This window comes from Micromonospora sp. CMU55-4 (genome assembly GCF_011602315.1).
GTDB lineage: Bacteria > Actinomycetota > Actinomycetes > Mycobacteriales > Micromonosporaceae > Micromonospora > Micromonospora chalcea.
This window is the reverse complement of record NZ_JAAOLH010000002.1, coordinates 393,264-504,055: the sequence shown is the minus strand read 5'-3', so window position 1 is coordinate 504,055 and position 110,792 is coordinate 393,264. Positions and strand designations below refer to the sequence as shown.

114 protein-coding genes, 2 tRNA genes and 3 pseudogenes (2 of these 119 cut by a window edge) are annotated in these 110,792 nt (G+C 72.0%); 51 read left to right on the top strand and 68 right to left on the bottom strand.

Annotated elements, in window-relative coordinates:
• The 8 genes from HA073_RS05655 to HA073_RS05620 all read right to left on the bottom strand — a co-directional run.
• Positions 1-968 carry the 5' portion of an ABC transporter permease gene (locus tag HA073_RS05655; RefSeq protein WP_369830096.1) on the bottom strand. 220 nt of this gene lie to the left of the window's left edge, so the window shows 968 of its 1,188 coding nt (coding positions 1-968); the start codon lies at positions 966-968; its stop codon lies beyond the left edge, outside the window.
• A gap of 173 nt (positions 969-1,141) precedes the next feature.
• A complete protein-coding gene (locus HA073_RS05650; protein WP_069087179.1) occupies positions 1,142-2,797 on the bottom strand; it encodes an ABC transporter ATP-binding protein in 1,656 nt (551 codons plus the stop codon).
• A gap of 122 nt (positions 2,798-2,919) precedes the next feature.
• On the bottom strand, positions 2,920-3,990 hold the full coding sequence (locus HA073_RS05645) for a BMP family protein (protein WP_043326775.1): 1,071 nt from the start codon (positions 3,988-3,990) through the stop codon (positions 2,920-2,922).
• A 277-nt stretch (positions 3,991-4,267) separates the two neighbouring features.
• Positions 4,268-4,609: a hypothetical protein gene (locus HA073_RS05640; RefSeq protein ID WP_043330653.1), complete on the bottom strand. Its 342-nt coding sequence runs from the start codon at positions 4,607-4,609 to the stop codon at positions 4,268-4,270.
• A gap of 162 nt (positions 4,610-4,771) precedes the next feature.
• The gene (locus tag HA073_RS05635) at positions 4,772-6,583 is read right to left on the bottom strand and encodes a glycoside hydrolase family 13 protein (protein ID WP_166455831.1); all 1,812 of its coding nucleotides are present in this window, start codon (positions 6,581-6,583) and stop codon (positions 4,772-4,774) included.
• A 142-nt stretch (positions 6,584-6,725) separates the two neighbouring features.
• A complete protein-coding gene (locus tag HA073_RS05630; RefSeq protein ID WP_043326779.1) occupies positions 6,726-7,625 on the bottom strand; it encodes a sugar ABC transporter permease in 900 nt (299 codons plus the stop codon).
• Entirely contained in the window at positions 7,622-9,265 is a 1,644-nt protein-coding gene (locus HA073_RS05625; RefSeq protein WP_043326781.1) for an ABC transporter permease subunit, read from the bottom strand. Before HA073_RS05625 ends, HA073_RS05630 begins: the two co-directional genes overlap by 4 nt.
• The gene (locus HA073_RS05620; RefSeq protein WP_043326783.1) at positions 9,265-10,518 is read right to left on the bottom strand and encodes a maltose ABC transporter substrate-binding protein; all 1,254 of its coding nucleotides are present in this window, start codon (positions 10,516-10,518) and stop codon (positions 9,265-9,267) included. The genes HA073_RS05625 and HA073_RS05620 overlap by 1 nt, the downstream gene beginning before the upstream one ends.
• Positions 10,519-10,717: 199 nt before the next feature.
• Between HA073_RS05620 and HA073_RS05615 the strand changes: the two genes are divergently transcribed.
• The 3 genes from HA073_RS05615 to HA073_RS05605 all read left to right on the top strand — a co-directional run bounded on the left by HA073_RS05615 (position 10,718) and on the right by HA073_RS05605 (position 14,234).
• Complete coding sequence (locus tag HA073_RS05615; RefSeq protein ID WP_043326785.1) at positions 10,718-11,797, top strand: LacI family DNA-binding transcriptional regulator; 1,080 nt, start codon at positions 10,718-10,720, stop codon at positions 11,795-11,797.
• Positions 11,798-12,074: 277 nt separating this feature from the next.
• On the top strand, positions 12,075-13,709 hold the full coding sequence (locus HA073_RS05610; protein ID WP_043326786.1) for a glycoside hydrolase family 13 protein: 1,635 nt from the start codon (positions 12,075-12,077) through the stop codon (positions 13,707-13,709).
• Between the two features lie 162 nt (positions 13,710-13,871).
• On the top strand, positions 13,872-14,234 hold the full coding sequence (locus tag HA073_RS05605; protein ID WP_043326789.1) for a VOC family protein: 363 nt from the start codon (positions 13,872-13,874) through the stop codon (positions 14,232-14,234).
• A 6-nt stretch (positions 14,235-14,240) separates the two neighbouring features.
• Here the strand turns inward: HA073_RS05605 and HA073_RS05600 are convergent, their stop codons facing one another.
• The 6 genes from HA073_RS05600 to HA073_RS05575 form a co-directional block, all read right to left on the bottom strand.
• Complete coding sequence (locus tag HA073_RS05600) at positions 14,241-14,684, bottom strand: hypothetical protein (protein WP_043326791.1); 444 nt, start codon at positions 14,682-14,684, stop codon at positions 14,241-14,243.
• A gap of 73 nt (positions 14,685-14,757) precedes the next feature.
• Positions 14,758-15,132 (bottom strand): GntR family transcriptional regulator, encoded by a 375-nt coding sequence (locus HA073_RS05595; RefSeq protein WP_113972064.1) that lies wholly within the window; start codon positions 15,130-15,132, stop codon positions 14,758-14,760.
• Entirely contained in the window at positions 15,129-16,070 is a 942-nt protein-coding gene (locus tag HA073_RS05590; protein ID WP_043326794.1) for a YhjD/YihY/BrkB family envelope integrity protein, read from the bottom strand. The genes HA073_RS05595 and HA073_RS05590 overlap by 4 nt, the downstream gene beginning before the upstream one ends.
• A gap of 56 nt (positions 16,071-16,126) precedes the next feature.
• A complete protein-coding gene (locus tag HA073_RS05585) occupies positions 16,127-16,714 on the bottom strand; it encodes a 2'-5' RNA ligase family protein (RefSeq protein ID WP_043326796.1) in 588 nt (195 codons plus the stop codon).
• A gap of 17 nt (positions 16,715-16,731) precedes the next feature.
• On the bottom strand, positions 16,732-17,757 hold the full coding sequence (trpS, locus tag HA073_RS05580; protein WP_043326798.1) for a tryptophan--tRNA ligase: 1,026 nt from the start codon (positions 17,755-17,757) through the stop codon (positions 16,732-16,734).
• A 33-nt stretch (positions 17,758-17,790) separates the two neighbouring features.
• Positions 17,791-18,807: a hemolysin family protein gene (locus HA073_RS05575; protein WP_205796082.1), complete on the bottom strand. Its 1,017-nt coding sequence runs from the start codon at positions 18,805-18,807 to the stop codon at positions 17,791-17,793.
• Positions 18,808-18,984: 177 nt separating this feature from the next.
• Here HA073_RS05575 and galE point away from each other — a divergent pair, with 177 nt between their 5' ends.
• Together galE and galK are read left to right on the top strand one after the other, a co-directional pair.
• Entirely contained in the window at positions 18,985-19,971 is a 987-nt protein-coding gene (gene galE, locus HA073_RS05570) for a UDP-glucose 4-epimerase GalE (RefSeq protein WP_043326801.1), read from the top strand.
• Entirely contained in the window at positions 19,968-21,122 is a 1,155-nt protein-coding gene (gene galK / locus HA073_RS05565) for a galactokinase (RefSeq protein ID WP_166455830.1), read from the top strand. Before galE ends, galK begins: the two co-directional genes overlap by 4 nt.
• Before the next feature lie 100 nt (positions 21,123-21,222).
• Here galK and HA073_RS05560 read toward each other — a convergent pair whose 3' ends face one another.
• The 9 genes and pseudogenes from HA073_RS05560 to HA073_RS05520 form a co-directional block, all read right to left on the bottom strand.
• Positions 21,223-22,524 (bottom strand): sulfate adenylyltransferase subunit 1, encoded by a 1,302-nt coding sequence (locus tag HA073_RS05560; RefSeq protein ID WP_030501168.1) that lies wholly within the window; start codon positions 22,522-22,524, stop codon positions 21,223-21,225.
• Positions 22,524-23,435 carry a sulfate adenylyltransferase subunit CysD gene (gene cysD, locus HA073_RS05555; protein WP_030501167.1) on the bottom strand — a complete coding sequence of 304 codons (912 nt, stop codon included), beginning with the start codon at positions 23,433-23,435 and terminating at the stop codon, positions 22,524-22,526. The genes HA073_RS05560 and cysD overlap by 1 nt, the downstream gene beginning before the upstream one ends.
• Positions 23,436-23,514: 79 nt before the next feature.
• Positions 23,515-24,348: an inositol monophosphatase family protein gene (locus HA073_RS05550; RefSeq protein WP_069087186.1), complete on the bottom strand. Its 834-nt coding sequence runs from the start codon at positions 24,346-24,348 to the stop codon at positions 23,515-23,517.
• A gap of 39 nt (positions 24,349-24,387) precedes the next feature.
• The gene (gene pth, locus HA073_RS05545) at positions 24,388-24,978 is read right to left on the bottom strand and encodes an aminoacyl-tRNA hydrolase (RefSeq protein ID WP_030501165.1); all 591 of its coding nucleotides are present in this window, start codon (positions 24,976-24,978) and stop codon (positions 24,388-24,390) included.
• A 100-nt stretch (positions 24,979-25,078) separates the two neighbouring features.
• The gene (locus HA073_RS05540) at positions 25,079-25,774 is read right to left on the bottom strand and encodes a 50S ribosomal protein L25/general stress protein Ctc (protein WP_013283957.1); all 696 of its coding nucleotides are present in this window, start codon (positions 25,772-25,774) and stop codon (positions 25,079-25,081) included.
• 284 nt (positions 25,775-26,058) lie between these two features.
• Positions 26,059-27,039: a ribose-phosphate diphosphokinase gene (locus HA073_RS05535; protein ID WP_030501163.1), complete on the bottom strand. Its 981-nt coding sequence runs from the start codon at positions 27,037-27,039 to the stop codon at positions 26,059-26,061.
• A gap of 56 nt (positions 27,040-27,095) precedes the next feature.
• Positions 27,096-28,661 (bottom strand): annotated as a pseudogene (gene glmU / locus HA073_RS05530) (bifunctional UDP-N-acetylglucosamine diphosphorylase/glucosamine-1-phosphate N-acetyltransferase GlmU); the annotation flags it as partial.
• Between the two features lie 33 nt (positions 28,662-28,694).
• Positions 28,695-28,765, bottom strand: a tRNA-Gln gene (locus HA073_RS05525).
• Between the two features lie 47 nt (positions 28,766-28,812).
• Positions 28,813-29,550, bottom strand: coding sequence for a resolvase (locus HA073_RS05520; RefSeq protein ID WP_166455829.1), 738 nt, complete (start codon positions 29,548-29,550; stop codon positions 28,813-28,815).
• A gap of 78 nt (positions 29,551-29,628) precedes the next feature.
• Between HA073_RS05520 and HA073_RS05515 the strand changes: the two genes are divergently transcribed.
• Positions 29,629-30,297 (top strand): TetR/AcrR family transcriptional regulator, encoded by a 669-nt coding sequence (locus HA073_RS05515; protein WP_043326808.1) that lies wholly within the window; start codon positions 29,629-29,631, stop codon positions 30,295-30,297.
• A 24-nt stretch (positions 30,298-30,321) separates the two neighbouring features.
• Here the strand turns inward: HA073_RS05515 and HA073_RS05510 are convergent, their stop codons facing one another.
• The 6 genes from HA073_RS05510 to HA073_RS05485 form a co-directional block, all read right to left on the bottom strand.
• A complete protein-coding gene (locus tag HA073_RS05510) occupies positions 30,322-30,789 on the bottom strand; it encodes a DUF4383 domain-containing protein (RefSeq protein WP_043326810.1) in 468 nt (155 codons plus the stop codon).
• Positions 30,790-30,905: 116 nt separating this feature from the next.
• Positions 30,906-31,361, bottom strand: coding sequence for a DUF4383 domain-containing protein (locus HA073_RS05505; RefSeq protein ID WP_043326811.1), 456 nt, complete (start codon positions 31,359-31,361; stop codon positions 30,906-30,908).
• A gap of 97 nt (positions 31,362-31,458) precedes the next feature.
• Positions 31,459-33,258 carry an ABC-F family ATP-binding cassette domain-containing protein gene (locus HA073_RS05500; protein ID WP_166455828.1) on the bottom strand — a complete coding sequence of 600 codons (1,800 nt, stop codon included), beginning with the start codon at positions 33,256-33,258 and terminating at the stop codon, positions 31,459-31,461.
• 63 nt (positions 33,259-33,321) lie between these two features.
• Complete coding sequence (locus HA073_RS05495; RefSeq protein ID WP_043326815.1) at positions 33,322-34,275, bottom strand: 4-(cytidine 5'-diphospho)-2-C-methyl-D-erythritol kinase; 954 nt, start codon at positions 34,273-34,275, stop codon at positions 33,322-33,324.
• 84 nt (positions 34,276-34,359) lie between these two features.
• Positions 34,360-35,229, bottom strand: a complete 870-nt coding sequence (gene rsmA, locus HA073_RS05490; RefSeq protein WP_166455827.1) for a 16S rRNA (adenine(1518)-N(6)/adenine(1519)-N(6))-dimethyltransferase RsmA — start codon at positions 35,227-35,229, stop codon at positions 34,360-34,362.
• Between the two features lie 79 nt (positions 35,230-35,308).
• On the bottom strand, positions 35,309-36,214 hold the full coding sequence (locus HA073_RS05485) for a TatD family hydrolase (RefSeq protein WP_166455871.1): 906 nt from the start codon (positions 36,212-36,214) through the stop codon (positions 35,309-35,311).
• An 81-nt stretch (positions 36,215-36,295) separates the two neighbouring features.
• Between HA073_RS05485 and HA073_RS05480 the strand changes: the two genes are divergently transcribed.
• Both HA073_RS05480 and HA073_RS05475 read left to right on the top strand, forming a co-directional pair.
• Positions 36,296-37,540 carry a hypothetical protein gene (locus HA073_RS05480; protein ID WP_166455826.1) on the top strand — a complete coding sequence of 415 codons (1,245 nt, stop codon included), beginning with the start codon at positions 36,296-36,298 and terminating at the stop codon, positions 37,538-37,540.
• Between the two features lie 61 nt (positions 37,541-37,601).
• Positions 37,602-38,453, top strand: coding sequence for an alpha/beta fold hydrolase (locus HA073_RS05475; RefSeq protein ID WP_043326820.1), 852 nt, complete (start codon positions 37,602-37,604; stop codon positions 38,451-38,453).
• A gap of 57 nt (positions 38,454-38,510) precedes the next feature.
• Here the strand turns inward: HA073_RS05475 and metG are convergent, their stop codons facing one another.
• Complete coding sequence (gene metG, locus HA073_RS05470; protein WP_166455825.1) at positions 38,511-40,313, bottom strand: methionine--tRNA ligase; 1,803 nt, start codon at positions 40,311-40,313, stop codon at positions 38,511-38,513.
• 127 nt (positions 40,314-40,440) lie between these two features.
• Here metG and HA073_RS05465 point away from each other — a divergent pair, with 127 nt between their 5' ends.
• A complete protein-coding gene (locus HA073_RS05465; protein WP_205796080.1) occupies positions 40,441-41,268 on the top strand; it encodes a hypothetical protein in 828 nt (275 codons plus the stop codon).
• Positions 41,269-41,328: 60 nt separating this feature from the next.
• Here the strand turns inward: HA073_RS05465 and rsmI are convergent, their stop codons facing one another.
• Positions 41,329-42,168 carry a 16S rRNA (cytidine(1402)-2'-O)-methyltransferase gene (gene rsmI, locus HA073_RS05460; RefSeq protein WP_064447607.1) on the bottom strand — a complete coding sequence of 280 codons (840 nt, stop codon included), beginning with the start codon at positions 42,166-42,168 and terminating at the stop codon, positions 41,329-41,331.
• Between the two features lie 92 nt (positions 42,169-42,260).
• On the opposite strand from rsmI, the gene HA073_RS05455 reads away from it, so the two are divergent.
• From HA073_RS05455 to HA073_RS05445, 3 genes are all read left to right on the top strand, one after another.
• Entirely contained in the window at positions 42,261-43,940 is a 1,680-nt protein-coding gene (locus tag HA073_RS05455; protein WP_166455824.1) for a phospholipid carrier-dependent glycosyltransferase, read from the top strand.
• Positions 43,941-44,226: 286 nt separating this feature from the next.
• The gene (locus HA073_RS05450; protein WP_043326826.1) at positions 44,227-45,522 is read left to right on the top strand and encodes a VWA domain-containing protein; all 1,296 of its coding nucleotides are present in this window, start codon (positions 44,227-44,229) and stop codon (positions 45,520-45,522) included.
• Positions 45,523-45,524: 2 nt separating this feature from the next.
• On the top strand, positions 45,525-46,298 hold the full coding sequence (locus HA073_RS05445) for a hypothetical protein (RefSeq protein WP_043326828.1): 774 nt from the start codon (positions 45,525-45,527) through the stop codon (positions 46,296-46,298).
• 51 nt (positions 46,299-46,349) lie between these two features.
• Here HA073_RS05445 and HA073_RS05440 read toward each other — a convergent pair whose 3' ends face one another.
• Positions 46,350-46,619, bottom strand: coding sequence for a hypothetical protein (locus HA073_RS05440; RefSeq protein WP_043326829.1), 270 nt, complete (start codon positions 46,617-46,619; stop codon positions 46,350-46,352).
• A 130-nt stretch (positions 46,620-46,749) separates the two neighbouring features.
• On the opposite strand from HA073_RS05440, the gene HA073_RS05435 reads away from it, so the two are divergent.
• The 4 genes from HA073_RS05435 (at position 46,750) to HA073_RS05420 (ending at position 49,871) form a co-directional block, all read left to right on the top strand.
• The gene (locus tag HA073_RS05435) at positions 46,750-47,406 is read left to right on the top strand and encodes a 4'-phosphopantetheinyl transferase (RefSeq protein WP_043326831.1); all 657 of its coding nucleotides are present in this window, start codon (positions 46,750-46,752) and stop codon (positions 47,404-47,406) included.
• Positions 47,407-47,481: 75 nt separating this feature from the next.
• Positions 47,482-48,714: a hypothetical protein gene (locus HA073_RS05430; protein ID WP_166455823.1), complete on the top strand. Its 1,233-nt coding sequence runs from the start codon at positions 47,482-47,484 to the stop codon at positions 48,712-48,714.
• A 128-nt stretch (positions 48,715-48,842) separates the two neighbouring features.
• Positions 48,843-49,562, top strand: coding sequence for a VOC family protein (locus HA073_RS05425; protein WP_166455822.1), 720 nt, complete (start codon positions 48,843-48,845; stop codon positions 49,560-49,562).
• Between the two features lie 117 nt (positions 49,563-49,679).
• A complete protein-coding gene (locus HA073_RS05420; RefSeq protein WP_043326835.1) occupies positions 49,680-49,871 on the top strand; it encodes a hypothetical protein in 192 nt (63 codons plus the stop codon).
• Positions 49,872-50,107: 236 nt separating this feature from the next.
• Here the strand turns inward: HA073_RS05420 and HA073_RS05415 are convergent, their stop codons facing one another.
• On the bottom strand, positions 50,108-50,485 hold the full coding sequence (locus HA073_RS05415; RefSeq protein ID WP_166455821.1) for a hypothetical protein: 378 nt from the start codon (positions 50,483-50,485) through the stop codon (positions 50,108-50,110).
• Positions 50,486-50,666: 181 nt separating this feature from the next.
• Between HA073_RS05415 and HA073_RS05410 the strand changes: the two genes are divergently transcribed.
• Positions 50,667-51,131: a hypothetical protein gene (locus HA073_RS05410; RefSeq protein WP_166455820.1), complete on the top strand. Its 465-nt coding sequence runs from the start codon at positions 50,667-50,669 to the stop codon at positions 51,129-51,131.
• 6 nt (positions 51,132-51,137) lie between these two features.
• Here HA073_RS05410 and HA073_RS05405 read toward each other — a convergent pair whose 3' ends face one another.
• Both HA073_RS05405 and HA073_RS05400 read right to left on the bottom strand, forming a co-directional pair.
• Positions 51,138-52,007, bottom strand: a complete 870-nt coding sequence (locus HA073_RS05405; protein WP_064447601.1) for an alpha/beta fold hydrolase — start codon at positions 52,005-52,007, stop codon at positions 51,138-51,140.
• Positions 52,008-52,117: 110 nt separating this feature from the next.
• Entirely contained in the window at positions 52,118-54,223 is a 2,106-nt protein-coding gene (locus HA073_RS05400) for a cellulase family glycosylhydrolase (protein ID WP_166455819.1), read from the bottom strand.
• Between the two features lie 289 nt (positions 54,224-54,512).
• Between HA073_RS05400 and HA073_RS05395 the strand changes: the two genes are divergently transcribed.
• Positions 54,513-54,971: a lamin tail domain-containing protein gene (locus HA073_RS05395; protein ID WP_051611237.1), complete on the top strand. Its 459-nt coding sequence runs from the start codon at positions 54,513-54,515 to the stop codon at positions 54,969-54,971.
• A 55-nt stretch (positions 54,972-55,026) separates the two neighbouring features.
• Here the strand turns inward: HA073_RS05395 and HA073_RS05390 are convergent, their stop codons facing one another.
• Positions 55,027-56,034 carry a saccharopine dehydrogenase NADP-binding domain-containing protein gene (locus HA073_RS05390; RefSeq protein WP_166455818.1) on the bottom strand — a complete coding sequence of 336 codons (1,008 nt, stop codon included), beginning with the start codon at positions 56,032-56,034 and terminating at the stop codon, positions 55,027-55,029.
• A 93-nt stretch (positions 56,035-56,127) separates the two neighbouring features.
• On the opposite strand from HA073_RS05390, the gene HA073_RS05385 reads away from it, so the two are divergent.
• From HA073_RS05385 to HA073_RS05350, 8 genes are all read left to right on the top strand, one after another.
• Positions 56,128-57,066 carry a helix-turn-helix domain-containing protein gene (locus tag HA073_RS05385; RefSeq protein ID WP_166455817.1) on the top strand — a complete coding sequence of 313 codons (939 nt, stop codon included), beginning with the start codon at positions 56,128-56,130 and terminating at the stop codon, positions 57,064-57,066.
• Between the two features lie 72 nt (positions 57,067-57,138).
• Positions 57,139-58,572, top strand: coding sequence for a rifampin monooxygenase (rox, locus tag HA073_RS05380; protein ID WP_166455816.1), 1,434 nt, complete (start codon positions 57,139-57,141; stop codon positions 58,570-58,572).
• A 33-nt stretch (positions 58,573-58,605) separates the two neighbouring features.
• Complete coding sequence (locus HA073_RS05375) at positions 58,606-58,989, top strand: hypothetical protein (protein WP_181373821.1); 384 nt, start codon at positions 58,606-58,608, stop codon at positions 58,987-58,989.
• Between the two features lie 52 nt (positions 58,990-59,041).
• Positions 59,042-59,842, top strand: coding sequence for a methyltransferase domain-containing protein (locus HA073_RS05370; RefSeq protein ID WP_166455815.1), 801 nt, complete (start codon positions 59,042-59,044; stop codon positions 59,840-59,842).
• 36 nt (positions 59,843-59,878) lie between these two features.
• Positions 59,879-60,322, top strand: a complete 444-nt coding sequence (locus HA073_RS05365) for a DUF3592 domain-containing protein (protein WP_166455814.1) — start codon at positions 59,879-59,881, stop codon at positions 60,320-60,322.
• Positions 60,323-60,444: 122 nt separating this feature from the next.
• Complete coding sequence (locus HA073_RS05360; RefSeq protein WP_166455813.1) at positions 60,445-61,140, top strand: proteasome protein; 696 nt, start codon at positions 60,445-60,447, stop codon at positions 61,138-61,140.
• A 910-nt stretch (positions 61,141-62,050) separates the two neighbouring features.
• On the top strand, positions 62,051-62,659 hold the full coding sequence (locus HA073_RS05355; RefSeq protein ID WP_166455812.1) for a hypothetical protein: 609 nt from the start codon (positions 62,051-62,053) through the stop codon (positions 62,657-62,659).
• 415 nt (positions 62,660-63,074) lie between these two features.
• Positions 63,075-64,418 carry a restriction endonuclease gene (locus HA073_RS05350; RefSeq protein ID WP_166455811.1) on the top strand — a complete coding sequence of 448 codons (1,344 nt, stop codon included), beginning with the start codon at positions 63,075-63,077 and terminating at the stop codon, positions 64,416-64,418.
• A gap of 189 nt (positions 64,419-64,607) precedes the next feature.
• On the opposite strand, the gene HA073_RS05345 is transcribed toward HA073_RS05350, so the two are convergent.
• Both HA073_RS05345 and HA073_RS05340 read right to left on the bottom strand, forming a co-directional pair.
• Entirely contained in the window at positions 64,608-65,363 is a 756-nt protein-coding gene (locus HA073_RS05345; protein ID WP_166455810.1) for a glycosyltransferase, read from the bottom strand.
• Positions 65,360-65,602, bottom strand: coding sequence for a UTRA domain-containing protein (locus HA073_RS05340; protein WP_309227989.1), 243 nt, complete (start codon positions 65,600-65,602; stop codon positions 65,360-65,362). The genes HA073_RS05345 and HA073_RS05340 overlap by 4 nt, the downstream gene beginning before the upstream one ends.
• On the opposite strand from HA073_RS05340, the gene HA073_RS05335 reads away from it, so the two are divergent.
• The gene (locus HA073_RS05335) at positions 65,525-66,118 is read left to right on the top strand and encodes a tyrosine-type recombinase/integrase (protein ID WP_240925518.1); all 594 of its coding nucleotides are present in this window, start codon (positions 65,525-65,527) and stop codon (positions 66,116-66,118) included. The genes HA073_RS05340 and HA073_RS05335 overlap by 78 nt on opposite strands.
• Positions 66,119-66,180: 62 nt before the next feature.
• On the opposite strand, the gene HA073_RS05330 is transcribed toward HA073_RS05335, so the two are convergent.
• From HA073_RS05330 to HA073_RS05305, 6 genes are all read right to left on the bottom strand, one after another.
• A tRNA-Ala gene (locus HA073_RS05330) sits at positions 66,181-66,257 on the bottom strand.
• Between the two features lie 193 nt (positions 66,258-66,450).
• The gene (locus tag HA073_RS05325; RefSeq protein ID WP_176722722.1) at positions 66,451-67,233 is read right to left on the bottom strand and encodes a hypothetical protein; all 783 of its coding nucleotides are present in this window, start codon (positions 67,231-67,233) and stop codon (positions 66,451-66,453) included.
• A gap of 169 nt (positions 67,234-67,402) precedes the next feature.
• Positions 67,403-68,044 carry a GNAT family N-acetyltransferase gene (locus HA073_RS05320; RefSeq protein WP_166455809.1) on the bottom strand — a complete coding sequence of 214 codons (642 nt, stop codon included), beginning with the start codon at positions 68,042-68,044 and terminating at the stop codon, positions 67,403-67,405.
• A 108-nt stretch (positions 68,045-68,152) separates the two neighbouring features.
• On the bottom strand, positions 68,153-69,466 hold the full coding sequence (gene glp / locus HA073_RS05315; RefSeq protein ID WP_043326858.1) for a gephyrin-like molybdotransferase Glp: 1,314 nt from the start codon (positions 69,464-69,466) through the stop codon (positions 68,153-68,155).
• Positions 69,463-70,452, bottom strand: a complete 990-nt coding sequence (locus HA073_RS05310; protein WP_166455808.1) for a UTP--glucose-1-phosphate uridylyltransferase — start codon at positions 70,450-70,452, stop codon at positions 69,463-69,465. Before HA073_RS05310 ends, glp begins: the two co-directional genes overlap by 4 nt.
• A 9-nt stretch (positions 70,453-70,461) precedes the next feature.
• Positions 70,462-72,651, bottom strand: coding sequence for a diguanylate cyclase (locus tag HA073_RS05305; protein WP_199495934.1), 2,190 nt, complete (start codon positions 72,649-72,651; stop codon positions 70,462-70,464).
• 83 nt (positions 72,652-72,734) lie between these two features.
• Here HA073_RS05305 and HA073_RS05300 point away from each other — a divergent pair, with 83 nt between their 5' ends.
• Both HA073_RS05300 and HA073_RS30510 read left to right on the top strand, forming a co-directional pair.
• A complete protein-coding gene (locus HA073_RS05300) occupies positions 72,735-73,382 on the top strand; it encodes a 5-formyltetrahydrofolate cyclo-ligase (protein ID WP_069087207.1) in 648 nt (215 codons plus the stop codon).
• A pseudogene (locus HA073_RS30510) lies at positions 73,379-73,537 on the top strand (FmdB family zinc ribbon protein); the annotation flags it as partial. The gene HA073_RS05300 and the pseudogene HA073_RS30510, both read left to right, overlap by 4 nt.
• A 62-nt stretch (positions 73,538-73,599) precedes the next feature.
• Here the strand turns inward: HA073_RS30510 and HA073_RS30505 are convergent.
• Positions 73,600-73,866, bottom strand: a complete 267-nt coding sequence (locus HA073_RS30505) for a hypothetical protein (RefSeq protein ID WP_309227992.1) — start codon at positions 73,864-73,866, stop codon at positions 73,600-73,602.
• A gap of 368 nt (positions 73,867-74,234) precedes the next feature.
• On the opposite strand from HA073_RS30505, the gene HA073_RS05290 reads away from it, so the two are divergent.
• Positions 74,235-74,642 carry a flagellar biosynthesis protein FlgA gene (locus HA073_RS05290; protein WP_223201247.1) on the top strand — a complete coding sequence of 136 codons (408 nt, stop codon included), beginning with the start codon at positions 74,235-74,237 and terminating at the stop codon, positions 74,640-74,642.
• A 13-nt stretch (positions 74,643-74,655) separates the two neighbouring features.
• On the opposite strand, the gene HA073_RS05285 is transcribed toward HA073_RS05290, so the two are convergent.
• Positions 74,656-74,832 carry a hypothetical protein gene (locus HA073_RS05285; RefSeq protein ID WP_166455806.1) on the bottom strand — a complete coding sequence of 59 codons (177 nt, stop codon included), beginning with the start codon at positions 74,830-74,832 and terminating at the stop codon, positions 74,656-74,658.
• Positions 74,833-75,297: 465 nt separating this feature from the next.
• Between HA073_RS05285 and HA073_RS31090 the strand changes: the two genes are divergently transcribed.
• Entirely contained in the window at positions 75,298-75,768 is a 471-nt protein-coding gene (locus tag HA073_RS31090) for a hypothetical protein (protein ID WP_082931080.1), read from the top strand.
• A 10-nt stretch (positions 75,769-75,778) separates the two neighbouring features.
• Here the strand turns inward: HA073_RS31090 and HA073_RS05275 are convergent, their stop codons facing one another.
• Positions 75,779-76,261 (bottom strand): DUF2231 domain-containing protein, encoded by a 483-nt coding sequence (locus HA073_RS05275; protein ID WP_043330667.1) that lies wholly within the window; start codon positions 76,259-76,261, stop codon positions 75,779-75,781.
• A 160-nt stretch (positions 76,262-76,421) separates the two neighbouring features.
• Between HA073_RS05275 and HA073_RS05270 the strand changes: the two genes are divergently transcribed.
• Both HA073_RS05270 and HA073_RS05265 read left to right on the top strand, forming a co-directional pair.
• Positions 76,422-76,850 (top strand): Fur family transcriptional regulator, encoded by a 429-nt coding sequence (locus HA073_RS05270; RefSeq protein WP_030501115.1) that lies wholly within the window; start codon positions 76,422-76,424, stop codon positions 76,848-76,850.
• 73 nt (positions 76,851-76,923) lie between these two features.
• Positions 76,924-77,775, top strand: a complete 852-nt coding sequence (locus HA073_RS05265; protein ID WP_166455805.1) for an oxygenase MpaB family protein — start codon at positions 76,924-76,926, stop codon at positions 77,773-77,775.
• A gap of 13 nt (positions 77,776-77,788) precedes the next feature.
• Here HA073_RS05265 and HA073_RS05260 read toward each other — a convergent pair whose 3' ends face one another.
• The 11 genes from HA073_RS05260 to HA073_RS05210 form a co-directional block, all read right to left on the bottom strand.
• Positions 77,789-78,622, bottom strand: coding sequence for a PD-(D/E)XK nuclease family protein (locus HA073_RS05260; protein ID WP_205796294.1), 834 nt, complete (start codon positions 78,620-78,622; stop codon positions 77,789-77,791).
• Between the two features lie 123 nt (positions 78,623-78,745).
• Positions 78,746-79,360, bottom strand: a complete 615-nt coding sequence (locus HA073_RS05255; protein ID WP_064447588.1) for a MarC family protein — start codon at positions 79,358-79,360, stop codon at positions 78,746-78,748.
• A gap of 31 nt (positions 79,361-79,391) precedes the next feature.
• The gene (locus HA073_RS05250) at positions 79,392-80,258 is read right to left on the bottom strand and encodes a PHP domain-containing protein (protein WP_064447587.1); all 867 of its coding nucleotides are present in this window, start codon (positions 80,256-80,258) and stop codon (positions 79,392-79,394) included.
• A gap of 10 nt (positions 80,259-80,268) precedes the next feature.
• Positions 80,269-81,486 carry a hypothetical protein gene (locus tag HA073_RS05245; RefSeq protein WP_309227988.1) on the bottom strand — a complete coding sequence of 406 codons (1,218 nt, stop codon included), beginning with the start codon at positions 81,484-81,486 and terminating at the stop codon, positions 80,269-80,271.
• Positions 81,487-81,542: 56 nt separating this feature from the next.
• A complete protein-coding gene (locus tag HA073_RS05240; RefSeq protein ID WP_043326878.1) occupies positions 81,543-82,235 on the bottom strand; it encodes a SigE family RNA polymerase sigma factor in 693 nt (230 codons plus the stop codon).
• A 93-nt stretch (positions 82,236-82,328) separates the two neighbouring features.
• Complete coding sequence (locus HA073_RS05235) at positions 82,329-83,183, bottom strand: PH domain-containing protein (RefSeq protein WP_043326880.1); 855 nt, start codon at positions 83,181-83,183, stop codon at positions 82,329-82,331.
• A 6-nt stretch (positions 83,184-83,189) separates the two neighbouring features.
• Positions 83,190-83,348 carry a hypothetical protein gene (locus HA073_RS05230; RefSeq protein WP_013283898.1) on the bottom strand — a complete coding sequence of 53 codons (159 nt, stop codon included), beginning with the start codon at positions 83,346-83,348 and terminating at the stop codon, positions 83,190-83,192.
• Positions 83,349-83,465: 117 nt separating this feature from the next.
• Positions 83,466-84,152, bottom strand: a complete 687-nt coding sequence (locus tag HA073_RS05225) for a TFIIB-type zinc ribbon-containing protein (RefSeq protein WP_307189064.1) — start codon at positions 84,150-84,152, stop codon at positions 83,466-83,468.
• 99 nt (positions 84,153-84,251) lie between these two features.
• On the bottom strand, positions 84,252-84,875 hold the full coding sequence (locus HA073_RS05220) for an RNA methyltransferase (protein ID WP_166455802.1): 624 nt from the start codon (positions 84,873-84,875) through the stop codon (positions 84,252-84,254).
• 34 nt (positions 84,876-84,909) lie between these two features.
• Positions 84,910-85,401, bottom strand: coding sequence for a hypothetical protein (locus HA073_RS05215; RefSeq protein WP_043330668.1), 492 nt, complete (start codon positions 85,399-85,401; stop codon positions 84,910-84,912).
• A gap of 95 nt (positions 85,402-85,496) precedes the next feature.
• Positions 85,497-86,030, bottom strand: coding sequence for a MaoC family dehydratase (locus HA073_RS05210; protein ID WP_375336222.1), 534 nt, complete (start codon positions 86,028-86,030; stop codon positions 85,497-85,499).
• 528 nt (positions 86,031-86,558) lie between these two features.
• On the opposite strand from HA073_RS05210, the gene trxA reads away from it, so the two are divergent.
• The 3 genes from trxA (at position 86,559) to HA073_RS05195 (ending at position 88,407) form a co-directional block, all read left to right on the top strand.
• Entirely contained in the window at positions 86,559-86,921 is a 363-nt protein-coding gene (gene trxA, locus HA073_RS05205; protein WP_018789069.1) for a thioredoxin, read from the top strand.
• A gap of 140 nt (positions 86,922-87,061) precedes the next feature.
• Positions 87,062-87,502 (top strand): hypothetical protein, encoded by a 441-nt coding sequence (locus HA073_RS05200; protein ID WP_064447585.1) that lies wholly within the window; start codon positions 87,062-87,064, stop codon positions 87,500-87,502.
• Positions 87,499-88,407 (top strand): HTTM domain-containing protein, encoded by a 909-nt coding sequence (locus HA073_RS05195; RefSeq protein ID WP_043326888.1) that lies wholly within the window; start codon positions 87,499-87,501, stop codon positions 88,405-88,407. The genes HA073_RS05200 and HA073_RS05195 overlap by 4 nt, the downstream gene beginning before the upstream one ends.
• Positions 88,408-88,425: 18 nt before the next feature.
• Here HA073_RS05195 and HA073_RS05190 read toward each other — a convergent pair whose 3' ends face one another.
• The gene (locus HA073_RS05190; RefSeq protein ID WP_166455800.1) at positions 88,426-88,845 is read right to left on the bottom strand and encodes a thiol-disulfide oxidoreductase DCC family protein; all 420 of its coding nucleotides are present in this window, start codon (positions 88,843-88,845) and stop codon (positions 88,426-88,428) included.
• On the opposite strand from HA073_RS05190, the gene HA073_RS05185 reads away from it, so the two are divergent.
• The 6 genes and pseudogenes from HA073_RS05185 (at position 88,844) to HA073_RS05160 (ending at position 94,225) form a co-directional block, all read left to right on the top strand.
• Positions 88,844-90,970 (top strand): intein-containing Rv2578c family radical SAM protein, encoded by a 2,127-nt coding sequence (locus HA073_RS05185; protein WP_309227987.1) that lies wholly within the window; start codon positions 88,844-88,846, stop codon positions 90,968-90,970. The genes HA073_RS05190 and HA073_RS05185 overlap by 2 nt on opposite strands.
• A 77-nt stretch (positions 90,971-91,047) precedes the next feature.
• Positions 91,048-92,145: a helix-turn-helix domain-containing protein gene (locus HA073_RS05180; RefSeq protein ID WP_043330670.1), complete on the top strand. Its 1,098-nt coding sequence runs from the start codon at positions 91,048-91,050 to the stop codon at positions 92,143-92,145.
• Positions 92,142-92,690 (top strand): hypothetical protein, encoded by a 549-nt coding sequence (locus tag HA073_RS05175; RefSeq protein ID WP_064447582.1) that lies wholly within the window; start codon positions 92,142-92,144, stop codon positions 92,688-92,690. Before HA073_RS05180 ends, HA073_RS05175 begins: the two co-directional genes overlap by 4 nt.
• A gap of 77 nt (positions 92,691-92,767) precedes the next feature.
• Positions 92,768-92,890 (top strand): annotated as a pseudogene (locus tag HA073_RS05170) (IS3 family transposase); the annotation flags it as partial.
• Between the two features lie 136 nt (positions 92,891-93,026).
• The gene (locus HA073_RS05165) at positions 93,027-93,449 is read left to right on the top strand and encodes a CoA-binding protein (protein WP_166455799.1); all 423 of its coding nucleotides are present in this window, start codon (positions 93,027-93,029) and stop codon (positions 93,447-93,449) included.
• A gap of 32 nt (positions 93,450-93,481) precedes the next feature.
• Positions 93,482-94,225 carry a hypothetical protein gene (locus HA073_RS05160; protein ID WP_166455798.1) on the top strand — a complete coding sequence of 248 codons (744 nt, stop codon included), beginning with the start codon at positions 93,482-93,484 and terminating at the stop codon, positions 94,223-94,225.
• A 3-nt stretch (positions 94,226-94,228) separates the two neighbouring features.
• On the opposite strand, the gene HA073_RS05155 is transcribed toward HA073_RS05160, so the two are convergent.
• Positions 94,229-95,425: an acyl-CoA dehydrogenase family protein gene (locus HA073_RS05155; RefSeq protein ID WP_013283885.1), complete on the bottom strand. Its 1,197-nt coding sequence runs from the start codon at positions 95,423-95,425 to the stop codon at positions 94,229-94,231.
• Positions 95,426-95,602: 177 nt separating this feature from the next.
• On the opposite strand from HA073_RS05155, the gene HA073_RS05150 reads away from it, so the two are divergent.
• On the top strand, positions 95,603-96,004 hold the full coding sequence (locus tag HA073_RS05150; protein WP_043326898.1) for a DUF4190 domain-containing protein: 402 nt from the start codon (positions 95,603-95,605) through the stop codon (positions 96,002-96,004).
• 3 nt (positions 96,005-96,007) lie between these two features.
• Here the strand turns inward: HA073_RS05150 and HA073_RS05145 are convergent, their stop codons facing one another.
• Complete coding sequence (locus HA073_RS05145) at positions 96,008-96,898, bottom strand: SDR family NAD(P)-dependent oxidoreductase (RefSeq protein ID WP_036342954.1); 891 nt, start codon at positions 96,896-96,898, stop codon at positions 96,008-96,010.
• A gap of 114 nt (positions 96,899-97,012) precedes the next feature.
• Here HA073_RS05145 and HA073_RS05140 point away from each other — a divergent pair, with 114 nt between their 5' ends.
• Complete coding sequence (locus tag HA073_RS05140) at positions 97,013-97,564, top strand: DUF4190 domain-containing protein (protein ID WP_043326901.1); 552 nt, start codon at positions 97,013-97,015, stop codon at positions 97,562-97,564.
• 44 nt (positions 97,565-97,608) lie between these two features.
• On the opposite strand, the gene HA073_RS05135 is transcribed toward HA073_RS05140, so the two are convergent.
• A complete protein-coding gene (locus HA073_RS05135; protein WP_043326903.1) occupies positions 97,609-98,565 on the bottom strand; it encodes a CoA ester lyase in 957 nt (318 codons plus the stop codon).
• 124 nt (positions 98,566-98,689) lie between these two features.
• Between HA073_RS05135 and HA073_RS05130 the strand changes: the two genes are divergently transcribed.
• The 3 genes from HA073_RS05130 (at position 98,690) to HA073_RS30495 (ending at position 100,573) form a co-directional block, all read left to right on the top strand.
• Entirely contained in the window at positions 98,690-99,514 is an 825-nt protein-coding gene (locus HA073_RS05130; protein ID WP_166455797.1) for an SDR family NAD(P)-dependent oxidoreductase, read from the top strand.
• A 42-nt stretch (positions 99,515-99,556) separates the two neighbouring features.
• On the top strand, positions 99,557-99,844 hold the full coding sequence (locus HA073_RS05125; RefSeq protein ID WP_166455796.1) for a hypothetical protein: 288 nt from the start codon (positions 99,557-99,559) through the stop codon (positions 99,842-99,844).
• Positions 99,845-99,928: 84 nt separating this feature from the next.
• Complete coding sequence (locus HA073_RS30495) at positions 99,929-100,573, top strand: hypothetical protein (RefSeq protein WP_166455795.1); 645 nt, start codon at positions 99,929-99,931, stop codon at positions 100,571-100,573.
• 3 nt (positions 100,574-100,576) lie between these two features.
• On the opposite strand, the gene HA073_RS05115 is transcribed toward HA073_RS30495, so the two are convergent.
• Positions 100,577-102,712, bottom strand: coding sequence for an APC family permease (locus HA073_RS05115; RefSeq protein ID WP_223201249.1), 2,136 nt, complete (start codon positions 102,710-102,712; stop codon positions 100,577-100,579).
• A gap of 66 nt (positions 102,713-102,778) precedes the next feature.
• Positions 102,779-103,771 (bottom strand): DMT family transporter, encoded by a 993-nt coding sequence (locus HA073_RS05110; RefSeq protein WP_166455794.1) that lies wholly within the window; start codon positions 103,769-103,771, stop codon positions 102,779-102,781.
• A gap of 106 nt (positions 103,772-103,877) precedes the next feature.
• Between HA073_RS05110 and HA073_RS05105 the strand changes: the two genes are divergently transcribed.
• Positions 103,878-104,573, top strand: a complete 696-nt coding sequence (locus HA073_RS05105) for an HAD family hydrolase (RefSeq protein ID WP_069087214.1) — start codon at positions 103,878-103,880, stop codon at positions 104,571-104,573.
• A 63-nt stretch (positions 104,574-104,636) separates the two neighbouring features.
• Here the strand turns inward: HA073_RS05105 and HA073_RS05100 are convergent, their stop codons facing one another.
• On the bottom strand, positions 104,637-105,170 hold the full coding sequence (locus HA073_RS05100) for a hypothetical protein (RefSeq protein WP_176722724.1): 534 nt from the start codon (positions 105,168-105,170) through the stop codon (positions 104,637-104,639).
• A gap of 112 nt (positions 105,171-105,282) precedes the next feature.
• Complete coding sequence (locus HA073_RS05095) at positions 105,283-106,152, bottom strand: PhzF family phenazine biosynthesis protein (RefSeq protein WP_064447573.1); 870 nt, start codon at positions 106,150-106,152, stop codon at positions 105,283-105,285.
• 33 nt (positions 106,153-106,185) lie between these two features.
• Between HA073_RS05095 and HA073_RS05090 the strand changes: the two genes are divergently transcribed.
• The 3 genes from HA073_RS05090 (at position 106,186) to HA073_RS05080 (ending at position 109,294) form a co-directional block, all read left to right on the top strand.
• The gene (locus HA073_RS05090; RefSeq protein WP_064447753.1) at positions 106,186-107,472 is read left to right on the top strand and encodes a magnesium transporter MgtE N-terminal domain-containing protein; all 1,287 of its coding nucleotides are present in this window, start codon (positions 106,186-106,188) and stop codon (positions 107,470-107,472) included.
• The gene (locus HA073_RS05085; protein WP_064447572.1) at positions 107,465-108,073 is read left to right on the top strand and encodes a DUF1003 domain-containing protein; all 609 of its coding nucleotides are present in this window, start codon (positions 107,465-107,467) and stop codon (positions 108,071-108,073) included. Before HA073_RS05090 ends, HA073_RS05085 begins: the two co-directional genes overlap by 8 nt.
• A gap of 72 nt (positions 108,074-108,145) precedes the next feature.
• The gene (locus tag HA073_RS05080) at positions 108,146-109,294 is read left to right on the top strand and encodes an Mrp/NBP35 family ATP-binding protein (protein ID WP_030501083.1); all 1,149 of its coding nucleotides are present in this window, start codon (positions 108,146-108,148) and stop codon (positions 109,292-109,294) included.
• A 63-nt stretch (positions 109,295-109,357) separates the two neighbouring features.
• Here HA073_RS05080 and HA073_RS05075 read toward each other — a convergent pair whose 3' ends face one another.
• Together HA073_RS05075 and HA073_RS05070 are read right to left on the bottom strand one after the other, a co-directional pair.
• A complete protein-coding gene (locus tag HA073_RS05075; protein ID WP_043330672.1) occupies positions 109,358-109,768 on the bottom strand; it encodes a preprotein translocase subunit TatB in 411 nt (136 codons plus the stop codon).
• 73 nt (positions 109,769-109,841) lie between these two features.
• Positions 109,842-110,792, bottom strand: partial view of a S1C family serine protease gene (locus HA073_RS05070; protein ID WP_176722725.1) — the 3' portion only. The gene runs 354 nt beyond the window's last position; 951 of the gene's 1,305 nt are visible here — the last part of the coding sequence; its start codon lies beyond the right edge, outside the window — the gene reads right to left on this strand; its stop codon occupies positions 109,842-109,844.

Sequence of the window (110,792 nt, the reverse complement as noted above, 5' to 3'; positions counted from 1 at the left end):
ACGCGCCCGAGCAGCGCGACCAGGATGCCGTCGAAGCCGATCTGCGCGATCACCAGCGGGGTCAGCGCGGTAGCGGTGGTGCCGAGCACCATGGTCGAGCCGCCGAGACCGGCCAGCATGCCCGCGAGCACCATCACCAGCACGTACGTCTTGGTCACGCTGATGCCGGCGGTGCGGGCCGCGTCCGGGTTCGCGCCCACCGCCCGCAGCTCGAAGCCGAGCGTGGAGCGGTTGAGCAGCCAGGCGATGAACCAGGTGGCCGCCACCGCGAGCAGGATGCCGGCGTGCACCCGCAGGTCGTCGCCGAGCAGGCGGGGCAGCTGCGCGGTGGAGTCGACCGGCTTGCTGATCGCGTCCGACCGGTTCGGGTTCTGCACCCCGTTCTGGACGATGATCCAGGACAGGAAGTAGACCGCCACGTAGTTGAGCATGATCGTGTTGATCACCTCGTGCGCGCCGGCCCGGGCCTTGAGGATGCCGGGGATGAAGCCCCAGAGCGCGCCGCCGAGCGCGCCCGCGATCAGCGCCACCAGCAGGTGCACGACGGGCGGCAGCGGCAGCGCGAAGCCGGCCACGGCGGCCAGGATGACGGCGATCGTCGCCTGGCCCTGGGCGCCGATGTTGAACAGGCCGCCGCGGAAGGCCAGCGCCACCGACAGGCCGGTGAAGACGAGCGGCGCGGCGTAGGTGAGCGTCTCCGAGATCGGGCTCATGACGGCGGTGAAGCCGACCGCGTCCGGGTCGAAGATCGCGCCCTTGAACAGGTTCGCGTACGCCTCGCTGACCACAGTCCAGCTGGCGTTCAGCGCGTCCGTGGGGCGAGCCGTGATGTAGCTGTAGGTGGCCAGCACCTCCGGGTCGGACACGATGATCAGCACCGCGCCGACCACCATGGCCAGCAGCACCGCGAGCACCGTCACGGTGACCGTGTTGGCGGCCCAGAGGTTGTCCAGGAACATCCGGCCCATGCCGGGACGGGACTCCCCGGCCGGGTCCGGCCTCTTCGCGGTCGCGGTCGCGGGCACCGTCTGCTCGGTGTCACCGGCCGGCTGCGTCGGCGTCGCCCGGGCCTCGCTCAGCGACTCCTGCGCCTCGGTCGCCGGTTCCTTGTCCGGCGAGCCCGAGACGGGGTTCGGGTTGGTCATGCCTCGTCCTCGTTGCCAGGGCCGCCCTCGGTCGCGGTGGCGGCGTCCGGGGTGGCGGCGTCCGGGGTGATGCCGGCCATCAGCAGGCCGATCTCCTCGCGCGGGGTGTCCGGGCCGACGATGCCGATGATCCGGCCGCGGTACATGACCGCGATCCGGTCGGCCAGGCCGATCACCTCGTCCAGTTCGCTGGAGACCACCATCACCGCGGTGCCGATGTCCCGCTCGCGGATGACCCGGCTGTGGATGAACTCGATCGAGCCGACGTCCACGCCCCGGGTGGGCTGGGCGGCGATGAAGAGCTTCAGCGGCCGGGACAGCTCCCGGGCCACGATCACCTTCTGCTGGTTGCCGCCGGAGAGCGTGCCGACCGCGGCGTCGGCCGAGGAGGTACGGACGTCGAACTGCTCGATCCGCTCCCGGGCCGATTTCGCGATGGCCTCGGGCTTCAGCGACAGGCCCTTGCCGAAGGGCGGCCGGTCGTAGATGTCCAGCACCAGGTTCTCCGCCACGGAGAACTCCTTGACCAGGCCGTCCACGCTGCGGTCCTCCGGCACGTAGCCGACGCCGGCGTGGAGCACCTTCTTGGTCGACCAGCCGTGCGTCGGCTCGCCGTCCAGGCTGATCGTGCCGGCGAGCGTCGGGCGCAGGCCCATGATCGCCTCGATCAGCTCGGTCTGGCCGTTGCCCTGCACGCCCGCGACACCGAGCACCTCACCGGCGTGCACGGTCAGGTCGACGCCGTCGACCGCGCGTACCTGCCGGTCGTCGTCCACGACCAGGCCGGAGACCTCCAGGACCGGCTTGCCGGGGGTGGCCGGCTTCTTGTCCACGGTCAGCCGGACGCTGCGGCCCACCATCAGCGCGGCCAGTTCGTCCCGGCTGGCGCTCGGCTCGGCGGTGCCGACCGTCTTCCCGCGCCGGATCACGGTGATCCGGTCGGCGATGGCCTTCACCTCGCCCAGCTTGTGGGTGATGAACACGATCGACTTGCCGGCGGCCTTGAGCGACCGCATGACCGCGAGCAGCTCCTCGGTCTCCTGCGGGGTGAGCACGGCCGTCGGCTCGTCGAGGATCAGCAGGTCGACGTCGCGGGTGAGAGCCTTGACGATCTCCACCCGCTGCTGGATGCCGACCGGCAGGTCCTCGATCACCGCGTCCGGGTCGACCCGCAGGTTGTACCGCTCGGACACCTCGGCGACCTCGCGCCGGGCCCGTCGCCGGTCGAGGATGCCGGCGAAGGGCCCCCTGACCTGCTCGGCGCCGAGCATCACGTTCTCCGCCACGGTGAAGACCGGCACCAGCATGAAGTGCTGGTGCACCATGCCGATCCCGGCGGCGATCGCGTCCGACGGGCCCTTAAGCTTCAGCGGCTTGCCGTCGACCAGGATCTCGCCCTCGTCCGGCTGGTAGAGGCCGTAGAGCACGTTCATCAGGGTCGACTTGCCGGCACCGTTCTCGCCGAGCAGGGCGTGGATCTCTCCAGGCTCCACCGTCAGGTCGATGTGGTCGTTGGCGACCAGATCACCGAACCGTTTGGTGATGCCGCGCAGTTCGAGTCTCAGCGCAACCTCCTGGAGTGCGAGCGATGGTGCAGCGTAGCGACCTGCCGCGCCGCCACCACGCCGGGTGGGGATGTCGGGGGGAGTCAAGCTGATCGGCCGCCCCGGCGCTCGGGGTACCTTCCCCGTTGCGCCGGGACGGCCGGATCGTCAAACCTGGTGGCCGCCGGCCCCCGCTGCCGATGATCGCACCGCGGCGGCCGGCGGGACCGTCACTTGGTCGGCTGGGCCTTCGAGGTGACGGTGATGGTGCCGGCGGCGATGTCCGCCTTGATCTTGTCGACCTCGGCCTTCAGGTCCGCCGGGACCTTGCTGTCGAAGTCGTGGTACGGGGCGATCGAGACGCCGTTGTTGGCGAGCGTGCCCACGAAGCCCGGCGTGGCCTGGAGCTTCTCGCCACTGGCGGCCTTCAGCGCGGCCTCCTTGACGGCGTCCGGGATGTTCTTGACGACGGTGGTCAGGATCGCCGAGCAGTCCGGGGTGCTCTCGCAGCCGTCGATGTCGACCCAGACGACCGAGTACTTGCCGCCCGAGGCCTTGGCCGCGGAGGTGGTGCCGAGACCGGCGCCACCGGCGACCGGCATCACGATGTCGGCGCCCTGCGCGACGAGCGCGTCGGAGACCTTCTTGCCCTCGTCCTGCTTCTCGAACGAGTTGGCGAAGGAGCCCTTCTGGGTGGCCTTGTCCCAGCCCAGCACCTGGACGTTCTTGCTCTTGGCCTTGTTGAAGTACGCCACGCCGTCGGCGAAGCCGTCCATGAAGATGGTGACCGGCGGGATCGGCAGGCCGCCGTAGGTGCCGACCTTGCCGGACTTGCTCATCCCGGCGGCCAGGTAGCCGGCCTGGAACCCGGCCTGCGCGGTGTCGAACTGCATCGGGTAGACGTTCGACACACCCGGGTTGGCGTCGACGATCGCGAACTGCTGGTTCGGGTTCTTCTCAGCCGCCGCCTTGGTGGCGTCCGACATCAGGCCACCGACGGCCAGGATGAAGTCGCACTTCTGGTTGACGAACCCGGTCAGGTTGACCTCGTAGTCCGCCTCGGCCTTCGACTGGACGTACTTGATGTCGATCTTGTCGTTCTCCTTCTTCGCCTCCTGCAGGCCCTTCCAGGCCGAGGCGTTGAAGGACTTGTCGTCGACGCCGCCGACGTCGGTCACCATGCAGGCGCTGAACTTCTTGCCGCCGTCGCCGCCGGCGTTGTTGTCGTCGTCCGGAGCCTCACCACACGCGGCAGCGCCCAGCACGAGTCCACCCGCCGCAATGACGGAGGCAATCCGCATCCCACGCACAGAGCGCAAGACGTCTCCTTCCCCTTGCACACCGCGTTGTGCGCGGTGCGCAGCCCTTGCGCCGGCCTGCGATGTGCGGCCGGCGTCCCACGTTACGGACGGGAGCGTACGCCCGCGCCCACCCACCGGCCGACAATCGTGCACGACTGTTGAGCGTCCGTTACCCCGGTGTAACCCTTGGGTGGGGCAGGTCACTTATCCGGCCGGTGGGCGTGCGCGATGGTGTCGCGAACGTCCGTTTCCCGCAGCTTCCCCGACTGGCGGCGAACTAACGCCAGAACACCGCGACGGCAGCGTTGACCAGCGTCAACCCGACGATCGCGAGGAAGTGGCCGCGGTTGACGGTCTCCCGCTTACGGGAGAAGAAGACCATGACGAAGATGAGCAGCGCGAGCACCAACTTGGTAACAAGTTTCGCCGGGGCCGGCTCGTCCCCGTCCCGCAGCGGGGCGGACAGCCCGATGCCGGTGAGGATCTGGATGATCGCGCCCCAGAGCATGGCCGCGTTGATGCGCAGCTTGCCGGAGACGTACTGGGCGATCGCGCCGCCGAGCAGCAGCGCGAAACCGATCAGATGGACGTAGAGAAGAATCAGTCGAAGAGCTTCCACGCGGCCCATCCTCCCCCATCAACGACGCTTTGTAGTAATGACCCGGCCGACCTGCCGTCATACCGTGACCCCTCCCCCGCGATCTTGCAGTTTCCGCCCCGGCACAACGGGACGAAAGGCGCGGCACACGGGCCGAAACCGCAAGATCGCGAGGGCCCGGGGTCAGCGGAGGCGCCAGACCTGGAACGTGGGGCCGTCCGCGGGGAGGGTCACCTTGTTGTCGGCGTCGGGGTGGAGAGCTGGGGCGTTGCCGTAGACGTTCTCTGCGGCGCCCACGCCGGCCAGGCGGACCGGGGTGCCGGGGGCACGTCTCGCCAGCACCAGCACCGTCGACGTGGGCGCCTCGCGCAGGAAGACGAGCGTGTCCGCGTCCGCGTACACCCAGCGCAGGCCGCCGTGCCGCAGCGCCGGCTCGTCGCGGCGCAGCGTCAGCAACGACCGGTACGCCTCGAACGTGCGCCGGTCCCAGCTCTGGCGCCGGTGCCACGGCATCGGCGTACGCGAGCCCTCCCCGTTGGTGCCGGTCAGGCCCAGCTCGTCCCCGGCGAAGACCACGGGCGTGCCGGGCATGGTGGCGAGCAGTCCGGCCGCCACCTCCTGCCGGGCCGCGTCGCCGACCACGGTGCGGATCCGGGCCGAGTCGTGCGAGCCGAGCAGCTGCCACGAGTGCGTGTACGAGCGCCACGACACCAGCGACCGGTACGTGTTCATGGTGGCGAGCACCGCGCCCGCGTCGCGCCGCCGTACCCCGCCCGGGGTGCCGAGGAAGTTCGGCACCGGGTCGTCGCCGTGGCGCAGCCAGGACCAGACCGGGTCGGTGAAGCCGACGTAGTTCATCGTCCCGTGCCAGCCGTCGCGGTCCAGGTCACCGGTGTGGTCGTGGCCGTGCTCGGCGAGCAGCAGCCCGTCCGGCCGGGTTTCGGCCACCACCTCGCGCAGCAGCCGCGCCACCTCGTGGGTGTACGCGTCAGCGCCCCGCCGCCCGGTCATGTTCGCCACGTCGACCCGCCAGCCGTCCAGCCCGTACGGCGGGCGCAGCCAGCGGCGCAGCAGCGAGTCCTCGGCGGTGGCGAACCGGCGGCGCAGTTCGGCGCTGCCCCAGTTCAGCTTCGGCAGCGACTTCACCCCGTTCCACGACTCGTAGTCCGAGCCGGGCAGGTCGAAGTAGTACAGCTCGCGTTCCGGCGCGTTGACGTCGGAGACGGCGGCGGTGAACCAGTCGTGGGCGTCGCCGGTGTGGTTGCTGGTGATGTCGCCGAGCAGCCGCCAGCCCCGGGCGTGCACCGCGTCGGCGAGCCGGGCCAGCGCCGCGTCGCCGCCGAGCAGCGGGTCGACGGTGTCGAAGCTCGACGCGTCGTACCTGTGGTTAGAGCGCGCCGGGAACACCGGCGTCAGGTAGACGGTGTTGACGCCGAGCCGGTCCAGGTGGTCCAGGTGTTCGGTGACGCCGTCGAGGTCGCCGCCGTAGAACTGGCGGGGCGTCTCCGGGCCGCGGCCGACGACCGGGGTGTCCCAGTCACAGGGGATGGCCCAGTCCGGCACGGTCCGGCCGTCGGCGGCGGCCGAGCGGGCGAACCGGTCCGGGAAGATCTGGTAGATCACCGCGTCCCGGGCCCAGGCCGGCGGCGGGGCGTAGCTGACCAGCTTGAAGTCGCCGTTGTCCGGCACGTCGTGCCCGGCCAGGCCGGCGGCGTTGAGCCAGCGGGCGCCGCGTTCACCGTCGAGCAGGAAGCGGTAGTTGCTGACCGGGTTGCGGACCTCGACGTCGGCCCGCCACCACACGTCGCCGCCGTCGGTGCGGTCGACCCGCGCCTCGGCGAAGCGCGGCTCGCCGTCGCCGGTGGTGCGCACGTGCACCTGCGAGACGCCGGATCCGGCCGGCACCCGGACGAAGACGGGGACGGTCTGCCCGAGCGCGGGCTCCTGCTCCGGGACGTAGGTGGCGGAGCCGTCGTGGTGCGGCTGAAGGGACATGGTGCTGCCTTTCGCGTCGTACCGACAGGGAGAGGGGCGGGCACCCGCCGCGATCGGTTTCACCCGACCGCGGCGGTCCGCCCGAGAACCGCTCCGGTGTACGCCGACACGACGCCCTTGCCGCAGCGTGAGCCGAGGAGGCTCAGCCCTTTACCGCTCCGGAGGTGAGTCCGGAGACGATGTAGCGCTGGAGCAGTTGGAACACCAGCACCGTCGGGATCGCGGTGAGCAGGGTGCCCGCCGCGAACATCCCGAAGTTGTTGTTGCGCTCGCCGGCCACCAGGCCGTACATGCCGACCGCGAGCGTCTTCGCCTCGGGTTCGGTGAGGAACACGTTGGCGATGATGAACTCGTTGATCGATCCGATGAAGGCGAGCAGGCCGGTCACCGCGAGGATCGGCGCCACCAGCGGCAGCATGATCCGGAAGAAGACCTGCACGTGCGACGCGCCGTCCATGGTCGCCGACTCGTCCAGTTCCTTCGGCAGCGTGTCGAAGAAGCCCTTCATCAGCCAGGTGTTCGCGCCGAGCGCGCCACCCATGTAGAGCAGGAACAGGCCCCACGGGGTGTTGAACCCGATCGCCGGGTAGAGGTCGGTGAGCGTGGTGAAGATCAGGAAGATCGCCACGATCGCCAGGAACTGCGGGAACATCTGGATCAGCAGCAGCGCGAGCAGGCCGACCCGGCGCCCGGCGAAGCGCATCCGGGAGAACGCGTACGCCGCGAGCGACGACAGGAAGATCGACGCGAAGCTGGCCACGCCCGCCAGCAGCAGCGAGTTGAGGAACCAGTGGCCGAACGCGGTCCGGTCGAACAGGTTCGTGAAGTTCTCCAGCGACGCGCCGGTCGGCAGCAGCTCGGTGGAGGAGAGCGTGCCGAGCGGGTTGAGCGCCGCCGAGATCACGAACAGGATCGGGAAGAGGCTGAACGCCACCGCCAGCACGCCCACCACGTGCCGCCAGCCGACCTGCGCGAACCAGCGTCCACGCGAGCGGCGGGCCGGCGTGCGGGTGGCCGTGGGCTTCCGCGCGATTGTGGTCACGAGTACACCTCCTCCTGCTTACGGGTCCGCCGGAAGCTGATCGCCGACACCGTCGCCACGATCGCGAAGATGAAGATCGAGACGGTGGCGGCCAGGCCGAACTCGGCGCCCTGCGCGCCGAACGCGAGCCGGTACGTGTAGGTGATCAGCAGGTCGGTGGCGCCGTTCGTCGGGTTGTCCGGCGCGAACGGGCCGCCCTCGGTGGTGAACAGGATCGCGTTGACGTTGTTGAAGTTGTACGCGAACGACGCGATCAGCAGCGGCGAGAGCGCCACCAGCAGCAGCGGCAGGGTGACCGACCGGAACGACTGCCAGGGCGACGCGCCGTCGACCGAGGTCGCCTCGGTCAGCTCCCGCGGAATGGCCTGCAACGCGCCGGTGGCCACCAGGAACATGTACGGGTAGCCGAGCCAGAGCTGCACCAGCAGCACCGCGATCCGGGCCGACCAGTTGCCGCCGAACCAGTCGACGTCCAGCCCGAACAGGTTGTTGAGCAGGCCGAAGTCGGTGTTGAACATGTCCCGCCAGATCAGCAGCATCGCGAACGACGGCATGGCGTACGGCAGGATCAGCAGCACCCGGTAGAAGTTGGTACCCCGCATCCGGGGTGAGTGCAGCGCGAGCGCGATGGCCATGCCGAGCAGGAACGTCAGGCCGGTGGAGCCGATCGCGAACGCGAAGTTCCAGGCCAGCGTGCCGAAGAACGGGCCGGAGATGTTCGGGTCGGTGAGCACGGTGCTGAAGTTCTTCAGCCCGACGTCGACCTTCCAGCCTTGGGCGAGACGCTCGCCGTCGGCGGCGACGAAGGAGCCGGACTCCTCGTCGGCGGTCCACGTCTTGCCCGTCTCGCTGTCCTTGACGCAGTCGCAGCCGGCGTCGTACGCCCGGATCGCCTTGCCCTCGTACGCCCGGGTCAGGCCGTTGGAGCGGATGGCACCCTCGTCGGTGGGCACGATGAGCGCGGTGACGGCGTCGCTGCGGCTGCTGGCCTGCCCGATGTTCAGCAGGGTGTAGCCGTCCGCGGCGGTGATCTTGCCGCTGAGGCTGCTCACCTCGACGTCGGCGGCGTCCAGCTTGCGCAGCCCGTCCGCGTCGCCGGCGAAGACGTCCTTGGTCTTCGGGTCGCTGAGCAGGAAGACCAGGGGGCCGCTCGCCGGGTCGCCCTTCGTGGCGATGGTGAGGTTGTACTCGGTCGAGCCGGGGACCTGCTTCACCGAGGAGGTCTGCACGGCGACGATCGCGTCGTCCTTGCTGCCGCGGTGGCCGTCGCCGAAGTTCGTGAACGCGGTGCTCGCGGTGTAGAGCACCGGGAAGACCTGGAAGGCGATCAGGAAGAGCGTGCCGGGGACCAGGTACTTGGCCGGGATGTGCCGGCGGCTCAGGTAGAGGTAGAACAGGCCGGCGGTGGTGGCCACCAGGATGCCCAGCCCGATCCAGTGTTCGGCCTCGATGAGCGGGAAGGCCGCCCAGATCGCGATCCCGGCCACCAGGCCGAGCAGGACCACCTTGACGACGAGGCCGGTCGCGGTGATCGGCGCGTGTTGCCGCGCGGTACGGGACGTGCGCGGGAGCCCGGGGCGTGCGGGCTCCCGGCCCGGGGCCTGCGGTGCAGACCCCGGGCCGGACAGCGGCGCGCTCATTACTTGATCTGACCCTGGATGGTCTTGCCGGCGGCCGTGATCGTCTTGGCCGGGTCGGCGCCGCCGATGATGGCGGCCTCCGCCTTGCCGAACGGGTCCCAGATCGCGGCCATGGCCGGGATCGCCGGGAGCACCTGGCCGTTCTTGCCGGCCTCGGAGAACTTGGCCAGGTCCGGGTCCTCGCCCTTGACCTGGTCGAAGGCGGCGGTCAGCGCCGGCGGGCGCGGCTCGGCCTTGTACAGCGCGACGGCCAGCTCGGGCTTGGTCACGTAGTTGGTGACGAACTCCTGGGCCAGGGCCTTGTTCTTGCCCTTGGCGGCCACGTAGAACGCCTGGACGCCGACGAACGGCTGGGCCTCCTGGCCACCGGCGAAGCCGGGGACCGGGGAGATGTCGTAGGAGATGTTGGCCTTCTTGGCGTCGGCCACTGCCCACGGGCCGGAGACCAGGAACGCGCACTTCTTGCCGGTGAAGGTGGCGATGGAGTTCTCGCCGGTGATGGAGCGCTTCAGCGCACCCTCGCCCTTCTCACCCAGCTTGGCGATCTTCTGGAAGGCAGCGATCGACTCCGGCTTGCCCACGCCCAGGTCCTTCGGGTCGTAGTCGCCGTTCGCCGTGGTGCCGAACAGGTAGCCGCCGCCGGAGGTGTAGAGCGGGTAGATGTGGTAGGCGTCGCCGTTCTGGCCGGACTGCAGGCACAGGATCTCGCTGGCCTTCTTCTCGGCCTTGAGCTTCTTGCCGGTGGCGACCAGGTCCTCGATCGTCTTCGGCGCCTCGGGGGCCAGCTCGGTGTTGCGGATGAGCGCGACGTTCTCGGTGGCGTAGGGCACGCCGTAGAGCTGGCCGTTGAACGTGACGGCCTTGATCGCGGTCTCGTTGAAGCCGCTCTTCTGCTCGGCCGGGAGCTGCACCGGGTCGATGGCGCCGTTCTGGACCAGGTTGCCGATCCAGTCGTGCGCGCCGACCACGACGTCCGGGCCGCTGCCCTGCTGCGAGGCGGTGACGAAGTTGGTCTGCAGGTCCTTGGAGACGGCCTGGACCTCGACGGTCACGCCGTTCTCCTTGCCGAACTCCTCGGCGAACGGCTTGAGGGCGGCCGTGCGCTTGTCGTCGGCCCAGATGACCAGCTTGCCGCCGGTCGCCTTGGCGGACTCGCCGGCGGCCGGCTTGTCGTCGCTGCCGCTGTCACCACAGCCGGAGGCGGCGAGCGCCAGGCCGAGGACGGCGACCACACCCGCGGTACGGATGCGCATCGGTACTCCTGTCGTCATGGCGGCCCGCCGGGGGAAGGGCGGCCCGCCAGTGGAAACCTCTGAAATTTCTTGCTGACCGGCACAGGGGTGCTGCGCCGCTGCTCTCGCATGTTGCGGGGACGTTAGCAAGAGGTTGCAGAGAATGGAAGGGCTTGCAGAAGTGTACGCAAGACTTTGCCGTTGGGCTAAAGTGCCGCACATGCGCGCTCGACTGTCCGACATCGCCCAACAGGCCGAAGTCAGCGAGGCCACGGTGTCGCGGGTGCTCAACGACCGCCCCGGCGTGGCCCCCGAGACCCGGCAGGCCGTCCTCACCGCCCTCGATGTGCTCGGGTACGAACGTCCGGCCCGGTTGCGCAAGCGCAGCGCCGGGCTGGTCGGCCTGGTCGTGCCGGAGCTGGACAATCCGATCTTCCCGGCGTTCGCCCAGATCATCGAGTCCGCGCTCGCCCCCACCGGCTACACACCGGTGCTCTGCACGCAGACCCCAGGCGGCGTCCGCGAGGACGAGTACGTGGAGATGCTGCTGGACCGGCAGGTCTCCGGCATCGTCTTCGTCTCCGGCCTGCACGCCGACACCGCCGCGGACCACGACCGCTACCGCACGCTGCTGGCCCGGCCGCTGCCGATCGTCATGATCAACGGGTACGCGCCGGGCATCCCCGCGCCGTTCGTCTCCTGCGACGACCGGGAGTCCGCCGAACTGGCGGTCGCCCACCTGGTCGCGCTCGGGCACCGCCGGATCGGCCTGATCACCGGCCCGGACCGGTTCGTGCCGGTGCAGCGCAAGGTCGCCGGCTACAAGGCCGCGATGGGGCGCCTCACCGACATCACCTCCGACGAGCTGACCGAGCTGACCGAGCTGTCGCTGTTCGGCGTCGAGGGCGGCGAGGCCGCCGCCGGCCGGCTCATCGAACGCGGCGTGACCGGACTGGTCTGCGGCTCGGACCTGATGGCGCTCGGCGCGATCCGGGCCGCCCGCCAGCGCGGCCTGTCGGTGCCCGACGACGTCTCCGTGGTCGGGTACGACGACTCCCCGCTGATGGCGTTCACCGACCCGCCGCTGACCACAGTGCGCCAGCCGGTGGCCGCCATGGCGGTGGCGGCGGTGCGGGCCCTGGTCGACGAGATCAACGGCCACCCCTCCCCGAACTCCGAGTACCTGTTCCGGCCCGAGCTGGTGGTACGCGGCTCGACCGCGGTGACCCGCCCCGCCGACCCCCCGAAGCGCCAGCGCCCCGCCAGCCCGTCCTCCCCCTCCCTCCCCATCCCCGCCTGACGCCCCGCACTCCCTGCCCCCTCCCTCCCGCCCGGCTCAGGGCGCGGCGATCATGAAGTTGGCGGGGACAAAGCGGGCAGAGACTGCCGTCAACCTCATGATCGACCGGATCGGCGGCAGTGGGGGTGGGTGGGCGTCCCGGAATTCGGGAGACGGGGGCAGGGTCGGCGCGGGTGATGGCTGTCATTTCTTGCGCAAGGAATGCTTGACTCTTGCAGGGCTGTGGCGGCATTCTGCTCTGACACCCTGCGCCACCACAGAACGGGAATCGACAGCGATGACCTCCGCCACCACCCCCACGCCACGGACCGCCGACGACGACTGGTGGCGGTCCGCGGTCGTCTACCAGGTGTACGTCCGCAGCTTCGCCGACGCGAACGCCGACGGGGTCGGTGACCTCCAGGGCATCCGGCAGCGCCTTCCCTACCTGCGCGACCTCGGCGTGGACGCGCTCTGGCTGACGCCGTTCTACACCTCGCCGCAGGTCGACGCCGGCTACGACGTGGCCGACTACCGCGACGTCGACCCGCTGTTCGGCAACCTGACCGACTTCGACGAGATGATCACCGACGCGCACGCGCTCGGCCTGCGGATCATCGTCGACATGGTCCCCAACCACACCTCCAGCGCGCACCCGTGGTTCGCCGCCGCGCTCGCCGCCGGCCCCGGTTCGCCGGAGCGTGAGCGCTACCTGTTCGCCGACGGCAAGGGCGAGCAGGGCGAGCTGCCCCCGAACGACTGGGAGAGCATCTTCGGCGGCCCGGCCTGGACGCGCGTGGTCGACGGCCAGTGGTACCTGCACCTGTTCGACCCGGCCCAGCCCGACCTGAACTGGCGCCACCCCGAGGTACGGGCCGAGTTCGAGGACGTCCTGCGCTTCTGGCTGGACCGGGGTGTGGACGGCTTCCGGATCGACGTGGCCCACGGAATGATCAAGGCCGAGGGCCTGCCGGACGTCGGCTTCAACTCGATGACCACCGGCCGGCGCCAGTCCGAGCTGCTGGGCAAGGGCCGGCTGCCGTACTTCGACCAGGACGAGGTGCACGACATCTACCGCGCCTGGCGGCCGATCCTGGACAGCTACCCGGGCGGCCGGATGGCGGTGGCCGAGGCGTGGGCCGAGACCCCGCAGCGGCTGGCCCGTTACATCGGCCCGGACGAGCTGCACCAGGCGTTCAGCTTCGACTTCCTCGACGCCACCTGGTCGGCCGACTCGTTCCGCAAGGTGATCGACACGGCGCTGGCCGAGTCCACGATCGTGGGCGCGCCGACCACCTGGGTGCTGTCCAACCACGACCGGCAGCGGCACGTCACCCGGTACGGCGACGGCGAGGTCGGCCTGCGCCGCGCCCGCGCCGCCGCGCTGCTGATGTTCGCGCTGCCCGGCTGCGCGTACGTCTACCAGGGCGAGGAACTGGGCCTGCCGGAGGTGCTGGACCTCCCCGACGAGCTGCGCCAGGACCCGGCGTTCCGGCGTACCGGGGAGAGCCGCGACGGCTGCCGGGTGCCGATCCCGTGGGGCGGCGACCTGCCCCCGTACGGCTTCGGGCCCGACGGCAGCGAGCTGAGCTGGCTGCCGGCGCCGGCGACCTGGCGGGAGCTGTCGGTGGCCGCCCAGGCCGGTGCGCCCGGCTCGACGCTGGAGCTGTACCGGACCGCGCTGCGGATCCGGCACGAGCACCCGGCGCTCGCCGGGGTCGGCGGCATCACCTGGCTGGAGACCGAGCCCGGCGTACTCGCGTTCCGCCGCGCCGCCGGGGACGCCGAGCTGACCTGTGTGGTCAACATCAGCGGCGCCGACGTGACGGTGAGCGGCCACGGCCGCCCGCTCGTCGCGAGCGCCGACCTCACCGAGCGGGGCGACGGGCACGTCCTGCCGGTGGACGCGGCTGCGTGGTTCGAACGGCGCTGAGCCGGGTAACCCGCCAACGACCTGGCCGTCCGTTGTGCTCCGCGCCGACGGGCGGCTGGGCTGCCGACCCCTTGTGGTGGGGGGTGAGGTGGTCCCGGCCCCTCGGGAGTCCGCTCCCGGGGGGCCGGTGTCCATCCCGGCAGCCCGGGGTACCACCGGGGGATGACCGCACGCGTGGCGCAGTACACCCTCGATGTCAGCGACCTGGACCGGATGGCCCGGTTCTGGTCCGCCGCCCTCGGCTACACCGTCTCGCAGGGCGACGACGGCAACGCGAAGCTCTACCCGCCGCCCGGCCGGCCCGGCCCGACCGTCTGGTTGCAGGGCAGCGGCACCCCGAAGCGCGGCAAGAACCGGCTCCACCTGGACCTGGTCGCCGACGAGGGGCAGACGGCGGAGGTCGAGCGACTGATCGGGCTCGGCGCCCGGCGCGCCGACGTCGGGCAGACCGGCGCGGAGGGCTTCGTGGTGCTCGTCGACCCGGAGGACAACGAGTTCTGCGTGCTCGACGGGCCGCCGCGCTGAGCGTCCTCAGCCGCCCTTGGCGGTGAGCAGCGCGGCGATCCGGGCGAACCCGGCCCGGATCTCCTCCCGGTCGGGCGCCTTCGCCGGCTCGGGCTCCGGCTCGCGCTCGGCGGCCCGTTCCAGCTCCTCGTCGATGACGTCCTCGAAGTCGCCGTACAGGTCCGCCTGGTCGATCTCGGCCGCCTCGTCCTCGGCGGCGATCTGCGCGGCGGCGATCTCGCCCCGGATCTCCTCCGGCGTGAGCGCGGGCAGCAGCGGCTCCACCACCGCCATCAACTGCTCCTCGGCCACCACCGCCTCGGCCAGCGCCAGCGCGTGCGCCCGCTCGTACGGGCCGCAGACCACCGGCTCCCACTCGTCGTCCGCGCCGAGCGGGCCGAACGTGATGATCCACGGCAGGCCGAGCATCGGCGAGTCGTCCGGCAGGTCGAGTGTCACGAGTGCGCCCACCGGCCCATCATCGTCGGACGGGATCCGCCCGGGGAACGCATCGGCTCGACTCTCCCCGCTCAGGGGACCACGCTCAGCCACGCGTGCCGGCGTCCAGCGCCGCGCGGACCAGGGCGACCGCCCGCTCCGGCGGGACGCCCAGGCGGCGCGCCTCGACGGCGTACCCGGCGGCGGCCTGCTGCAACCGGTCGACGGCGTCGTCCCGCCCCGGCGCGACCACCGTGCCGTGCCGGCCGCGCGTCTGGACCAGCCCGGCGGCCTCCAGCTCCCGGTAGGCCCGCGCCACCGTGTTCACCGCCAGCCCCAGGTCCGCCGCGAGCTGCCGGACCGCGGGCAGCCGGGTCCCCACCGGCAGCCGCCCGTCGCCGATCCGCGCCGCGAACTGCGCGCGCACCTGCTCGTACGGCGGCACCGCCGACGCCGCGTCGATCCGGATCCGCGCGCTCATCCCGCCCCTCCCGGCGTTCCCGGTTCGGTTTCCTCGTCGAGCACGTCCGCCTCCACGTCCACCTCCCGGGCGCCGCCCTCGGCCAGGTCCACCACCCGGCCGTACGGGCTGGTGGCGGCGAGCGCCGCGCCGAAGAGCACCAACTGGTTGAGCAGGTAGAGGTAGAGCAGCAGGCCCACGGCGGTGGCGACCACCGTGTACGCCGGGTTCCGCTCGGTGCGTACCACGTAGTAGCGCCCCACCGTGTTGAGCAGGGTGATGCCGATCGCGACGGCGAGCACCGCCGGTCGCAGCCGGCGCCGGCTCATCCGCAGCCGGGGCACTGCGAGCAGCAGCGCGGCGGCCAGCACGGCGTTGACGAGCACGCTCAGCACCGCGCTGACCGTGGTCAGGCCCACCGAGCCGGTGCTGCGCAGCAGGAAACGCAGCAGCGACTCCAGCGCGTCCACGGCGGCGACCGAGACGAACAACAGCACGAAGACCGCGACCAGCACGCCCAGGTCGACCAGCCGCCGCATCACCAGGTTGCCGGGCTGCTGGTTGAAGCCGTACATCAGCCGCTGCGAGGAGCGGATCGCCTCCACCCAGCCGATGCCGGTGAACACCAGGATGACCAGGCCGACCACGCCGACGGTGTTGCTGCTCTCGGCGATCTGCGCCGGGTCGAGAAAGGGCAGGTTCTCTTCGAGGAAGTGGGCGGCCGCGCGGCTGACCTCCTCGTTGTCGCGCAGCACCGCGCCGAAGACCCAGTACGCGACGAGCGCGAGCGCGAACACGGCGAAGAAGCCGTAGTACGCGATGGCGGCGGCGAGCCGCCCGGCGAGCAGGTCGGCGTAGAGCGTCCCGGCGCGCCACACGTGGTCGAAGACCGACGACCGGCCCCGGGCCGCGTCGATGCGGCGCCCGACCGCCGCCTCGATCCGGCCGAAGACGTTCACCCCGTCATCCTCGCTGATCTCCGCCCGTGGCGGAGGAGCCCCGGCCGGTCGAATGTTCAGCTCGCCCCGCCGAGCCGGAAGTCGCGCCGGGGCTGCCACCGGGTAGCCCCGCTGTGCGAGAACAGCGTGAACGCCTCCACCTGGAACAGCGCGGAGAAGTCGGCCAGATCCTCGTACGCCTTGTCGAGCACCTCGGGTGGCACGTCCTGTGCCACTGTGACGTGCGGGTGGTACGGGAAACGCAGCTCGCGGCGCAGCTCGGGAGCGGAGTTGATGGCGGCGGCCAGCAGTTCGCACTCGCTGATCCCGGCCGCCACCGCCACGAAGACCACCTGGGTGACCGGGCGGAACGTGCCGGTGCCGCGCAGGTGCAGCGTGAACGGCAGGTGCGCGGCGGCGACCCGGTCCAGGTGCTCCTCGACGGCGGGCAGCGCGCGTACCGGAATCTCGGTGGGCCCGAGCAGGGTGACGTGCGCGGGGACGGCCGCCGGGTCGCCGGCCTCGACCCGGCGGCGGGTGAGCATCCCGCCCCACGGCTCGGGGATGTCGACGGCGATCCCGATCTGGATCGTGTCCGCGCCGCCCGGCGCCGCGTCATTGCCCGCCACGTCGCGCGCCACCCCTCCGGCCTCCGGCTGCGTCACCCGTCCCGCCCGGGCCGCTACTCGAACCGCACCGGCGGGAAGAAACCGACCCGCTCGTACGCCGCACGCAGCGTCGCGTCGGCCACCACGCGGGCCTTCTCCGCGCCCCGCGCGAGCAGCTTGTCCAGTTGGGCCGGGTCGTTCAGGTAGCCGTTCGTGCGTTCCTGGATCGGGGTGACGAACTCGCGCACCACCTCGGCCAGGTCCTTCTTGAGGTCGCCGTAGCCCTTGCCGTCGTACGCGGCCACCAGGTCGTCGATGGACCGGCCGGACAGCGCCGAGTAGATGGTGAGCAAGTTGCTGATGCCCGGCTTGCCCTCGGCGTCGAAGACGATCTCGCGGCCGGTGTCGGTGACCGCCGAGCGGATCTTCTTGGCCGAGCGGGCCGGGTCCTCCAGCAGGTCGATGATGCCGGCCGGGGAGGACGACGACTTCGACATCTTCGCCGTCGGGTCCTGCAGGTCGGTGATCTTCGCGGTGTCCTTCACGATGTGCGGCGCGGGCACCGTGAAGGTGCGCCCGAACAGCGAGTTGAACCGCTGCGCCAGGTCGCGGGACAGCTCCAGGTGCTGCCGCTGGTCCTCGCCCACCGGCACCGCGTTCGCCTGGTAGAGCAGGATGTCGGCGGCCTGCAGGATCGGGTACGTGAACAGGCCGACGCTGGCCCGCTCGCTGCCCTGCTTCTGCGACTTGTCCTTGAACTGGGTCATCCGGCCGGCCTCGCCGAACCCGGTGATGCAGCCGAGCACCCAGGCCAGCTGCGGGTGCTCGGGCACCTGCGACTGGACGAACAGCGTGCTGCGCTCCGGGTCGAGGCCGAGCGCGAACAGCTGCGCGGCGGCCACCCGGCTGCGGTGCTTGAGCACCTTGGGGTCGTGCCCGGCGGTGATCGCGTGCAGGTCGACCACGCAGTAGTAGGCGTCGTGGCTGTCCTGCAACGCCACCCAGTGCCGCAGCGCGCCCAGGTAGTTGCCGAGGTGGAACGAGTCGGCCGTCGGCTGGATGCCGGAGAAGACGCGCGGGCGGGCGGGTACGTCGGACATGGCGGCAATTCTGTCAGCAAGCCCCGGCGTCCGTCATGACGGGCCGGTGGATCGGGCGGGTACGGGCGGAAGCGGACCGTTCACCTCACGCCGGGGCTCGGGCAGCCGCGCGGCGGAGACCGCCAGGCGGGACACCCGCCTGCCGTCGAGCGCCAGCACCCGCAGCAGCCAGCCGGCCGGATCGGCGGGGACCGATCCGCCGTCCGGGTCGAGCGTCACCGGCACCTCGTCCCCGGCCACCGGCAGCCGGCCCAGCGCGGCCATCACGAACCCGCCCACCGTCTCGTACGGGCCGGCGGGCAGCGGCACCCCGGTACGTTCGGCGAAGTCGGTCAGGTTGAGCCGGCCGTCCACGACGGCGGGCAGCCCGGTGGATTCCGGCTCGGGCGGGCCGTGCTCCTCGTCGCGGATCTCCCCGACCAGTTCCTCGACCAGGTCCTCGCAGGTGACGATGCCGGCGGTGCCGCCGTACTCGTCGATGACCACGGCCAGGTGGTGGCCCTCCCGGCGCATCTCGGTCAGCGCCGCGAGCACGCGCTTGCTGTCCGGCAGGCGTTTCACCTCGCGGGTCAGCTCGCCGACCACCAGCGGCCGGTCGGGTTCCGGGCGCAGCAGCACGTCCCGCAGGTGCACCATGCCGACCACGTCGTCGTGGGTGCCGTCGACCACCGGGTAGCGGGTGTGCGGGTCGTCCCGGACCAGTCGCCGCGCCTGGGCCAGCGGCAGCGCCGCGCTGAGGAAGACCACCTCGGTGCGGGGCACCATGACCTCGCGGACGAGCCGGGCGCCGGCCAGCAGCACCTCGTCGATGATCCGGCGCTCGTCGGCGTCGAGCAGCGTGTTCGCCGCGACCAGGTCCCGCAGCTCGGCCTCGCTGATCCGCTCCCGGCCGGCGACCGGGCTGGCGCCGAGCAGGTCGGTCACCAGGCGGGTGGCGCCGTCGGCGGCCCGCACCACGAGGCGGGCCACGGTGCGGGCCAGCGGGCCGGGTTCGCGTCGGAGCCGCCCCGGCGGACGCCGCCGGGGCCCGGGACCACCACCCTCCCGCATGAGAAGGATGGTAGACAGCGGCCACCGTACGCTCGGGCCGATGTTCGGATCTGTTCAGTCATGAAGGATTGTGATGGAATGGAGGCGGGCTCAACTCGACAGCCGCGACACCGCCCCCGGCCGTAGGGTGATCGCGGGAAGGCCGCGGGACGCGGCCCAGGCAGGAGGACGACCGACGTGAAACTGCTCGTCACCGGCGGCGCCGGCTACATCGGCAGCGTGGTGACCCGGATGCTGCTCGACCACGGCCACCAGGTGACCGTGCTGGACGACCTGCGCACCGGTCACCGGGAAGCCCTCGCCCCCGAGGCGACCCACGTCGACCTGCCGGTGCACGAGGCCGCCCGGGTGCTCACCCCCGACGCCGGGTACGACGGCGTGCTGCACTTCGCGGCCCTCATCGCCGCCGGCGAGTCGATGATCCGGCCCGAGCTGTACTGGCACACCAACACCGTCGGCTCGATCGCGCTCATCGACGCGGTCCGCGCCGCCCGGGTGCCCCGGATGGTCTTCTCCTCCACCGCCGCCGTCTACGGCAACCCCACCGAACTACCCATCCCGGAAACGGCCGTCAAGGCCCCCACCAGCACCTACGGCGCGACCAAGCTGGCCGTCGACATGGCGCTCACCTCCGAGGCGATCGCGCACGACCTGGCCGCCGTCTCGCTGCGCTACTTCAACGTCGCCGGGGCGTACCTGCGCGACGGGCTGGCCATCGGCGAACGGCACGACCCGGAGACGCACCTCATCCCGATCGCGCTCGACGTGGCCGCCGGGCGGCGGGAGAAGCTCCAGCTCTTCGGCGACGACTACCCCACTGTCGACGGCACCTGCGTACGCGACTACATCCACGTGGAGGACCTGGCCCGCGCCCACCTGCTCGCGCTCGACGCGGCCACCCCGGGCCGGCACCGCATCTACAACCTGGGCAACGGCAACGGCTTCACCAACCGGCAGGTGGTCGACGTGGTCCGCGAGGTCACCGGCCACCCGGTGCCGGTCGAGGTCGCCCCCCGCCGCGAGGGCGACCCGGCCGAACTGGTCGCGTCCTCCGCGCTCGCCCGCGACGAGCTGGGCTGGACGCCGGCCAAGCCCACCCTGCACGACATGGTCGGCGACGCCTGGGCGTTCTACCGGGCCCACGTCGCGGGGCAGCCCTCATGACCGTCGCCGACCGCGCCACCGCCGGCTTCCGGCAGCGGTACGGCACCGAGCCGGCCGGCCGCTGGGCGGCACCCGGACGGGTCAACCTGATCGGCGAGCACACCGACTACAACGACGGCTTCGTGCTGCCCTTCGCGCTGCCGCTGCGTACCGTGGTCGCCGCCGCGCCCGCCCCCGACGGACGCTGGACGGTCTGGTCGGAGCTGGACGACGAGCCGGTCGAGTTCGGCGCGGCGGAGGCCGACGAGCCCGGCGGCGTCGACGGCTGGGCCGCCTACGTGGCCGGGGTGGTGTGGGCGCTGCGCGCCGCCGGCCACGACGTGCCGGGCGCGCGGCTCGCCGTCGCCTCCGACGTGCCGGTCGGCTCCGGGCTCTCCTCGTCGGCCGCGATCGAGTCGGCGGTGCTGGCCGCGCTGGTCGACCTCGGCGGCCTCGACCTGCCCGCGCAGGCGTGGCCCCGGCTGGCCCAGCGGGCCGAGAACGACTACGTCGGCGCGCCCACCGGGATCATGGACCAGTCCGCCGTGATCCGCGGCCAGGCCGGGCACGCCCTGTTCCTCGACTGCCGCACCGAGGAGGTCGAGCAGATCCCGTTCGACCTGGACGCCGCCGGGCTGGCCGTGCTGGTGATCGACAGCCGGGCGCCGCACCGGCACGCGGACGGCGAGTACGCGGCCCGGCGCCGCAGCTGCGAGCGGGCCGCCGCGACGCTCGGGGTGACCGCGCTGCGCGACGTCGACGTGGCCGACCTCGACGCCGCGCTGGCCCGCCTCGACGACGACGAGACCCGCCGCCGGGTCCGGCACGTCGTCACCGAGAACCAGCGGGTGCTCGACACCGTCGCGCTGCTGCGCGCCGGCCGGGTCCGCGACACCGGTCCGCTGCTGACCGCCTCACACGCCTCCATGCGCGACGACTTCGAGATCACCGTGCCGGAGATCGACACCGCGGTCGAGGCGGCGCTGTCCGCCGGGGCGTACGGCGCGCGGATGACCGGCGGCGGCTTCGGCGGCTGCGTGCTCGCCCTGGTCGACGCCGAGGCCGCCGACCCGGTGGCCGCCGCCGTCACCGAGGCGTACGCGAAGCGCGGCTTCACCGCCCCCGGCACGCTCACGGTCCTCCCGGCCGACGGCGTCACCCGCCTGGGCTGAGGGTGTAAGGAAGGGCCCCTTATTAACGCCTGCGGTAGAGGAAGGGCCCCTTGTTAACAGCGCGCTGTCAACAAGGGGCCCTTCCTTACGAAGCAGGGGGTCAGCCGGCCTCGACGATCATGCCGGCGCCGACCGTACGGTTGGTGGCCTCGTCGATGATCACGAAGCCGCCGGTGGTGCGGTTGCGGCGGTACTCGTCGGCCAGCAGCGGCACCGTGGTGCGCAGCCGGACCCGGCCGATCTCGTTGAGCTTCAACTCGCCCACCGTCTCGTCCCGGTGCAGCGAGTTGATGTCCAGCCGGTAGTGCAGGCCGCGCACGATCGCCCGCGCCGAGCGGGTGGTGTGCTTGATCGCGTACCTGCCGCCGACCTGCAACGGGCGGGTCTCGTCCATCCAGCAGACCATCGCCTCGATGTCCTGCACGGCCATCGGGGCGTTGTTCGGCCGGCAGATCATGTCGCCGCGGGAGATGTCCAGCTCGTCGGTCAGCCGGACCGTCACCGACATCGGCGGGAACGCCTCGTCCACCGGGCCGTCGGCGGTCTCCACCGCCGCGATCCGGCTGGTGAAGCCGGACGGCAGCACCATGATCTCGTCGCCCGGCTTGAGCACACCGGAGGCCACCTGCCCGGCGTAGCCCCGGTAGTCGGTGACGGTGGTGGACTGCGGCCGGATCACGTACTGCACCGGGAACCGCACGTCGACCAGGTTGCGGTCGGAGGCGATGTGCACCCGCTCCAGGTGGTGCAGCAGCGACGGACCCTCGTACCAGGGCATGTTCTCCGAGCGGGTGACGATGTTGTCGCCCTTGAGCGCGGAGACCGGCACCACCGTCAGGTCGGGCACGTCGAGCTTCGCCGCGAACGCGGTGAACTCGTCGGCGATCCGCTCGTAGACCTCCTGCGACCAGTCCACCAGGTCCATCTTGTTCACACAGAGAACCAGGTGCGGCACCCGCAGCAGCGAGCAGAGGAACGCGTGCCGGCGGGACTGCTCCACCAGGCCCTTACGCGCGTCCACCAGGATCAGCGCCAGGTCGGCGGTGGAGGCGCCGGTGACCATGTTCCGGGTGTACTGGATGTGCCCGGGGGTGTCGGCGATGATGAACTTGCGCCGCGGCGTGGCGAAGTAGCGGTACGCCACGTCGATGGTGATGCCCTGCTCCCGCTCGGCGCGCAGGCCGTCGGTGAGCAGCGCCAGGTTGGTGTACTCGTCGCCACGCGCCGCGCTGACCGCCTCGACGGCGGCGAGCTGGTCGGTGAACAGCGACTTGGTGTCGTAGAGCAGACGGCCGATGAGCGTCGACTTGCCGTCGTCGACGCTGCCCGCGGTGGCGAACCGCAGCAGGTCCATCGGCCGCGCGGTGTCGCTCTCGGCCGGCGCCAGGGTCTCGACGCTCATCAGAAGTAGCCCTCTCGCTTGCGGTCCTCCATGGCGGCCTCGCTGACCCGGTCGTCACCACGGGTCGCGCCGCGCTCGGTGATCCGCGTGGCGGCCACCTCCTCGATCACCTTCTCCACCGTGTCGGCGTCCGACCGGACCGCCGCGGTGCAGGAGGCGTCACCCACGGTCCGGTACCGCACCTGGGCCTTGAACGGCTGCTCACCGGCGCGGGCCCGGAAGAACTCGTTCACCGCGTAGAGCATGCCGTCGCGCTCGATCACCTCGCGCTCGTGCGCGTAGTAGATCGACGGCAGCGGAATCCGCTCCCGCGCGATGTAGTGCCACACGTCCAGCTCGGTCCAGTTCGACAGCGGGAACACCCGGATCGACTCGCCCGGGTGGTGCCGGCCGTTGTACAGCGCCCACAGCTCCGGACGCTGGTTCTTCGGGTCCCACTGGCCGAACTCGTCGCGGAAGCTGAACACCCGCTCCTTGGCCCGCGCCTTCTCCTCGTCGCGCCGGGCGCCGCCGAACAGCGCGTCGAAGCGGTGCTTCTCCACCGCCTCCAGCAGCACCGGCGTCTGGATCCGGTTGCGCATGCCGTCGGCGGACTCGCGGACCAGGCCCTTGTTCAGCGCCTCCGGCACGCTCGCCACGATCAACTGCAGGCCCAGCTCGGCCACCCGCTGGTCGCGGTAGTCGAGCACCTCGGGGAAGTTGTGCCCGGTGTCCACGTGCATCACCGGGAAGGGGATGTTGGCCGGCGCGAACGCCTTCTGGGCCAACCGGAGCATCACGATCGAGTCCTTGCCGCCGGAGAAGAGCAGCACCGGCCGCTCCATCTCGGCGACCACCTCGCGCATCACGAAGATGCTCTCCGCCTCAAGGGCGTCGAGGTGCGACACCTGGTACGCGGCGGGGGACGTCATGACACGAACTCGATTCGCACGGATCCGTACATCGGATTCCAGACCTTTCAGGTCGGACTCGTGAAGAAGAACGCTCAGGTTACCCGGAATGCCGCTGCAACGCTGCAAGCAACCGACTCGCGAGATCCTTGCGGCAGACCAGCAGATCCGGTAGACGCGGGTCGGCCCCGTTGTATTTCAGCGCAGAACCGTCGATCCGGGAAGCATGCAGACCGGTGGCCGTCGCCACAGCGACCGGAGCGGCCGAATCCCACTCGTACTGACCGCCCGCGTGGATGTACGCGTCGACCTCGCCGGTGACCACGGCGGCGATCTTCGCGCCCGCCGAGCCCATCGGGACCAGATGAGCGCCGACGTCCTCTGCCAGATCGGTCAGGAAAACCGGCGGACGGCTACGACTGGCCGCCAACCGGATGACCCGCCGGCCGCCACCCACGGCCGCCTCCACTGTCATCGGCGGATACGCCGGCGGATGGTCCGTGCCGAGCACCCGGTGCTGGGCCGGCAGGCCCACCGCGCCCGCCACCAGACCGTGCGGCGTCGACGCGTGACGCGACCAGAGCGCCACGTGCACCGCCCAGTCCGAGCGCCCTTCCTCCGCGTACTCCCGGGTGCCGTCCAGCGGATCGATGATCCAGACCCGGTCCGCGTTCAGGCGCGACAACGCCGCGTCCGTCACCTCCGCCGTCCAGGCCAGCCGCGAACCCTCGTCCTCCTCCGACAGCACCGCGTCCGCCGGCCGCCACTTCGCCAGCTCGGTGCGGATCAGGTCGTGCGAGACCTTGTCCCCGGCCGACCGGAGCGCGCCCGCGTCGGCGAACCCCATCTCCGTCCGCAACGCCGTCAGCGCCTGACCGGCCCGCGACGCCAGCCACCGGGCGAAGCCGCCGTCGATCATCGGAGGACTGCCCATGATGCTCCCGTCGCCCGCCCTTCGGTCCCCGGCCACTGCTCAGCCCCCGTGGTACAGGTTCTGCGTCGGCTCCACGCCCTTGAGAACCACCGACTCCACCACGTCCGCCGCGCGGTCCACCAGGAACTCCAGCTCCTTGCGCTCCGACGGGGAGAAATCCGAGAGTACGTAGTCAGCCGGGTCCTGCCGCCCCGGCGGCCGGCCGATGCCGAACCGCACCCGCACGTAGTCCTTCGTGCCGAGCGACTTCGACATCGAACGCAGACCGTTGTGGCCGCCCTCGCCGCCGCCGCACTTCACCCGCACCTGCCCGTACGGGATGTCCAGCTCGTCGTGCACCGCGATCACGTGCGCCGGCGGGATCTTGTGGAACTGCGCCAACCCGGCCACCGGGCCGCCGGAGAGGTTCATGTACGTCAACGGCTTGAGCAGCACCAGCTTCGGCCCGCCGAACCCCAGCCGCCCCTCCGCGGCCTCGGCCATCGCGCGCTTGTGCCGCCCGAACTTCGCGCCCACCCGGGCCGCCAGCAGGTCGGCCACCATGAACCCGACGTTGTGCCTGTTGTTCGCGTACTCCCGGCCGGGGTTGCCCAGGCCGACCACCAGCCACGGCCCCGCCTCGTCCGTCACCCGACGCCCCTTCCCGCTCGCTTCCCCGACCAGCCGTCCCGATACGCCGACAGGCGCCCCCGGGAACCGGGGACGCCTGTCGCACAGCCTTGCGGACCGGTCAGGCCTCGGTCTTCGCCTCGGCCGGGGCCTCCTCGCCCTCGGCGGCCGGAGCGCCCTCGGCACCCTCGGCAGTCTCCTCGCCGACCTCGGCCTCGGCCTCCTCGGTGGCCTCCTCGACCTCGGGGAGGGTGGCCTCGAGCTGCTCGGCGGTCGGAGCGGCGGTCACCGAGGCGACAGCGGTCTCCTCGTCGGTGGCCAGCTCGACGCCGGCCGGCAGCTCGACGTCGGCGGCGGTGATCGTGGTGCCCGGCTCGGCGCCCTCGATCGACGCCTCCAGGTGGTCCGGCACCTTGGTCGCGTCGGCGGTCACCGACAGCGTGTCGTGGTCGTGCACGATCAGCGTGTCCTTGGCGGCCTCACCGGTCAGCTGGACCGGGACCTCGACGGTGACCTTCTCGCCGCGGCGGACCAGCAGCAGGTCCACGTGCTCGAAGGTGTCCTTGATCGGGTCACGCTGGATCGCCTTCGGCAGCGCCAGCACCTGGGTGCCGTCGCTGACCTCGATCGCGAAGAGCTGGTTCGCGCCGCCCTTACGGATCGCGGCGGCGAACTCCCGCGCCGGAAGCGCGATGTGCTTGGGCTTCTCGCCGTGGCCGTACAGCACGGCGGGCACCTTGCCGGCCCGGCGGGTACGACGGGCACCACCCTTGCCGAACTCGGTACGGGGCTCGGCGCTGATCTTTACCTCGGACACGGGGAAACTCCTGATGCTTCGCTGCGGCGGCTTGTCGTCTGGCGGTGCTGGGGCGAGGGGCTCGCTGGGGCTAGGGTCATGAACGACCGCCCGGAGCACCGCGTCGATGACGGCGCCTCCGTGCGGTGCTTGTCAGCAGCCCGCCGGGCACCCTCGCCGTGGCAACCGCACCAGTCTACCCGAGGGAATTCCCGGCTCTCCGGCAGTCCCCCATATCACCGCGCCGCCGGTTCCGCAGGGCATCGGCCCGGCCGCCGGAACACCGGCGACCGGACCGGCACTCCTCAGCTCAGGCCACCGAACAGGGTGGTCACCGAACCGTCGTCGAAGACCTCCCGGATCGCCCGCGCCAGCAGCGGGGCGATCGACAGCACGGTCAGCTTGTCCAACTGCTTCTCCGACGGCAGCGGCAGCGTGTTCGTCACCACGACCTCGCTGATCGGGCTGTTCTTCAGCCGCTCCGTCGCCGGGTCGGACAGCAGCGCGTGGGTCGAGGCGACCACGATCTCCGCCGCGCCCTGCTCCTTGAGGATGTCCGCCGCCTTGGTGATCGTGCCGCCGGTGTCGATCATGTCGTCCACGATCAGGCACACCCGGCCCTCGACCTCACCGACCACCCGGTTCGCCACGACCTGGTTCGGCTTGAGCGGATCGCGGGTCTTGTGGATGAACGCCAGCGGGCAGCCGCCCAGCCGGTCGGTCCAGCGCTCCGCCACACGTACCCGGCCCGAGTCCGGCGCCACCACAGTCATCGGGCGGCCCGCGTACTTGTGCTCCACGTACTCGGCCAGCACGTCCATGGCGAACAGGTGGTCCACCGGGCCGTCGAAGAAGCCCTGGATCTGCGCGGTGTGCAGGTCGACGGTCAGGATGCGGTTCGCGCCCGCCGTCTTGAGCAGGTCGGCGATCAGCCGCGCCGAGATCGGCTCCCGGCCGCGGTGCTTCTTGTCCTGCCGCGCGTACGGGTAGAACGGCAGCACCACGGTGATCCGCTTGGCCGAACCGCGCTTCAGCGCGTCGACCATGATCAGGGTCTCCATGACCCAGGTGTTCACGCCGTGCGTCACGGACTGCACCACGAAGGCGTCCGAACCACGAACCGAGTCCTTGTACCGGACGAAGATCTCGCCGTTGGCGAAGTCGTACGCGTCGGCCGGCGTCGGCGCGACGCCGAGCACCTCACCGATCTCCTTGGCCAGCTCCGGAAAACCCCTCCCGGAGAAGAGCATCAGGCTCTTGCGGTTTTCGGCGACGATGCTGCCCATGGGCCCGTCTGCTCCCGTATGTCGGTGGTGCCCGGCGGCGGTGAGGCCGGGGAGTGTTCGGTTGCAGTATGCCCCCGGTTCAGCGATCCACCCACGGCCCGCCGATCCCCGTGGAGTCAGTCACCTTCCCTTGCGGCTGCGCCCGTGTCCGGCGCATCCTCACCGGCCCGCCGCGCCGCCTCCGCGGCCTCCGTGCCGGCCCGCTTGCGCAGCACCCAGCCCTCCACGTTGCGCTGCTGGCCCCGCGCCACCGCCATCGCGCCCGGCGGCACGTCCCCGGTGATCACCGAACCCGCAGCCGTGTACGCGCCGTCGCCGACCCGCACCGGCGCCACGAACATGTTGTCCGCTCCGGTACGCGCGTGGCTGCCGATGGTGGTGTGGTGCTTGCGTACCCCGTCGTAGTTGACGAAGACGGTGGCCGCGCCGATGTTGCTGTGGTCGCCGATCGTCGCGTCCCCCACGTACGACAGGTGCGGCACCTTCGAGCCCTCACCGATCGACGTCTTCTTGGTCTCCACGAACGTGCCGACCTTCGCCTTGCGGCCCAGCCGCGACTCTGGCCGCAGGTACGCGTACGGCCCCACGCTGGCCTCCGGCCCCACCTCGGCGCCGAGCGCGTGGGAGCGCACCACGCTCGCGCCCGCGCCCACCACCGTGTCCACGAGCGTGGTGTCCGGGCCGACGAGCGCGCCCGCGCCGACCACCGTGGCGCCCTGGAGCTGCGTGTTCTGGTCGATCACCGCATCCCGTTCCACGGTCACCGTCACGTCGATCCACGTCGTGTGCGGGTCGAGGATGCTGACCCCGGTACGCATCCAGCCCTCGTTCACCCGGTCCCGCAGCAGCCGCCGCAGCGCGGACAGCTCCACCCGGTCGTTGCAGCCGAGCGTCTCCACGTGGTCGGCGGCGCAGTGCACCGCCACCGGCTCCCCGGCGTCGCGCAGCAGCGCGAAGACGTCGGTCAGGTACTCCTCGCCCTGGTCGTTGTCGGTGGAGAGCTTGCCCAGCGCCTCCCGCAGGCGGGCCGCGTCGAACGCGTAGATGCCCGCGTTGATCTCCCGCAGCGCGCGCTGCTGGGGCGAGGCGTCCCGCTCCTCCACGATCTGCTCCAGGTGCCCCTGCACGTCCCGCACGATCCGGCCCAGGCCGGTCGGGTCCGGCACCTCGGCCGCCAGCACCGTCGCCGCCGCGGCGGCTTCCTCGTGCGCCTCGACGAGCGCCCGAACCGTCTCCGGCCGCAGCAGCGGCACATCCCCGTTGATCACCACGACGGTGCCGGTCGCGTCCGGCACCGCGTCCAGCGCGATGCGGACGGCGTGCCCGGTGCCGAGCTGGCGCTCCTGGAGCACCGGCGTCGCCGCCGGGGCCACGTCGGTCAGGTGCGCCCGGACCTGGTCGGCGCCGTGGCCGACCACCACCACGGTGCGGTCCGCGCGCAGCGGCCCGGCCGCGGCGAGGACGTGACCGAGCAGGGTACGGCCGAGCAGTGGGTGCAGCACCTTGGGCAGGGACGACTTCATCCGCTTGCCCTCACCGGCGGCGAGCACGACAACGGTGCGGAGGTGGGGCTGGGACACGACGTGGCTCTCCCGTCGGGACGGCGACAGTCTCGCGGTCATGCTAACCACCCGCGGGAGGGCAAACAGCAGAAGCTCCCGGGAGAGGATTCGAACCCCTATAATCAGGACCAAAACCTGACGTCCTGCCATTAGACGACCCGGGATGGTCGAAAACGGGCAAAAGGCAAGCTGCCCGCCGGCTGCCTACACCTTACCGGTCACGTGGTGGATCTTCATTGCTCATTCCTTTCATGATCCCCTCGATCCTCCAGTAGAGCCGGCTTCCGCCCACCACATGGATGGTCAGGCAGCCGTGATAGTCGGTTCCGACGTTCTTCCGTGTCGTCTGTGGACGATGCCTCTTGATGGTGGTGGCTTGAAAGCGATCAGCGGGCACACCCACCCGCGCCGCCCACCACCGGACCGCCGCCGCGTCGTCAGCCGTCTCATGGATGCTGACCCGGAAGCGTCGATCCTCCGGCGGCACCTCGACGGCATCCAGGAAGCGCAGGAACAGGGCCACGAGCATCGGATCGCTGTTGACGAACTTGATCCTGCAGTCGTGCGGGCGCCACGGCTTGGCCTTGCCGCCTTCGCACCAGTAGATGGCCGCCCCGATCAGCAGCAGTTCGCGCAAGCCCAGCCCTCGCACCCACTCGGCGGACGCGGCGACCGCCTCCGCCCTGGCCGCGTCGCGTGCCGCCCGGTGCGCGCCCCACTGCGCATCAGATCGGGCCCGCTGCGCGGCCTGACGACGCCGCCGCACCAACGCCGGGTCGAGCGGCAGGTGCCGAGTCCAGAGATAAGCCGTCGACTTGGAGACGTCGAGCCGCGCGGCGATCTCCCCGACGGGACAACCGGCGCGCCGCAGAGCCAGCGCCTGGGCGTGCAGTTCCGGCTTTCGACCACGGTACGAGCCGTGCGCGTTCGAATGATCACCGAGAGCCACCCTCGGAGGCTAGAACGTACGTACGACAACGAGGCGTCCGGTCGGACCGCGTACGCCTCGCCTGGCAGGATGGGGCGGGTGACCGACGTTCCCGGCAGTGACCGCGCCCGGCGGCGGCCCGCGCCGGCGGCGAAGCCGTCCCGGGTGCGGATGTCCGCGACGCAGCGGCGCGAGCAGTTGATCTCGATCGCCCGGCAGATCTTCGCCGAGCGCGGGTTCGACGCGACCTCGATCGAAGAGGTGGCGGCGCGCGCCAAGGTGTCCAAGCCGGTGGTCTACGAGCACTTCGGCGGCAAGGAAGGGCTCTACGCGGTGGTGGTGGACCGGGAGGTCCGGGCCCTGCTGGACCGGATCACCACGGCGCTGACCGCGGGCAATCCGCGGGAGCTGCTGGAGCAGGCCGCGTTGACGCTGCTGACCTACATCGAGGAGGAGACCAGCGGGTTCCGGGTGCTGGTCCGGGAGTCGCCGCTGATGTCGGCGACCGGCAATTTCAGCAGCGTGATGAACGACGTGGCGCACCAGGTGGAGCACATCCTGGCGGGCGAGTTCTCCATCCGGGGGTACGACCCGAAGCTCGCCGAGCTCTACTCCCAGGCTCTCGTGGGCATGGTGGCGTTGACCGGGCGCTGGTGGCTGGAGGTGCGCAAGCCGCGCAAGGAGACGGTGGCGGCGCACCTGGTGAACCTGGCCTGGAACGGGTTGTCGCACCTGGAGTCGAAGCCCGGGCCGATCCCCCGGGGCTGACGCCGCGTCAGCGCAACAGCCGCGTCAGCGCTCGCCGATCGGGTGGTAGCGGCGCTGCCGTTCCTCCTCGGCGTGCTCGGCGGTGCCGACCTTGTCGTACAGGCCGGTGGCGAGCAGGATCAGCCCGAACAGCAGCGACACGATGACCGTGGACATCGAGAAGTTGAGGAAGTTCGCCGAGGTCTGCAGCACCGACATCATCAGGATGCCGGTGACCAGGAAGACCACGCCGGCGGTGAGGTTCATGTAGTGGCCGAGATTGGTGCGGCGGGACGCGCCGACCAGCAGGACCGCGCCGAAGACGACCGAGACCAGCGAGAAGGCCAGGTTGGTGCGCAGGCCCAGCGCCCAGTTGCTGCCCCGGCCGAACAGCCCTTCGCCCCAGGTCAGGAAGACGCCGTAGACGCCGAAGACGAGGATGTAGAGGCCGATGAGCCCGGACAGCACCCGGTAGAGGGGCCGCGCGGGGTGGTTCACCGGGAAGTGCGCCATGGTGCCCTCCAGTCGTGCGACTGATTCGGGGCAATTGTCGCCTGGGTTGTCCGTTCGCGTCCGGAAAACACCGAAGGCCCGGCGCGCGGCGCGCCGGGCCTTCGTACGAGGAGGGATCAGAGCACCAGGCGGGCCTTCTGCCATGCCTCGTGCTCCTCGTCGGAGCCGACCTTGCTGTACATGCCGGCCATCAGGAGCACCAGCGCCAGGGTCAGGACCACGACGTCGGTCATGATCGAGAAGTTGAAGATGTTGACGTCGGTCTGCAGGAACGCCAGCGAGCCCAGGCCGATCACCATCAGGGTGTAGGCCAGCCACTGGTTGATCGCCACGTCGAGGTTGCGGCCGATCGCGGTGCCGACCAGGATCACGACGCCGACGAGCACCGACACCAGCGAGAACGCCATGTTGGTGCCCTGGCCGAGAACCTTGGTGTCGTCCTGGGCGAAGAAATCGCCACCGGCGCTGGCGATGACGCCGAGGCCGCCGAAGACGACGAAGTACAGACCAACGATCCCGCCGATCGCCCGGTAGATCGGCCGCGCGGGGTGGTTGACGGGGGTGTGGGCCATCTCTGCGTCTCCAAAAGACCGTTCGGACGAGGGTTCCACCGGTGATTGTCCCGTACGCCGGTCAGTGACGCCGCACACCCCCCACCCCGGCGGCAGGTCAGCCGCCCGGCAGCTCCTCGGCCAGGGCCAGCCAGGTCTCCTCGGTGCGGTCCCGCTCGGCCCGTACCTCCTTGAGCTGTGCGTCCAGCTCGGCGACCCGGGCGTAGTCGGTGGCGTTCGCGGCGAGCTGCTCGTGCAGGGCCGCCTCCTTCTGTTCCAGCTTGGCGATCTGCCGTTCCAGCCGGTTGAGTTCCTTCTTCGCGGTGCGTACCTCGGCGGCGGACATGCCCTCGCGGGCCGGCGCCGCGGTGGCCGGGGTGAGGTCGGCGGGCGCCGGGCCGCCGGCCGCGGCGGCGCGCGCCAGGTACTCGTCGACGCCGCCGGGCAGGTGCACCAGCCGGCCGTCGCCGAACATGCCGTACGCGACGTCGGTGACCCGCTCGATCAGGTAGCGGTCGTGGCTGGCCACCACGATCGTGCCGGGCCAGGAGTCGAGCAGGTCCTCCAGCGCGGCGAGCGTGTCGGTGTCCAGGTCGTTGGTGGGCTCGTCGAGCAGGAGCACGTTGGGTTCCCCGGCGAGCAGGCGCAGCATCTGCAGGCGGCGGCGTTCCCCGCCGGACAGGTCGCTCACCGGGGTCCAGAGCCGCCGGTCGTCGAAGCCGAAGATCTCGGCGAGCTGGGCGGCGCTGATCTCCCGGTCGCCGAACTGCACGCGCCGGGCCACCTCTTCGACGGCTTCCAGCACGCGCAGGTGGCCGGGGAGTTCGGCGAGTTCCTGGGAGAGGAACGCGGGGCGGACGGTCTGCCCGGCGGCGAAGCGCCCGCCGTCGGGGCCGGTCACCCCGGCGAGCATCCGCAGCAGGGTGGTCTTGCCGGCGCCGTTGCGCCCGAGGATCGCGACCCGGTCGCCGGGCCCGACCTGCCAGGTGGTGTCGTGCAGGATCTCCTTCGGGCCGGCGTGCAGCCGCACGTGTTCGAGGTCGTACACCTGCTTGCCGAGCCGGGCGGTGGCGAGCCGTTGCAGCGACATGGTGTCGCGGGGTTCCGGGACGTCGGCGATGAGCGCGTTCGCCGCGTCGATGCGGAACTTGGGCTTGGAGGTGCGCGCCGGGGCACCGCGGCGCAGCCAGGCGATCTCCTTGCGGAGCAGGTTCTGCCGGCGGGCCTCGGTGGCGGCGGCCACGCGCTGCCGCTCGACGCGGGCCAGCGTCCACGCGGCGAAGCCGCCCTCATACGCCCGGACGGTCTGGTCGGCGACCTCCCAGGTGGTGGTGCAGACGGCGTCGAGGAACCAGCGGTCGTGGGTGACCACGACGAGCGCGCCCTTGCGGGTGACGAGGTGCCGGGCCAGCCAGTCGACGCCACCGACGTCCAGGTGGTTGGTGGGCTCGTCGAGGACGAGCAGGTCGGCGTCGCGGACCAGCAGCGCGGCGAGCGCGACCCGGCGGCGTTCCCCGCCGGACATCGGGCCGACCGGCGTGTCCAGGCCGAGGTGGGGCATGCCGAGGCCGTCGAGGATGGCGCGCACGCCCGCGTCGCCGGCCCACTCGTGCTCGGCGCCCATGCTCTCGCCGAGCCAGGCGGTGCCGAGCACGACGTCCCGCACGGTGAGGTCGGGGGCCAGGTCCAGGCGCTGTGGCAGCCAGGCGACGCGCAGGTCGCGGCGGTGGGTGACGCGGCCGTCGTCGGGTTCCTCGGTGCGGGTGAGCAGCCGCAGCAGCGTCGACTTGCCGGCGCCGTTGAGGCCCACCACGCCGACCCGGTCGGCGTCGTCGAGGCCGAGCGAGACTTCGGTGAGCAGCGGCCCGGCGGCGCCGTACCCCTTGGACACCCGGTCCAGGTTGACGATGTTGGCCATTCCCCACCTTTCACGACTCAGGCGTCCCGGGGCCCGGGACGCCTGAGTCAAGGGTACGGGGCGTCAGACCACGCGGGCGCCGGCGACCGGTCCGTGCGCGACGCGGGCCTCCCGGCACACCCCGGCGGCGGTCAGCTCGGCGGCGATCCGCCCCGCGTCGGACTCGCCGGCGGCGAGGAAGACGCAGGTGGGTCCGGAGCCGGAGACGATGCCGGCGAGCGCGCCGGCGGCCTCGCCGGCCTTGAGCGTCTCGGCCAGCGACGGGCGCATGGTCAGCGCGGCGGCCTGGAGGTCGTTGCCGAGCGTGGCGGCGAGGACCCGCGGGTCGCGTTGGCGCAGCGCGGCGAGCAGCGCGTCGGTGCTGCCCAGCGGCGTCCCGGCGGCCCCGGCGTCGCGTAGCCGGTCCAGTTCCCGGTAGGCGGCCGGGGTGGACAGGCCGCCGTCGGCGATCGCCACCACCCAGTGCCAGGAGGTGGGGCGGGCGAGCACCGGGCTGACCGTCTCGCCGCGGCCGGTGCCGAGCGCGGTGCCGCCGTGGATGAGGAACGGCACGTCGGAGCCGAGGTCGGCGGCGATGCCGGCCAGTTCGTCGCGGGACAGCCCGGTGCCCCAGAGCGTGTCGCAGGCGACGAGCGCGGCGGCGGCGTCGGCGCTGCCGCCGGCGAGCCCGCCCGCGAGCGGGATCTGCTTGCGCAGGTGCAGCCGGGCGTGCGGGGCGACGCCCGCGTAGCCGGCGAGCGCGTGCGCGGCGCGCAGCGCCAGGTTGGTGTCGTCCAGCGCCAGCTCCCCGGCGCCCTCGCCCTCCATGGTGAGGGTGAGGGTGTCGCCGCGCCGGGCGGTCAGCTCGTCGTAGATGGAGATCGCGTGGTAGACGGTGTTCAGCTCGTGGTAGCCGTCACGGCGCAGCGGTCCCACCCCGAGATGCAGGTTGACCTTGGCGGGCACCCGCACCTTGACCGGGCCGCTGGCCCCGCGCCGCTGCCCGTCCTCGTCCTCCGGTCGCCATGCCTCGGTCACCGGGTGCGCTCCCCTGGACGCGGGCGGATGTCGAACGGCTTCTGCACGGTCAGCTCCTCGGCGGGGTCGGGCAACGGCGCCAGCCTACTGCTCGGCGGCGGAGCCGTCGGGGGCCGACGCGGCGATGGCGGCGAACTGCTCCACGGTGAGCGATTCGCCGCGTGCGGACGGGTCCACGCCGGCCGCGGCGAGCGCCGCGGCGGCCCGGTCCGCGCCGCCGGCCCAGCCGGCCAGGGCGGCGCGCAGCGTCTTGCGGCGCTGCGCGAACGCGGCGTCGACGACGGCGAAGACGGCCTTCCGGGGTACGTCCGGCCGGGGCGGTTCGCGCCTGGTGAACGCGACCAGACCGGAGTCGACGTTCGGCACCGGCCAGAACACGTTCGGCGGGACCTTGCCGGCGGCCCGGGAGCGGGCGTACCAGGCGAGTTTGACCGACGGGATGCCGTACACCTTGGAGCCGGGACCGGCGACGAGCCGGTCGGCGACCTCCTTCTGCACCATCACCAGGCCGTGCCGCAGTGTGGGCAGCTCGGCGAGCAGGTGCAGCACGACCGGCACGGCGACGTTGTAGGGCAGGTTCGCCACCAGCGCGGTCGGTGCCGGGTCGGCCAGGTCGGCGGCGGTGACCCGCAGCGCGTCGGCCGGGTGGACGGTGAGCCGCCCGGCGGCCTCGCCGGCGAAGCGGGCGGCGGTCTCCGGCAGCGCGGCGGCGAGCACCGGGTCGAGTTCCACGGCGTGCACGTGCGCGGCGACCGGGATCAGGGCGAGCGTGAGCGAGCCGAGGCCGGGGCCGACCTCCAGCGCCACGTCGTGCGGGGTCAGCCCGGCGGTGGTGACGATGCGGCGCACGGTGTTCGGGTCGTGCACGAAGTTCTGGCCGAGCTTCTTTGTCGGCGTGACGCCGAGGCGCGCGGCGAGTTCCCGGATCTCCGCCGGGCCGAGGAGTCCGGTCACGCCCCGTAGCGTAAGCGCCCCCGCCCGAGGGGAAGGAAGGGCCCCTTCTTAACGCCTCGCGATATGGAGGGGCCCCTTCTTAACGCCACGGGCCGAACGCGCGCTCACCGTTGGTGGAGATGGCGGCGCAGAGGGTGTCCAGGTCGGCGCCGGTGGTCTCGGCGAGGAAGCGGACGGTCAGCGGGATCAGGTACGAGGCGTTGGGCCGTCCCCGGTGCGGCATCGGGGTGAGGTACGGCGCGTCGGTCTCCACCAGCATCTGCTCCGGCGGGGTGACGGCGGCGGCCTCGCGTAGCGCGGCGGCGCTGCCGAACGTGACGGTGCCGGCGAAGCTGAGCAGGAAGCCGCGCCGGACGCACTCGCGGGCGAAGTCGGCGTCGCCGGAGAAGCAGTGCATGACCACGGTGTCCGGGGCGCCCTCGTCGTCGACGACGCGCAGCACGTCGGCGTGCGCGTCGCGGTCGTGGATGACCAGCGCCTTGCCGTGCCGCTTCGCGATGGCGATGTGTGCCCGGAAGCTCTCCTCCTGCGCGGCGCGCCCCTCCTCGCCGGTACGGAAGAAGTCCATCCCGGTCTCGCCGACGCCGCGGACCCGGTCCTGGCCGGCGAGCGTCTCGATCTCGCGCAGCGCCTCGTCCAGGTCGGCCAGCCGGGGCGCCTCGTTCGGGTGCAGCGCGACGGTGGCGAGCACCGCTGCGTACCGGTCGGCGACGTCGGCGCCCCACCGGGACGAGTCGACGTCCACGCCGACCTGGACCAGCCGGTCCACGCCGGCCCGGGCGGCGACGGCGATCGCGGCGGCCACCGGGTCCTCGCCGGAGGCGCCGCCCGGCGGTGTGCCGAACTCGCCGACGGTGATGTCGAGGTGGGTGTGGCTGTCCGGCACGGGTACGGGCAGCGGCTCGGGTGCGGGCGGGAACTCCCCGGCCCGGCGGGCGGCGCGCTGCTTGCGGGTCTCGGTCTGCTCGGTCATCGCGGCCAGCATCACACACCGGCGCGGGCCGGCGTTCCCGGACCGCCACCGGCCGTTCACACGCCCCACATCTGGCGGGCTTAGCGTCCCGGAGTGACAGTCACCGACCATGCCGGTGGGCCCGCCTCCGACCGGGCCGGGTTGCGCGTGACGTACGCCGGCCGGGTGCACCCGGCCGAGGAGATCGCCCGGGGCGCGGCGTACGAGCTGTTCAGCGCCGACGAGGCACCTGGCTTCGAGTGGTGTCCCCGGCCCGGGGGCGGCTATCCGTGGCGCCGGTTCGTGCACGCGACCGAGGTGGACGCGGTGCACGGGGGTCCTGGGACGGCCGACGAGACGGACGCGCCGCTGCTGATGCCGGTGCACCGGGACCGGGGTTGGGCGTACGTACACCGGCTCAGCCAGCAGCCGGGGGCGGCGGGTGACCCGACGCTGGCCGCGGTGCGGGCCTCGGCGGTGATCCGGCCCGGCACCCGGATGGTGAAGGTGCTCTCCGCCCGCCAGCTCGCCGGCTACGTGCGGGGGTGGCTGCCGCACGGCTTCTGCTACCGGGAGCACGACGTGGCGCACCTGCGGACACCGGCCGGGATGGCGGTGCTGCGGGGCGACTCCGAGGGCGGCGACGTGGCGTACGCGCTGCGCTGGCGGGCCGCCGACCCGGCCGACTACGACGTGCCGGTGGGCGAGGCGCACCGCGGCCTCATGGCGTTGCCGCCCCGGGACCGGCTGGGGCCGCCGGTGCTGGGCACCGGGTTCGTGCCGAGCAGCGCGCAGCTCGTGCCGGAGTTCGTCACCCGGGAGTTCGCCGACCTGCCGATGCCAGCGAACGCCACGCTGCTGGCCTATCCGGCCGAGGGCGTGGAGGTGGTGCTCTACACCTACCAGGCGGAGCAGCGGGGCTGGCTGCGCCTGGCGGGTCCGCAGTGGCGGCACCTGCTCGCCGCGGTGCCCGGCCTGGCCGCCGATCAGGAGTACGTGCCGACCGGCGAGGCGCCGCGCTCGACCCGGCTCGTCGGCACGTACGCGGGTTCGGAGTACGAGGCGGTGGCCGACCAGCCGGGCGGGTTCCGGGTGCTGGCGATGACCCGGGCGGCCCGCTACCCGGTGGACACGGCGGCCCGGCGGCTGCGCACGGCGACCTGGCGCGGGGCGCCGTGCCTGGTGCTGCGGGAGGAGGGCGGCTGGCTGCGGTTGCGGCTGCGCCGCCCGGATCCGGACGCGGTGGCCGCGACCGGCGCTCAGTGTCTGGAACGCGGCGTGTACGAGGTCTGGGCGCCGGGCGGCGAGCTGACCGATGACCGGGTGGTGGACCTGCCCTATCCGGCCCGGCACGCATAGACGGGGGCAGGTCGGGAAGCCGTTGGGGTCCGAGAAGCCCGCGCTGAGGGGGAATCCCGACATGCCTTTCGTCACCGTCGGTACGGAGAACTCCGCACCCATCGACCTGTACTACGAGGATCACGGTTCCGGTCAGCCGATCGTGCTGATCCACGGTTTCCCGTTCAACGGGGCGACCTGGGAGAAGATGAGCGGTCCGCTGCTGAACGCCGGGTACCGGGTGATCACGTACGACCGGCGTGGGTTCGGCAACTCCGCGCAGCCGGCCATGGGCTACGACTACGACACGTTCGCCGCCGACCTGGACGTGTTGATGACCGAGCTGGACCTGCGCAACGCGATCCTGGTCGGGCACTCGATGGGCACCGGTGAGGTGACCCGCTACCTGGGCGCGTACGGGTCGGACCGGGTGGACCGGGCGGTCCTGCTGGCCCCGTTGGCGCCGTACCTGCTGAAGACGCCCGACGACCCGGAGGGCGTCGACAAGAGCATGTTCGAGGGGTTCCAGAAGGCGATCATCCAGGACCGGTTCGCCTACCTGACCCAGTTCTGCGACGCGTTCTTCAACGCCAGCGAGAACCGGGGGAAGCTGGTCAGCGACGAGGCGTACCACGCGCACTGGCAGATCGGCGCGCAGGCGTCGGCCAAGGGCACCCACGACTCGGTGGACGCCTGGCAGACCGACTTCCGCGGTGACCTGCCGAACATCGACGTGCCGGTGCTGATCATCCAGGGCGACAAGGACAACGTGCTGCCGTTCCCGGTGACGGGCCAGCGGCTGGTGAACATGCTGTCCGACGCCAAGCTGGTCACGCTGAAGGGTGCGCCGCACGGCACGCCGTGGACCCATCCCACCGAGGTCAACAAGGCCATCATGGAGTTCATCGGCAAGCCGAGCATGGCGACCGCCTGACCCGGCGGACGATCGCGGCCCCGGGGAGATCCCCGGGGCCGCGGTTCGCGCGCGTGCTCAGCCGGCCAGCCGGGCCAGCTCCTCCTCGACGATGGACGGGTCGAGCTTGCGGAACACCGGCTTCGGCGCCGCGAGCGGCCGGCCCACCTCCAGGGGTACGGACTCCCAGCGCGCCCCGACCGTGTAGTCACCGGTCAGCACCGGGTACGACGGCCCGCCGTCGAGGTCGTCGACCTCCTCGATCACCGGCATCGGGGCGTGCGTGCCGGTGCCGCCGAGCAGCTCGTGGATCTTCTGGGCGGAGTGCGGCAGGAACGGGGTGAGCAGCGTGTTGGCGTCGCTGACCACCTGGAGGGCGACGTGCAGGATGGTGCCCATGCGGGGCTTGTCGTCCTCACCCTTGAGCTTCCAGGGCGCCTGCTCGGAGAGGTACTTGTTGGCCTCGGCGACGACCTTCATGGCCTCGCCGATGGCCTGCTTCTGCCGGTGCCGGGCGATCAGGTCGCCGACGGTGGCGAAGCCCGCCTTCGCGGTGTCCAGCAGCGCCTGGTCGGCCTCGGTGAGCCCGGCCGGGTCGACCGGCGGGACGGCGCCGAAGTTCTTCGCCGCCATCGACACCGACCGGTTGACCAGGTTGCCCCAGCCGGCGACCAGTTCGTCGTTGTTGCGGCGCAGGAACTCGGCCCAGGTGAAGTCGGTGTCGTTGCTCTCCGGGCCGGCCACCGCGATGAAGTAGCGCAGCGCGTCGGCGTCGTAGCGCTCCAGGAAGTCCCGGACGTAGATGACCACCTTGCGGGAGGAGGAGAACTTCCGCCCCTCCATGGTGAGGTATTCGCTGGACACGACCTCGGTGGGCAGGTTGAGCCGGCCCAGCTCGCCCGGCTCGCCGTCGCGGGCCCCCTCACCGGAGTAGCCGCCGAGCAGCGCCGGCCAGATCACCGAGTGGAAGACGATGTTGTCCTTGCCCATGAAGTAGTAGGAGCGGGCGTCCTTCCCTTCCCCGTCCGCCGACCACCACTTGCGCCAGGCCTCCGGGTCGCCGGTGCGGCGGGCCCACTCGATGGACGCGGACAGGTAGCCGATGACCGCGTCGAACCAGACGTAGATCCGCTTGTCCGGCCGGTCGCGCCAGTCGTCCAGCGGGATCGGCACGCCCCACTCCAGGTCGCGGGTGATGGCCCGGGGCTGGAGGTCGTCGAGCAGGTTGCGGGAGAACCGCAGCACGTTGGGGCGCCAGCCCTCGCGGTTGTCCAGCCACTGCCGCAGCGCGTCGGCCAGGGCGGGCAGGTCGAGGAAGAAGTGCTCGGTCTCGACGAACTCCGGCGTCTCCCCGTTGATCTTCGACTTGGGGTCGATCAGGTCGATCGGGTCGAGCTGGTTGCCGCAGTTGTCGCACTGGTCGCCGCGCGCGCTGTCGTAGCCGCAGATCGGGCAGGTGCCCTCGATGTAGCGGTCGGGCAGCGTCCGGCCGGTGGACGGGGAGATCGCGCCGGTGGTGACCTTCGGGACGATGTAGCCGTTGCGGTATAGGCCGGTGAACAGCTTCTGCACCACCGCGTAGTGGTTGCGCGTGGTGGTGCGGGTGAACAGGTCGTACGACAGGCCCAGCGCCCGCAGGTCCTCGGCGATCACCCGGTTGTAGCGGTCGGCCAGTTCGCGCGGGGTGACTCCCTCGGCGTCGGCCTGCACCTGGATCGGGGTGCCGTGTTCGTCGGTGCCGGAGACCATGAGCACGTCGTGGCCGGCCATCCGCATGTACCGGGCGAAGACGTCGGAGGGAACGCCGAATCCGGATACGTGGCCGATGTGGCGCGGGCCGTTGGCGTAGGGCCAGGCGACCGCGGCGAGAACGTGACTCATGAGCAGCAAGCCTAGTGATTGCGGTGGGCGGGCCGCGAACCAATGGGCGGCAGGCGCCGGCCGTACGTCCGATTTGTCGCCGACACGCGGCGTGAGCTTCACCGCAAGCCGGGCGTACCGGTGTGAAATGAACATCGTGACCAACAGACCAGCGGCGCCGGAGCCGTCGGCGGCCACCACCCGGCGGGCGCGACCCGCCCCGGCGGGCGCGCCCGTCGCGCCGCAGCCCCGGCTCGACCCGGCGGACCCGCCGGTCGAGGTGGAGCCGACCACCGGCGCGCCGGTGGACGCGGTGCCGAGCCGGGTGCCGGTGCGGCAGCCCCGCTGGCAGCGCAGGGCCGCGCAGGCGGGCGGCTGGGCGCCGATCGAGGAGGTGCACTGGGACGGCACGCCGCTGCGCGACGAGCCGCACCCGCTCCCCGCCCGGCCACCGGGCCGGCGGGCGCCGGCCCGCCCGGTCCTCCCGCCGACCCCGCCCGTCGGCCTCGCCGTGCTGCTGGCGTTGAGCCTGCTCGCCGCGTTCTTCGCCTGGGTGAGCGCGGGGCCGTTCTGGCTGGCCGCGGGGCATTCGACAGGCGGCACCGTGATGATCACCGAGTGCGCGGGCGGCGGGCTCACCCAGCGTTGCCGGGGGATCTTCCTGGCCGACGGCGACCGGTTCCAGGCCCACGGCGTACGGGTCAGTGGCGTGCCGGCCGGGCGGACCGCCACCGGCACCCTGCTGCCGGCCCGGATGACCGGGCCGGACGGATCGACCGCCTACGCGGACACCGGCCCCGGACAGCACCTGCGCTGGCTGCTCGGGCTGGCGCTGGTGGCCGGGTGCGCCGCCGGGATCGCCCGGTGGACCGGCGCGACCCGGCTCGCGGACGAGCGGCAGCGGCGCTGGGCGGTCGGCCTGGCGCTGGCCGGGCCGGCGCTGATCACCGTCGGGTTCCTGGCCGCCGCCTGGTGAGGTGAGGTGTTAAAAGGGGGCCCTTCCTCTACCGCAGGCGTTAAGAAGGGGCCCTTCCTTTCAGCTGTGCACCACCGCGTACACCTCGCGCCGCCGCAGCCCGTACGCGGTGGCGACCTCGGTGATCGCGTCGCGCCGGGACAGCCCGGCCGCCTCGCGCTCGGCCACCGCGGCGCGCAGCGTGTCGTCGTCGGGCCGGACCGCGGGCGTGGCCGGCGCGCCCGCCACGACGAGCGTGATCTCACCCCGGGGATCGCCGTCGGCGGCCCACTCGGCCAGCTCGCCGAGCGGACGGCGGACCACCTCCTCGTACGTCTTGGTCAGCTCGCGGCAGAGCGCGGCGGGCCGGTCGGCGCCGAACGCCTCGGCCAGGTCGGCCAGCGCGCCGGCGATGCGGTGCGGCGCCTCGAAGAACACCAGCGTGCGGTCCTCGGCGGCGAGCGCCCGCAGGCGGGAGCGGCGGGCGCCGGGGGTACGGGGCAGGAAGCCCTCGAAGCAGAACCTGTCGCAGGGCAGCCCGGACAGCGCCAGCGCGGTGGTGACGGCGCTCGGCCCGGGCGCGGCGGTGACCGGCACGCCCGCGTCCAGGGCGGCCCGGACCAGCCGGTATCCGGGGTCGGAGACGCTCGGCATGCCTCCGTCGGTGACCAGCGCGACCGTGTAGCCGGCGACGAGCACCTCGGCCAGCTCCGGGGTGCGCCGCTCCTCGTTGCCCTCGAAGTAGGAGACGATCCGGCCGGGCACCGTCACGTCGAGGTCGCGGGCGAGCCGGGTGAGCCGCCGGGTGTCCTCGGCGGCGACCACGTCGGCGACGGCCAGCACCTCCCGGAACCGGGCGGACGCGTCGGCCGGGTTGCCCAGCGGCGCGCCGAGCAACACCAGCCGTCCGACCTCGGACATTTCCCCCACGGCGCGTGCTCCCTCATCGATGGTCGTACCAATTTCGGAGACGATGGACGCCACCGGGCACCCTCGCAGCCTACGATCGCCGGGTGACGAGTGCGTCGACAGCACAGAGCGCGAACCCGGACCCTTCCACCGCCGAGCGCGGCGACGGCAGCGGGGGCGGGCTGCCCGCCGCCGTGCGGCGCCGGCTCGCCACCGTCGACGACCGCATCGGTCGGGGGCAGGCGTGGCTGGCCACAGCCGTGGTGGTGGCGATCGCGGCGATCCTGCGCTTCGTGGGGCTCAGTTTCCCGCCCGGCAAGGTCTTCGACGAGACCTACTACGCCAAGGACGCGTACGGGCTGATCGACCGCGGCGTCGAGTGGAACTACAAGGACAACGGCCCCTCGTACGTGGTGCATCCACCGCTGGGCAAGTGGATGATCGGGATCGGCGAGTGGGCCTTCGGCTACCAGGACGCGGACAGCGGCGTCTCGGTGCCGGGCCACCTGATCACGACGTCGCCGGAGTTCGGCTGGCGGTTCGGCGCGGCGGTGGCCGGCACGCTGTCGGTGCTGCTGCTGGTCCGCATCGGCCGGCGGATGTTCCGGTCCACGGTGCTGGGCTGCGCGGCGGGCCTGCTGCTCGCGCTCGACGGGTTCCACCTGGTGCTGTCCCGCACGGCCATCCTCGACATCTTCCTGCTGCTGTTCGTGCTGGCCGCGTTCGGCGCGCTGGTGCTCGACCGGGACGCCCGGCGGCGGCGCTGGACGCGGGCCCTGGAGGCCGGGCTCGACCCGACCCGGCCGGGGCGGGCCGGGCGGCCTCCGTCCGGTTGGCGGAACTGGCCGTGGTGGCGGCTGGCGGCCGGGGTGCTGCTCGGCTGCGCCTGCTCGGTCAAGTGGAGCGCGATCTACTTCGTGCCGGCGTTCGCGCTGCTGGTGCTGTTCTGGGAGGTGGGGGTCCGCCGTTCGGCAGGGGTTCGCCGTCCGTGGCGTGACGCGGTGCTGGACGAGCTGCCCTGGCTGCTCGCGGCCGGCGTGCTGATGGTGGTCACCTACGTCGCGACCTGGTCGGGCTGGCTGCTCAGCGACGAGGGCTACTACCGCCTGGCCGAGCGCTACCCGAACAACCCGGAGCTGAGCGACACCCCGTTCATCGGGGCGCTGAACAACCTGTGGGAATACCACAAGGCCTCGTACGGCTTCCACACCCAGCTCGACGACCCGCACAAGTACCAGTCCTGGCCGTGGCAGTGGCTGCTGCTCGGCCGCCCGGTGGCGTTCCACTGGTCCGGGGACGGCAGTTGTGGCGCGCCGAGCTGCGCGTCGGAGGTGCTGCTGCTGGGCACGCCGCTGCTGTGGTGGTCGTTCCTGCCGGCGATCGCCGCGACCGCCTGGCTCGGCCTGGCCCGGCGGGACTGGCGGGCGGGCGCGATCCTGCTCAGCATCGCCGCCGGCCTGCTGCCGTGGTTCTGGTTCGCGCTCGACGGCCGGACGATGTTCTCCTTCTACGCCGCGCCCGCGGTGCCGTTCCTGGTGCTGGCGGTGGTCTATGTGCTCGGCGCGATCACCACTCCGGCGCCGGTAACCGCGACGGCCGCTACGGCCGCGCCGCCCGATCCGCAGCAGCTGCGGGATCGGCGGATGGTGGGCGGGATCATCGCGGGCGCCTATGTGTTGCTGGTGGCGCTCTGTTTCGCGTACTTCTACCCGATCTTCGTGGGCCGGGTGCTGCCGTACGCGGAGTGGTCGGCGCGGATGTGGCTGGACGGCCGCTGGATCTAGAGGCGCGGGCGCCGGCACAAAGAAGCGCGCCCCGATCGCCTGCCACGGGGGAAGCGGGCGATTGGGGCGCGCAAGACAGAGCTTAACCACACTCCGGCACGGGCACAACGGGTGCGGGCCGGTCAGATTTGCGACGGGCACGCCACTGCCGAAAGGTTCACCTCCGGCATCTAACAGTGGGTCATCCTGCGGGAACATAACGGGTTCGATCTCCGGCGCCAGGCAGGAGCGGAGGGACGCCGGACCCGGATGATCTTCCAAAGTGGATCTCACTACACTTCGCCCGGTGATCAACAAGAGACGATCGACGATTGTCCTCTTCGGACTGCTGACGGCCGCCGCGCTGATCGGACCGAGCCCCGCCGGGGCCGACGACGAGACCTCCGAGCCCGTCGCCGAGCCACCCAAGGTGGAGCTGGTCCTCGACGTCAGTGGCTCGATGCGGGCCCGGGACATCGACGGGCGCAGCCGGATCTCCGTCGCGCAGCAGGCGTTCAACGAGGTGGTCGACGCCCTGCCGGACGAGACACAGCTCGGCATCCGGGTGCTCGGCGCCACCTACCAGGGCAAGGACAAGAAGCAGGGCTGCCTGGACACCCAGCAGATCGTGCCGGTCGGCCCGGTGGACCGTACCCAGGCCAAGGCCGCCGTCGCCGGGCTGCGACCGACCGGTTTCACACCGGTCGGGCTGGCGCTGCGCTCCGCCGCGCAGGACCTGGGCACCGGCAGCACCGCCCGCCGGATCGTGCTGATCACCGACGGTGAGGACACCTGCGCCCCGCCCGACCCGTGCGAGGTGGCGCGCGAGCTGGCCGCCCAGGGCACCCGGCTCGTCGTGGACACGCTCGGCCTCGCCCCGGACGAGAAGGTACGCAAGCAGTTGCTCTGCATCGCCGGCGCGACCGGCGGCACCTACACGGCGGCGCAGAGCGCCGACGAGCTGACCGGCCGGATCAAGCAGCTCGTCGACCGGGCCCGGGACACGTACACGGCCACCCCGGCGGTGGTCGGCGGCGGCGCGGCGTGCCAGGGCGCGCCGCTGCTCGCCCCCGGCGTCTACAGCGACCGGGAGGCGTTCTCCGAGCACCGTTGGTACCGGGTGCCGGTGCGGCCCGGCCAGGAGCTGCGCGCCTCGGTGAGCGTCGCGCTGGACCGGCCGGTCAACCCGGACTATGGCGTGCTGCTGCGCGCCACCGCGCCGGACGGGCGGGAACTGGTCCGCGGCGTCGACGCCGGAAGCGGGCGCACCGACGTGGTCTCCGCCGGACTGCGCTGGTCGGCCGCCGAGGAGGAGGACGACGACGGCCCGAGCCCGGAGCCGAGTCCCGGCGCGGAGCAGGCCGTGCGAACCGTCTGCCTGGTGGTCAGCAACTCCTTCGCGGCCAAGCCCGGCACGCAGACCCAGCCGGGTATGCCGGTGGAGCTCACGGTCGACGTGGTCGCCGCCTCCCCCGCCCCGGACGGGCCGGACCTCGGCCGCGGCTGGGTGCTGCTGCTCCTGCTCACGCTGGCCGGACTGCTCACCGGGCTGGTCGCCGGACTGCTCACCCGCTGGTGGGTGCACACGTGGAGGGTGAACTGAGCATGCGTACGCTGATCCGCGCCGCGGCGGCGACCACCGCCGTCGGTCTCGCGCTCACCCCGGCGGCGGCCCTGGCCGCGCCCAGTCCGTCACCGGGCGCGACCACTGTGACCAAGGCCGGCACCTCGTTCCTCACCGCCACCACCGTCACCGCCGGGCAGCCGGTGCAGGTGGGCGCGTCGACCGGCGACCACCTGTACTGGTCGTTCCGGGCCGACGCCGGGCAGGTGCACGAGATCACCGCCACCGTCACGTTCCCGAAGCGACGCACCGGCGCGTCCACCTGGACCGTCGACGTCTTCGACGGGCTGCGCCGCCGGCAGGCGTGCACGGCCGGCGCGCAGACGCCGACAGCGGACGCGGCGGCCACGAGCGTGGCGCTCGGCTGCACGCTGCGCCGGGTACGGCCGTGGGCCGAGCCGTGGTCGGGCGACCCGCTGCCCGGCACCTACTACGTCCGGCTCTCCGTCACCGACCTGCCCGAGCCCGACCTCGGCCTGCCGGTCGAGGTGGAGATGCTCGTCGGCGCCACCGACGAGGGCGGCGCGTCCGGCGACGACGGCGAGCTGGCCGCGCCGCTGGTGCCGAACACCAGGGCCGGCACGGTGCTGGCCGCCGAGCCGACCCCCGAGCCGGTGGCCGAGGAGGAGACCGACCTGACCGGCTGGCTCCCCGACGCGGGCTCGCGCTGGGTGTGGACCGGCGTGGGCGGCGTGCTCGCCGCCGTGGCCGGCGTGGTGGGCTTCGCGCTCACCCGGCGGCCCCGCCGCGGCTGAAGGACCACTCCCGGTGGCCGTCGTGAACCCGACACGACGGCCACCGGGAGCTCAGATCGTCCTCGAGCCGCGCGGCACCCAGCCGATGAACCGGTCCTGGAGCGCGGTGACCGGCACGGAGCGCAGATCCTGCGTGGCCGCGGCCAGGCAGGAGCCGAGATAGACGCTCAACGACGCCCGATCCACCTGGTACTCGCTCAGCAGGTGGTGACGTTTCGTGGCGCAGGGCCATTCGTCACCGCACGAGCCGCAGGTCCAGTCGGGGGTCACCGGCACGTGCTCGCCGTCCCGCCTCCCCGGTGCCTCCGCGCCACGCGTCATCCGCCGCTCCTTCCCTGTTCGGAATCGTGGTCGTGATGGGCCGGTTGCCTCCCCGCAACACACCTTCAGCGCCACCGCACGGCCCCAGCGTTACGGTACGTTCACCGCGTGCCTCCGTCATCCGTCGCACGTGCGTGATCTGCTGCCGGCCGTGGTCGCCGTGTCGGTGGCCGGTCCGGCCGACTGGTCCGGCGAGCTGCTCCCGGCCGAACGAGCCGCCCTGGGCGAGCGCGCGGTGCTCCACCGCCGCCGCGACTTCACCGCCGGCCGGGTCTGCGCCCGCCGGGCACTCGCCACGCTCGGCCTGACCGGCACGCCGGTGCCGGCCGGCGCGGACCGGGCCCCGGTCTGGCCGCCCGGCGTGGTCGGCGCGATCACCCACACCCGGGACTACTGCGCGGCCGCTGCCGCCCGCGCCGCCGACGTGCGCGCCGTCGGCATCGACGCCGAGCGGCACCGCCCGCTCTCCCCCGGGGTACGGCGGAAGGTGTGCCGCCCCGACGAGGAGGCGGACCTGGCCCGGCTGCCGGCCGGGATGCCCTGGCCGACCGTGTTGTTCAGCGCCAAGGAGACCGTCTACAAGGTCTGGCACCCGCTCGTCGGGACCTGGCTGGGCTTCGCCGACGCGCGCGTCACGCTCGACCCGCAGGCGGGCACGTTCCACGCCGAGATCGAGCCGGCCCGGCTCGCCGCCGCTCCGGTGGCCGACCCGCCGTCGCGCGTGACCGGACGGTTCGCGGTGGACGACGATCTGGTCCGCACCGCCGCCGTCCTGCCACATCGATGACGCCCTGTCGGCCGGGTTGACCCCGGCTTGTACCGTCGTTCCGACTGAAATCCCGAAGGCGCCCCAAGGAGTACGGTGAGCCACCCTCAGCCTCCGTCCGGGTCACCGGACCCGAACCAGCAGCCGCCGGAACCGCCGACGCAGGCGTTCCCCACCGCGCCGATGCCGCCGAGCGACCCCTACGAGCCGCCGCCCGCCCCGGACGCGCCGACGGCCCCGATCTCGGGCGCGCCCTTCCCGCCGCCTCCGGGCACGCCGCAGCCGCCGGTGTCGGGGCCGCCGCAGCCGCCGGTGTCGGGAGCGCCGTATCCGCCGGCCTCCGGGGCGCCGTACCCGCCGCAGCCGGGGCCGGGTGAGCAGTACCCGCCGCCCGCTCCCACCCAGGCGTTCCCGCCGGCGCCGCCGACCTCGGGCGCGCCGTACCCGCCGCCCGGCAGTGAGTATCAGCCCCCGGGCGCGGCGTACCCGCCCCCGGGCAGTGAGTACCAGCAGCCGGGCGCGGCGTACCCGCCCCCGGGCAGTGAGTACCAGCAGCCGGGCGCCGCGTACCCGCCCCCGGGCAGTGAGTACCAGCAGCCGGGCGCCGCGTACCAGCAGCCGGGGGGCTACCCGCCGCCGGGCGGTGGGCAGCCGTACCCGCCCGCCGGCGCGCCGTATCAGCCGGGAGCGCCGTTCGGACCGCCGGCCAAGAAGTCGAACAAGAACGTCTGGATCACGATCGGCATCGTCGCGGCGCTCCTGCTGCTGCTCTGCTGCGGTGGCGGCATCTTCGCCGTCTACAGCGGCGTGAACAAGGCCCAGGAGGCGGTTGACTCGCTGCCCACGCCGGGCGTCACCTACGGCGTCCCGGACGAGCAGACCCCGACCGGCGGCCCCACCGGCACGCCGCAGCCGGGCACCACCGACGACAAGACCTTCAACATGCCGGCCGGCGACAAGCTGATCGTCAACGACACCGACGGCACCATCGAGATCACCGTCGGCAACTTCCGGACCCGGAACTCCGCCTGCAACGAGATCATGCCCGGCCCGAAGAAGGGCATGTTCCTGATCGCCGACGTGACCGCCGAGATCACCAAGGGCACCGGTTCGATCAACCCGTTCTACTTCTCCTGGGTGGCCGAGGACGGCACCGAGGAGAACGGCATCGGTGGCGCCTTCTCGGGGTGCGGCAAGCTGATGACCTCGGGCAACAACCTGCCCGCCGGCTCCAAGCGCAGCGGTCAGCTCATCTTCGACGTCAAGGACCAGAACGGCGTCGTCGAGTACAAGCACCGCTTCCGTACCGCCGGGTCCTGGAAGCCCTGACCCGCGCCTGACCCCGCACCGGGGCCGGTCCGTCTCGGACCGGCCCCGGTGCCCGTTCGGACAATGCCCGTCGGCCGTTCGGGCCTTTCCATGTGCGCGTGGGCGCTCCCGGTGGCCAGGCTCGGAGCATGGCGAACGAGACGACCATCCCGCTGCTGCCCTGCCGCTCACTTGACGACGTGGCGCCCTTCTACCAGGCGCTCGGATTCGAGGTGACGCACCGGCAGGAGCGCCCCAACCCGTACCTGGCCCTGCGCCGGGAGGACCTCAACCTGCACTTCTTCGGGATGGCCGGGTTCGACCCCGCCGACTCGTACGGCTCCTGCCTGGTGGTGGTCGACGACCTGACCGTCCTGCACCGCGCCTTCGCCGACGGCATGCGCGCCACGTACGGCAAGGTGCTGGTCGCCGGTGTACCCCGGATGACCCGGCCCCGGCCCCGCCGCAACCAGGACGGGCATTCCGGGTTCAGCATCGTCGACCCGGGCGGCAACTGGATCCGGTTCGTGGCCCGGGCCTCGACGCCGGACGCCGACGACGACCGGGGCGGGCTCGCCCGCACGCTGCGCAACGCCGTGGTGCAGGGCGACTCGCGCGGCGACGCCGGTCAGGCCGCGCGCATCCTCGACGGCGCGCTGGCCCGGCCCGACGCGGCCGACGACCCCGCCGTCCTGGTGGAGGCGCTGGTCTACCGGGCCGAGATGGCGCTGCAACTCGGGGAGCCGGAGGCCGCCCGGGAACGGGTACGGCAGGCCCGGTCGGTCCCACTGGACGACGAGTCGCGCGTCCGGCTGGCCGACACGCTGCGGCACGCCGAGGAGCTGCTCACGGCCCTGCCGACCGCATGACCGGCCGGCCGGATGCGGGCTGACGCCGATCCGGTGGCGGCGGTTTGCCGTGCGGGTCAGCGGGGACGCGACGTGGCAGGCGGCGAGGGCCGCCACGCGACGATCCGGGGAGGCGGCATGAGCGTCGAACGGGCGAACAACGACCTGGAGAACCTGGCCGGTCCGGCCCGGGCCCGCCTGGGTGACCTGAACCAGGACGAACACGCCGAGGCCGACCGGGTGCGGGAACTGGACGAGATCCGCGGCAAGCGCCCCGGCGAGCACATCCAGGAGGACGCCCGCGACGCCGACGACAACTTCACCGCCTAGCTCCCCGTACCGCAGATCTTGGAAGCAAACGGCTGCCATAGGGGCCGAAATCTTCCAAGATCTCTCGGCGTCCGGTCATCCACGATGATCGGCTTGTGTGTCTCGACGGATCGGCGGCACGGGTCGCCGAGCGTCGATGCGAAACGCGCCAGTTGACCAATCGCAATCATTGATGACGCAAGCAGACTGAGTCGCGTGACCAAGCCATCACCGCAGAGATCATGGCCGATACCGAATCAGTCCTGGTGGCGCCGGCTTTCCGGCGGCACGAAAGCCGTGCTCGTGTCCGGCGGCGTGCTGGTGCTGTGCTGCTGCGGCGGCGGGATCGCCGCCGTCGGCGGCGCGACGGACGAGAAGCCCGCGTCGATCAGCGCCGCCTCGACCGCGACCGCGCGCAGCGCCGATCCGCCCCCTGCCGCCCACTCGTCCGGCTCGCCCTCGAACGTCGCCGCACCGACCGACTCGCCGTCCGCTCCGCCGACGACGCGGGCCGCCGAGCCGTCGCCGCAGACCGCGACCGCGCGTCCGGCGCCCCGGCCGAAGCCGAAGCGGACCACGCCCAAGCCGACACCGAAGCGGACCACGAGCGCGCCCCGGACCACCAAGCCGTCCACCGGCACCGTCCAGGGCGCCGTCCACCCTGGCGCTTTCTGCTCGCCGGTCGGCGCGACCGGCCGTACCGCCAAGGGCACGCTGATGCGGTGCACGCGCAAGGCCGGCGAGGACCGGGCCCGGTGGCGCGCCGCGTGATCCGCGTGGGCGGGCGGTGTCGGGGGTGGTTCCTATCCTGGGGCGATGGTTCTCACTGACGTCACCGGGTCCTGGGCCGGCACCAGCGGTTTCCGTCTGATGCCCGCCGATCCGCTCGCCGAGTCGCCGGCCACCGCCATTGTCGCGACCGCCGCCGGTGGCCACCTGACCACCGTGTCGTACTCGTGGGGCCATCCGGGCGACGGGCCGCAGGACGGTCTGCTGGTGATCGCCGCCGGCGAGCAGCCGGGCTCGCTCGTCGCCTGGTGGGGCGACTCGTGGCACCAGCAGCCGACGCCGATGACGCTGACCGGCACGGCGGGCGGCGCGGCGGCGGTCGAGCTGAGCGCCGGGTACGGCGACGGATGGGAGTGGCGGATCACGGTGGACACCGCCGACCCGGCCACCCTGCGGCTGCGGATGGAGAACGTGGTTCCCGCCGACCAGGCGGGGGCCGACATGCCGGCCGGCCCCTACCCGGTCATGGTCACCGACGTGCGCCGCGCCTGAGTCCGGTCAGGCGGCGCCGTCGAGGATCTCCCGCAGCCGGCGCGCGAACGCCTCCGGCTGCCCGGCGTGGCCCATCTCCTCACCCAGGAATCCGCCGTGGTGGCTGGGAAAGACCGCGGCCTTGCCGCCGAGCAGCTCGGCCGCGGCCACCGACGTGCGTCCGGTGAAGGTGTCCGCCGACTCCTCGCCCACCGCGACGACGACCCGGGTACGCGCTGCGCGCAGCGCGTCCACGTCCGGCCGGAAGCGGGTGACCGCCGCGGCGCGGTCGGAGAGCAGCGGGTCGTCCCGGCTGCCGTCGTCCTCGGTCGGCATGCCGAACGCGGCGGGGTCGGGCAGCGGCTGGGCGAAGTACTCGTCGGTGAACTCGCCCCGCCACGACGTCATGGCGATGAACGCCGCCATACCCGCGCCCCAGCCGCTCTTCTGGTACGCCTCCTGGCAGGCGGCCATGGCCCGCCGGGCGGCCTCGGCGTCGGGAAGCACCTGCACCAGCGGCGGCTCGTGCGCCACGAGCGTGGCCACCGCGTCCGGGTACGCGGCCACCAGGGCGAGCGCGGTCACCGCGCCGCCGCTGCTGGCGAACATGTCCACCGGTCCCGTGCCGAGGGCGTCGATGATGTCGCGTACGTCCCGGGCCTGGACCTCGGGCACGTCGTCGCCGCGGCCGTCCTTGCGGACGCTGCGCCCGAGCCCGCGCGGGTCGTACGTGACGACGGTCCGGTCCGGGAAGTACGAGGCCAGCGTGGCGAAGCCGTCGGCGCACATGGGCTGGCCGATCATGAACAGCGGGCGGTGTCCGGCGTCGGCGGCGCTCGGCGTGCGAATGTCGTAGACGAGGTCGACCTCGGGCGTCTGCAGAGTAAGCGTGTTCATGCCTCTGTCGACCGTCGCCGGCCCGGGAACTCATCGGTCCGGCGGGGAACTCCGCCGGGACCGGCTCGCGGCGGTGTCGACGCCCACCGCCGCGAGCCGTGCCGTCGCCGTCAGCTCACCGTGCCGGTGACGGTGCTGCCGGACTTCGTCACGTAGTAGGTCAGCTTCGTGCCGCTCCAGAAGTGGAACGTCAGGGTGACCCGCTGACCGTCGTTGACCTCGGCGAAGAACTCCGGCTTCAGCGCGATCGTGTTGCCGGTGTAGTTCGGCGCGAACGTCACGTCGAACTCCTTGTACGAGGTCCAGTTGTGCGGGCCGGCGTTGCTGCCGTCCGCGTACTGGGCCTCCATGGTGGCGAGCTGGTCGCCGCGGAACTGCGCCGGGAGCGTGAACGCGGCGGTGGTGCCGGTCGCGTTGGAGAGCACCGGCGGGTCGTACGTGATGATGCTGATCCGCCACGGCACGCCCGCGGAGAAGCGTGCCTGGAGGTTGGCGTTCACGCCGTACGCGCGGGAGCCGACCAGCCGGGTGAGCGCCGACGCGGTGAGCGTCAGCGTGCTGCCGGAGACCGTGTAGTCGGTGCCGTTGACCAGGTCGGTGGTGCCCTGGCGCAGCCCCTGGAACGTGGTGCCGTTCAGGTTGAGCGTCAGGCTCTTGGCGGTGATCGTGCCGGTGCGCGGCACGTACACCTGGTCGCTGGACGCGGTGCCGGAGCGGGTGGTCCAGCTCGACTTGATCTGCGCGAACAGCTCGGGGTCCTTCCACACGAACGACGTGCGGTCGAAGTGCTGGCCGTTGTCCCAGAGCTGGGTGGTCAGCTTGCGGCTGCGCGCGTAGTGGCCGAGGAACTCGAAGAACTTCAGCTTCTCGCCCTGCTCGATGGTGCCGGTGTGCCGGTCGAAGCCGAGCAGGCCGTACTCGCCGATGATCACCGGGATGTTGCGGGTGACGAAGGCGTTGTAGACGCGGTCGAACTGGTCGGTCAGGTCCTGCTGGACCGTCGCGTCGAACTTGGTGCCGCCGGCGACGTTCACGCTGAACGGCCAGTACCCGTAGAAGTGCACGGTGGCGATCAGGTTCGGGTCGTTGAGCGTGTTGAACGTGCTGACCAGCTCGTCCACCCGGGCCTGCTCGGCGGAGGTGTGCAGGGTCGGCAGGACGAGCAGCCGGGTGGCGTTGTTTCCGCCGGACTGGCGGACGATGCGGTGGAACGACGTGTTCAGCTCGTTGAGCAGCGTGGCGTTCTGCGCGTCGCCGGAGCTGCCGGTGAACTGGGGCTCGTTGACGCTCTCGAAGGTGAGCTTCGGCGAGGAGTCCTTGAACGCGGCGGCGATCTGGGTCCAGAGCGCGTTGTAGCGGTTCAGCACGCCTGTGCGGTCGGTGGGCATCGTGTTGATCCACTGCCACGAGTCGTGGTGGATGTTGAGCACCACGTAGAAGCCGTCGGCGAGCGCCCAGCCGACCACCTCGCGTACCCGGTTGAGCCAGGCGGAGTCGATCGTGTAGTTCGGCGCGGCGCCGTGGTGGTTGCTCCAGGTCACCGGGATGCGGATGCTGTTGAAGCCCTGCGCGCGGACGTTGTCCAGCAGCGCCTCGGTGACCCGCGGGTTGCCCCAGGCGGTCTCGTCCGCGCCGACCGCGTCGAAGGAGTTGCCGAGGTTCCAGCCGGGTTGCATGGCGGCGACGGCGGCCATCGCGTTGCCGGCGGGCGGCGGGGTGGTGGGCGGCGGCGTGGTCGGGGGCGGCGTGGTCGGCGGGGGCGTGGTGGTCGGCGGCGGGGTGGTTCCGCCGACGCCGCCGGTGCAGGCCACGCCGTTGAGCGTGAACGCGGTGGGCGCGGTGTTCGCGCCGGTCCAGGAGCCGTTGAAGCCGAACGAGACGGTGCCGTTCGTGGCGATCGCGCCGTTGTAACCGACGTTCGTGGCGGTGACGTCGGCGCCGGAGGAGGTGACCGTGGCGCTCCACGCCTGGGTGACCCGCTGGCCGGACGGGAACGTCCAGCGCAGGGTCCAGCCGTTTACCGGGTCACCCAGGTTCGTCACGTCGACGTTCGCGGTGAAGCCGCCGGGCCACTGGCTGGCGGTGGTGTAGGTGACGCGGCAGCCGGCCGCCGCCTGGGCGTTCGTCGCCAGCAGTGCGGTGCCGGCCACGAGTGTGGCGGCGGTCGCCGCGACCAGGCCGACCCGCAATCGGGCGGTACGGAAAGAGCGGAACATGGTGGTTCCTTCGTGGTGGGGTGGGCGCGTGGACGGGGAGGGCGGGGCGCGCACCCGCCCAGCGCGAGAATAAGTTTGGATTCCAAACATTGTCAATCGGCGCATGTGGATGCGTAACCGTTCCGGCGTCCCGGCCTCACCCCACCGACCGGGCCGGTTCGACGACCGGCCACACCGGACCCGCCAGCCGGTCCGAAACCCGCCGGACACGCCTCGTGGGAACAATTTCGGCCGGGAATCCTCGCTACGCTCTCGCCCGCCAACACCGCTCTGACCTCAAGGGGACATCGTGCGCAGAAGGCTTCTCGGCATCGCGTCGGCGATCACCATCGCCCTCGCCGGCACGTTCGCCGCCGCCGCTCCGGCCCAGGCCGCCACGCCGCCTTTCATGATCACCAAGGTGTACTACGACTCCCCCGGCAAGGACACCCGCTCGAACGCGAGCCTGAACGCCGAGTACGTCCAGCTGACCAACAAGCGCAAGACGGTCCAGAACCTCAAGGGCTACTACGTGCGCGACAAGGCCGGCCACGTCTACTCGTTCACCGGCGACTTCAAGGTGGCCGCCGGGAACAGCATCGTCATCCACACCGGCAAGGGCACCAACAAGGGCACCCACCGCTACTGGGGCCGCGCCGCGTACGTCTGGAACAACGACGGCGACACCGCCTACCTGCGCAACCCCTCCGGCAGCCTGGTCGACAGCTGCAGCTGGGGCAAGGGCGGACGCGGCTACACCAGCTGCTGACCACGCCGCGAAACGGCCGGCCCACCCGATCCGGGGGGCCGGCCGTCTCCGTCCGTCACGCCGCGAGCGACCGCACGGTGAGGTGGTCCGACAGCGCGCGCAGGAAGTCCGGCGCGTCGAAGATCCGGCCGGCCGAGGCGACACCCTTGGCCCGGGTACGCCCGGTGAGCAAACGGTGCACCGCCTCGACCGCGAGCGGCGCGCTGATCGCGTAGATGTCCCGCCCGTGCGCGACCACCCGCCGCCGGACGTCACCGGCACGCACGACCACGTCGACGGTGAACGTCTGCGCGGACCGGCCACGCTCGTCCACAGCGGCCGGAGCGTCCCCCGCCGCCAGGTCGCGGGCCGCGTCGGCGGTCATGTACGTGCACACCTCCGGGATGTCCAGGTGACTCGGCACGGTCACCACGTCGGCCATGGTGAACTCGCCGAGCACCGGCCGCACGCCCAGCGGCGCCGGGAACTCCCAGTCCAGCCGGGGCAGGTCGCCGTCGGCGTACACCAGTCGCCCGCCGGTGAAGCGGACCCGCCGGCCGTCGCGGCGCTCGCGCGACACGACGCCGGAGGCGACCGTCCCGGCCGTCGGGTGCCAGCTGCTCAGCCCGTACGCGACGTGCGCCTCGTCGGCCGCCGTCCAGTCCCCCATCGCGGCGGTGACCAGCAGGTCACCGAGTCCGCCGAAGAACGCCATCGCGGGCACCACCGCGGCACCGGCCGCCTCGGCACGCTCGGCGTAGTGCGCGAACGTGTCCCGGTTCGCCTCGATCTCGGCCGCCACGTCGACGTAGGGAATCCCGGCCCGTAGCGCGGCCTCGATCAGCGGGCCCGCGGTCGAGGCGAACGGCCCGGCGCAGTTGACCACCGCCGCCGCCCCGGCCAGCGCCTGGTCCAGCGAGCCCGGATCGTCCACCGACGCCACCCGGTGCTCCCCCTCCGGGAACGCGGCCGCCAGCTTCCCGGCGTCGCGCCCGAGCGGCAGCGGCTCGTACCCCCGCTCGCGCAGCTCCGCCGCCACGAACCGCCCGGTGTGCCCGTACGCCCCGAACACCGCCACCCGCATGACGCCCCCTCAAAAGATCGACTGAAGTGATCCTCGCCGGGCTGGCCGGGGCGGGCCAGTGTCGCAAACGCCAATGCCCGTACAGTTTCGGACATGGCCACCATCGCGCTCGCCGCCACCGACGGGATGCTGCACTTCGAGCTGGCCGCGGCCTGCGAGATCTTCGTCCGTGACCCGACCGGGCTGGCCGACCCCTGGTACGACCTGGTGGTCTGCGGCCCCGGCCCGGTCGGCGTCGGCCGGTTCGCCATCACGCCCGACCACGGACTGGACCACCTGGCCCGCGCCGACACGGTGATCGTCCCGGCGATCGAGGACACCGACGCCGACCCGCCGTCCGACCTGGTCGACGCGGTCCGCGCCGCCCACGCCGCGGGCGCCCGGATGGTTTCCCTCTGCACCGGCGCGTTCGTGCTCGCCGCCGCCGGCATCCTCGACGGGCTGCGCGCCACCACCCACTGGGCGCACACCGAGGCGCTCGCCGCCCGCTACCCGCGCGTGCTGGTCGACCCGGACGTGCTCTACGTGGACAACGGCACCGTGCTCGCCTCCGCCGGCAAGGCCGCCGCCATCGACCTCTGCCTGCACTTGATCCGCCGCGACCACGGCTCCACAGTCGCCAACGCGGTCGCCCGCCGCCTGGTCGTGCCGCCGCACCGCGCCGGCGGCCAGGCCCAGTACGTCACCACCCCGGTCCCGGCCCGCGAGGACCACCCGCTCGCCGCGCTGCTCCCATGGGCGATGGCGCGGCTGGACCGCCCGCTCACCGTCGCCGACCTGGCCCGCCAGGCGAACATGAGCACCCGCAACCTGGTCCGGCACTTCACCGCCGCGACCGGCGCCACACCGTCGCAGTGGCTGGCCACCCAGCGCATCCGGCGGGCGCAGGAACTGCTGGAGAACACCGACGACAGCATCGACGCCGTCGCGGAGGCGTCAGGCATGGGTACGGCGACGACGCTGCGCCGGCACTTCCACCGCACAGTTGGCGTGCCGCCGGACACCTACCGCCGGACGTTCCGCCGAGGCTGACCGGCACAACGGCTATGGTCGGATCGTGCCGCCCGAGGGGACGGTCGCCTGACAATCGGCACGGGGGAAGCTGTGTTCGACGTGATCGTGGTCGGCGGCGGGCCGACCGGCATGATGCTGGCGAGCGAGCTGCGCCTCCAGGGCGTCGGCGTGCTCGTGCTGGAGCGGGACCCCGAACCGCCGCCGTACGTGCGCTCGCTCGGACTGCACGTCCGCAGCATCGAGGTGATGGACCAGCGAGGGCTGCTGGAACGGTTCCTCGACAACGGCGGCAAGCACCCGATCCGGGGCTTCTTCGCCGGCATCGACAAGCCCGCCCCCGCCGACCTGGACACCGCCCACCCGTACGTGCTCGGCATCCCGCAGACGCTCACCGACCGGCTACTCGCCGACCACGCGGCCGAGGTCGGGGCCGAAATCCGGCGCGGCAGTGCGGTGACCGGGCTGGAGCAGGACGACGACGGCGTGACCGTCCACCTCGACTCCGCGAGCGCGCCGTCGCTGCGGGCGCGGTTCGTCGTCGGCTGCGACGGTGGGCGCAGCACCGTCCGCAAGCTGCTCGGCGTCGGATTCCCCGGCGAGCCGTCGACAGTCGACACGCTGCTCGGCGAGATGGAGGTGACCGCCTCCCCGGACGAGATCACCGCGATCATGACCGAGGTACGCCGCACCGAGAAGCGGTTCGGGCTCGGCCCGTCGGGCACGCCCGGCGTGTTCCGGGTGGTCGTGCCGGCGGCCGACGTGACCTCGGCACCGCCGACGCTCGACGACTTCAAACGGCAACTGACCGCGTACGCGGGCACCGACTTCGGCGTGCACTCGCCCCGCTGGCTGTCCCGCTTCGGCGACGCGACCCGCCTGGCCGAGCACTACCGGGTCGGGCGGGTGTTCCTGGCCGGCGACGCCGCGCACGTCCACCCGCCGCTGGGCGGGCAGGGGCTCAACCTCGGCATCCAGGACGCGTTCAACCTGGGCTGGAAGCTGGCGGCGGAGGTGAACGGGTGGGCGCCGGACGACCTGCTCGACACCTACGAGTCCGAGCGGCGCCCGGTGGCCGCCGACGTGCTGACGAACACGCGCGCGCAGATGCTGCTGACCACGAACGAGCCCGGACCGCAGGCGGTACGACAGGTGCTGACGCAGCTCATGGACTTCGACGAGGTCAACCGCTACCTGATCGAGAAGGTCACCGCGATCAGCATCAGGTACGACGTCGGCGAGGGTCATCCTCTGCTCGGACGGCGGCTGCGCGACGTACCGCTGCCGCAGGGACGCCTGTACGAGCTGATGCGTACCGGCGGCGGGTTGTTGCTGGACGGGACCGGGAAGCTGTCGGTGGACGGCTGGGCCGACCGGGTCGGGCACGTCGCCGGCACCGGCGACGAGCTGGACGTGCCGGCGGCGCTGCTGCGGCCGGACGGTCACGTGGTCTGGGTGGGCGACGACCAGCGGACGTTGGAGGGCGCGCTGACCAGATGGTTCGGCGGCGGGACGGTTCGCGGGTAGCGACGGCACACGAACTCGGCAATGATCAGCTCCATGTCCGACGACAACCTGGCCGACACCTGGCGTCGCATCATCCTGGGAGACGGCAAGTCCTGGGTCGTGTTCGCGCACGGCACGTGCGTCGTCCTGCCGGACCCCGCGCCGGGCGTCGACCTCGCCGCACAGGCCGTCGAGATCCTGCGCGAGTACGGCCCCGTCCACGTCGGCTCGCCGTCCGCGGACTTCGGTACCGTCACGCTCGATCCCGGCCCCGGCTGGGCGGTCTACGGCCATCACCACGACGTGTTGACCTACGTCGGCCCGGACGAGGTCTCGGACGACAGCGACCTTGCTGTCGGTCTGTACGGGCGCCACAAGCGAGATCGAGACGGCCATGAGCTGACCGTCGTCCACGTCGAGGACAAGCGGCCCCGCTGACGCGCGTCGGCGCTGCGGGTTCAACCGACAGCGGCGAAATAGGCTCCAGTCCGTGCACGGATTCACCGATGTCGACCGGCAGCCGGACCCGAAATCGTGGGTGGGCGTGCTCGACCGCCTGAGCGGCGAGCCCTTCTACCAGGCATACCAGCAGCGGGTACGCGAGTTGCTCCGCCCGTCGCACGGCCGGCGCTACCTCGACGTCGGTGCGGGCACCGGGGCGAGCGCGGTCCGCCTGCGGGACGACCAGGACGTCACCGTGCTGACGGTGGATCGTTCCCTGACCATGGCTCTGGCCATGCGAGGCCGCGGCCTGACCCGGTGCGCCGTCGCCGACGCGCATCAGCTGCCGTTCCTCGACGACTCGATCGACGGTGCCTGGGCCGACCGCACCGTGCAGCACCTCGCCGATCCCCGCGCCGCGATCAGGGAACTCGCCAGAGTCGTCCGCCCGGGTGGCCGGATCGTTCTCGCCGACCCCGACTACGACACGCAGGTACTCGACATCGCCGACCAGGATCTGGCCCGGCGCGTGCTGAGATTCCGGGCCGACGTCATGCTCCGCAACGGCACCCTGGCTCACCAGCACGCCGGCATCCTCACCATGCTCGGCTTGGCCGAGGTCACCGTCGAGCCCCGAACGCTGCTGGTTCGGAACCCGAACGCCGCCGACAACGTTCTCGGCCTGCGCAGCTGGGCCGGTACGGCGGCTCAGCGCGGCGTACTCGACCCCGCCGAAGCTCGCGCGTTCGAGGAGCAGTTCGACGAGGCGGTCGAGGCAGGCCGGTTCACGTACGCGGTCACGTTCTTCCTCACCGCGGCCACCGTCTACTTCCACGAGCCGTCGCCGTAGCGCATCACCGTTGACGTCGGTGCTTAGCATCGCGACGTGGACGAAAGTTGGGAACAACTTCACCCGCGACAACGCAAGCTGATTGGCGCGTTGATCATCCTCACCGCTTCTTCCGCCTTCATGTGCTGCGCCGCCTTCTATAACGGCACGACCGCGATTGGCCTCGCGAACCGCGGCCTCACCACAGACGCCACAGTCGTCGACGTCGACCGTCATGGACGCGCCAGCAAGGTCACCGTGGAGTTCACACCTCGTAGCGGCGACCCCCTGAGCGCGGAGTGCACGAGCTGCAGCCCCGAGCTCGACGAGGGCGATCGAGTACGCATCCGATACAACCCCGACGACCTCGCGCCGGGGGTGGAGGACGCCGAGAACCACGGCGCGCAGCGCGTCGCGGTATTCAACCTCGTGGCCGCCACCGCCCTGCTGTCGGGCGCTGGGTTTGCCGGGTGGCGCCTTCACCGAGACCGCCCAGTCTGATTCTGGGCACCGCCGGCTTGTGGCCGGTGTCAGCCGCCACACGGACGTCCCTGCCGGGTGTAGGCAGGCGGGATGCCGGGTACCTCGCGCCCCAACCCCGCACCCCTGCACAGGAGGACCCCATGACCGTCGTACTCGCCGTTGTCTGCAGCGACGGGGTGGTGATCGGCGCGGACTCCCAGATCACCGAGAGCGACCGCGGTCTGAGCTTCCCCGCGCAGAAGCTGCACCCGCTCGGCGACTGCGCCGCCTGGGGCGGCAGCGGCGCGCGCGGAGTGCTGAACGACCTGCGCCCCCTCCTCCAGGACTCGGCCACCGCCATCCTCGAAGCGCCGGACATCGGCGGCGAGCTGCAGGAGCGCGTCCTGCCCGTCTTCAAGAAGCACTACGAGAACTACATCCCGGACGTGCCCGGCGAGGGCTCCGGCGGCGGGGTGTCGGCGTACCTGCTCGCGGCCGGCTTCAGCCAGGGCGGGCCGTGGATCGTGGAGATCAACCCGAACGGGCTCATCGGCCGCTACGAGGACGTGGGCTTCCACGCCATCGGCTCCGGCGCCCCGATGGCCCAGCAGGCCGGCGCGCTGCTGTCCCACTTCCGGATGACCAAGCGCACCGTCGAGTACGGCGTGGTGGGCGTGGTGCGGGTGCTGGAGGCGCTGGAGCAGACCTCGCCGTCGGTCGGCCGGCCGTTCAGCGTCGCGTGCATCCGGGAGGAAGGCGCCCACCATCTCGACGAGAAGGAGATCGCCAAGGCGCTGAAGGACGTCCAGCGCTGGCGTGACCTCGAACAGAAAGCGCTTGACCAGCTGTTCGACTGACGCGAGCGGGTTCGAAAAAGGCCGTCTCCCTTCACGGGAAACGGCCTTTGAACTGGGTGGAGCTGAGGGGATTTGAACCCCTTACACCTTCTGCGGGGAGAGATCATCGCGAGTCGGGCACTTCTGCGGCGCGACCTGCGCAACCGTCGCCAAGTCCTTCCGATGTTTGACACGGCTTGTCAGTCTCAGTTGTGCCGGATCTGTGCCCGATGATCTTCGGCCCGCTCCACCCGGCTGTGCCCTCTAGCCATCCCGTCGACCTTCGTCCGCACCTCGGTGGAGGGGGTGGGGCCTGCGCGGTCAAGGTGGAGCACCCCACCGTCTGAACGACCTTGACCGGGCAGGCCCCACCCCCTCGGCTTGCCCGGACGAAGGTTGTCGGGATGGCGCCACCATCCCAGAGCACCCGAGGCCCCGCCGGAGGCGCAGGGGAATTTGGCTCGCGATCGATGGCTGTAGTATCAGCCGGGTGGGGATTCTGGCGTCGCTCTTACCTGGCTTAAGAGATCTTCGGACGCCGCTGTCGTCCGGATTACTATGGCTTGGTGTTCTAGTCCTAGCCATAGCTCCGAGGGCCGATGGACTACTTCGCCAGAGTGAGCAGACTGCCGCAATCACGAAGCTTGCCAAATCTTGGCCCACAAGTTTAATCGCACCGATCACCCTCGCCGGCGCTTATTTGCTTGGGATTGTTCTATCGACGATCTCGATTAGGATCATCCTAGCGGTTGGAAACTCTGCGCACAGGTGGATAGATGGCCGCCCGAGCGCAGACTCCAAGACTCTAAAGCCTAACTTGCTACAACTGCTCAACAGCAAGTACCGACCGCATGACGTTACCGCCAGAACGCTGGTCAGCGGCGCCACCATCAACACCTTGTCGCGCGCGGGAGTGCCAGGAAATGCAGCTATGACGTATCCCCTGGACTGGGCTATAACATCTCTCCGCTACGCTGGCCCCCACCTGGCTGTCACCGCCCCGGTGCTGTATCAGGACTACGACCGCCTAAAAGCTGAGGCTGAACTGAGGCTGGCTATTGTACCGCCTCTGTTTTTCATGAGTGTTCTAGCGCCACTCAACGGCAAGCTATGGGTGGTCTCGGCTGTCGCACTCGCATGCATCGTCCTTCTAGGGCAGGCTGTCGCCCAGACCCGCGCCGCGAACAACGTCTTGGCCAATGCTGCTTACATCGAGCAGGTCACGATTCCCGCGGTAAAAGCGGTGGCCGACTATCTCGCGGCCCTCCACCCCAAGCCGAACAGCGACGGCGCCTGGATTGGAGCCATGCTGGTGGCGATGCATCATCGGGCGCTATTCGATGAAGCAGGCTGGCTGGAGGAGGAACTTCTGGAATTAAGCGGCACGATGCTTTTCGACGCGATTACGTGCATCAGGGAACTCGACCAGGACGTTTACCACCTCATGCTTAGCCGACTCTCTCGGGATGGGAGCGGGCGGCTACAGGCAATACATGATTCTCTCGCGAAGCTGGATCTCCCGGAGCCCTCAGATCTCTAGGTTGCGACCGACATCCAGGCTGGACTCGCCTTATAGTGACGTCCCTCGAAGGTGCCCCGGATCCTGCCAGCCTCTCTGGCGGCCCGGGGCTTCTTCGTATGTAGCGCCGCCGGCGGGCTGTCACCGACGCGCTGGCGGCCGAAGGCCAGAGGCGCGGCGGCGGGCCATCGGCCCGGCCCAGGTTCGGCGGCGCGAGCGGCCTGCGAAGCGGGCCGCCTTGATCCCGTACAGAAAGTTCTCACAGAAAAATGTCGCAGCTTGGCTCCATGATGGAGGGATGACAAACCCAGCTCCGCGAGCCACCACCCAGTCGGCGCAGGAATCGACATCTCCAGCAGCGAGGATCTATGAGGCCAGGCGTCAGTGGGCGCAGACCTACGCGAACAAGCATCGCTCTAGGCGCAGACTAGGAGCCGTGTTGTCTTCGGTCTTTACAGTAGTCGCGGGAGTCGGCGTTTACTGGATGCCTGGAGTAGCAGAGGCATCATTCCTGGACCGACTTTTCATCGTCATCCTGTTTCCACTTTTTCCAATACTAGCTGCTCGAATGTCGGCCCGAATTAGATTGGGAGGAGATACCGCGACTAAGGGCTGGGCGCTGGCATGGCTACTCGCCATCTGCTGGGCAGCAATATTGTTTTACGGATACGCCAACAATGGACAACTATCACTAGCGATCTTCTTCGGGGTTAACGGAATCGCCCAGGTCGCCGTGCACGCAGCATGCATGTTCATTCCGGTTGATTACAAGTTTGAGGATGAAGTGGTTCTTCCGCGAGTCCTAGAGACGCATGCAGTGTCGCCGCCAGAAACTTGCGGATCAGCCCTAAGTGATTACCGCGAGGCCGAGAAGATGGCGGCGGCCTGGCTAAGGCGGTTCGGTTACAAGGATGCCGAAGTAACGCCAACCGGCCAAGACGGCGGGATTGATGTGGCCGCTAGGGGGGCTGTGGCTCAAGTCAAGCTGTGGCACACCAAGCGGGTTGGCATCAGCGAGGTGCAAAGACTTGCCGGGTTGACCAAGCTCGGACAGAGGCCATTTTTCTTCGCTAGAAGCGGATATACCAAACCGGCAGAGGATTGGGCCTCTGACCCGGCGCATCGTGTTGCGCTCTTCGAACTTGAAGGGGATGGCAACCTTCGAGCGGCGAACTTTACCGCTCTGCGCACCCTTTATAAGGCGCCGTTCAGAATGCCACTATCGGCGCGCCAACCAATCTCAATCAGATTTAAGATTCTTACAGGGGGGTTCTTTCTTTTCGGAATTCTGTTAATATCCGCTGGGGGCGCATTCATCCTCACAATGCCTGGCATAAACTTCATGCCGTCGCTTCTCTTTATCGGGGGCATCTGGCTTGTCTACCTTCTCGGTTTCGTGCAGATACTAGGGAAAGACGCGCTGCGCCTAGTACGTGCAGTTGCATCCCGCCGAAAAGGGCAAATGTGGCCGGGTTGGCAGGAAATCTTGACAGACCCTGTTGTACTCGATGGAGACGAAGACCTGCCTCCAGGTCAGTTTGCAGGCTATGCAGAAAGGGGGCAGCTTGGTCTCTTCATCACCGTCATTGAACTACTGGTTCTGGCGCGCAAGCTGAGAGAGTGGGCCCTCTGCAAGGTCGGCGTCAATCGACGCCAGCGAGCACCATTCGGAATCGGAGAACTTCTAGCTGTGAAGTTGCTGATGGATATGGGTAGAACTCGTCGGCCTCATAAGCGCCTCCGTAGAAATCCCCGCGCGGATATCCAACAGAGCTCTTGAGACGCCGAGGGGTGGCAGCCGCGATCCTTACTGATTGATGGCCGTAAGGGTGATGCGTCCGACATCGGGTCCGCCATTCACCAATGGAGTGAAGGTAGACCAACAGACTGCATGGTCATCGCGCCACGAGACGGATCGATGGCGAAAGATCCAACCATCGAGGCGACTGGGCGCGGATGCCTAGGCGCGTCAGATTTCGCGCAAGGGTGAGAGCGCTTGTAGCGCCTCCGTCCGGGACTCAATGAACTGCATGCGTACCCGCCAATCGGTGGACGCGGTCCAGTCGGCTTGTGCGGTTATCTGGTCGGGGTGTTTCCGGTAAAGCAGCCCTGGTTCTGCGATGAAGTAGCCATCAGATACGACCGACGCAGCAAGAAGTAGCCCGGTATCCTCGCCACCGGGCAAAGCCATCCAGCCCCCCAGGGCAAAGGCTAACTCTCGGCGGATACACAGCGTTGCAGGGTGCACGGGTAGCCGATAATTGTTGTTCTTGAAGTACGACAGGACGTCGGACCGCTGGACCTTGCCGGCTGTCGGATCGGCATGTTCCCATCCGACCTTTGAGCCGTCCGGCATTAGGTCGAGCACGCTGGAGGTCGTCCAGCCAACCTCGGGGTGAGCGCGCATTGTCTTAATCTCTCGGGTGAGTGCACCTGGCGTAAGTTGGTCATCGGCGTCCAGGACGCGCAGCAGTACGCCACGACTGCGGGCCATCGCCATGTTGCGGGCTACTGCCGGGCCACCGGCTTTGCCGCTTCCGCCGATAACTCGCGGGTCGGCCGGTAGGGCTGACGTGACGTCACCGCTTCGACCGTCCTCCTGCACTAGCCACTCCCACTCCCACCCCTCGGGCAACTCCTGGCTTCGCAAGGACTCGTAGGCGTCGGAGAGGTATCGGATGCTCGGTGCATGGACGGGGGTAATGATAGAGATCCGGTGATTCACTCTGACCACCGTGCCAGCTTCGTCGTGTAAACGAATTCGGTGCGGTCGCCAGGTAGGACGACGTTCGAAACTTCGACAACAGTGTCACTGGTGTCGACGGAGATCTTACGAAGGATGAGCACGGAGACTCCCGGAGGGAGCTTTAGCACCTCGGCTTCCTCATGACTAGGTGGCCGAGCGGTGATCTCATCAATGATTCGGTCGACTTCGATGCCGACCTGCAGCAACTGCGGTTCCACAAGGTCGCCTACGGTGGCTTCTACCTCGCTCCGCCGAAGGCCGGTTCCGTCGGTGATGTGGACCTGGACGACCACGTCGCGGCCGTCTTCGCCCAGCACGTCCGTACCTACCCGCCCGCCCTGGTCGAGCTGCCGGACGTCACCGCTGGCACTCCCGACCCGGGCAGGGAGCCCAAGCGCCGTTCGGTCCCGCTGCTGTTCACCGACGAGCTGGGCCGGCCGATTCATGACCAGCGCTGGTCCAAGATGTGGCGGGGATGGTGCAAGGCGGCTGGCTGGCCCGATGAGGGCACCTTCCACTCGCTGCGGCACTACTTCGCCACCCGCCTCATCACCTCGGGTGCCGACCCCACGGACGTGCAGAACGCGCTGCGGCATTCCAGCCTGCGGATCACGCTGGAGACCTACGTCCACTGGTGGCCGAAGAAGGACCGCCGCCGCAACATCATCAGCGGCGCGCTGCGCGAGGCGCGCGCCAAACGAAATCGGGGCCCGAAGGCCCCGGATTCTCGCTGAGTTGTGCCGGATCTGTGCCCGCTGATCTTGCTAGCAGGGTTTCCCCTGGTCAACGGTGTTACTGGTGGAGCTGAGGGGATTTGAACCCCTGACCCCCTCGATGCGAACGAGGTGCGCTACCGGTCTGCGCCACAGCCCCTCCGCCGGCGAACCGGCGTCGGTCCCACCCAGCTTTCACCGGGTGGGCCGGCGACAAGGCTAACAGGTAGCGCCCCCACGACGCGAACCGCCCCACCGCCCACGTAGATCTTGGAAGAAAGCGGCTCCCAGAGCGACCCATTTCTTCCAAGATCGCCCGCCGCGGGCGACGAGGGCCGCGCCGGGCGAGGGCGTCAGGCGCCTCGGCCGGACTGGTAGGGGCGTCCGCGCAGGCCACCCGCCCGCCGGTAGGACACCGAGCCGCCGCTCGCCGCGGGCGGCAGGTCCGCGGGACGGTCCAGCCCCATCGCCGTACGCCGGACCGCCTCGCGCTGGGCGGCCAGCCGGCGCTGCGCCTCCCGCCGGGCCGCCGCGCGCCGGGCCTGCTCGCGGCGCACCTCGGCCTGGCGGGCGGCCAGCCAGGCCGCCTCCCGGGCGTCCGCGCGCCGCCGCCGACGTTCGGCGAGGGCACGCTGCCGCAGGTGTACGACGTACGCAACGAGCAGCGTGCCGGTGACCGAGACGCTGATCCAGAACCCGGGTCCGACAAGTACCACGCCGCCCAGTTCCACCAGGTTGAGCAGCAGCAGCGCGGCGAGCACCCGGCGCCGGCGGTAGATCGCCGGGGTGTGCCGCCGCCGGGGCGAGTTCCGTCGGCGGGACTGGGCCGGGACGGCGGAGACGGGCCGGAGCCGGCCGGAACGGCGGCGCAGCGGTGGCGCGGAGACCGGGCGGGCGAGACTACCCGTGTCGGAGTCTTCACTGAGGGTCACCACGAGGGAGCGCGGCGGGTGCAGCGGCCGTCGCCCGGGCACGGTGCGCCGTCGACGCTGGCGCTGGAGCACCCGCGCCGTCGACTGCGCCCGCTCCGCCACCAGCCGCTCGGTGGCGTCGTACCGGCGGACCAGCGCCGGAGCGAGGGCGAGCAGACCGGCGGCGGCGAGGACGGCGAGGAGCACCGACGTGGGCACCCTCACCCCTCCCGTCACCAAAGTTCTCCGGCGAGCGCCGCCCGCCGCAACTTGTTCCGTCGACCGTCGTTTACGGCGCACTTCATGCGGGCGGGCAGCGCTTGCCGCAGCTTGCAGTTACTTGAGGTTACGGGCCGTCGACCCAGTTCACAGTGCGCCGCGCCGTGCGGGCGCGTCAGCGGCGGTTGTCACGTACGCGGTGCCACCGCGCCAGCAAGCCGCCCTCGGCGGCGACTTCCTCGCCGGTCATCGCGTATCCGATGTGGTCGCGCCACGCGCCGTCGATGTGCATGTAGCGCACGTGATAGGCCTCCTCGCGGAAGCCGAGCTTCTCCACCACCCGGCGGGACGGCATGTTCTCCGGCCGGATGTTCACCTCGATCCGGTGCAGGCCACCGGGACCGAAGGCGTGGTCCACGGCGAGCGCGACAGCGGTCGGGATCACGCCCCGGCCGGCCACCCGGGAGTCCACCCAGTAGCCCACGTACCCGGAACAGAACGCCCGCCGCACGATGCTGCCGATGTTGACGTGGCCGACCAGCCGCTCGCTGCCGTCCTCACGCAGGCACACCGCGAACGGCATGCCCTCACCGCTGCGCGCGGACTTGCGCTGGTCCGCGTGGACCAGCCGGAACGCCGCCGGCGAGTTGGTCTCGTACCAGCCGCCGGGCACGTGCGACTCCCACGGCGCCAGCCACTCGCGGTTCGCGCGCCGGATCTCCGACCAGGCGCCGGCGTCCGATCGCCGGTACGGCCGCAGCACCACCGGGCCGTCCACGAGCACCGCCGGCCACCCCGGAGCCCGCCAGAACCTCACCGAGCCGGCCTTTCGCTCGCGACTGCGGGGCTCGCAAGCTCACTCCTCGCGCTCACCGAGCTTGCCCTTCGCTCGCGACTGCGGGGCTCGCAAGCTCACTCCTCGCGCTCACCGGCGCCGGTCCAGCAGGAGCACGTCGACGGTGGACCCCGCGGCGGCGGTGGTGACCCGCTCGCCCAGCACCAGCAGACCGTTCGCGTCGGACAGGCCGGAGAGCGTGTACGGGCCACCGGCGAGCGGCTGCACCGTGTACCCGCCGCCACGCCGCTCGGCCACGTGCGCGGGCCGGAACTCGCGCAGCCCCACCGGGGACGAGACCGTCTCCAGCAGGTGCGCGCGGACGCTCGGCCGGAACACCGGCTCGGCGCCGGCCAGCAGCTGGATCGCCGGGCGGGCCAGCACCTCGAAGCCGATCAGCGCCGCGCCGGGCTCACCGGGAAGACACACCACCGGCACCTCCTCGGCGCCGACCGTACCGAACCCGAGAGCCGTTCCCGGATAGAGGGCCACCTCTGTGAAGGTGACCGGCCCGGCCCGGCCGCCCTCGCGGCGGGACAGGATGCGGCGCACCATGTCGCCCGGGCCGGTACCGGTGCCGCCGGTGGTGATGATCAGGTCGGCCCGCAGCGTCTGGTCGTCCAGCAGGCCGCGCAGCGCCTCCGGGTCGTCGTCGCAGATCCCCACCCGGTACGCGAGCCCGCCCGCCTCGGCCGCCGCAGCGGTGAGCGCGTGCGAGTTGGTGTCGACCACCTGCCCGGGCTGGCTGCCCCGGCCCACGTCGACCAGTTCGTCGCCGGTGGCCACGATGACCACGCGCGGACTGGGCCGCACCACGACGTGCCCGATGCCGGTGGCGGCGAACACCGCCACCAGCGCCGGTGAGACGTACGCGCCGGCGCGGGCGAGCAGTGTGCCGGCGACCAGTTCCTCCCCGGCGCGGCGCAGCCCGTACCCCCGTTTGGGGGCGCGGAAGATCTCGACGGCGGCCATGCCCTGGTCGGTCCACTCCACCGGGACGACCACGTCGGCGCCGATCGGCAGCGGCGCGCCCGCTGCGACCGAGAAGCACGATCCGGGGGTGAGCCGAACCGGCCGCCAGCTCGCCGCGCCCAGGTCACCGACGACGTTGAGCCGGATGCTGCGGCCGCCGGGCATACCGGAGGGGGCCGGGACGTAGCCCGGCCCCCGACTCCCACCGGAGATGTCCTCCCAGCGCGCGGCGTACCCGTCCACCGCCGCCTGGTCGAAGGCGGGGTACGAGTGCGGGGCGACCACGTCCTCGGCGAGCACGTTGCCGTACGCCTGGGTCAGGTCGAGGTCGAGTGGAGGCAGCGCGCGTAACCTGCGCAGCACACTGCCCAGGTAGTCGGCGAGCGGCGTCAACTCGTTCGCGGCCGCCTCGGCGTCGGCCGTCGCGGTCATGTATCGGCACCGCCGGACACGTCACGCATGCCGTTGAGGATCGCCGCGGTGACCGTCTCGTCGCCGTTGTTGACGAACTCGGCCAGCCACTTGCGGAACTCGGCGCCCAGGTCCTCCCGCTCGGCCGCGATCTGCACCACGGTCTGCAGATAGCCCAGCGGCATGCCGGTGTCGTAGCGGGTGCCCCGGTAGACGATGGCGTGCACCGGCACCCCCTCGGTACGCAGCAGCTCCATCGCGTCGGTCAGCTGGATCTCGCCGCCGCTGCCCGGGTCGGTACGCCGGATCGCGTCGAAGATCTTCCCCGGGAGCACGTACCGCCCGAGGACCGCCAGGTTGCTGGGCGCGTCGGACGGACTGGGCTTCTCCACCATGCCGGTGACCTTGACGACCTCGGCGATGTCGCCGTACTCCGACTCGGCGGGCTCGACCGACGCGATGCCGTAACGGCTGGTCTCGGCCGGGTCGACCTCGAAGAAGGCGAGCACCACGCCACCGGTGCGGGCCTGGAGCTCCAGCATGGCCGGCAGCAGCGGCTCGGACGGCTTGACGAACTCGTCGCCGAGCAGCACCGCGAAGGGCGCGTCGCCGACGTGCGACTCGGCGTACCCGACGGCGTGGCCGAGGCCGAGCTGCTCCGGCTGGCGGACCGTGTAGATCGCTGCGAGTTCCTCGGTGCGCTTGACCTCGGCCAGCAGCTCGGGCTTCTTGGCGAGCCGTTCCTCCAGGTCGGGCCGGCGGTCGAAGTGGTCGACCATCGAGGTCTTGCCGCGACCGGTGATCAGCAGGATGTCGTCGATGCCGGCCTGCGCGGCCTCCTCGACGATGTACTGCAGCACCGGCCGGTCGACGACCGGCAGCAGTTCCTTGGGAACCGCCTTGGTGGCCGGCAGGAACCGGGTGGCCAGGCCGGCGGCCGGGATCACGGCCTTGACCGCGCGGGAGCGACCGCGGGTCGCTGAGGGGTTCGCTGAGTGCTCCGACATGTCGCGAGACTATCGGCCACGGCTCTGCCGCGGCGGGTGAGGACCGGAAGACGCGCCGCCCTGGACGGTGCCCGGCGCGTCCGCCGTGCCCGCCCGGGGCAGCCCGTCCGGCGGGCTGACGGTCACGGCCACCACCGGGATCTCCTGGGTGGGAACCGGATCGGGCGCGGGGGCCAGCCGGTAGCCGTCGCGTCCGGCGGCCTTCGCCGCGTACAGCGCGTCGTCGGCGGCGTCGAGCACCTGCTGGCCGTCGGCGGCGTGGTCCGGGTAGACGGCGATGCCGATGGAGACGGTCACCGGCACGTGCACCGGTTCGTCGGTGCTTCCCTCGACAGTCACCGGCTGGTCCCGTACGACCGCGCCGAGCCGCTCGGCGACGATCGTGGCGCCCCGCGCGTCGGTCTCCGGCAGCAGCACCACGAACTCCTCGCCGCCCTGCCGGAACGCCAGGTCCACCTCGCGGATCACGCCGCGTACCCGGCGCGCGAACTCGACCAGCACGGCGTCCCCGGCGGCGTGCCCCCAGGTGTCGTTGACGCGCTTGAACCGGTCGAGGTCGAGCGCGAGCACGCTGAGCATCCGGCCGAACCGGTTCGCCCGCTCCACCTCCCGGCGGATCGACTCGCGCAGGTAGCGGTAGTTCCACAACCCGGTCAGCGGGTCGGTGAGGGAGAGCCGCTGCGCCTCCTCGTGCACCCGGACGTTCTCCACCGCGACCGCCGCGTGCCCGGCGAACGTCCGCAGCGTCACCACGTCGTCGTCGTGGAACTCGGGACCGCCGAGCCGGTCGTAGAGCACGAGCACGCCGAGCGCGGCGCAGGCCGAGCCGGGCGGGTCGCCGTCGGCGGGCGGGTGGCCGGGCCGGTCCGGGCCGCGCGACTCGGCGCCGCCGGGCGTGGCGAACGGCACCGCCACGTACGTCTCGCAGGACGGCTCCCCGGTCGGGGCGTCCGGTGGGGTCCACCGGCCGCGCAGCGGCTCACCGGTGGCGGCGACCGCGCCGAGCACCCCGGCGCCGACCGCGACCCGCAGCGTCGCCGGGTCGGCCGGGTCGCTCGTGGGCCAGCGTCCCGTCAGCCCTTCGACGCACCGGCCGACGAGCACGCCCTCGGCGTCGACGAGCAGCACCGCGCCGGCCCGGGCGCCGGTGGCGGCGATCGCGCTGTCCAGGATCACCCGCAGGATGCGTTGCAGGTCGTGCGTGCTGGCGAGCGTGTCGCCGAGCACGGCGAGGTGGTTGCGCAGCTGGTCCCGGCTGCTGGTCAGCGCCGCCACGTAACTGCCGGTCTCCCGGGCCATCCGGTTGAACGCGCTGGCCAGCCGCCCGATCTCGTCCCGGCTGCGCACCGGCACCCGGGCGCTCAGGTCGCCCTGCGCCACCCGGTCCACCGCCCCGGCCAGCTCGCCCAGCGGCCGGGTGGTCACCCGGGCTAGCCGCCACGCGGTCAGCACGGCCAGCAGGGCGGCCAGCGCCACCGCCGCGATCAGCGCGCCGTACAGGCCGGGTGGGCGCTCGCCGGGAATCGAGAGCACCAGCGGCAGCGGTTGACCGGGCATCGGGCCCACCCGGCGCACGTACCGGCCGTCGCCCGTCCCGGCCACGCCGTTCCCGCGCGCCTTGCCGGCGGCGGCCAGCACCGCTGCGCGTACCCCCTGCTCTTCGGTCGTGTGGGTGATCTGCCCGGGGGCGTCGAGGAGGGTGACCGCGACGCCGGTGACGGCGGCGAGCCGCGCCACGAAGGCCCGGTCGACGGGCTGCGCGGCGGCGACCGCGCCGAGGTCGGCGCCGGCCGGGTCGCGCAGCCGCACCTGGGCGGAGAGCGCGCCGATCGGGGTGGCGGGGGCGCCGGCGCAGTCCTGCCAGCGCCCGGGCGGACCGCCCGCCGTGGCGTAGCTGGTGCGGCCGGCGGCGTCGGCGATCAGCACGCCGGCGGCGAGCCCCCGGCCGACCACCTGGTCGGCCGCACGCGGCCGGGCGACCGGGTCGGCCACCAGCGCGACCGCGTCGGCCGCCGCGCGCAGTTGCTGGCAGAGCGCGTCGATCGAGGTACGCACACCGGCCGCGGCCAGACCCAGTCGCTCGGTGGCGCGGCTCCGGTCGACGGCGCTCAACGTCGCCCCGACGAAGAGCGCGCCGAGCAGGACGGGGCCGAGCACCACCGCGAGGAAGGCTGCCGTCAACCGCCCGCGTAGCGTCAAGCTTCCCCCCGGAAGTTCCGCGCCCCTTGGTGCGATGCTGACACAGAGCGACCATTAGGCAAGCGTTGCGTCAGGAGTGTTGCGTGCCGGAATTTTCGGATGAAGCGCACGATGCGAAGCAGAAGATGCGCGTCGCGCTGCTCGCCGCCCGCCGGTCGCTGTCCGCGCCCGAGCGCGCGGTCGCGGCGGCCGCCGTCCAGGCCGAGCTGGTGACCCTGGTACGCCGACTGCGACCGGCCAGGATGAGCGCGTACGTGCCGGTCGCCTCCGAGCCCGGCGGGGACGACCTGCCCGAGGTGCTGCGGGCCGCGCTGCCGCCCGACGCCGAGCTGCTGCTGCCGGTGCTCTGCGACGACCTGGACCTGGACTGGGCCCCCTACACCGGGCGGGAGTCGCTGCGCGCCGCCGGCCGGGGCATGCGCGAGCCGACCGCGTCGACCCGGGGCCGCGCCGCAGTGGCCGCGGCGGGACTCGTAGTGGTGCCGGCGGTAGCAGTGGACCGCCGGGGCATCCGGCTGGGCCGCGGCGGCGGCTCGTACGACCGGGCGCTCGCCCGGGTGCCCGCCACCGTGCCGACGGTGGCTCTCCTGCACGACGGCGAGCTGGTCGAGGCGGTCCCCGCCCAGCCGCACGACCGCCCGGTGCACTGTGTGATCACTCCGGCGGACGGGTTGGTGGCCGTCCCGGGTGTGGGCCCGGGCGCTTCCGCTGGACGAACCCGGGGGTCATGACGCACCATTGGCACTCGAATACCACGAGTGCCAACAGGCCGTGCCAAGATCCGGAGGAGAACGTGCCCACGTACCAGTACGCCTGCACCGCGTGCGGCCACCAGCTCGAGGCGGTGCAGTCCTTCTCGGACGACCCGCTGACCGAGTGCCCGGCGTGTGAGGGGCGGCTGCGAAAGCTCTTCAACTCGGTGGGCATCGTGTTCAAGGGCTCCGGCTTCTACCGCACGGACTCCCGTACGTCCGGGTCCGACAACGGGAGCAGCGCCGCGAACAAGCCGGCCAAATCCGAGTCGTCCTCGTCGTCCGGTTCGACGTCGTCTGGTTCGCCCTCGTCCTCCTCATCGGGGTCGTCCGGTTCCGGCCCTGGTTCGGGTTCCGGCTCTGGTTCGGGTTCCGGGTCGACGGCGAGCAAGGCGCCGGCGGCGTCCAGTTCCTCCTGACCAACGCTTTCGCGCTCGTGGCCGTCCCGTTCGGGGGCGGCCACGTTGCGTATGGCCGCCCCGCACGATGGAGCGCCCGCTCCCGACCACTCGCGCGCTGCTCACCACCTCGGCGAGGTTGCTGCATCAGCTCGCCGAGATAGCGCCACTTCCCCGAACTGGCGGCCCCGGCCACTCCGGATGTGACCACCTCCCCGAAGTGGTGGCGCCGGACCCCGCCCGGGCAGCGGTTGTGCACAGGACGGCGGGTTATCCACAGGGGCAAGCGGTGGGGCCGCGGGCGACGATGGCTCGGCCCTAGCCTGCGGGTCGGAAGGTTGGCCGACGGTGGGAGGCAGCGGTGGCGGGTGGCGAGGCGACGTTGCGTCCGGTCCGCTGGCGCGGATTGCCGCGACGCCGGACGCTACTGCGGGTGGCACTCGTCGCGGTGCTGCTGGGACTGGCCGCGGCGGTGCTCCAGACACCTCCGTCCTGCCAACCCGGGGCTCCCCCGGCCGCCTCGACGACGCCGGCCGGTCCGCCGCCCGACGGGCCACGCGCGTTGCCGGCCGGTGCGGTCGGTGTGCCGATCCGGCTGGCCGAGCCGGCCGCCCTCGCGGTGCTGCGTCCAGGTGCCCGGGTCGATCTGATGGTGGTGCCGGCCGGCGGGTCGGCTGACCCTACGCTGCTGGCGCCGCGTGCGCTGGTGCTCGACGTGGTCGGCGCCGCCGGGGCGGTCGACGGGTCCTCCGCGCTCTACCTGGCGCTGCCGCCCGAGCAGGCGCGCCGGGCGGTCGGGTTGCCGGAGGGCAGCCGCTTCGCCGTGGTCGTACGCGGGTGACGCGGAGCCGCGGTCAGTCCCAGTGCGGCGGGCGCTCGGCGAGCAGCCAGTCGTCGTTGCCGCCGGGGCGCTCGCCCCAGCCGCGGTCGGTGTCGTCGGTGGTCTGTTCGGGCAGCACCACGAAGTCTTCGCTGAGGTCGACCACGCGGTCGTCGTCGCCGCGCGGTGCCCGGATGCCGGGGTCGGTCACGAGCAGCAACGATACCGCCGGAACGGCGGCCACCTCGACCCCGCGACGTCCGGCGCCGCCACGGCTGCGATCGGGAACAGCCCGGCGCGGACTGCACCGTGATCCCGAACAGCCAGACACAGACCGGGCGCGACCCTGAACGGCCACTCGATCCCGTCGGGCCCGGCAGCGGGTCGGAGCCCCGCCGCGCAAGAGGTACGCGCCGAGGTGTCGGTGTCGGGCGGCCGACCGGCCGGGGCGTTGGTAGCGTCGGACGGCGTGACAACGCCGAGCGGTGGCAGCCCCGACGACGAGACCTGGCGACGCCCGGAGCAACAGGCCACGGGCGAGGAGAACGACGCCGGGGCGTCCCGCCCGGGCGGGTCGGGCTCCGGCCAGGCCGCCCCAGGGCCTGTGGGCGACCCAGGGCCTGTGGGCGACCCCGCCGATTCCGGACCCGTGGGCCGCCCGGCCGACCACGGACCCGTGAGCCACCCCGCCGACCACGCCGGGTGGGACGCGCCCGGACCCGGCGAAGCCGGGAGCCAGCCGACCGGGGAAGGCGCCGCTGGAACGGGAGTCACCGCCGCCGACACCTCCGGGGCGTCCGGGCCGAACAGCCCGTGGTCGCGCGAGGCGGCCACCGAGAGCCCGTGGGCCAAGCCGGAGTCGGCCGGCGGCTGGACGGTGGCCGGCGGGCCCTGGCCGGGCCGGTCCGCCGGTGACCCGGCTGCCGGTGGCTACGCCGGACCGCCGCCGAGCACGCCTCCGCCGCCCGGCTGGCGGCCACCGGTGCACGTCCAGCCGGCGCCGCCCCGCCGGCTTCCGCCGCAGGACATGGCCGCGATGGATCAGGCGGAGCAGCGCGCGCAGCGGCTCACCTACGGCGTCGGGGCAGTCGTCGCCGTGGTGCTGGTGCTGCTCACCTGCCTGCTCTGCTCGCGGCTGCTGTTCTGAGCGGCAACGCTCAGACGATGCCGTCCCACACCATCTTGGCGCCGCTGTCACCGGTCAGGTAGACATACACGAGCGCGAAGCCCGCCAGCACCGCCACCGCGACGGTGAGCACGATCGGCAGCCAGCGGGGCAGGTTCCGGGCGCGGGCGAACCTGCTCGCCGACAGCACCAGCAGCAGCGCCGCGGCGCCGAGACCGAGCGAGAACCAGAACAGGGTGTCGCCGTACTCGGCGTGCTCACTGATCTGCTGGAGCCGGTCCGGCGGGTAGCCCTTCGCGCGCAGGATCCCCTCCAGCTCCTCGCCGGACTCGGTCGCGACCCAGGCGACCGCCGGGGTGATCACGGCCAGCGCGGCGACCGCCCAGTCCAGCCGGTGCCGCCAGCGCGGCAGCAATCCGTACGCGATGGCGAACAGCGCCAGCAGCGGCACGAGCACCACCACCGCGTGAATGACGAGCACGTGGAGCGGCAGACCGTTGAATTCCCTGAACACCGACACCTCCGGCGAGTGGGTGGTTAGGCGCGCACAGCGTACGTCGCGAGGCTGTGTAACCCCACACACGCAGACGCGGCCCCGCCGGTTCACCTGTGGCCCCGGCCACCCGCGAGCACGCTCGCTTGTCGGCCTGTCACCTGCGTGCTGTCATGGATTCATGTCCACGGGTGAGGAACTGCTCCGGTCGAGGGGCCTACGGGTCACGCGACCGCGTCTCGCCGTGCTGGACGTGCTCTCCGCCGGTGGGCACCTGGAGGTCGACGAGATCACCCGCCGGGTCCGTCAGCGGATCGACTCCGTGTCCACCCAGGCCGTCTACGACGTGCTCGGCGCGCTGTCCCGAGCCGGGCTGTCCCGCCGGATCGAGCCGGCCGGCAGCCCCGCGCGGTACGAGGCTCGGGTCGGCGACAACCACCACCACGTGGTGTGCCGGGGCTGCGGCGAGATCGCCGACGTCGACTGCGCGGTGGGCAGCGCGCCCTGCCTCGACCCGAACGTGGCGCACGGCTTCGAGCTGGACGAGGCCGAGGTGACCTTCTGGGGTCTCTGCCCGGCCTGCCAGTCGCGCCGCTCCGCCGACGACTGAGCGAGCACCGAGGGCGCCGCACCGAGGACACCGACCCGGGGGTGACCGGCGAAGACCGTGGCACTCTTGATCGGTGGACACTGACGACCTCGGCCTGTTCGGTCCGGGTTCGGTCACGTGGAAGGTGCACGAGGAACCGATCCTGATCGTCGCCGGCCTGCGCTCGCTCTACCTCCAGGCGCTGCATCCGCGTGCGATGGCGGGCGTCGCGCAGAACAGCAACTACCGCTCGGACGCCTGGGGCCGGCTGGTCCGCACGGCGACGTACGTGGGGACGACGATCTACGGCACCACGGCCGAGGCGCAGGCGGCCGGGCGGCGGGTGCGTGCACGGCACGCCCGGATGCGCGCCACCGACCCGTTCACCGGCGAGGAGTTCCGCGTCGACGAGCCGGAGCTGCTGCGCTGGGTGCACGTCACCGAGATCGAGTCGTTCGTGAGCACCGCCCGGCGTGCCGGTCTGGCGCTCACCGACGACGAGGTGGACGGCTACTACACCGAGCAGCGCCGGTCGGCGGCCCTGGTGGGGCTGGACCCGGACGACGTGCCGGGCACCGCCGCCGAGGTGGCCGACTACTACCGGGACGTACGCCCGCAGTTGCGGATGACCCGGGAGGCGGCCGAGACGGCGCTGTTCCTGACCGCGCCGCCGATCCCGTGGAAGGTCAGCCTGCCGGCGCGGGTCGGCCTGAACCTGGGGCCGCCGCGCTGGGCGTACCTCGGTATCGCCGCCACCGCGCTGGGGATGCTGCCGCCGTGGGCGTTGCGGCTCTACGGCGGGCTGGGCCTGCCCACCACCGCGCTGTCGGCGGACCTGAGCGCGCGGGCGCTGCGGCTGGCGCTGGCCGCGGTGCCCCGGCGCTACCGGGAGGGCCCGTTGCAGCAGGCCGCCAAGGAACGCGCCGCCCGCCTGACCGCGGCCTGACGGCGACGCGCGCTCAGTCCTGGTCGGCGAATCGCTCGACGGCGGACCAGGGCTCCTTGCCGGGGGTCTGCGCGCCGGTCGGGCAGGTACGCCGGTAGTCGCACCAGCCGCACCGCGGCCCCGGCTCGGTGGGGAACGCCGCGTCGGGGTCGGTGCCGTCGGCCACCGCGCGTTCGGCGGCCATGATGTCGCGGGCGGTGTCCTCGGCGCGGGTGAGCTGCCGGTGCAGGGACTCCGGCGTGTGCTCGTGCGCGGCGACGGCGCCGGTGGGCAGGTGGTGCAGCTCGACCCGGCGGCACGGCTTGCGGAACACCCGCTCGGCCGCGTATGCGTAGAGCGCGAGCGCCTGCGAGCCGCGCGCGTCGTCGGTGTCGAGGCCGGTGCGACCGGTCTTGTAGTCGACGATGACCAGTTCGGGCCGCCCGTCCGGGCCGGGGCGCGAGTCGATCCGGTCGGTGCGGCCGTTGAACGCGAGCACGGCGGTCTTCACCGCGACGACCCGTTCCACGCCGACTGGCTCGTCGGCCGGGTCGAGGCCCGCCACGTAGCTCTCCAGCCAGGTCAGCGCCCGCCGGAAGGCGTCGCGTTCCTGCTCGTCGTCGCGGTAGCCCTCGCGGACCCAGGTGCCCTTGAGCAGCGTGCCGAGCACCTCGGGGCGGCGGCGGTCGGGGGCCAGCACGTACCAGTTCTTCAGCGCGGTGTGAACGCTCGCGCCGAGCGAATTGTGCGCCCACGGCGGGCCCTTGGGCGGCGCGGGCCGGTCCACGTAGGCGTAGCGGTAGCGGCGGGGACAGTCCGCGTACGCGCCGAGTTTGCTCGGTGTGCAGACGAACAGGCGCTCCGGCATGCCCTCGAAGCCGAGCTGCTCGGACTGCTCGGCGCGCGGTCGGGGAGCCCGGGAGCCACTGGCTGCTGACTGTCGTCGCACCCCTGAGATCCTGCCACCCCGGTACGACAGCGGACGAAGCGCTCAGGCGTTGTTGAGGTACTGGGTCACGAACGCGGCGATCGCGTCGGCGATGAGCTGCACGGCGATGGCGGCCAGCAGCAGGCCGGCGATGCGGGTCAGCACCTCGATGCCGCCGGGGCGCAGCACCTTGACGATCCCGCCGGAGAAGCGCAGCACCACCCAGACGGTGACCATCACGGCGACGATGGCCAGCCCGATGGCCAGGTAGTCGACGCCGCCGCCGGCCTGCTGGACGAAGAGCATGGTGGCCACGATGGCGCCCGGCCCGGCCAGCAGCGGGGTGCCGAGCGGCACCAGCGCGATGTTGGAGGTGACCTGCTGGCTCGGGTCGTCCGACTTGCCGGTCAGCAGTTCCAGCGCGACCAGGATCAGCAGCAGGCCGCCCGCGGCCTGGAGCGCGGGCAGGTCGACGTGCAGGTACGCCAGGATCGTCTGCCCCGCCACCGCGAAGATCACGATGACCCCGAGCGCCAGCGCCACGGCCTGCCAGGCGGCCCGGTTCCGGTCGCGCGCCGTCAACGGCCCGGTGAGCGCGAGGAAGATGGGCATCATTCCGGGCGGGTCGACGATCACCAGCAGGGTCACGAAGACCTCGCCGAAGAGCTTGAGATCCACGCGGACACGGTAGCCGTGCCGCCGGAGCGCTTCAGCTCGAAGCGACAGGGGTCACCCCGCGGGCCAGCGCGACGATCCGCTCGTACGCCTCGGGTCCGGTGGTGTGCGCGCCGAGCCGGACGGTCTTGTGCGTGCCGTGGAAGTCGGACGAGCCGGTGACCAGCAGCCCGAGCTCGGCGGCGAGCCGGCGGACGTGCTCCCGCTCGGCCGCGTCGTGGTCCTCGTGGTCGGCCTCCAGACCGGCCAGGCCGGCCGCGGCCAGGTCCGCGATCAGCTCGTCGGGCACGATCCGGCCGCGCCGGCTGGCTCTCGGGTGGGCGAAGACGGGCACGCCGCCGGCCGCCCGCACCAGCGCCACCGCGCGGAACACCTCGATGTCGTCCTTGGGCAGCCGGTACCGCTCGCCGAGCCAGTCCGGCCCGAACGCCTCGCTCGTGGTGGCGACCAGTCCGGCCCGGATCAGCGCCTGCGCGATGTGCGGGCGGCCCACGGTGCCGCCGTCCGCGCCGGCCAGGATCTCCGTCCAGCTCACCTGGATGCCGTCGGCCTGGAGCAGCCGCACGATGCGCTCGCCGCGTTCCTCGCGGGCCTGCCGGACCCGGGCCAGCTCCGCGGCCAGTTCCGGCTCGGCCGGGTCGAAGAGGTACGCGAGCAGGTGCAGCGGGATCGCCGGCTCGACGCCGAACCAGCGGCAGGAGATCTCCGCGCCGCGGATCAGGGTGAGGCCGGGCGGCAGCGCGGCGACAGCCGGCGCCCAGCCGGCGGTGGTGTCGTGGTCGGTGAGCGCCACCACGTCGAGCCCGGCGTCGGCGGCGGCCCGGACCAGCTCGGGCGGGGTCAGCGTGCCGTCGCTGGCGGTGGAGTGGGTGTGCAGGTCGATGCGGGCCGGATCGCTCACCCGCCCGACGCTACGCGCCTTCCGGAGCGGCGGGGACGTCGGCCACCACCACCGGCCGGTCCCCCGGCGCCAGCCCTTCGACAGGCGACGCCGTGGGCCGGTCCCCGGCCAGCACCCGCTCCGGCTTGACCCGGACCAGCCCGCCGGTCGCGTCCACGTGCAGCGCCACGCCCGCGTGGGTCCAGGCCACGTCGCCGGCCAGCACCGGGCCGGCCGGGTGCGCGGCCGGGGAGGCGCCCGGGTCGGCCAGGTCGACCAGCAGGGCGGAGCGGCCGTTGCCGTTCGCGAGCAGCCACCGGCCGTCGGCGGACACCCCGCCGAGTCCGTCGGCGGCCAGCTTCACCCCGCATCCGGTACGCACCGGCGCGAGGTCGCGGGCCGGGTCGAGCAGGGCCAGGCAGTGCTGCCCGGGCCGGTCGGCGGTGATCAGGCCGACCAGGCGGCCGTCGGGCCGGGTGCCGTAGACGGCGCGCACGTCCGGGTTCGCGGGCGCCGGCTGCCCACCGAGCGCGCGTTCCCAGACGCTCACCCCGCCCTCGCCGGGCTGCTGGATCAGCACGGCGTCGCCGGCGAACCCGACCGGCACGGCGCCGTCGGGCGCGGGGGTCCGGACCGGCGCGATGAGCTGCCCGGCGACCACCCCGGCGGCGATCACCTCGGGGCCGTCCCGCCAGGCGACCTGCCGCCCGTCCGGGGAGATCGCGACCGCCTCCGCGGCGGCGAGCATGACCTGCGGCGCGGTGCCGTTGGCCGGCACCCACCAGAGGGTACGACCGGCGGCGGTGGCGGCCGAGGTCATCAGCCAGCCCTCGCGGTCGTGGACGCGCTGCGCCCGTTCGACGCCGCTGACCCCGGTCAGCTGCCGCCGTTCGCCGCCGCTGGTGTCCAGCCGGTCGCCGACGAGCAGGTCGAGTTCGGCGCGGACCGGCCCGAAGCGGGTGATCGGGGGCCCCGAGGCCAGCGGGGACGGGGTGAGCCCGGGCGGGTCGCCGAGCACGACTGTGGGGGTGCCGCCGTCGCCGCCGGAGGCGCTGAACTGGGCCACGCCGGTGGTGACGAACACGGTGGCGACGCCGGCCAGGGCCAGGCCGGTGAGCGTACGCCGCCGGCCGGTGCGGCGCGCCCGGCGCAGCACCTCTCCGGCCGGGTCGACTGGTAGCGGCCGGGACGTGGCGACGCGGCGGGACAGCGTCTCCCGCAGCGCCCGCTCCAGCTCGTCGTCGCTCACGGCCAATGGACGCTCCGGGCCACCGGTCCGGTTGTCACAGTCGTGCCGGATGCCGGTCATCGGCTCTCCGCCGGGATCGGAACGGCGGGGCGGACCGGGGCCGCCGGTGGCGGTACCGGCTGCGGCACCCGGGCTGCGGGTCGCGGCGCCGGGGTCCGGGGCACGGACTGCTCGTTTCCGCGCGCGGGCGGCCCCGGCCGGCCGGCCGGGGCGGGCGGCGGAGACGCGGGCTCGGGCAGGCTCAGGGCCGCCTCGGAGCCCAGGCGGCGACGCAGCGTGTTGAGCGCCCGGGAGGTCTGGCTCTTGACGGTGCCCGGGGAGATCTCCAGCAGCGCGGCGGTCTGCGCCTCGGACATGTCCTCGTAGAAGCGCAGCACCAGTACGGCCCGCTGCCGGGCGGGCAGCGCCTGCAGGTGCCGCCAGAGCGCGTCCCGGTCGAGTTGCTGCTCGATCTCGTCGACGCCGGCGTGCTCCGGCAGCACCTCGGTGGGGCGCTCGCCGTGCCAGCGGCGCCGCCACCAGCTGGTGGACGTGTTGACCAGGACCCGGCGGGCGTACGGCTCGATGGCCTCGATCCCGCCGAGCCGCTTCCAGGCCAGGTAGGTCTTCGTGAGCGCGGTCTGGAGCAGGTCCTCGGCGGTGGCCCAGTCACCGGCGAGCAGGTAGGCGGTGCGCAGCAGCGCGCCGGACCGGGCCGCGACGAATTCGCGGAACTCCTCCTCCAGCGGATCTCTGCTCACCACGCTCATCTCCCCCCGTCCTGCCTGGCAGGATGCCACGGCCCGGTCGGTCAGGTCGATGGCGGAAGGTGTGCAGTTCATCCGATGTTCGGACGAAAACTTTCAAGCTCCGTCGTCGGCCTTCGCCTCGTCGGCCTCCTTGCCCAGCCGTGCCTCGACCGCCTGCGGCTCGTACATCTCCTCGACCACGCGCAGGTAGAGCTCGTTCGGGTTGGGCAAATTCTTGATCACCCGGAGTGCCTGTTCCTGGCCGGCGGACTCCAGCACGAACGTGCCGTAGTTGAGCGCGCGGCCGGTCGGGCTCTGCTCGTACTTCATGTCGGTGACCCGGGTGAGCGGCATCATCGCGACCTGGCGGGTGATGATCCCGTTGACCACCATCACCCGCTTGTTGGTGAGGATGAACCGGTCGTACCACCAGTCGGCGACCTTCCAGGCGACCCAGCCCATCACGCCGAACCAGAGCAGCACGGCGACGGTGGTCAGCGCGCCGACGTCCCGCCCGGCGAGGAAGCCGGAGAGGTAGCCGAGCACGAACGTGGCCGCCACGCCGACGATGATCGGGGTGGTGAGGTGGATCCAGTGCCGCTTCCACTCGCCCCGGTAGCGCTCGGTGGGGAAGAGGTAACGCGCCACGAGCGAGCTGGGCTCGTCCTCCAACGGCAGCACCCGGCGGGGTGCCATGCCGGTGGCGTCGGACCGCAGCCCGGCCAGCTCCTCCTCGGAGATCGGCTGGTCCGGGAAGCCGTCCGGATCCCGTGCCCAGGCCCGGCCGGACCGCCCCTCACCGGTGTACGCGCTGCCGTAGCCGGCGTCGTCCGCGTCCGCGTACGGGCCGGGGCCGTAGGCGCTGGGCGGCTCGTCCGGGTCGATCCGGGGGATCGGCTCGGTGTCGCGCTCCCGGCGTGCCCGGTCGGGGTCGTCCGGGTCGAAGGGTGGACCGGAGGGGCTTCCCATGGGCGGCTAGGCGACGAGGTTGGTGAAGAAGTCGCCGAAGCCCTGCGCGATGTCCATGATGCCGCCGCCGAGAGACTTGAAGACGTCGGCGGCGGAGTTGGGCCGGTACGCAACGAAGAAGATCAAGAATGCGATGCCGGCCCAGGTGAGGACCTTCTTGACCATAGCGGGCCATCCTCTCGCGCGGCGCCGGGTCCGTTTACCGCAGCGGCACCCAGAGTATCAGCATGGTGTCTTACCGTGAATATCTGCGTCCGCTCTCCGACTCACCGGTGCGGGCGGTCAGGCCCGTCCGTGCAGGTACGGAGACGGTGCGCCGTACACGAGTTCGGGCGGTGTCCACTCGGTGAGGTCGTGCAGCACGACTTCTTCCGCGAGGAGGTGACCCGCACTCGCCGGCCAGGCTATCGCATGGAGCCACATTCCCCGAGCCTCGCCGGCGTACGCGCTTCGATCCGTTTCGGAACGTACGAGCCACAGTGGAGTCGGATGGCCGCCCACGCGGATCTTCGCGTGCGGCAGCCGCTCGGGATGACCAGGGCCGGGATCGGTCAACGCCTCCTCCACCTGGGGACCGGGATCGGGGCCGGGCAGTCCCGCGAAGCGGGAACCGAGACCGATGCCGGGTTCCTCGGCGACGAAGATCAGGTCGGCCGGTCCACCGTCCAGCGGGGCCGGTCCGGCGCAGGCGACCAGCGTGGCCCGGACTCCAGCGCGTTCGTCGCCCGCCCAGGCCACGCCGGTGAGCGTCCAACCCGGTGGGAGCGGCCACGGGCACCACAGCGGCATCCGGAGCCGGCCGGTCGGGTCGGGGTCGGCCGCCATCCGCTCGACCACGCTGGCCATGATCTCGTCGTTGATGCGCTCGGGCACGTGCAGCGGCGCGACCGGGCCGCAGCGCAGGCACCGGTGCTCGGCGTGCATCAGGTCCGGCTCGCGTACCGGCCCGGCGCATCTCGGACAACTCACCGCGACAGTCACACCCTCACCGTCGCCCCCGCACGGCGGGGCGTCAAGCGGGGCGGGCCGACCGGCGTGGGATTTCCGTCCGGTGGTGGAACCGCGGCGTCAGTCCGGCGGCGGCCCGGCGTACGACCGGATCCAGGCGTGCATGGCGATGCCGCTGGCCACGCCCGCATTGATGGACCGGGTCGAGCCGTACTGGGCGATCGAGAAGAGCGCGTCGCAGGCCGACCGCGCCACCGGGGACAGGCCGGGTCCCTCCTGACCGAAGAGGAGCACGCAGCGGCGCGGCAGCACGGCGGTCTCCATCGGCCGTGAGCCGGGCAGGTTGTCGATCCCGACCACCGGCAGGCTCTCGTCCCGCGCCCAGGCGACGAACTCCTCGATCGCCGGATGGTGCCGGACGTGCTGGTAGCGGTCGGTCACCATGGCGCCCCGGCGGTTCCACCGCCGCCGCCCGACGATGTGCACCTCGGCGGCGAGGAAGGCGTTGGCGTTGCGGACCACGGTCCCGATGTTGAAGTCGTGCTGCCAGTTCTCGATCGCCACGTGGAACTCGTGCCGCCGCCGGTCCAGATCGGCCACGACCGCCTCGCGCCGCCAGTAGCGGTACCGGTCCACCACGTTGCGCCGGTCACCGGCGACGAGCAGCTCCGGGTCGTAGCGCGGGTCGTCCGGCGGGTCACCGGGCCACGGCCCCACACCCACGTCGAGCTGGTCGTCGGTCACGGTTGCCGAGGGTACGGCCCGGCGGCGCCGCGCGTCAGCGCAGGTCGAGCGCGCCGCCCAGCCGGTCGAGGAAACGCCGGTCGGCGGGACTCGGCGTGGTCTGCCCGGCGCGGCACACGCGGGCGGCGACCGACTCCACCCACTGCCGGTACGCCGCCGAGTCGGCCGGATCGGCGCGGCGGCGCAGCACCCGTACCGCGGCCCGGGCGGCGGCCAGCAGGTCGACCAGGTCGGTCAGGCGCTCGTCCCGCTCGGTTGCGCCGTCGTGGCGGGCGTAGATGGCGGCCACCACGGCGCGGACGAGATCACTGTCGAAGGCGCGTCCGGCGGCCACCGCGTCCAGACCGGCGAGGCCGGCGGCGACACCGCGCGGCGGACGCCCGGGCCCGGGCGCCGCGGCGGCGACCAGCACGCGGCCGGGCAGGTCGGTGAGCAGGTCCCACTCCGTCGCGGAGTACGCGGCGGTGGTGAGCGGCGCGGCGCGGCGACCGGCGGAAGGCGGCTCTACGGCTTCGGAGTGGCTCATGGGCACCTCCAGCCCGAGCATATGCCTCCGGACGAGATCCGGGCCCCGTCCCCGCCGAACGGAGAACGAGGCCCGGTGAGCCGGACGGACGCGGGTCAGCGCGGCTCGGGGAAGCTGGGACGCTCCGGGTCGACGCCGTCCGGGACGGCGGCGGCCGCGCACTCCTTCTTGGGGACCATGACCTTGCGGCGGAACACGCAGACCAGCGTGCCGTCCTGGTTGTAGCCGCGGGTCTCGACGGCGACCACGCCCCGGTCGGGCTTGGAGGCCGACTCCCGCTTGTCCAGGACCGTCGTCTCGCCGTAGATGGTGTCGCCGTGGAACGTCGGCGCGACGTGCCGCAGCGACTCGATCTCCAGGTTGGCGATCGCCTTGCCGCTGACGTCCGGCACGGACATGCCGAGCAGCAGCGAGTAGATGTAGTTGCCGACCACCACGTTGCGCTTGAACTGCGAGGCGGACTCGGCGTAGTGCGCGTCCATGTGCAGCGGGTGGTGGTTCATGGTGAGCAGGCAGAAGAGGTGGTCGTCGTACTCGGTGACCGTCTTGCCCGGCCAGTGCCGGTAGACCGCGCCGACCTCGAACTCCTCGTAGTAGCGGCCGAACTGCATCCTTGTCCCCTTCGACAGGCGGCGATGGAGTTCGGCACAGCATGCCTTATCGCTTGTTAAGGCGAGGTGCGGGGCGCTCGCGCGGCGGAAATGTCACACCGGGGGCCACCGAGGTCCGGACGCAATGAGCGGCGGGGCCCTCCCCGGCACCCGCCGCCCACGCTCTGATGCGAAGAATTCTGCCGTACGGCGCACCACATCAACAGAGACGGAGGTCACATTTACCTTTTCGTAACACTACGGAAAGTCACCGACGCACCGTCGGTAAGCGATCTCCGCAGGCTGGATAGATGCTCGTCAAGCCCGAAGTTACTGATTCGTAGCCAGAACTGTGCGTGATCTCCTTGGAAACGCTCCCATCACGTCCCGTCACGCAAGTGCGGCATGCATTTGCGTTCCGCACGAGCGGCCCGCACAGATAGAGTTCGATGTGCCCAGGGTCACCGTCCGGGCGCTGTGCGTTTCGCCCCCACCGTGCCGGGAATTCGGACGGACTGACCCTGGTTCCACCGGGCGTACGACAATCCGCGGTGATCGGAGAGAGCAATGGCAACGGTTGAGCTGACCACGGCCAACTTTGACGAGGTGACCGGCCAGGACGGGATCGTCCTGCTCGACTTCTGGGCGGACTGGTGCGGCCCGTGCAAGCGCTTCGCCCCGGTCTACGAGCGGTCCTCGGAGAAGCACCCGGACATCGCCTTCGGCAAGGTCGACACCGAGGCGCAGCAGGAGCTGGCGGCGAAGTTCAACATCAGCTCCATCCCGACGATCATGGCGATCCGTGACGGCGTGATCGTGTTCGCCCAGCCGGGCGCGCTGCCGGAGTCCGCGCTGGAGAACCTGATCGAGCAGGTCCAGGCGCTGGACATGGACGACGTCCGCAAGAAGCTGGCCGAGCACAACCACTGACGCACCCGACGCCGCCGGACGACCCCGCCAGGGGCCGGCCGGCGGCGTTTCCACGCCCGCCGCACCGCCGGGACGGACAGTGAGGAATGGCCGACTGAGGGACACTTTCGGCCGCTTCACTCCCGTATCGTCACCATGCGATGGAGACCTTGACCGCCCGCGGGCGCGCGGTCCGAGTGGGCGCCACCCTGCTCGGCCTGGCGCTGCTGCTCCTGGGCACCGTGCGCGGCACCGACGACGACTTCCCGTTCGGACCGTTCCGGATGTACTCCACCTCCGACCCGCCGAACGCGCCCGCCCCGGACACCCGGGTCGAGGGCGTGGACCGCACCGGCGCGGTGGTCCCGCTCGGCCAGGACGCCACCGGCATCCGCCGCGCCGAGATCGAGGGCCAGCAGAACCGCTACGCCGCCGACCCGAGCCTGCTGCGGACCGTCGCCGACGCGTACGCCGAACGCCACCCCGACGCCCCCGACCTGGTCGAGGTGCGCATCGTGGTCCGCTGGTTCGACATCCAGGGCGGCCGCCCGACCGGCAGGTGGACCGACGAGACGGCCGTGCGCTGGGAGACCGGCGGATGACCGCCTGGCTGACCGAGGCGGTCCCGCGCGGCCGGATCGCCGCGTTCCGCACCCTGGTCTACCTCTTCGTCGCCGCCGACCTGGTGGTGTTCACACCCTGGGTACGCACCCGGGTCGACGTACCCGGCGACCTCTACCAGCCGCTGCTCGTCGGCCGGCTGCTCCCGCTGCCCACCCCCACCCCCGCCCTGGTCGGCGTGGTGTTCTGGGCGCTGCTGGTCACCGCGCTGCTCGCCGCCACCGGCCGGGCGCACCGGCTGCTCGGCTGGACGGTCTTCGCGCTGTACTTCGAGTGGATGATCGTGGCGATGAGCTACGGCAAGGTCGACCACGACCGCTTCGCGCTCCTGGTGGCGCTGGCCGTGCTGCCCACCGCCGGCCGCGCCCGGCACGGCGACCCGACCCGTACCGAGGCGGGCGGCTGGGCGCTGCGGGTCACCCAGATCTCGGTCATCTGCACGTACTTCCTCGCCGCCTGGGCCAAGTTCCGCTTCGGCGGCCTGGACTGGGCGAACGGTTCGGTGCTGGCCCGCGCGATCATCCGGCGCGGCACCGACCTCGCCGACCTGATCGCGCAGGTGCCGCACCTGCTGATCGTGGCGCAGTTCGGCATCCTGGCGTTCGAGCTGCTCAGCCCGCTGGTGTTCGTGCTGCCGGCGCGGTGGCGGACGATGACCGTCGGCTTCTTCTACTCGTTCCACCTGGTGACCATCGCGACGATCACCATCTCGTTCGCGCCGCACCTGGTGGCGATGACCAGCTTCCTGGCGCTGGAGAAGGTCCGTCCGGTGGTGTTCGTCCGGCGTCTGCTCGGCCGTCCGCCGCCCGCCGCGCCGACGGCGCCCGCGACGGCGCCCCTCTCGCCGGCACCGGCCCCCGACCCGTCCTCGACCGCGCCCGCCTGACCACGGCCACCCGGCCGGTCAGGCGGTCGGGCCCGGGCGTCCGGTCGGGCCGTGCAGCCGTTCCCGGGCCTCCTGCGGCAGCGCGCACGCGGCCGTGCCGCCCGGCAGCCGGTGCCGGTTGCGGGCCACCCAGCGGTACGCGGGCCAGGCCGCGGCGCGTACCGGGGGAAGGCGCAGTCCGGCCCCGGCGAACCGCCAGAGCGGGCCGCTGTCGCCGAGCAGCCGGGCGATGGCGTCCGGCCCGGCGGCGCGGGAGCCGTCGGCGCCCACCCACTGGACCGCCTCCTCGCACTCGGCCTCCGTCAGGCCCAGCGCCGCCAGGTCGGCGAACTGCCACGGGACCACCCGGGCGCCGGTCGGGATCCGACGCTCGATGAACTGCGCGCACCGGGTGCAGAAGGCGCAGTCGCCGTCGTAGACGAAGGTCGACGTCTCCATGTCCCCATCCTGCCCCGCCCCGGGGCGCGGCGGCGCGCGGTGTCCGCAGCGTCACTTGCGCTTTGTTCGTACACATGTTCGAATGAGCTCCATGCGCTGGGACAACCTCTCCGCTCCCCCGGACGAGGGGACTCCCGATCGGGCGGCGCCGGCGGCTCCACCCCTGCCGCTGGCGCTGCCCTGCGCCGTCGCCCGCACCTTCGACACCCCGGGCTTCGCCGGCATGACGTTCTACGAGGTCCGCGCCAAGTCGATCATCAACCGGGTGCCCGGCCAGTCGCGTGTGCCGTTCGAGTGGACGATCAACCCCTACCGGGGCTGCTCACACGCCTGCGTCTACTGCCTGGGCGGGGACACGCCGATCCTGATGGCCGACGGGCGCACCAGGGCGATCAGCGAACTGGAGCCCGGCGACCGGATCTACGGCACCCGGCGGCGCGGCGCCTACCGCCACTACGTCGTCACCACGGTGCTCGACAAGTGGTCCACTGTGAAGCGCGCCTACCGGGTCACCCTGGCCGACGGCACCACGCTCGTCGCCAGCGGCGACCACCGGTTCCTGACCGAACGCGGCTGGAAACACGTCACCGGGAGCATGCGGGGCGGCGGCCGCCGTCCCCACCTGACCACCCGCAACCGCCTGCTGGGCACCGGCCGGTTCGCGGTGGCGCCGAAGCGCTCGGCCGACTACCGCCGGGGTTACCTGCACGCCCTGCTCCGCGACGACGACCGGGCCGGTGCCCGGTTCCGGCTGGCCACCGCTGAGGCGGAGGCGCTGGAGCGGGCCGAACGCTACCTGGCCGACGCGGGGGTCACCGTCGAGCGGGCCACAGTCACCCGGGTCGGCCGCCGGCCGACGACCACGGTGGTACGCACGTCCGGCCCGGCCGAGGTCGTCACCGGCCTGCTGCGCTCGCCGGGCGAGACGACAGACGACTGGTCGCTGGGCTACCTGGCCGGCATGTTCGACGCCACCGGCACCTGCCACCGGGGCGTGTTCCGGATCAGCGTCGCGGACGACGGGAGCCAGGCCCGCACGTCCGGCGCGCTGGAGCGTTTCGGCTTCCGGTGGGCGCTCGACGTGCCGGGCATGCCGGGCGCGGCGCGTCAGCTCCGGCTGACCGGCGGGCTGCCCGAGCGGCTGCGCTTCTTCCACCTCACCGATCCGGCCGTCACCGCCCGGCGCTCGATCGAGGGCATGGCGCTCAAGTGCGCGGCGCACCTCCAGGTGACCACCGTCGAGGATCTCGGCCTGGAGCTTCCGCTGTGGGACATCACCACCGGCACCGGCGACTTCATCGCCAACGGCGTGGTCAGCCACAACTGCTTCGCCCGCAATACGCACACCTACCTCGACCTGGACGCGGGCGCCGACTTCGACCGCAAGGTGATCGTCAAGGTCAACGCGGGCGAGCTGGTCCGCCGCGAGCTGGCCGCCCCGCGCTGGCGTGGCGCGCACGTCGCCATGGGCACCAACGTGGACTGTTACCAGCGGGCCGAGGGCCGCTATCGCCTGATGCCGCCGATCATCGAGGCGCTGCGTGACTTCGCGAACCCGTTCTCGATCCTGACCAAGGGCACGCTGCTGCTGCGTGACCTGCCGCTGCTGCGCGAGGCGGCGGAGGTGACCCGGGTCGGGGTGTCGTACTCGGTGGGGTTCGTGGACGAGGCGCTCTGGCGGGCGGCCGAGCCTGGTACGCCGAGCCCCCGCCGCCGCCTCGACGCGGTCCGTCAGCTCGCCGACGCCGGCTTCGAGGTGGGTGTGCTGATGGCGCCGATCCTGCCGGGCCTCAGCGACGACGAGGAGTCGATCGACGCCACCGTCGCGGCCGTCGCCGCCTCCGGCGCGGCGAGTGTGACGCCGCTGCCGCTGCACCTGCGGCCCGGCGCGCGGGAGTGGTACGCCCGCTGGCTGGCCCGGGAGTTCCCCCACCTGGTGCCCCGCTACCGGCGGCTCTACCAGGCCGGCTCGTACGTGCCGCAGGCGTACCAGCGGGAGGTGACCGCGCGGGTGCGGATGGCGGCACGCCGGCACGGGCTGCACCGGGGCGAGACCGGCGACAACAGGCGGCTGCCCGAGACCCCGCCGCCCGCGCCGGCCGCCGAACAGCTCTCCCTGCTCTAGCGGTAATGCCCCTGAGGTTGACCCCTGAACTTCCGTGTGTTGACCCACTCCAGCGCCAAGTGTGCGATTATCGCACCATGGCTGATGGTTGGGTCTGGCCCCTCGTCGGTGAGCAGGTACGGCGAGCCCGGTTGTCGCTGGGGATCTCGCAGCAGGATCTCGCGGCGATGGTGGGGCTGGACCGCACAATGCTGGCCAAGGTTGAGGCTGGCAGCCGCCGTTTGGACGGCATGGAGCTGGCTCGGCTTTCCAGGGCACTAAGAGTGTCGATGGAGTACTTGATTCAGCCGCCGCCGGCGGTGTTGTCCCGACGAGCGGCCCCGTTGACCGAGGAAACGGACACTCAGGCAGCACGATCGTCGGAACGCCTCGAAATCGCCATGGTTGAGTGGCTGCGCAACGTCCAGCAGTTGCTGGATCTTGGCGTATTGCTTACCCGTCCGCTGCTTCGCTACCCGCACTCAGTGGAATCCGAGGATGATGCGCGTCAGACAGCCCGGTGGCTGCGACAGCGGTTCGGGCTCGGCGATGCACCGATCGGCAGCATCATGGACGTCTGTGAGCGCGCAGGTCAGTGGGTACTGGTCACCGACCTTCCAGGCGACGGAGCATCGCTCGTCGAGGGCGACATCGCGGTTGCTGTCGTAAGCACTACGGGCGACCCTGGCCGCCGTCGGGCTACCGCTGCACACGAGTTGGGGCATCTCATCATTGGTGATGAGTATTCTGCCGACCTCGGCGTGAGTGCCTCGCGTGCAGAACGGGAGGCGGTGATTGATGCCTTCGCCGCAGAACTGCTGCTGCCCGTGCAAGCGATTGCCGCAGCCGGAGCCCCCGGGACGGTGAGCCGGGACCAGATCGTGAGCTATGCGGCTCGATACCGTACCTCTTGGTTGCTGGCGTTGCGGCAGGCTGAGCAGGCAGGGACCATCGACGCAGAGACGCGTAGATCCTGGAGCCAGGTTCGGCCCACGCATGTGGAGTTCATGGAGGCATTGGGCTGGGCGCCGCAGCCCGACCTTGTGTCGGTGCGGGTACCGCCCGCCTACGCACAGGCCGTGATGGACGCGTGGCGGAACAGGCGCATCACCCGGGCGAGGGCTCTGGAGTTGATGCATGGCCACATCGCCGACGAGGATCTGCCGCAGGAGGACGACCTGGAGATCGCGCCGTGAGCCTGTCGGCGCAAGCCAACCCCGTCCTTGTACTCGACACGATGGTTCTCAGCCACTTCACTCTCGCTGACCGGCTGGACGTCTTGCAGGACCTGCTGCTCGATGCCGATTGTTGGACGACTCAGGTGGTTCGGGAGGAGTTGCGGGCGGGATCTGCGGATCATCGTGAACTGGCCGTCGCTTGCGAGGCGGATTGGCTGACCACTGCCCAGTTAGACACCCTCGATGAGGTGCGGTGCTTCACCAAATGGGCCGCGCGGCTCGGCTCGGGTGAGCGCGACCTTGGGGAGGCGTCCGTCCTCGCTGCCGCCGAACTGCGGGATGGGGTGGCCATCACGGACGACAGGAACGCGACGCAGGTCGCCCGCGCCCACGGCGCCCGGGTGCACGGCACCATCTGGCTTCTCGCGGGGGCCTGCCGGGACGGCAAACAAACCCTTACGGCTGCGGGGAACCTCATTGAGGCACTCAGAGCAACCGATGCTCGTCTGCCCTGCTCGGGAGCTGAGTTTCCCGCCTTCGCCCGTAAGCACAACCTCCTATAGTCACTACTGAAAGCTTCTTGACCTAACGGGAGGGTAGCGACTCGCGCGACGCGGCGGCTTCGGACTCCTTGTAGAACAACGTCCTGAACCGCCGATCATGGGCCACCCGCCAACAACTACGGATCGCGATCGTGACCTGGATCGAACGGACCTATCACCGCCGCCGACGCCAGCGGTCGCTGTCCGGGTTGACCCCGTTGAATTCGAGGCCATCATGCACCCACCGGCCAGTCAGGCCGCGTGACTACACCTGTCACCTGCCGGTGCAGACCCACAACGCTGCTGAGCATTACCTCTAGCGGGGAGGACCCGCGCCGGCGGGGCTAGGCTCGGGGGATGCGTTCCGCTCAGCAGATCCTCGCCGACTCCGCCGTGATCGCCGTCGTGGGCGCCTCCCGCGATCCGGGCAAGGCCGCGCACCGCGTACCGCTGGAGATGCAGCGGCACGGCTGGCGGATCATCCCGGTCAACCCGACTGTGGACGAGTTGTTCGGCGAGAAGGCGTATCCGACGCTGGCCGACATCCCGCACCCGGTCGACCTGGTCGACGTGTTCCGCCCGGCGCGGGACGCGGTCGACGTGGTCCGGCAGGCGGTGGCGATCGGCGCCCCGGCGGTGTGGTTGCAGCTCGGCATCTTCTCGGACGAGGCGCGCCGGATCGCCGAGGAGGCGGGCCTCGACTACGTCGAGGACAGGTGCCTCATCGTGGAGCGGGCCGCCGCCGGACTGACCCGTACCTCCGGCCCGACGGCCGACTGACGGCGCGGCACGCGGCGCGTACCCTTCCGGGCATGTCCGGTCCCGGCCCGATGGCTGCGGCGGTGCCCGACCGCGACGGGTTGTGGTCCCGCCGGTTGTTCGCGCTCCTGGCCGGTACGGCGGTGGCCGCGGTGAGCGGCCGGGTTCTCCTCGCGCTGGATCCGTCGCACCTCGACGCGGCTCGTGGCGTGGTGTGGCTGGTGATGCTGGGGCACCTGGCGCAGCGGTACTGGCGGCCACGGCGGACCGGCCGGCTGATCTGGCGGCCCCGGGTGGCCGGGCCGCACGGCGCCGAACCGGGGCTGGTCGCCCGGCGGTCGGCGGCGGGATGGCTGGGGCTGACCGCGGACGTGACAGCGGGTGTCGTGGTGGCCCTCGGCGGTTTCTCGGTCCTGACCGAGCGCTGGCCGCAGGTCGAGGCGGGGCGACCGCCGGTGCTGGCCGCGGTGGCTCTCGGCCTGGGCTGGGCGGTCTACGCGGAGACGCGGTTCACCGGCCGGCTGGCGTTGACCGGCGGCGGGCTCCGGTACGGCGGGGACTGGTACCCGTGGTCGGAGATCCGGGGCGTCCGGCGCTCCGGCGAGCGCGCCGGCGGTGTGCACCTCCGGCTGGAACCGGAGCGGCTGCCCCGGACGGTGGTCGGCGGACGCGACCTGGCCGTGCCGGACGAACGGCTCATCGCCGCGATCGAGGCGTTCCGGACCACGCCGGAGGCGCTGGCGGTGGGGTTGCCGGTGACACCCCCGGAGCCGGCCCCCGGCGTGGCGGAACGCTGAACGCTACTGCTTGTACTGCTTGAGCAGACCGCGCGAGATGATCGTCTTCTGGATCTCCGAGGTGCCCTCGCCGATCAGCAGGAACGGCGCCTCGCGCATCAGGCGCTCGATCTCGTACTCCTTGGAGTAGCCGTAGCCGCCGTGGATCCGGAACGCTTCCTGGACCACCTCGGCGCAGTACTCGGAGGCGAGCAGCTTGGCCATGCCGGCCTCGACGTCGTTGCGCTGGCCGGCGTCCTTGAGCCGGGCCGCGTTGACCATGAGCGCGTGCGCGGCCTCGATCTTCGTACCCATCTCGGCGAGCTTGAACGCGACGGCCTGGTGCCGGGCGAGCGGCTGGCCGAAGGTGTGGCGCTGCTGGGCGTACGCGACGGCCAGCTCGAACGCCCGGATCGAGATGCCGCAGGCGCGGGCCGCGACGTTGACCCGGCCGACCTCGATGCCGTCCATCATCTGGTAGAAGCCGCGGCCGACCTTCTCCTCGCCGCCGAGCACGGCGGAGGCGGGCACGGTGACGCCGTCGAGCACCATCTCGGTGGTCTCGACGCCCTTGTAGCCCATCTTGTCGATCTTGCCGGGGATGGTGAGGCCGGGCGCGGTCTCACCGAAGCCGGGCTCCTTCTCCAGCAGGAAGGTGCTCATGTTGCCGTAGACCGAGTCGGCTCCGGTGTCGGTCTTGACCAGGGTGGCCACCACCGACGAGTACGCGCCGTTGGTCAGCCACATCTTCTGGCCGTTGAGGACGTAGTTGTCGCCGTCGCGGACGGCCTTCGATTTGATCGCCGAGACGTCCGAGCCGCACTCGGGCTCGGACATCGAGAAGGCGCCGCGCACCTCGCCGGTGGCCATCCGGGGCAGCAGCCGGGCCTTCTGGTCGGCGGAGCCGTGCTGCGAGATCAGGTACGCCACGATGAAGTGCGTGTTGACGATGCCGGAGATCGACATCCAGCCCCGGGACAGCTCCTCGACCACGAGCGCGTAGGTCAGCAGGGACTCGCCCAGCCCGCCGTACTCCTCGTCGATGGTGAGGCCGAACAGCCCCATCTCGCGCATGCCGTCGAGGATGTCGCTCGGGTACTCGTCGGCGTGCTCCAGCCGCTGCGCGTGCGGAATGATCTCTTTGTCGGCGAACTCCCGGACAGTTTCCAGGATCGACCGCTGCACGTCGGTCAGTCCGGGCGTCTGGGCGAGTCGGGCCATCTCAGCCTCCGGGGTCGTCGGCGCATTACTCAGGGGTAACTGAACGCTCGGTCAGTATCGGCCCCGGGACCGGCGCAGCCAAGGTGACCAGTCCCTACAACCGCTGTGAAAAGGTTCACCGCTACGGGTAGCGTCCGCAAGAGAGAGGGCCCGTTCACCTGGGGAAAAGGGGCGCGCGTGACTGACGAGCAGCCACCCTCACCGTACGAGCCGCCGCCGCACGGCCAGCCGTACGGGCAGCCGCAGTACGGCCAGCAGCATCCGCAGTGGGGCCAGCAGCCCCCGTACGCCCCGCAGCCGCCCTACGGCCAGTACGGCCCACCCGGGCCGGGGCCACGCCCCGGCGGCACGAACGTGCTCGCCATCCTGTCACTGGTCTTCGCGTTCGTCTTCGCGCCCGCCGGCATCGTCTGCGGCCACCTGGCGAAGCGGCAGATCCGGCAGACCGGCGAGGACGGCGACCAGCTCGCCACCTGGGGACTGATCCTCAGCTACATCTTCACCGCGATCGGCCTGGTGGCCTGCTGCGGCTGGATCGGGCTGGCGATCTGGGCCAACTCCGACAACGGCACCTACTGAGGCTCAGCGGAACTGCGCCTCCCGGACGCTGTTGCCACCGTCGACCACGAGCATCTGCCCGGTGATGTACGACGCGGCCGGCGAGCAGAGGAACGCGATCGCGGCGGCCACCTCGTCCGGCGTGCCGGGACGCCCGACCGGCGTACCCAGGCCCTGCTTGATCTCGGCCATGGTGGACGCCGCGGTGTGGATGATGCCCGGCGCCACCGCGTTCACAGTCACCCCGTCGGCGATCATCTCCATCGCCAGCGCCCGGGTCAGCCCGACCACGCCGGCCTTGGCCGCCGCGTAGGCCGCCTCGGTGGGCAGCGCGTTGACCGGCCCGGCGGTGGCGGCCAGGTTGACGATCCGGCCCCAGCCCCGCTCGGCCATGCCACCGATGAACGCCCGGCTGCACAGGAACGCGGTGGTCAGGTTCCTGTCGATCTCGCCGCGCCACTCGTCGTACGTCAGCTGGGCCACCGGCCGCAGCACCTCCGGGCTGGCCCGGCTGGCCAGGCCCGCGTTGTTCACCAGCACCTCGACGTCGCCGAGCTGCTCGGCCACCGCGTCGGCGAGCGCGCCCACCTCCGACTCGTCGGTGAGGTCGGCGACGAAGCCGGTGACGCCCAGCTCGCCCGCGCGCTCGTGGATGCGCCGGGTGGTGGAGACGATCGCGACCCGGGCGCCCAGGTCGGACAGCCGGCGCGCGGTCGCGTACCCGATGCCGTCGGCGCTGCCCGCGCCGGTGACCAGCGCGACCCGGCCGTCCAGCCGCATGGTGGCCGGTTCCGGCAGCGGCGCCGGCCGTTCGGAGTCGGCGGCGCCGACCGGCTCGCCGCCACGCGGGCGCCGCACCGACCCCGGCCGGCTCATGTCCCGTCGCGACCGACCCCCACGCGCGTCAAGTGCCATGCCGAGGATCCTGCCCGGTACCGACCCGCCGGGCAACGCGCGCCCGGAAAGAGGGTGCTCCGTGTCGCGAGCCGGTGGCTACCCTGAGCCGACCACGTACCTGGAGATGATCAGATGAGCTATCCCCCACCGCCCGGTGGTTGGCAGGACCCCTCGGCGGCCGGGCCGCACTCGGCGCCGCCGGCCGACCCGATCATGCCCGCGATCCCGAACCAGCCGGGCCCGGCCGACCCGTACGCGCCGGTCGCCGATCCCTACGCGCCGGTCGCCGACCCGTACGCGGGCGCGAAGTCCCCGTACGCCCCACCCGGCGGCGACCCGTACGCCGCCGCGATGCCCGGCTACCCGCCCCCGGGCACCTACCCGCCGCCGGGGGCCTATCCCGGCTACGCGATGCCGCCGGCCCGCACCAACACGATGGCCATCGTGGCGCTGGTCCTGTCGCTCGTCGGCTTCGCCTCGTGCATCACCGCGCCGATCGGCGCCATCATGGGCCACGTCGCGCGCAAGCAGATCCGGGAGACCGGTGAGCAGGGCGAGGGCATGGCCACGGCGGCCATCATCGTGGGCTGGATCCTGACCGCTCTGCTGGTCGCCGGCATCATCTTCTACATCGTGATGATCGTGATCGCGATCGGCGCGTCCAGCGCCAGCAGCAGCTACTGACGCCACCGGGCCGCCCCCTGGCGCGGGGGCGGCCCGGCGCGCGATCAGGCCGAGGGCGGCGTGAACGAGGACGTACGGGACATGCCGGCGGCGCGGCCCTTGGCGGCGATCACGAGCGCCATCTTGCGGGACGCCTCGTCGATCATCTCGTCGCCGAGCATCACCGCGCCGAGCTTCCCGCCCGCCTCCGAGGTGTAGTAGTCGTAGGCGTCGAGGATCAGCTCGGCGTGGTCGTAGTCGGCCTGCGCCGGCGAGTAGACCTCGTTCGCCGCGTCGATCTGGCCGGGGTGCAGCACCCACTTGCCGTCGAAGCCCAGCGCCGCCGAGCGCTTCGCCACCTCGCGGAACGCGTCCACGTCGCGGATCTGCAGGAACGGGCCGTCGATGGCCTGCTTGTCGTGCATCCGCGCGGCCATCAGGATGCGCATCAGGATGTAGTGGTACGGGTCGCCCGGGTAGTCCGGGATCAGCGCGCCGACCACCAGGGACTTCATGTTGATCGAGGCCATGAAGTCGGCCGGGCCGAAGATGATCGTCTCGACCCGGGGCGAGGCGCCCGCGATGGCGTCCACGTTAACCAGCCCGGCCGCGTTCTCGATCTGCGCCTCGATGCCGATCCGCCCCACCTCCAGGCCGAGCGTCTTCTCGATCTGGGTGAGCAGCAGGTCCAGCCAGTGCACCTGCTCGGCGTTCTGCACCTTCGGCAGCATGATGCAGTCCAGGTTCGCCCCGGCGCCCTCGACCACCTCGATGACGTCCCGGTAGGTCCACGGCGTGGTCAGGTCGTTCACCCGGACCACGCGGGTCTTGCCCGCCCAGTCGCCCTCGTTCAGCGTCGCCACGATGTTCTTGCGCGCGTCCGGCTTGGCCAGCGGGGCGACCGCGTCCTCCAGGTCCAGGAAGACCTGGTCGGCGGGAAGGCCCTGGGCCTTGCCTAGCATCTTGACGCTGGAGCCGGGCACCGCCAGGCAGGATCGGCGGGGACGACCGACAGCGGTCATGGGTGCGCTCCTTCCAGCGTCCGGCGCAGGCGCCGGCGCAGCGGTGGATTTCGAGAACTTAACGATCCCAAAGGGCGTGGTGACGCCACGGTAACCTCGTGCCGTGACCGGGGTGAATGGACCTGTGGAAGATCTCACTGAGCGTCGGATCGTGGTGCTGACCGGGGCGAGCTCCGGCATCGGTCTGGCCGCCGCGGAGGAGCTGGCGCGCCGCGGTGACCAGGTGGTGCTGGTCGGCCGGGACCCGGCCCGGCTGCGCGCCGCGGGCGAGCGGGTCCGCGAGTGCTGCGGCGAGCAGCCGGAGCTGTTCCGCGCCGACTTCGCGGTGCTCGACGACGTACGCGGGCTCGCCGAACGCCTGCGCGAGCGCTACGACCGGATCGACGTGCTCGCCAACAACGCCGGCGCGATCGTGCTGGAGCCGATCACCACGGTCGACGGTTTCGAGCTGAGCATGCAGGCCAACCACCTCGCCCCGTTCCTGCTCAGCAACCTGCTGCGGGACCGGATCGGGCGGATGGTGGTCACCGGCTCGGACGCGCACCGCAGCGGCGTGCTCGATCCCGACGACCTCAACTCCGCGCTGCGCTCGTACCGGCCGTTCCGCGCGTACGGCACCAGCAAGCAGGCGAACATCCTGTTCACCGCCGAGGCGGCCCGGCGCTGGCCGGAGGTGCCCGCGCACGTGTTCCACCCGGGCGTGGTGCGGACCCGCTTCGGCAACGAGAGCCGGATCGTGGCGCTCGGCATGCGGCTGCTGCCGTTCCGCAGCCCGGAGAAGGGTGCCGAGACGCTGGTCTGGCTCGCTTGCCAGGATCCGTCCCGGCTGACGAACGGCGGCTACTACGCCGACCGCAAGCCGCACCGGCCCCGGCCCAAGGCGGCCGACCCGGCGCTGGCCGCGCGGCTCTGGACGGCCAGCGCGAAGGCCGTCGGCGTCGACGCCTGAGCGGGTCACCACGACCGCCGGTCCGCTGGGACACTCGACGCCATGACGACGGGAAACGAGGTCCTGCTGGTCGCGCTGGTCGACCTGAGCGCCGACGCGGACGCCGGGCGGCGGTACGAGGACGCGGTGCTGGCGCTGCTCGGCCGGCACGGCGGCGAGTTGCAACGGCGGCTGCGTACCGGCGACGGGGTGACCGAGGTGCACGTGATCCGGTTCGCCGCCCGCGCCGGGCTGGACGCGTTCCTGGTCGACCCGGACCGCGTCGCGCTGCGCGCCGAGCTGGGCGACGCCGCGCCCGTCACCCGGGTGCTGGAGGTACGCGACGTCTGAGCTGCGCCTTCTCCCTCACTTCATCACGCGGGGACGCCGAGAACAAGACTTGATCTTGGGGCTGGCGAGGCGCAGTGTCGGGGCATGGACTTCGATCCTCTGGCCACCGCCCGCCGCGCACTCTGGATCGGCGGCGCGCAGTGGGCCGGCAAGACGACACTCGCGGTCACGTTGGCACTGCGGTACGGGCTGACCGCGTACCTCTACGACCGCCACGACGCGCGAGGGCACGACGACCGGCGGATCGCCGACCGGATCCGACGGGGTGAGCCGCCGGACGGCCCGGACGCGGAGGCGACCTGGGTGACGACGAACCCGGAGCGGATGGCAGCCGAGACCCTCGCCGGATTTCCGCGCCGCTTCGAGTGGGTGCTCGACGACCTGAGCGCGCTGGTGAGCGGTCGCCGGGTGGTCGCCGAGGGCTGGGGGCTGCGGCCCGAACTGGTTGCCCCGATCGTCGAGTCGACAGGGCAGATGGTGGTGCTGGTGCCGACGCCGGAGTTCCGCGCGTACCAGGTGGAACGGCTGCCGCGGGCGATGGCCCGGCATCCCGGCGTGAGCGACCCGGAGCGGGCGTGGCGTCATCGGATCGCGCGCGACGAGCTGGTCGCCGCCGACGCGGTCGCCGCCGCCCGGGCGCTCGGGGTACGCGTGATCGAGGTGGACCTCGGCCGGGACGCCGAGGCGGTCGCAGCGCTGGTCGCCGACCACTTCGCCGGATACCTCTGAGCGTCACCGCGACACGTGCACCGGGACGCTCGTCACCACCACGCCGGGCAGCGCCCGCAACGCGGTCCGCAGCCGCTGCTCGGCGCGGCTGTGCAGCAGCCGGTACCGACGTCGGCGCAGCACCACCTCCGGCACGATCACGGTGAGCGTCAGGTCCGGGCTCGCGGCGTGCAGCGCCTCCAGGTAGTGCGCCAGCGGGCCGATCACCGACCGGTACGGCGACACGATCGTCTCCAGCTTCAGGTGGTCGCCCCAGGCCCGCCACTGGTCCCGGAACCGGTCCGCCTCGTCCTGCGCCGGAGCGAGGTGCACGGCGAGCGTCGGCCGCCCGAGCGAGGTCGCGTACGCCAGCGCGCGCAGCGACGCCCGGTTCAGCCGGGCCACCGGCACCACCACCAGGTGGCGTACCTGCTGGGGCAGCTCGTCGCACTCGGCGGGCGGCGCGGACGGCGGCGAGTGCAGCGCCAGCGCGCGGTGCAGCCGGTCGTAGTGCCCGTGGATCCGGCGGAACAGCAACACCAGCAGTGGCACCGCGAGCACCACCACCCAGGCGCCCTCGGCGAACTTGGCTACCGCCGCGGTCAGCAGCACCAGGCCGGACAGCGTCGCGCCGACCGCGTTGACCGCTAGCCGGCGACGCCAGCCCGGCCCCCGGCGGCGTCGCCAGTGCACCACCATGCCGGTCTGGGACAGCGTGAAGGCGAGGAAGACGCCCACCGCGTAGAGCGGGATCAGCCGCTCGGTGTGCCCGCCGAACGCGACGAACACCACCGCCGCGGTCAGCGCCAGCGCCACCAGCCCGTTGCTGAACGCCAGCCGGTCGCCCATGTGCAGGAACCGGCGCGGCGCGTGCCCGTCCCGGGCCATGAAGAACAGCAGCCGGGGAAAGTCGTTGAACGCCGTGTTCGCCGCGAGCAGCAGGATCAGCGCGGTGGTGGCCTGCAGGATCGCGTACCCGGGACCGCTGGGGAACGTGACCCGGCCGAGCTGGGACAGCAGCGTCTCGTCCGCGCGGGGCGCCAGGCCGTCCAGGTGGATCAGCCCGATCAGGCCGGCGAACAGCGTCACCAGCATGGCGACCATCCAGCCCAGCGTGGTGCGGGCGTTGCGCCACTCGGTCGGGCGGAACGCGGGCACCGCGTTCGAGACCGCCTCGATGCCGGTCATCGACACCGCCCCGGAGGAGAACGCCCGCAGCACCAGCAGCAGGCCCAGCCCCTCGGCCGCGGGCGCCGAGGGCGGCGGCAGCGGCGCGAAACCCCGCGAGGCGGCCTTCGCGTACCCGACCGCCAGCACCACGAGCAGCACCACCACGAACGCGTACGTGGGCAGCACGAAGATGTTCCCGGCGGTGCGTACGCCACGCAGGTTGCCGGCGAGCAGCACGGCGATCACCAGCACCCCGAGCGGCACGGTCCACCGGCCGAGGCCGGGCAGCGCCGACGTGACCGCGTGCACCCCGGCCGCGATCGACACCGACACGGTCAGCACGTAGTCGAGCATCAGCCCGGCCGCGGCGGCGAGTCCCGGCGTACGCCCGAGGTTGTCCCCCGCGACGATGTACGAGCCGGCGCCGTGCGGATAGGCCGGGATGGTCTGCCGGTAGGACAGGCCGACCGCGACCATCAGCACCACCAGCACGGCGGCCAGCGGCAGGGCCAGCCCGAGCGCGGCGCTCCCGGCCAGCACCAGCACCGCGAGCATCGCCTCCGGCCCGTACGCGACGGAGCTGAGCAGATCCGAGGAGAGCACCGGCAGCGCGACCAGCTTGCGCATCCGCTCGTAGAGCACCGACGCGCTGGACAACGGCGGACCGATCAGGGTCCGGCGGACCCGGGCGACCGACCGGCCGGCCCGGTTGCCGGGCAGGTCCGCCGCGCCGGTGGCGACCAGTTCCCCCGGCTGCGCCACGGTGAACATGTCGATCGGCGCCAGCCGGCCGAAGCGGGTGGGCGCCGGATGGTGGTCGTGCCGGCCCAGCGTCGGGTCGACCGGCAGGTCGTCGGCGCGGCGCGGGCCGCGCCACCGCTCGCCGATCCGGCCGAGGGCCGCCCGTTCCTCGTCGCCGAGCGGCGGGAACTCGGCCGAGGGCGTGACGACCGTGCCCGCCTGTGCCGCGTCGTCCCGCTCCGCCCCCACCCTGAGCACTTTCGTGCAAACGGGACCGTCCAGGGGCCGGAACGGCGCGACTTCGCCCCGACCGGCTCAGTCGGGCGCGTCGCCGGGTCGCCGCGCCCGCTCCGCGTCGCCCAGCGGGTCCGGGTCGGCGGGCGCCGCGACCGGCGTGGCACGGCGACCGGCCCGCGCCCCGCCGAGCACCACCACCGCCACGCCGGCCAGCAGCAACGCCAGGCCGGGCAGGGCCAGCGGCCGGGGCAGCTGGCCCAGCCACACCCAGCCGATCACTGCCGCGCCGGGCGCCTCCAGCAGGATCAGCACGCTCACAGTGGTCGCGGAGACCCGGTGCAGGGCGTAGTTGAACATCGAGTGGCCGAGCAGTTGGGCGCCGGCCACCAGTCCGAGGATCGCCAGCCAGGTCGTGCCCTCGAAGCCGTGCAGGCGTACCCCTCCGACCAGGCACACCACCAGCAGGACCAGCGCGCACACGCCGTAGCAGACGGTGGTGTAGGTGGTGGTGCTGATGCTGGCCCGGGCCCGCTCACCGAAGGCGGTGTAGACGGCCGCGAACAGGCCGCCGACCACCGCGAGCAGGTCACCGGCGAACGCCCGGCCCGAGACGCCGAAGTCCGCGCCGGTGGCGAGCGCCGCGCCGAGCACGGCCACCGCGATGCCGGCCCACACCGCCGCCGGCAGCCGCCGCCCCTGCCAGCGGGCGATCAGGCCCTGCCAGACCGGCTGCGTCGCGCCGAGCGCGGTGGCGGCCGCGACCGAGGTGAGCTGCGCGCTCGGCATCCAGGTGGCGAAGTGGGCGGCCAGCGCGACCCCGGCGAGTACGCAGTAGAGGCCCTCACGCCGGCCCGGCCCGACCGTCAGGGCGCGCAGCTCGGCCCGTCGACGGGTCAGCGCCACCGGCCCGAGGATCGCAGCCGACAACGCGGTACGCCAGAACGCGACAGCGAGCGCCGAGGCGGCGGCGAACGCCACGAGCGGTGCCGAGGACGACACCGAGGCGACAGCCAGGGCGAGCGCGCCCACCGTCAACACGTCGAGCGGCGGGCGATGCGGAACGGTCGGCACGAGCGGTAATCCTCACACGAACACCCGACCGACACGGAAAGTCAGCACTCCGTTACGATCATGCGTCCCGGCGATCTCCCCCCTCGACGTCCGGAGGCGTTCCCTCATGCCCAGATTCCAGGCCGTGCTGTTCGATTTCTTCGGCACCCTGACCCACGGCGCGCGGCGTGGAGCCGCCCACATCGCCACCGCCGAACTGCTCGGCTGCTCCCCCGAGGCCCTGATGGAGGTGCTGGACAGCAGCTTCTACGAACGGGCCAGCGGCTCCTTCGGGAACGCCGAGTCCACCATGCGCCGGGTGTGCGCCCGGCTCGGCGTCCACCCGTCCGACGCGGCGGTACGCGCCGCCGTCGCCTCCCGGCACCTTGCCGTACGCGCCGACACCCGGCTGCGCGCCGAGGCGGTCCCGGTGCTGGCCGCGCTGCGTCGCCGGGGCGTCGGCACCGGGCTGGTCAGCGACTGCACGCACGAGCTGCCGGCGTTCCTGCCGCAGCTCCCGGTCGCGCCGCTGCTCGACGCCCAGATCTTCTCGGTACGCCTCGGGCGCTGCAAACCGGACCCGGAGCTCTACCTCGCCGCGTGTTACCGGCTCGGCCAGGCGCCGGCCGACTGCCTCTACGTCGGCGACGGCGACAGCCAGGAACTGACCGGCGCGGAACGGGCCGGGCTGAGCGCGGTCCGGCTGGCCGCGCCGGATCTGGCCGGCCACGTGGTCCTCAACGCCGACCACGGCTTCGACGGGCCGTCGCTGACCTCGCTGACGGACGTGCTCGACCTGCTCGACCCGGTCCCCGTCGCCTGACCGGGCCCGTCGGACGTGGCCGGGTCGGATCGGGCGGCCGCCTGACGCCCCGGCGGTTCGCGGTCAGCGGCGGCGGACGCGGTGCAGGCGGAACGGCTTGCGGACGGCCCGCACCACGGGGGCCGGCCGGGGCTGCTCACTCAGCGAGCCGTCCGGCAGGTCGGCGCCGGTCACGACGGCGCCGACGGGCGCGAGCCGGTTGAGCGCGCATCCCTGCGCCACCCATCGCTCCACCAGCTCGGCGGCAGCCCCTGAGGCGTTGAGCCGCTTCGCCGCGACCAGCGGCGCGGCCGTGTCCCACTCCTCGGTGCCGGGTCGCAGCCGGGTCACCCGCGCCGACCAGGTGACGATCCGTCCGCCGTGGTCGCCGCGCAACGTGACCTCGGCGGTCTCGCTGTCGGCCAGCCCTGGGGCGGCCTGCTCACCCGGGCCGGTGACCACCAGCAGCGTGCCGTCCAGCGGGAGGCACCACAGCGCGTACGCCGGGCCGCCGCCACTGCTCACCCAGCAGACAGCGGCCTTCTTCACCGCCTCGTCCACCAGCGGAGGAGTCACCCGCTCGTCCACCTCGTCACTCACCCCGCCATCCTCCCCCATCCCGGCCCGTCCCTCCCGCCCCGGCCGGTTGACCAAGGAGTTCGTGTCCTCCAGAGGCCCGTTCGCCGACACGAACTCCTTGATCAACAAGGTGGGATGGGGTGGGGTGGGGTCAGCCGATGAACGGGGGGACGGTGATCTCGCCTCGGGCCACCGGCATCACCTGGCCGGAGACGGTCGCGCCCAGCGCCAGCCCGCCAGAGGCGGTCACCGTGCAGGTCAGCGTGGAGGGGCGGTGGATCTCGATGCCCTGCCGGACGGTGTACTCCGCGCGCCCCTCGCCGGGCAGCAGCCCGCTCGCGACCAGCCACACGCCCAGCCCGAGAGCGGCCGAGCCGGTCGCCGGGTCCTCGGGCACGCCGAGCCCCGGCACGAAGACCCGGGCGTGCGCGGTTTGCGAATCGGCGTCCCAGGAGAAGAGGCTGACGTGCTCAACGCCGTACCGCTCCGCCGCCGCCGTGTTCAACCGTGCCCGGGCCACCGCGTCCGGGCGTACCGGAAGGTAGGGGAACTCCAGGCCGCACCCGGCGACGCGCGGCGGCGGGCCGACGTGGTCGGGGCCGGTGAGGCCGACCATCTCCAGCAGCGGTTCCGGGTCGAGTTCCGGGCCGAGCGTGGGCGTGCCGCCGGTGAGCGTCGCGCCGGTGGCAGTCACCTCGATCGGCAGGACGCCGGCGCCGCACTCCTGGGTGACCCGGCCCGCGCCGAAGACGCCACGCCGGCTCGCGGTCACCGCGGCGCCGACGCTCGGGTGCCCGGCGAAGGGCAGTTCGTCGGCGGGGGTGAAGATCCGCGCCCGGTAGGTGGCGCCGACCTGTGTCGGCGGGAGCACGAAGACCGTCTCGGACAGGTTGAACTCCAGCGCGAGCGCCTGCATCTGCTCGGTGGCCAGCCCTTCCGCGCCGAACACCACGGCCAGCGGGTTGCCGGCGAAGGGGCGGTCGGTGAAGACGTCCACGATCTCGTAGCCCAAGGTCGACATGCTGTTAGAGAGTAGGCCCTTAGGCTGGTGCCCGTGAGCACGCCGAACCGGGTCTACCTCGCTCGACTCGCCGGAGTCGCCGTTTTCGACCCGAACGGCGATCAGGTCGGCCGCGTCCGGGACGCGGTGGCGCGGATGCGCGCGACCCAGCGACCGCCGGAGGTGGTCGGCCTGGTCGCGGAGATGCCGATGCGACGGCGCATCTTCCTGTCCATCAACCGGATCACCTCCATCGATCCCGACGGGGTGGTGCTCGGCAGCGGCACGCTCAACCTGCGCCGCTTCGAGAAGCGCCCGAACGAGCTGCTGGTGCTCCAGGAACTGCTCGACCGCCGGGTCCAGGTCGAGGGCGGCCGGGCCGGCTCCGTGGTGGACGTGGCCATGGAGTGCAGCCGCGGCGGCGAGTGGACACTGAGCCGGGTCGCCGTCCGCGAGCACACCGGCCGGCTCACCCGGCGCGGCCACCTCCACCAGGTCGAGTGGGACCGGGTGCACGGCCTCGGCGCGGTCGGCGACAACCGGGGTACGGCGAACCTGCTCGCCGTCCTGGAGGACATGCGCCCCGCCGACCTCGCCAACGCCCTCCAGGACCTGCCCGACGCCCGGCGCAACGAGGTGGCCGCCGCGCTCGACGACGAGCGCCTGGCCGATGTGCTCAGCGAGCTGCCCGAGCACGACCAGGTGGAGATCCTGGCCGCGCTGGACCGCCAGCGCGCCGCCGACGTGCTGGAGGAGATGGAGCCGGACGACGCCGCCGACCTGCTCAACGAGCTGCCCCCGCCGGAGCAGGACGTGCTGCTCGACCTGATGGAGCCGGACGAGGCCGACCCGGTACGCCAGTTGCTGCGCTACGCCTCCGGCACCGCCGGCAGCGTGATGACCTCGGAGCCGGTGATCCTGCCACCGGACGCCACGGTGGCCGAGGCGCTGGCCCGGATCCGGGAGGCGCAGCTCTCGCCGGCGGTGGCCGCCCAGGTCTTCGTGACCCGCGCCCCGCTGACCACGCCCACCGGCCGCTACCTGGGCATGGTGCACTTCCAGCGGCTGCTGCGGGAACCGCCGGCGGATCTGCTCGGCGGGATCGTGGTGAACGACATCGACCCGCTGCGGACGTCGACGCCGTTGCCCGAGATCACCCGCCGGATGGCCACGTACGACATGGTCGGCATGCCGGTGGTGGACCGGGCCAACCGCCTGGTCGGCGCGGTGACGGTGGACGACGTGCTCGACCATTCCCTGCCGCGGGACTGGCGGGACCGGGACGCGGCATCCCCCTCGTCCACCACCGACGACGGCATCCTGGACGGCGACGATGAGTGATCAGCGCCGGGGCGACCGGCTGGACCAGCCGCGCGCCCCGCGGAACCTGCGCCTGCCCCGGGTCGACGCGGAGACGTTCGGCCGCTGGGCCGAGGGCATCGCCCGGGGCATGGGCACGGCGAACTTCCTCGTCTACATGACGCTGATCCTGGTGGCCTGGTTCCTGTGGAACACGCTGGCCCCGGCGAACCTGCGCTTCGACCCGTACACCTTCACGTTCTTGACCTTGATCCTGTCCCTGCAGGCGTCCTACGCGGCGCCGTTGATCCTGCTCGCGCAGAACCGGCAGGCGGACCGGGACCGGATCGCGCTGGACGAGGACCGGCGGCGGGCCACGCTGCAGAAGGCGGACACGGAGTACCTGGCGCGGGAGATCGCCGCGCTGCGGATCGCGATGGGTGACGTGGCGACCCGGGACTTCCTCCGCTCGGAGCTGACCCGGCTGGGCGAGGAACTGGACGAGGCGGCCGAGCGGCGGCGCAAGCTGGAGCGGCGGCAGCAGGAGCGGGAGGCCCGCCGGACGGCCGGCGCCGATCGGCTGGACGAGCCCCGGGACGAGCTGGACGGCGACTTCGCGCGGGACGGTCGCTACGAGGGCTGACCGGCCATCGAATCGCTCACACCGCCCCCGCCAGCGGCGGTGGCCGATGACCCGCGACGTAGCATTGCGGGCATGTCAGCACCCGTCAGCACCGTCTCCGACGCGATCCAGGCCGCCCTGGCCACCGTCAACGACCCGGAGATCCGCCGGCCGATCACCGAACTCGGCATGGTCCAGTCCGCCGAGCGGGACGACGACGGCGTGGTCCGGGTGGAGCTGCTGCTCACCGTGGCCGGCTGCCCGCTGAAGGACAAGCTGCGCAGCGACATCACCGCCGCCGTGGGCGCGGTGCCCGGCGTGAGCGGCGTGGAGATCGTCTTCGGGGTGATGAGCCCGGAGCAGCGCCAGGAGCTGCAGTCGAAGCTGCGCGGCGGTGGCGCCACTGCCGAGCCGGTGATCCCGTTCGCCCAGCCCGGCTCGCGGACCCGCGTCTACGCGGTGGCCAGCGGCAAGGGCGGTGTCGGCAAGTCGAGCGTGACCGTCAACCTGGCCGCCGCGCTGGCGTCGCGGGGCCTGTCGGTGGGTGTGGTGGACGCGGACATCTACGGCCACTCGGTGCCCCGGATGCTCGGCGCCGACGGCGCGCCGACCCGCGTCGAAGACATGATCATGCCGCCGCAGTCGCACGGCGTGAAGGTCATCTCGATCGGCATGTTCACCCCCGGCAACGCCGCCGTGGTCTGGCGCGGGCCGATGCTGCACCGGGCGCTCCAGCAGTTCCTCGCCGACGTCTACTGGGGCGACCTGGACGTCCTCCTGCTCGACCTGCCGCCGGGCACCGGCGACATCGCGATCTCGGTGGCCCAGTTGCTGCCGAACGCGGAGATCCTGGTGGTCACCACGCCGCAGGCGGCCGCCGCGGAGGTGGCCGAGCGGGCCGGCGCGATCGCGTTGCAGACCCACCAGCGGGTGGTCGGCGTCATCGAGAACATGTCGTGGCTGGAGATGCCGGACGGCTCCCGGATGGAGGTCTTCGGGGCCGGTGGCGGCGCGGCGGTGGCCGAGTCGCTGACCCGGACCATCGGCGCGCAGGTGCCGGTGCTGGGGCAGATCCCGCTGGACACCCGGGTACGCGAGGGCGGCGACGCCGGTCAGCCGATCGTGCTGGCGCAGCCGGACGCTCCCGCCGCGAAGGCCCTGTTCCAGGTCGCCGACCGCCTGGCCGTGCGTCGCGAGTCCCTGCTCGGCAAGCCCCTGGGCCTGAAGCCCGCCGGCCGCTAGCTCCCACCGCTCCCCAACCGCCCCTTCCCGCCGCACGCGAGAGGGGGCGGTCCCTTTTCCGGGTCAGGTGGCGTCGTCGTAGGACGGGCGGGGGGCCGGCGGGGTGGGGGTGCTGGTCGCGACGCTGGGGGTACGCAGGTCGGCGGCCTTCGCGACGTCCTTCAGCTCGTCGTGCACGCCGGTGACGTCCGAGCGCAGGTTGTCGTACATGCTCTGCAGCGGCTTGCGGATCGCCTGCTCGTCGTCCTCGCTGAGCAGGTGCTTGCGGATGAACGCCTTGGGGTGCAGGTCCTCCAGCTGGATGTCCGTACCCAGCTCGCGGCTCAGGTCGCCGGTGGCGTTGCGCGCCATGCTGCGCAGGTTGCGGACCATCCGGAGACCGTCGTTGATGACGTTGGGCAGCCGGTCCCCGAAGATCAACAGCGCCAGGAGCAGCAGGACGCCGATCTCCCACCAGTTCAGGTTCTCGAACACCGCGGCCTCCTCGTCCGTGTCCACGGCAAGACTACGCACGTCAGGTGACCATCCGGGAGGGGGTGACCGGTGCTCACTTCGCGTCGGCGGCGAGCGTCACCGAGGCGTTCTGCCGCGCCGACCCCCGCCGGTACTCGACAGTCACCACCGACCCGGGCGCGTACTTGCGCACCAGCGCCACCAGATCGGTCGGGTCGGTCATCGGATGGCCGTCCAGCCGCAGCACCACGTCCCCGGTGCGCAGCCCGGCGGCCGCCGCCGGACCGGCCGGCTCGACCGCGTTGAGGCGTACCCCGCCGCCGGTGGCGCCGGTGCCGCCGACCTGGGCGCCGATCACCGTACGCCGGGCCTTGCCGGTGCCGATGATGTCCTCGGTGATCCGCTTCGCCTGGTTGATCGGGATGGCGAAGGCGAGACCGATGTTGCCGGCCTCCTGCCCGTCGGCCACCAGTGACTTGATCGTCGAGTTCACCCCGACCACCCGGCCGGCGCCGTCCACGAGCGGGCCGCCGGAGTTGCCGTGGTTGACCGCGGCGTCGGTCTGGATCGCCGCGTAGTAGCGGGTCGGCCCGCCCGGCTCGCCGGCCTGCATCGTCCGGTCCAGCGCGCTCACGATGCCGGCGGTGACGGTGTTGGCGAGCGACAGCGGCGAGCCGATCGCGAGCACCGGGTCACCGACAGCGAGCGCGTCGGAGTCGCCGAACTGCACCGGCGTCAGCCCGGAGCGGGAGACCTTGATCACTGCGATGTCCGACTCCGGGTCCTGCCCGACCACGGTGCCCGCGGCGGTGCTGCCGTCGTTGAACACGACCGTCGCCTTTCCGGGGCCGTCGGCGACCACGTGGTCGTTCGTGACGATGTGCCCCTCGGCGCTGACCACGAAGCCGGAGCCCTCGCTGGTGCCGCCGAGACTGACCACCCGGATGGTGACCACGCTGGGCAGGACCCGCTCGGCGACGCCCGCGAGCGACTCGGGCTTGCGCTGGGCCAGCGCCGGGGCCTGCCCCGACTGCGCGCCGAGCGT

What these genes read in the sequence shown, in the direction of transcription:
- HA073_RS05645 (WP_043326775.1), bottom strand. Translation starts at nt 3,990, where the DNA reads ATGCGGATTGCCTCCGTCATTGCGGCGGGTGGACTCGTGCTGGGCGCT.
- HA073_RS05635 (WP_166455831.1), bottom strand. Translation starts at nt 6,583, where the DNA reads ATGTCCCTTCAGCCGCACCACGACGGCTCCGCCACCTACGTCCCGGAG.
- HA073_RS05625 (WP_043326781.1), bottom strand. Translation starts at nt 9,265, where the DNA reads ATGAGCGCGCCGCTGTCCGGCCCGGGGTCTGCACCGCAGGCCCCGGGC.
- HA073_RS05620 (WP_043326783.1), bottom strand. Translation starts at nt 10,518, where the DNA reads ATGCGCATCCGTACCGCGGGTGTGGTCGCCGTCCTCGGCCTGGCGCTC.
- HA073_RS05615 (WP_043326785.1), top strand. Translation starts at nt 10,718, where the DNA reads ATGCGCGCTCGACTGTCCGACATCGCCCAACAGGCCGAAGTCAGCGAG.
- HA073_RS05610 (WP_043326786.1), top strand. Translation starts at nt 12,075, where the DNA reads ATGACCTCCGCCACCACCCCCACGCCACGGACCGCCGACGACGACTGG.
- HA073_RS05605 (WP_043326789.1), top strand. Translation starts at nt 13,872, where the DNA reads ATGACCGCACGCGTGGCGCAGTACACCCTCGATGTCAGCGACCTGGAC.
- HA073_RS05595 (WP_113972064.1), bottom strand. Translation starts at nt 15,132, where the DNA reads ATGAGCGCGCGGATCCGGATCGACGCGGCGTCGGCGGTGCCGCCGTAC.
- trpS (WP_043326798.1), bottom strand. Translation starts at nt 17,757, where the DNA reads ATGTCCGACGTACCCGCCCGCCCGCGCGTCTTCTCCGGCATCCAGCCG.
- HA073_RS05575 (WP_205796082.1), bottom strand. Translation starts at nt 18,807, where the DNA reads ATGCGGGAGGGTGGTGGTCCCGGGCCCCGGCGGCGTCCGCCGGGGCGG.
- galK (WP_166455830.1), top strand. Translation starts at nt 19,968, where the DNA reads ATGACCGTCGCCGACCGCGCCACCGCCGGCTTCCGGCAGCGGTACGGC.
- HA073_RS05560 (WP_030501168.1), bottom strand. Translation starts at nt 22,524, where the DNA reads ATGAGCGTCGAGACCCTGGCGCCGGCCGAGAGCGACACCGCGCGGCCG.
- cysD (WP_030501167.1), bottom strand. Translation starts at nt 23,435, where the DNA reads ATGACGTCCCCCGCCGCGTACCAGGTGTCGCACCTCGACGCCCTTGAG.
- HA073_RS05550 (WP_069087186.1), bottom strand. Translation starts at nt 24,348, where the DNA reads ATGGGCAGTCCTCCGATGATCGACGGCGGCTTCGCCCGGTGGCTGGCG.
- HA073_RS05535 (WP_030501163.1), bottom strand. Translation starts at nt 27,039, where the DNA reads ATGGGCAGCATCGTCGCCGAAAACCGCAAGAGCCTGATGCTCTTCTCC.
- HA073_RS05510 (WP_043326810.1), bottom strand. Translation starts at nt 30,789, where the DNA reads ATGGCGCACTTCCCGGTGAACCACCCCGCGCGGCCCCTCTACCGGGTG.
- HA073_RS05505 (WP_043326811.1), bottom strand. Translation starts at nt 31,361, where the DNA reads ATGGCCCACACCCCCGTCAACCACCCCGCGCGGCCGATCTACCGGGCG.
- HA073_RS05500 (WP_166455828.1), bottom strand. Translation starts at nt 33,258, where the DNA reads ATGGCCAACATCGTCAACCTGGACCGGGTGTCCAAGGGGTACGGCGCC.
- HA073_RS05485 (WP_166455871.1), bottom strand. Translation starts at nt 36,214, where the DNA reads ATGCTGGCCGCGATGACCGAGCAGACCGAGACCCGCAAGCAGCGCGCC.
- HA073_RS05475 (WP_043326820.1), top strand. Translation starts at nt 37,602, where the DNA reads ATGCCTTTCGTCACCGTCGGTACGGAGAACTCCGCACCCATCGACCTG.
- metG (WP_166455825.1), bottom strand. Translation starts at nt 40,313, where the DNA reads ATGAGTCACGTTCTCGCCGCGGTCGCCTGGCCCTACGCCAACGGCCCG.
- HA073_RS05465 (WP_205796080.1), top strand. Translation starts at nt 40,441, where the DNA reads ATGAACATCGTGACCAACAGACCAGCGGCGCCGGAGCCGTCGGCGGCC.
- rsmI (WP_064447607.1), bottom strand. Translation starts at nt 42,168, where the DNA reads ATGTCCGAGGTCGGACGGCTGGTGTTGCTCGGCGCGCCGCTGGGCAAC.
- HA073_RS05445 (WP_043326828.1), top strand. Translation starts at nt 45,525, where the DNA reads ATGCGTACGCTGATCCGCGCCGCGGCGGCGACCACCGCCGTCGGTCTC.
- HA073_RS05440 (WP_043326829.1), bottom strand. Translation starts at nt 46,619, where the DNA reads ATGACGCGTGGCGCGGAGGCACCGGGGAGGCGGGACGGCGAGCACGTG.
- HA073_RS05425 (WP_166455822.1), top strand. Translation starts at nt 48,843, where the DNA reads ATGGCGAACGAGACGACCATCCCGCTGCTGCCCTGCCGCTCACTTGAC.
- HA073_RS05420 (WP_043326835.1), top strand. Translation starts at nt 49,680, where the DNA reads ATGAGCGTCGAACGGGCGAACAACGACCTGGAGAACCTGGCCGGTCCG.
- HA073_RS05410 (WP_166455820.1), top strand. Translation starts at nt 50,667, where the DNA reads ATGGTTCTCACTGACGTCACCGGGTCCTGGGCCGGCACCAGCGGTTTC.
- HA073_RS05405 (WP_064447601.1), bottom strand. Translation starts at nt 52,007, where the DNA reads ATGAACACGCTTACTCTGCAGACGCCCGAGGTCGACCTCGTCTACGAC.
- HA073_RS05400 (WP_166455819.1), bottom strand. Translation starts at nt 54,223, where the DNA reads ATGTTCCGCTCTTTCCGTACCGCCCGATTGCGGGTCGGCCTGGTCGCG.
- HA073_RS05390 (WP_166455818.1), bottom strand. Translation starts at nt 56,034, where the DNA reads ATGCGGGTGGCGGTGTTCGGGGCGTACGGGCACACCGGGCGGTTCGTG.
- HA073_RS05385 (WP_166455817.1), top strand. Translation starts at nt 56,128, where the DNA reads ATGGCCACCATCGCGCTCGCCGCCACCGACGGGATGCTGCACTTCGAG.
- HA073_RS05375 (WP_181373821.1), top strand. Translation starts at nt 58,606, where the DNA reads ATGTCCGACGACAACCTGGCCGACACCTGGCGTCGCATCATCCTGGGA.
- HA073_RS05360 (WP_166455813.1), top strand. Translation starts at nt 60,445, where the DNA reads ATGACCGTCGTACTCGCCGTTGTCTGCAGCGACGGGGTGGTGATCGGC.
- HA073_RS05355 (WP_166455812.1), top strand. Translation starts at nt 62,051, where the DNA reads ATGACGTATCCCCTGGACTGGGCTATAACATCTCTCCGCTACGCTGGC.
- HA073_RS05335 (WP_240925518.1), top strand. Translation starts at nt 65,525, where the DNA reads ATGACTAGGTGGCCGAGCGGTGATCTCATCAATGATTCGGTCGACTTC.
- glp (WP_043326858.1), bottom strand. Translation starts at nt 69,466, where the DNA reads ATGACCGCGACGGCCGACGCCGAGGCGGCCGCGAACGAGTTGACGCCG.
- HA073_RS05310 (WP_166455808.1), bottom strand. Translation starts at nt 70,452, where the DNA reads ATGTCGGAGCACTCAGCGAACCCCTCAGCGACCCGCGGTCGCTCCCGC.
- HA073_RS05270 (WP_030501115.1), top strand. Translation starts at nt 76,422, where the DNA reads ATGTCCACGGGTGAGGAACTGCTCCGGTCGAGGGGCCTACGGGTCACG.
- HA073_RS05260 (WP_205796294.1), bottom strand. Translation starts at nt 78,622, where the DNA reads ATGCCGGAGCGCCTGTTCGTCTGCACACCGAGCAAACTCGGCGCGTAC.
- HA073_RS05240 (WP_043326878.1), bottom strand. Translation starts at nt 82,235, where the DNA reads ATGAGCGTGGTGAGCAGAGATCCGCTGGAGGAGGAGTTCCGCGAATTC.
- HA073_RS05235 (WP_043326880.1), bottom strand. Translation starts at nt 83,183, where the DNA reads ATGGGAAGCCCCTCCGGTCCACCCTTCGACCCGGACGACCCCGACCGG.
- HA073_RS05230 (WP_013283898.1), bottom strand. Translation starts at nt 83,348, where the DNA reads ATGGTCAAGAAGGTCCTCACCTGGGCCGGCATCGCATTCTTGATCTTC.
- HA073_RS05215 (WP_043330668.1), bottom strand. Translation starts at nt 85,401, where the DNA reads ATGAGCCACTCCGAAGCCGTAGAGCCGCCTTCCGCCGGTCGCCGCGCC.
- trxA (WP_018789069.1), top strand. Translation starts at nt 86,559, where the DNA reads ATGGCAACGGTTGAGCTGACCACGGCCAACTTTGACGAGGTGACCGGC.
- HA073_RS05200 (WP_064447585.1), top strand. Translation starts at nt 87,062, where the DNA reads ATGGAGACCTTGACCGCCCGCGGGCGCGCGGTCCGAGTGGGCGCCACC.
- HA073_RS05195 (WP_043326888.1), top strand. Translation starts at nt 87,499, where the DNA reads ATGACCGCCTGGCTGACCGAGGCGGTCCCGCGCGGCCGGATCGCCGCG.
- HA073_RS05185 (WP_309227987.1), top strand. Translation starts at nt 88,844, where the DNA reads ATGTCCCCATCCTGCCCCGCCCCGGGGCGCGGCGGCGCGCGGTGTCCG.
- HA073_RS05190 (WP_166455800.1), bottom strand. Translation starts at nt 88,845, where the DNA reads ATGGAGACGTCGACCTTCGTCTACGACGGCGACTGCGCCTTCTGCACC.
- HA073_RS05180 (WP_043330670.1), top strand. Translation starts at nt 91,048, where the DNA reads ATGGCTGATGGTTGGGTCTGGCCCCTCGTCGGTGAGCAGGTACGGCGA.
- HA073_RS05165 (WP_166455799.1), top strand. Translation starts at nt 93,027, where the DNA reads ATGCGTTCCGCTCAGCAGATCCTCGCCGACTCCGCCGTGATCGCCGTC.
- HA073_RS05160 (WP_166455798.1), top strand. Translation starts at nt 93,482, where the DNA reads ATGTCCGGTCCCGGCCCGATGGCTGCGGCGGTGCCCGACCGCGACGGG.
- HA073_RS05155 (WP_013283885.1), bottom strand. Translation starts at nt 95,425, where the DNA reads ATGGCCCGACTCGCCCAGACGCCCGGACTGACCGACGTGCAGCGGTCG.
- HA073_RS05145 (WP_036342954.1), bottom strand. Translation starts at nt 96,898, where the DNA reads ATGGCACTTGACGCGCGTGGGGGTCGGTCGCGACGGGACATGAGCCGG.
- HA073_RS05140 (WP_043326901.1), top strand. Translation starts at nt 97,013, where the DNA reads ATGAGCTATCCCCCACCGCCCGGTGGTTGGCAGGACCCCTCGGCGGCC.
- HA073_RS05135 (WP_043326903.1), bottom strand. Translation starts at nt 98,565, where the DNA reads ATGACCGCTGTCGGTCGTCCCCGCCGATCCTGCCTGGCGGTGCCCGGC.
- HA073_RS05125 (WP_166455796.1), top strand. Translation starts at nt 99,557, where the DNA reads ATGACGACGGGAAACGAGGTCCTGCTGGTCGCGCTGGTCGACCTGAGC.
- HA073_RS30495 (WP_166455795.1), top strand. Translation starts at nt 99,929, where the DNA reads ATGGACTTCGATCCTCTGGCCACCGCCCGCCGCGCACTCTGGATCGGC.
- HA073_RS05105 (WP_069087214.1), top strand. Translation starts at nt 103,878, where the DNA reads ATGCCCAGATTCCAGGCCGTGCTGTTCGATTTCTTCGGCACCCTGACC.
- HA073_RS05100 (WP_176722724.1), bottom strand. Translation starts at nt 105,170, where the DNA reads ATGGGGGAGGATGGCGGGGTGAGTGACGAGGTGGACGAGCGGGTGACT.
- HA073_RS05095 (WP_064447573.1), bottom strand. Translation starts at nt 106,152, where the DNA reads ATGTCGACCTTGGGCTACGAGATCGTGGACGTCTTCACCGACCGCCCC.
- HA073_RS05085 (WP_064447572.1), top strand. Translation starts at nt 107,465, where the DNA reads ATGAGTGATCAGCGCCGGGGCGACCGGCTGGACCAGCCGCGCGCCCCG.
- HA073_RS05080 (WP_030501083.1), top strand. Translation starts at nt 108,146, where the DNA reads ATGTCAGCACCCGTCAGCACCGTCTCCGACGCGATCCAGGCCGCCCTG.